Source organism: Caballeronia sp. AZ10_KS36 (genome assembly GCF_023631105.1).
Taxonomy (GTDB): Bacteria; Pseudomonadota; Gammaproteobacteria; order Burkholderiales; family Burkholderiaceae; genus Caballeronia.
This window is the reverse complement of the sequence record NZ_JALQDQ010000049.1, coordinates 1-115,343: the sequence shown is the minus strand read 5'-3', so window position 1 is coordinate 115,343 and position 115,343 is coordinate 1. Positions and strand designations below refer to the sequence as shown.

Below are 115,343 nucleotides of genomic sequence, written 5' to 3'. Positions count from 1 at the left end.
CACCGCCGATGTCACCGCGATGCCGACGCCCAGCACCACGGTCAGGATCATCGAGTACACGATGAGTTCGAGCGTCGCGGGCACGCGTTGCAGCAGGTCGACGGTCACGGGGTTCGACGTGAACATCGAGGTGCCGAGATCGCCGTGCATCAGCGCCGACACATAGCCGCCGAACTGCGACCAGACGCTGCCGTTCAGGTGCAGCCGCTCGCGCAGCGAAGCGATGGCTTCGGGCGTCGCCATGTTGCCGAGCATCAGCAGGGCGGGGTCGCCGGGCAGCAGTCGAATCAGCAGAAACGTCGCGAACATCACGCCGAACATCTGCGGAACGAGAATGCCGATCCGCGCAATGACGATGCGCAGCGGGCGCGGAACGGATCGCCATGCAGTGAAGAGAGACATCGCGCTGGTCCTCGGTAAAGGGATGAACCGCGCGCACGCCCGAGGAGGCCGGTGTGCGCGCGCCGGTGCTGCTTAGTTCTTGGAGAAGTCGTACCAGGTGTTGCCGTTGGTCGTGTTCCAGCTATAGCCCTTGACGTTCGCGCGCGTGGCGAGCTGGTAACCCGGGTTGATCAGAAAGACCCACGGCGCTTCCTTCATCACGAGTTCCTGGACGCGCTGCATCTCGGTCGTGCGCTTCGCTTCGTCAGTGATGGAAAGGCTTTCGTTGATGAGCGAATCGACTTCGGCGTTCTTGTAATGCGAGTAGTTGATAAGCGACGCGCTGTTGAGCCACAGGTTCGTCACGTAGGCGGCGTCCGGGACGATTGCCATGTCGCGGAAGAAGTACATCGGGATCGTGCCCTTCGAATAGCGCTCCACGAGCGTCGATGCCGGCAGCTTCTGCAACTCGACATCCACGCCGATCTTCGAGAACGCGGTCTTCAGGATGATCGCGAGCTCTTCCTCGGTCTGGTCGCCGGTCGGGTAGCCGAGTTGCGTCTTGAAGCCCTTTTCGTAGCCGGCTTCCTTTAGCAGCGAACGCGCCTTATCCAGGTCTTCGGTGTAGTGATAATACTGAGCGGTATAGGCCGGATAGATCTCCGACACGGGGCTTTTCGTCGGCCGCGCCGTGCCGTAAAACACCGACTTCAGGATCTGCTCGCGCGGCACCGCGTAATTCAGCGCTTGGCGCACCTTCTCGTTGTTGAAAGGCGCGATGTTGTTGTTCATCTCCACGCGCTGGATGTAGTTGCCGTAAACCTTCCAGACCTTCACGCCCGGCATCTTGTCGAGCGTGGCCTGCTCGCGCGGCGCAAGCCATTCCGCCACGTCGACCGCGCCCGCCTGCAGCGCTGCAAGGCGGTTCGCGGACGTCGGCATTTCGCGGAACATGATGCGCGTGAGCTTCGGCGCGCCGCGATAGTAGTTCTTGTTCGCGTCGTAGACGACTTCCTGGCCCGGCGCGTACTTGGTGACCTGATACGGCGCGAAAGATGCCGAATGGCTCGCGAGCCAGCGTGAACCCCACGGATCGTCGGAGGTGACGTGTTTCTTGATTTCGACCGAATCGATGATTCCGAGATCGTTGTTCACCCAGATGCGCTCGATCAGCGGCGAAGGCTTCGGCAGCGTGACCTTGACCGTCTGATCGTCGATCTTCTGGAACGCGGCCTTGAAGTCGCTGATCTTCAGCACCTGCGTCATGTACCAGCGGAACGTCGCCTTGAGGTTCCAGCCACGCTCGAAGGTCCACATGACGTCGTCGGCAGTGAGCGTGTTGCCCACATAGCTTTTCACGCCGCGGCGCAGACGGAATGTGATCGAAGTCTTGTCCGGCGACGTCTCCCAACTCTCCGCGAGGGCGCCGCGGAACTTGCTGAAATCTTCCACCGTGACGCCGTTTTCGCCAGGCTTCGTCTCGTACGAAAGCAGCCGTTCATAGATGTTGCGGCGCGCTTCGTGGCCTGCTTCGGTTGGCGGGTACTCCTGATCGAGCGATTCCGGCGTGCGCGGACCGGCTACGACGAGGACCGCGTTGTTGCCTTGCGCATGCACGGGCATCACGCCCGCAGCGATGCCGATTGCGGCGGCGGCCGCGATGAGCCGTCCAAACCCGAGGGAACCCGCTCGCGCCGATGCTGACGCGCGGGCTGCTTCGTACGATTGCGACATGACACGCTCCTTGCGTGAAGAGTGAGGCGAATGGCGTTGGAGACTTGAGAATCAGCGCGCCGCGCGTTCGGCGGGCCTGCCTGGAACAATGGTCGGCAGCCCGCGTGCGAGAAAGCGTCCGCGTCCGGGCGTTCCGAAGAAACGCTCGCCGTCCCACACGATTTGGCCGCCGGCCACCGTGTAGGCCGGCCACGCTGAGAGCGCGCGGCCTTCGTACGGCGTGTAATCCACCGCGTGATGCAGCATCGCGTTGGTGAGCGCAACCGGGTCGCCGGGTCGCTCGTTCCAGATCACGAAGTCGGCGTCCGAACCGATCGCGATCGTCCCTTTGCGCGGATGCAGGCCGTAGGTCTTTGCCGGATTCGTCGCGGTCAGCTCGACGAAGCGGTTGACGGAAATGCGCCCCGTCATCACGCCCTCTGAATACAGCAGCGGCAAACGCGTCTCGATACCCGGAATCCCGTTGGGAATGTGCGGGAACGCAACTTCCTCGCCATCGGGCTTTTTGCCGTGCGGGTCGTCGAAGGAAAACGGCGCGTGGTCCGACGAGAAAATCGTGAAGGTGCCGTCCGCGAGCGCGGCCCAGATGGCCTGCTGACTCGCGGTGTCACGCGGCGGCGGACTGCATACGCATCGCGCGCCTTCGTAGCTGTCGTCGATGCCGAGATCCTCGGCGGTCAGAAAGAGATATTGCGGACAGGTCTCGGACAACACCTTGAGGCCACGGTTGCGCGCCCACTGAATCTGCTCGACGGCTTCGCGCGCGGATACGTGCACGAGCAGCATCGGAACGTTGACGAGTTCGGCCAGACTGATCGCGCGATGCGTCGCTTCCCGCTCGACGAGCATCGGCCGCGATGCCGCGTGATAGCGCGGCGCGGCGAGGCCCGCGTCGAGCAGGTTCTGCGTGAGCCAGGCGATGCAGTCGCTGTTCTCGGCGTGAATCATCGCCATTGCGCCGTGTGCGCGGGCGAGGGCAAGCAGACGCAGGATCTGGCCGTCGTCGAGCTTCAGATCCTCGTACGTCATGTAGATCTTGAACGACGTATAGCCCTCGGCGATGAGTCGCGGCAGCTCATTCGCGATGATGTCCGGCGTCGGGTCCGACACGATCAGATGAAAACCATAGTCGATGCACGCACGCCCGTTCGCCCGCCGGTGATAGTCGTCCACGGCCGCGCGCAGCGTCCCGCCTTTGTGCTGGGCGGCGAACGGGATGATGGTGGTGGTCCCGCCGCATGCCGCGGAGCGCGTGCCCGATTCGAAGTCGTCGGTCATGCGCGCGGGCGGCGCGATGGGCTGATCGAGATGGCAATGGGCGTCGATGCCGCCGGGCGTGGTGTCGCGGCCGCCCGCGTCGATTTCACGTTTGCCGGGGCCGAGCGAAAGCCCCATCTGAGCAATACGGCCCTCGCATACACCGATGTCGGTCAGGAATGTATCGCTTGCCGTCGCGACTTTTGCGTTGTGCACGACGAGGTCGAAAGCTGCGTTCATAGTGCAGTTGTCATCTACGTTGTTGACATGTGAGACGAGATTAGAGCGCCAAAATAAATGTCAAAAATAAATTGGGTGTTGACATTGATGTTGACTAGCGAGGCCGAGCCCTGTGTGAATGACAGCCTTTCCCGACGCCTCGTGCCAGCGAGCACCCGCGACCCGGAATCGTGCAGCGGCTAATCAGGGTAATCCCTCAGTAGCGGTTTTTTTTTGGCGTTTGCATCGTAAACGTATGTTGTTGACGAAGTACATTAATAGGGAGCTTCGATTGCCAACTCACCCTGCTTATGCCGCATCCGCCGTCGCGCTTGCCGCCGCCTATGCGAATGGCAGCGCGGACGTCGAGGAGGTCGTGCGGGCTTCCCTTGCTGCGGCGCGTCAGGCGAACACCGCGTTCATTTCCATCGACGAAGCACGAGCCGTCGATGAAGCCCGCGCCGCAGCCGCGCGCTGGCGCGACGGACGCCCGGCGAGCGCGCTCGACGGCGTGCCGGTCGCCTGGAAAGATTTGTTCGACATCGCCGGCAGTGTCACGACGGTCGGTTCGGCGCTGTTTCGCAACCGCGCCCCGGCAAGCGCCGACGCGCCGCTCGTCGCGGCGGCCGTTCGCGCAGGTCTCGTCGGCATCGGCAAGACGAACCTCAGCGAGTTCGCCTACTCTGGTCTCGGGTTGAATCCGCACTTCGGCACGCCTTTCGACCCAGCGTTCGATGCAACCGTCGCAGGTGGCGGACATCGCGTGCCGGGCGGCTCGTCGTCGGGGGCGGCGATCGCGGTCGCGATGGGCGTCGTGCCGATTGCCGTCGGCACCGATACCGCCGGCTCCATTCGCGTGCCCGCCGCGCTGAACGGGGTCGTCGGCTATCGCGCCAGCCGGGCGCGTTATCCGCAAGAAGGCATGGCCGGCCTCTCGAAGTCCGCCGACACCGTCGGGCCGCTCGCCCGGACCGTGGCCGACTGCGCCGCTTTCGACGCCGTGGTGCGCGGCCGGGAAGCAACCGGCGCGCTGTCCGATCTGCGCGGCTCCCGCTTCGTCGTGCCGTCCGGCTGGCACGCGCGCTTTGCCGTGACCCGCGCCGTCGCCGACAACTTCGTGCACTTCCTGGCGCGGCTAGCGAAAGCGGGCGCGCGCATCGACGAAGTGCCTGTGGGTGCGTTCGACGCCGCCTGCGACCTCATTCGCGAACGTGGCTGGTTCGGCTCGCTGGAGGCCTTCGAGGCCTACCGCAGCGTGCTCGATTCGGCCGATGCCGAGCGCATCGACCAGCGCGTGCGCACGCGGCTCGAACTGAGCCGGAACGTGCCGGCGCCGCGTCTTGCCGAACTGCTCGCGCAGCGCTTGCGGCTCATCGCGCAATTCGCCGACGAACTTCGCGGCGACACGCTGGTTCTGCCCACTGTGCCGCACGTGGCGCCCGAATGCGCGCCGCTCGAAGCCGACGCCGAACTGTTCGCACGCGTGAATCTCGCCACGCTCTCGATGACGATGCCCGGCAGCTTTCTCGATACACCCGCTATCGCGATGCCCACGGGGGCAGACGCTCAGGGCCTTCCCACCAGCGTGCAACTGATGCGCGCCCAAAACGACGACGACGCGCTCATCGCCGTTGCGCAGGCCGTCGAGCAGACGGTCGCAGTGAACTGACTTCAACCGCTTCAAGGAGAACATCGCATGGCTAAGGAAATTCTGGTCGCATTCGGCATCGACGTGGATGCGGTCGCCGGCTGGCTCGGCTCTTACGGCGGCGAAGACTCGCCGGACGACATCTCACGCGGCCTGTTCGCGGGCGAAGTCGGTTCGATGCGCCTGCTGAGGCTCTTCGAGCGCGAGAAAATCAGGACGACGTGGTTCATCCCCGGTCATTCCATCGAGACCTTTCCCGAGCAGATGAAAGCCGTCGCCGATGCGGGACATGAGATCGGCATTCACGGCTACAGCCACGAAAACCCGATCGCAATGACGCCCGAGCAGGAAGAAGCCGTGCTCGACCGCAGCATCGAACTCGTGACGAAACTGTCGGGCCGCAGGCCGACCGGCTATGTGGCGCCGTGGTGGGAATTCAGCAACGTGACCAACGAACTGCTGGTGAAGAAGGGCATCAAGTATGACCACAGCCTGATGCACAACGACTACCACCCGTACTACGTGCGCGTCGGCGACTCGTGGACGAAGATCGACTACAGCAAACATCCCGACACGTGGATGAAGCCGCTCGTGCGTGGCCAGGAGACCGATCTCGTCGAGATCCCGGCGAACTGGTACCTCGACGATCTACCGCCGATGATGTTCATCAAGAAGGCGCCCAACAGTCACGGCTTCGTCAACCCGCGCGATATCGAAGAAATGTGGCGCGACCAGTTCGACTGGGTGTACCGCGAGCACGACTACGCGGTCTTTCCCATCACGATCCATCCGGACGTTTCCGGCCGCGCGCAGGTGCTGATGATGCTCGAGCGCCTGATCGCGCATTTCCGCAAGCACGAAGGCGTGCGCTTTTGCACCTGTGATCAAATCGCCGACGACTTCCTGCGCCGCCAGCCGCGCCAATCCTGACACGACCTCAGCGACGAGAGCCCCGATCATGTCCACACCCGAGCTCCAAAGGAGCGCCACGATGAAAGAAAATCCGTTGTCCGCCTCCGGCTTCCGGCTGGAGCAGATTCTGCCGTCCGACGTGAAGCGGGCGACCATCGTCGCGTTCTTCGCGTGGGTGTTCGCCGTTTACGACTTCATTCTGTTCGGCACGCTGCTGCCGGAGATCGGCAAACACTACAACTGGGATGCGGCGGCGCAGGCGGAGATCGCCACGCTCGTCGCCATTGGCACGGCGGTGATTGCTTTTGCCATCGGGCCGTTACTCGACAGGCTCGGACGAAAAGCCGGCCTGCTGTGGACGGTCGCGGGCGCCGCCTTGTGTTCGGGGCTCACGGTCGTCGGCGGCGCAATGGGGCAGGTGCCGCTCGTGTTGATCCGCTCGCTGTCGGGGCTCGGCTATGCCGAGGAAACCGTCAATGCGACATATCTCAACGAACTGTATTCGGCCGCCAACGATCCGAAGCTCAATCGCAACAAAGGCTTCATCTATAGCCTGGTGCAGGGCGGCTGGCCGATCGGCGCGCTCATCGCGTCGGGCCTGACCGCGCTGTTGCTGCCGCGCATCGGTTGGCAGGGCTGCTTCATCTTCGCGACGTTTCCCGCCATCGTCATCTTCTTCATGACGCGGCGCCTGAAGGAAAGCCCGCAGTTCATCCTGCACAAGCGCATCAAGCACCTGCGCGAAGCAGGGCAGGACGGCGAAGCGCGCACGCTGGCGAGCGCGCATTCCGTCGATTACGAAGAGCACAGCCGCGCGGGTCTCGCGGAGGCGTTTCGCGGCAGCGCGTTGCGCGCGACGCTCGTGCTGGGCGGTGGCATTCTGCTCAACTGGTCGGCGATTCAGGTCTTCAGCGTGCTCGGCACGACGGTGCTCACGCGCGTGCACAACGTTTCGTTCGAGAACTCGCTGCTGATTCTGGTGCTGTCGAACGTGATCGGCTATTGCGGCTATCTGAGCCACGGCTTCATCGGCGACAAGATCGGCCGGCGCAACACGCTTGCGATCGGCTGGATGCTCGGCGGGCTGTCGTTCGCGGGCATGCTGTTCGGCCCGAGCAGCGCGGGCGTGGTCGTCGCGCTGTATAGCCTCGGACTGTTCTTCCTGATCGGACCGTATTCGGCGGCGCTGTTTTTCATCGGCGAAAGCTATCCGACCGCGATCCGCGGCACCGGCAGCTCGATCGTCCACGCCATGGGTCCGATCGGTGCGATTCTCGCCGGCGTCGGCGTGACGTCGATGCTCAATCACGGCGGCGACTGGCTGCACGCAGCGCTGTGGTTCGGCGCGGTGCCGTGCTTCCTCTCGGGCGTGCTGATTTTCTTTGCGCGGCATGTGAATCCCGCCGAGACCAAATAATCCGACTGGAGAGTTCTCGTGAAAGCAGCTTTGGTAACGGGCGCGGCGAGCGGCATCGGGCAGGCGCTTGCCGTGGCTTACGCGCAGATCGGCGTCGCGGTGGTCGGCGGCTATTTCCCCGGCGATCCGCATGATCCGCAATCCACCGCGCGCGCCGTCGAAGAGGCGGGCGGGCAATGCGTGATGCACGCCGTGGACGTGACATCCGCTGAACAGGTGGAAGCCTTCGCGACCGTTGCGATGGAACGCTTCGGGCGCATCGACTATGCCGTCGCCAACGCCGGCCTTTTGCGCGCGTCGCCGCTGACGGACATGACCGACGAGCAGTGGCACCAGATGCTCGATGTCGACTTGTCGGGCGTGATGCGAACCTTCCGCGCGGCGGCGCGACATATAAGCGACGGCGGCGCGATGGTCGCCGTGTCGTCGATCGCGGGCGGCGTGTACGGGTGGGAAAACCACACGCATTACTCGGCGGCGAAGTCGGGCGTGCCCGGCCTGTGCCGCGCCGTCGCGATGGAACTCGCGCCGCGCGGCATCCGCTGCAACGCGGTCATTCCCGGCCTGATCGAGACGCCGCAGTCGCTCGACGCCGTCAACTCGCTCGGACCCGAAGGCTTGCGTGAAGCGGCGAAGGGCATTCCACTCGGACGCGTCGGCAGACCGCACGAAATCGCTGCGCTGATCCGCTATCTGACGAGCGACGACGCTTCGTACATCACCGGTCAGTCGATCATCGCGGACGGTGGACTGACCGTGCGCTGGCCGGGCTAGTTCACTGCATACAGGACGCTCACACATGGCTTCGACATTCTCACTCGACGGCCGCCGCGCCGTCGTCACCGGTTCGGCAAGCGGCATCGGGGCAGCCATCGCGCTCGCCTATGCCGAAGCGGGCGCGCGCCTCGTGCTCGCCGATCTCAACGAAGCGCGTCTTGAAGCGCAAGCCGACGCGTGCCGGGCGCTCGGCGTGCAAGTCGAGACGGTCACCGCCGATGTCGGCGACGAGGCGGGCGCGCACGGCATCGTCGATCGATGTGTCGAGGTGTACGGCGGCATCGACATTCTGGTGAACAATGCGGGCATGCTCACGCAGGCGCGCTGCACCGACCTCAGCACACAGATGTGGGACGAGATGATGCGCGTCGATCTGCGCAGCGTCTTCCTGTGCTCCCGGCGCGCGCTACCGTCCATGACGGCGCAGCGCTGGGGGCGCATCATCAACGTGGCGTCGCAACTCGGCATCAAGGGCGGCGCTGAACTGACGCACTATTCGGCGGCCAAGGCAGGCGTGATCGGATTCACGAAGTCGCTTGCGATCGAGGCCGCGCCGGACAACGTGCTCGTCAACGCCATTGCGCCCGGGCCGATCGAAACGCCGCTTGTCGATGGCATCAGCGCGGCCTGGAAGGAGTCCAAGTCGAAGGAACTGCCGCTCAGGCGCTTCGGACGCCCGGAAGAAGTCGCGCCGGCGGCCGTACTGCTCGCATCAGATCCCGGCGGCAACCTGTTCGTCGGCCAGACGCTCGGCCCGAACTCGGGCGACGTGATGCCTTGAAGCAGGAGGACGACGCAATGTGCGGCATGTGCGGATTATTGGGGGGCGGGCGTCACTGGTCGAACACAGTCGCGGCGGGTGAGGGCGCGAATGCGCGGCGGCAGCGCTACGTGCAGATCACGCATGCGAATCGTCTGCTGCGGAAATATCGGCTCAGGCTCGCCGATTTCCACGGGCAGTCATTCGTGCTCGCGTCGCCGACGGGGGCGCAGGTCATCGTCGACGACTTCATGCAGATCTGGAAAGCCGCCGAAACCATGCTCGGCCGCCCGCTCGATCCGCTGACGCTGTTCTCCGAGGATGAAGTTTCGCCATGAGCCTTGCCTACGACGTTATTCCCGTGACGATCGTCACCGGCTTTCTCGGCAGCGGCAAGTCGACGCTGCTGGCCGATGTCCTCAAGGGCGACGCCGCCCGCGACACGGCCGTGCTCGTCAATGAGTTCGGCGAAGTCGGACTCGACCATTTGCTGATGGGCGAAGTCGAGCAGGCGCAGACGGTCCTGCTCGATAACGGCTGCGTGTGCTGTGCGATTCGCGGCGAACTGAAAGACGCGCTCGCGCATCTCTTCTCGCAGAGGGCGCGCGGCGAAGTGCCGCCGTTCACGCGCGTGGTGCTCGAAACGACCGGACTTGCCACGCCCGCGCCCATCGTCGCGACCTTGCTCGGCGACCGTATCGTGTCGAGTCATTACTCGATCTCGGCGATCGTCACCGTCGTCGATGCGCTCAACGCCCCGCACCAGCGCGAACATCATCCCGAGTGGACGGCTCAGGTGGCCGCTGCCGACCGCATCGTCATCAGCAAGGCCGATCTCGCCGACGCTGAAACGCTCGATGCGCTCGAACTCATGTTGACGGCTCTGAATCCCGCCGCGCGCGTGGCGCGGCGCACGCGCGCGGACGATGCATCGATCGTGCTCGATGCCGCAGCGAATGCCCACGACTTCACGGCCTTCGTGCAGCGTGCGCGCCCGCCGTCATCCGCCGAGCGCAATGCCGCGAATCCGCTCGCGCGGCTCAATGCGGTGCCTGCGCATCGCGAGGCCCTGGGCTCGCTTTCCGCGTTCGCGATCGAATTCGACGAACCCATCGACTGGCCTCTTTTCACGCTCTGGCTCACGATGCTGCTGAACCGGCACGGTGATACCATCCTGCGGGTCAAGGGACTGCTCGCGCTCGCCGGCGTCGCGCAGCCGGTCGTCCTGCACGCCGTGCATCATCTCGTGCATCCGGTCCTGCATCTCGATGCGTGGCCGGACGCCACTCCGCGCTCGCGGCTCGTCTTCATCGCACAAGGGCTTGGGCGCGACGCCGTCGAGCAGTCGTATCGCCGGTTCTGCCGGCATCTTCAGACAGTCGAAACCGTAGATTGAAATCCGTCCGCCCGAAGTCGCCCGCGTCCGCGCCAGCCATTCACCCGTCGAAGGTCGAACTGCGGGTGCTCGGTACGTCCGTCACGCTTCAGGAGCACATTCGCGAGCGCGCCGAACACGACCTTGGGATTCGCCTGCGTTTCATTGTCGACGACGGCTCCAGCGTGCAGCGCGAAGGTGCAATGCATCCGGAGCGCTACGAGCTTTACGATCAGTGGTTTCACAGCCTCGATTGTCTATGGCCGACGCATGCACTGCAGCCGATCGACTGCTCGCGCGTCCGGCGCTGGGAAGAGATCAATGCGTTGCCACGGACCGGGCGTATCGGCCGCTCTGCTGTGCGCCGGGCGGCGGGCAGCGTGCCGGCGGATCGCCTTTTCGTGCAGAGCGACGGGTCGCTGGGGCGCACGCCGAGCGAGCGCATCAGCATGCTGCCGCTCACCCACAACGCGGACAGCTTCGTCTATCTCGACGACGCGCTGCCGGCCACGCTTACGGCCGGAGAGGAAAGCTGGGCCTGGCTGCTAGCCCCCGAACTCGCGGGCCGCGTGGCGCTGCAGGCGGACGCGGCCATTGGTGCGATAGACGCGGCGCTCGCCGTCGAAGCGAGCGGGCTCATGCGCTTCAAGGACATCGGCAACCTCGAGATAGAGGAGATCGACCAGTTGATCGCGACGCTTATCGAGTTCAAGCGCCGCGGCCACTTTGCGGGCTTCTGGTCGAGCTTCGCCGAAGCGGCGCAACTCATGATCGCGAACAAGGTGGTGATTCAAAGCATATGGTCTCCTGCGACCATCGAACTAGAGCGCGCCGGCTTGCGCTTTCGCCTCGCGCGGCCGCGAGAAGGGTATCGGGCGTGGTTCGGCGGGCTCGGTATATCGAGGCTCGCGCATGGCCGGGTGCTCGATGCCGCCTACGAGTACCTCAACTGGTGGCTCGAAGGCTGGGCCGGGGCGACGATGGCGCGGCAGGGCTTCTATATCTCCAATCCGGAGCGATCGCGCGGTCACATGAGCACCGCGGAATGGGCGTACTGGTACGATGGTGCGCCGGCGTCGACAGACTTGCCGGGTCCGACCAGCCAGCATCTGGTTCAGGCGGGCCAGATGCGCGACGGCGGCGATTACGTCGCACGCATGAGCCGGATCGCGGTCTGGGATTCGGTCATGGATGAGCATAACTACCTCGTGCGCCGCTGGACCGAGTTCATGCGGTCTTGATGGCGCCGTTCGTTCCACGATGACAAGACGGACAACCGCTGCACGAACTTCACGCGCCAGGGCAGAATCGATCGGGCCGAATGTACCGACGGATACGACGGTGGGCGACAACCTCGTTGAAACCGATAGCCGGCTCCGGTATCGCGTGATCTACGATCGTCTGAGAGCCGCCATCGAACTTGGCCGCGTGAAACCGGGCCTCGTGCTACTGGAAGGACCCGTCGCCCGCATCTTCGGCACGAGCCGTGTGCCGGTGCGAAAGGCCTTCGAGATGCTTCACGCAGGCGGCCTCCTGCATACGTTCGAGGGTCGCGGCTATCTCGTCGCAGGCGCGAACGGCGGGGTGCCAGAGCCGGTGCGCGCGCCGCTTTCGGAAGAGGCGCTCGGTTTCGACAGCCGGCCCGAGCCGCTCGACATCCCATCGAACAGCGAGCGCATCTACGATTCGATGGAAGCGGCGATTTCTCTCGGCATCGTCTTCGGACACTTTCGCATCGATGAGAGCGATGCCGCCGCGACCTTCGGCGTCAGCCGCGGCACGGTGCGTGAAGCGTTGAACCGGCTGCGCGACCGAGGGCTCGTCGAAAAGTCGGCCTACTCGCACTGGCTGTGCGGGCCGCTGACCGCGCGGGCGGTGCGCGAGGACTATGAGTTGCGCGTGCTGCTCGAGCCGGCCGCGCTGCGCATGAGCGCGCCGCTGCTGCCGACGGAGGAAGTGAAAGCGGCGCTTGCCGATATCGAACGCGCGATCGGGAATCCCGACTCGATCGATGCGGCGGTTCTCTACGAACTCGAAAAGACCCTGCACGACAAGTTCCTCTCTTACGCGCCGAACCGCAAGCTGCTGGCGGCCGTGAGCCACGCGCATATGCCGCTCATCGTGAATCACGCCTTCTACGATGCCTTCCGGCTGCACCCCGAGATGGGCACGTTGCTGGAACATCGCGCCGTCCTCGAGCATCTCGTGGCCGGAGACGTGCGCGCGGCTTCGCGGGCTCTGGAAGAGCATCTGCGTCGGGGCGAGAAACGCACGCGTCAGCGGTTGAAGGTGCTGGCCGTACTGCCGGAACCTGACCTGCCCGGTTACTTGCAGCGTATAGCATAACCAGTCGTCAATTAGCGGGTGTCAGCAGTTAGGGCGCAAAAGTCCCTATCTTGTTCCAGGAATTCTATCGATCACCCTGGAAATGAAAATAGCCAAAGGGACAAAGGCTCCATCATCGATCCCTTCAGCGGACTAAGCGCCGGGGTTCTTTGCTTAGTGCTCGCATGCCACGTCAACGCACGGTGCTAGGCGGGCACGTCTCTCCAATTTGGCTCTCCAGGCGGCTTTCCTGTCAGGTCGTGGTACGGACGATAGTAGGAAAAGCACGGACCGCGGTATAACGATTGTTCGCGCTACTCCAGATAAGGCCGGCGCACGCACGGGAGTTGCAGGTTCGAGCGAAATCAAGCGTATGTCGCTCCGTCGTGCGGTATGTTCAAGGACAATGGCGGTGATGTCCGTCCCTCGGACCAAGTACGTACAGCAGAGAGAACGGTGAAAAGCGAGTTTGAGGTGGTGAACACTTGAGATAACGCGGCCGTTTACCCATGTCACGCCGCCGGGCCCACTGGCCCACATAGGATGAATCGCCGCATCGGGCGAGAGAACCTTGTGGGGCAGGCAGTCAAGCGCCTTCATTCCGAGGGGAGCCATCGACCGCAATCTCGCGGGCGTTACAGAAAGACGGCAGCGACGCGGGCCCGCAGAACCCTGACATCATCTGTGCTGAGCGCTAGTGCATAAGATGTCTAGACCGTTCTGAACACCGCGACGGCTACTTTCAGTTGCTGCGCTTGATCCCGCATTGAACCGGCCGCAGCAGCTGCTTCCTCCACCAAAGATGCGTTCTGCTGCGTGACTTTGACCATCTGCGAGATCGCTACGTTTATTTGCTGTACACCGCGGCTTTGTTCGTTAGACGCGGACGCAATCTCGTGGACAATATTTGTAACCCGTTGGACAGCTGCGCCGACGAGCTTAATCGACTCTCCAGCCCTTGGCGAAAACGCATCCTGCGACGCCGCCCGCGCGTAAGCCGCTAAGCGGAGGCGAAGGTGGATAAACCGCGAGCAGCATCCTTCAGCACATTTTGAGCGTGGCTGATTCGCTAATCACGCACTCCGAGCCCGACGCGCACTTCCGAGAATCCGTCGAGCGAGACCGAACGCCGCACTGAGGCAGGCATTTCTTCTGACTATGCGATTGGCGAACGCGACTGTGGCTACCGTCGCGCGGTTGGGAAGGCACGGTAGTCCTATCGTTCCATCCCGGCTATCAAAGGAGTCCCCACTTAGATCTCGCGTCCGCCCGACCTTTTTGCCGAATCATTCAAGAAATGTGGGCGGCTCCAATTGCGGCAAATGTTTCTTCACTTGAAGAACGGGAGAGCCGCGATTTGGCGAATCTATCTTGACTTGAGGGAGCCGTATTCTAGCCTAGGTCTATGTGACACAAGTTCTGTTCCCCACTGCAAACCAAGGTCGAATGACTGCGAATTAGATTCCCGTCGGATATCGCGAAGGACTTATGTGAGAAGCCACGTTGGGCAATCCTTTGGATTACTAAATACATTTTACAATCCCGACCCGTACGAGCAATTGGCCTATTACACGGATGGAGGAGGAGGGCGAAAATTAGCCAACAAGCTAATTAGTTCGAGTAAGGAAGAAACGCTTCCTTAGTTGTTTAGGGCAGCACCCGGTTCATGGAGGCAAGAATGAAGACTCTAGCTCTAGCTGCATTAGTTGCCGCGTTTGCTGTTCCACCAGCTCTAGCTGAAACTGCTTCAGCCAATGGGCCTAGCGGAGCACATTACGCAAACGGGTCCGCCGAACCAGTCTGCACCGTTGACCCGGTGACGCGGGACGTTAGCTGTACGGGCACAACGATCGGTGGTGTCGGCAACACTAACGCGACGGCCATTCTGTCGGCCACCTACTCAGGAACCGTTCAATGTCGAAACCATGGTGGCCAAATCGTGGATGTCAAAACGCAGACGGTCGAGTCTGACTCGTCGGGTACATTGAGACCTTCGCGAAACGGGCAACTCGTAGTGCCAGCTCTCAGCACGTCTGCGCCTACCACTCAAGAATTACTAGCCTCGGCGACTTGCCCCAATGGGAACTGGACTAAGGTACCGCTGGGTTCGCCAACTCTTACGAGTTTCGTGTACACCCTGACTTTCGCGGGCTTCACTCAGCCGTATATCAGCATCGTGGGTCCATGATCAACGCGACGCCTCTTTCGCTCTATCAGCTAGAAACCGGATAGGGGAGCGACGTGTCAGTAGCCGCTGGCACGTCTGCGCCTGCCGGTTGTTATGATGCTATGAGCGCAGGCCCAGCGTCGGTGACTGATCGGACGCTCAATCATGCAATCATATCTTCACGTCAACCGCCGCATGCGGCGCGTCGCATGCGCCCAGCGTGACCGCTTCGCCGCTGCGTGGTTGGTGCTCTTGGCCGCCATGCTTAGTGGATGCGGCGGAGGTGAGTCCGCTCCCGCGCCAGTCGCGGTGTCACAGCAGGAGACGACAGCGCCTAGCCGATTGCAACCGCAAAAAGCGTCTCCGATATGGCAGGGATCGATGTCGCCCAAAGCGGCTGACGAAGCTGCGGTGCCACCAGCCTGGTCACCCGCTATGATGCAACTCAACGCGCTACCCCAGCTGTCATCACTGTCTGAGCGTGAGAAGGCTGGATTGCTCATGCTGCTGTCCTCCAAGTCGTCTCCCGAAAGGCTCGCATTAATCAACATGTATCCCGGTCTTGCACATCTCACTGAGCAGCAAAAGGATCTATTGCTGGCAAAGCTTGAGAACATCGTTCCGGTGAAAGGCAGTCATTAGCGGAGCACGGCGAAGGCCTCCCGACAACACTATCGTCTCGAGGTCGGCGGGCGCCGTGCGGCCTTGGGTCGGCCGGCGTCGGCGTAAAGTCAGCTAGTCGCGCTAGCCGCTCGGTAGGCGTGAGACGGCCCGTGAGATTGTTCAGCGGTTCAGCGCCTCATCAACAGCGCGCCCGCCTCGCCGCTCGAAAAGAGACCGTGGGCCCGGCGGTTGCACGGCCTTGCTCGCGACCTTGAAACAGTAATGACTTCGTGCGTCTCCGATTACTACTGAAGACGCTCGCCCCCATTGTCGTCTGTCTGCGCTCGATGACCGTGAACCGGCGACCGGCTGAGCACGCGTGCCAATGCACCACAGAGAACCGGGCCGATGTCCGAAAGAGGTTCGTGTGTCGATATTGATGTTTCAGCCGCCAAAGGCTGTTCAGAGTCCTCAAGAGCCATCGGTGTCCGGCGGACGGCTGCCGTTCAAGGATTGCGACGACCTGCCCAAGCATGGCTACGGTTACAGATGCGCTTGCAGACCGCGCCATTGCGATAACTCTTCTTATCGCAATGACCGCTTTTCCGGCCGCAACTGGGTCGGTGCGAATCGCACCTTGCTCTCCGTCGCAGGGCCGCACAATTGCCTGACTCTCTGCCGCGTCCATTCCATCGACAGATCAATACGATAGAGACGAATTGAGGTTTCGCGATGCGAAGTGTCAGATTCAATACGGCCTCAGGCGAATTGACACTTTCATTGCGCTCGAAGCGGAAGCAACAGTGTCACCCGCACACCGCTTTCCCGCATCCTGCCGCTCTGCGAGTGGTGACAGTCTCATTGCGTACTACGGCCGGCGGGCGCCTAAGTCAGCGATCGCAGGGCGCTTCCTGCGGCGCTGATCAGGGGCCCGGCTCGCTGACTCCGAAAGCGGAGATGGGAGAGAGGTCGGCGGCTGCTGCGGGCAGCGCCGGTACAGCCGAGATGAAGGCCAAAAGCAGACCATAAAGTGCGACATGTTTTCTCATTGCACTCGGGTCTCTCAAGTCGGTGATGATGAGTGCAAGCGTAAGAACAAGCCTCAGCGGACAATTCGTACGTTTCGATCAAGGGATCGAGAGATTACAGCGTCCTGTCAAGAAAGTTTCACATTTCTTTCCTAAAGTAGCGCGTCAACCGGCACATCGGGCTGCAACGGCCCGAAGCACGGACATTAATCGCCGGTACAAACCCACGATCAAGGACTCGAACCACACATGGCGCTGCCGCTCGACCTCTCCCGCCGCAAAGCTCTCAAGATTCTCGCCGGCGCACCGATGCTGCCGCTCGGCGGCGCGACCGCCGCTTCGCTGCTCGCCACCGCATGCGGCGGCAGCGACAGCAACGCGGCGACGAACGCGTCCGCGCCCGCGTCGACGGCTGCGTTCACCACGGCCACGTTCAGCAGCATGGCCGCGCCGACGCTCGCCGATCCCGCGGCGATGGCAAAGACCACCGTCGGCTCGACCATGACCGTGAACTTCAGCGACGGCAGCAATCGCGCGTACAAGCTCGCGTATCAGCCGTTCTTCGTGACGGGCGATGTCGTGCCGAACACGGCCGGCGGCACCATCGTCGCTGGCGGCTATTTCGATATCGACAATCAGCCGATCATCGACAAGTCGGTGGCGGGCAAGGAGCGCCAGTTCTTCTCGGACTGCCCGGACGGCACGTCGCTCATCAAACTCGACAAGACGACCGTCAAGGGCGTGAAGGGCAACGCCGTGTTCGCCGTCGTGCAGTTCGAATACACGACGCGCGACCAGAATGCCGCGAGCATGTACGGCCGCCTGCCGTCGCCGATCGCGGTGCTGACGCTCGATCAGGATCCGGCCACCGGCAAGCTGACGCTCGTGAGCTATGCGAACGTCGATACCTCGAAGGCGAACGGTCTGTGGATCACGTGCGGCGCGAGCCTCTCGCCGTGGAACACGCATTTGTCGAGCGAAGAGTACGAGCCGGATGCGGCGCTCGGCTCGAAGGACGCGCAGTTCCTCGCGTATAGCCAGAACCTTTACGGCGATCAAACGAAGGCGCGTCCGTATCACTACGGTCATGTGCCCGAAGTCACCGTCAACCCGGACGGCACCGGCACGATCAAGAAGCACTATTGCCTCGGCCGCATCTCGCACGAGCTGATTCAAGTGATGCCCGACAAGCGCACCGTCATGATGGGCGACGACGCGACCAACGGCGGCGTCTTCATGTTCGTCGCGGACAAGGAAGCGGATCTTTCCGCGGGCACGCTTTACGTCGCGAAGTGCGCGATGACGTCATCGGCGGGCGCGGGCTCGGCCAATTTGACATGGATGAACCTCGGCCACGCGACGAGCGATGAAATCGAGAACCTCGCCAACACGCTGACGCTCGCCGACATCATGGATGTCGTCAGCGATGCGACCATCGGCGCGACGCTCGATGCGAGCTATACGCGCATCAACTACAACGGCGCGTTCAACTGGATCCGCATCAAGCCGGGCATGGAGAAGGCGGCCGCGTTTCTGGAGACGCATCGCTACGCGGCATTGCGCGGCGCGAGCATGTGCTTTACGAAGCTCGAAGGCACGACGGTCAACGCGAAGGACAAGATCGTGTACTCGGCGATGTCGCAGATCGTTAAGTCGATGGTCAAGGGCGACGCGCACGCGGCCGAATTCGCCGTCGACAAGACCATCAACTCGGGCGCGGTGTACGCGTTCAATCTGAAGGGCGGACAGAAGGATCTGACCGGCGCGGCGATCAACAGCGAATGGGTTCCGGTCGACATGGCCGCGCCCGCCGCGCTCGTCGGCGAAGACATTTCCGCCGATGCGCTCGGCAACATCGGCAACCCGGAGCGCATCGCGAATCCGGATAACCTCAAGTTCTCCGAGAAGCTGCGCACGCTGTTCATCGGGGAAGACAGCGGCCGGCACGTCAACAACTTCCTGTGGGCATACAACGTCGATACGAAGTCGCTGTCGCGCATTCTGTCGGCGCCGTCGGGCGCGGAATCGACGGGCCTGCACGCGGTCGACGAGATAAACGGCTGGACCTACATCATGAGCAACTTCCAGCATGCGGGCGACTGGGAAACGCCGCTGCATTCGAAGGTGCAGGCGACGCTCGATCCGCTGATCCGCGCGAACTACAAGGATCGCTACGGCGCGGCGGTGGGCTATCTGACCGCCGATGCAACCTCGGTCAAGCTGAGTTGACGAGCCAGGGGAAGCGCAACGCTTCCCTCGATGCGTAGCTTCGAGGTGCGTCGCGGACGCGGCGCGCCTCGCAGAATTCAGCAGCTTTGCTCGTAATCGATGTATTCGAAGGCGGCCGCAATCGCATAACGGATCGCTTCTTCCACGTTCGGTAACTCGCCGGCCAGGCGCACCGAACGCTCCATTCCGTTCAAATCTTGCATTCGCGCCGTCGCGGCAACCGCCTCGCCGTGCCGGACCGCCGCCGGCGTCACCATCATGTCCCTGTAGCTGAAGACCATTTCTTCAATGGACCTCGCGGCGATCGCGCGGCTCCATCGGTCTCGGTATGGGTGTAGCGGGGCGGCCTGCTGGCCTGGCGATTGTCGCGGTTAAGGAAGCACGCCTCGCGCGGAAAGCGTAACTTGAACCGATTATGACGCGTCATTGAGCGAGCTAAAACGGGACCTTGGCTGATCGAACTGACTATCTGCCACGACCGGCGGCTCATGGCCGATCATGGACTGAGACAGCGCGCGCCCTTTACGTTTCCAACCCCGGCTTTACATAATGCTAATTATCAACGTTCATGCTGTAGGTCCCAAGTTCAAATGTCGTGTTTCTGCTAAGTAGAGATGTCGCATTTTGCCGTAGGTTCGTGGCCAGACAAGCGTTTCTGGAGCGCGGACCATGAACTCGACTGGGACGATCACGATGTCGATGCGCGAACTGGACCGACTCAAGGTGATTCAGGCCGTCGCCGAGCAACGGCTCAAGCCAGGGCGTGCCGCTGCGCGGCTGGACTTGAGCGTGCGGCAAGTCGAGCGCCTCGCGTAAGCAGCGAGCCTCGCGCAGGCATGGGCTCATGTCGCTGCAAGACCAAGTCCAGGCGCAGCGCGCGCAGACTGCGCGTTCGGACGGGCTACTCTATACTCGACAGCCTTTCGCTCTGATCAGTCGCGTAGTCCGCTCTGCGTTATGCCCCGAATTCCGCCTGCGCGATTCGTCATCGGTTGCGCCTTCATCGCGTCAGCGCTCACCGTGGTCGTCGTATCGTTCGCGTGGGTCGCCGGGTGGATTGCCTGGCCCGGTACGGCACCGGCGCTTTCGCCCACACGCCTGATCGACGCATTCGAGCACTCGAGCGGCAGGCACCTCGGGTTCCGTCGCAATCATGCCAAGGGAATCTGTGTAAGCGGCTACTTCGACAGCAACGGCAACGGCGCGGCGCTCTCGCGTGCCGAGGTCTTTCAAGCGGGCCGCACGCCGGTCACGGGGCGCTTCTCCGCGCCGGGCGGCAATCCCTCGGAAAACGACGCGGCCACCACCGTGCGCAGCTTCGCGCTGCGCTTCATGATGCGCAATGGAGAAGAATGGCGTACCGGCATGAACTCCGCGCCGGTCTTCGCCGTTCGCACGCCGCAAGCCGTGTTCGAGCAACAGGAAGCCATGCGGCCCGACCCGCGCACAGGCCGCGCGGATCCCGCCAGGCTGAACGCCTTCTTCGCACGGCACCCGGAAACCAACGCGTTGCGCGACTGGCTTGCCGCGCATGCGCCGTCCTCGGCTTTCTACAACGCGAACTATTACAGCATCAACGCGTTCCGGTTCACCGGTTCGGACGATGCCACTCGGTTCGTGCGCTGGAGCGTGACGCCGGAAACGCCCTACGCACCCTTCGACGCCAGCCGCAATTCAACGCGCGATCCGGACTTTCTCGCGCACGACCTGCGCACGCGGCTGCGCGAGCATCCCGTCAAGTGGCGCTTGATGCTGACGCCGGCCGGCCCGGGCGATCCTGTCGACGATGCCACGCGCGCTTGGCCTGCCGAACGCGAAGCGCATCGAATCGACGCGGGGACGCTCGTCATCACGTCCGCCGAGTCCCAGATCGACGGCGCATGCCGCGACGTCAATTTCGATCCGACCGTGCTGCCCCGAGGCATCGCTCCCTCCAGCGACCCGTTGCTCGCCGCACGCGCCGCGGCCTACGCCGAGTCGTTCAGGCGCCGCACGGCCGAGGAGGCCCGTGCGAACGTGCGTTGAAGAAATGAGAGAACGCGTGGAATAAAGCCTTCGCGCCGCGTGTTTCATACCAAGTTAAACTTTGCGGTTCGTACCTCGCGCCGGTGCCGGCAAGGAGACGATCGACCACGATCGCGACAGCACGCGCGGCATGGATCCGCCCGGGGATCATGGAGAGATACGTTCAATGAGCGGTGCAGACCTGCCCGGCATGCTTCCTGACATGCTGCCGCGCCTATGGGCATTCGCGCTTCGTCTTTCGGGCGACCAGCACGATGCCGAAGATCTCGTGCAGCGCGCGTGCGTGCGCGGGCTCGAACGCGCACATCAGCTTCAACCCGACACCGCGCCCCTGAGCTGGATGTATGCCATCATCCATTCGACGTGGATCAACGAACTGCGCGCGCGCAGCGTCCGCAAGCGGGCGGGCTTCGAGTGGGACGACGATTTCCTCGAAAATCTGCCCGACCCGGTCGACAGAAGCCCGGAAACGCAGTTGATGCACGGGCAGATCGTCGACGCGATCGAGCGCCTGCCTGAAGCGCAACGTGTGGTCATGCTGCTCGTCGCGGTCGAAGGTTTCTCTTATCAGCAGGCCGCGGACACGCTGGAGATTCCGATCGGCACGGTGATGAGCCGCCTCTCGCGCGCCCGGCAATCGATCGGCGCCATGTTCGGCGAGCAGACGCCCAAGGCTCGCCCCGCTCCGACTCACAAGGATTCGTTCGCATGATGGCCGACGACGCTCAACTTCTCGCTTATGTCGACGGCGGGCTCTCTCCGGAGGAGCGCGAATCCGTCGAAGCCCAAATACGCGAATCCGCGGAAGCGCGCAAGAAAGTCGCGCTCCTGCGTGCCTCGAAAGTCGAGTTCGCGGACGCGTTCGCGAAGCAGCCTCTGCCTCCCGTGCCGGAGAGCCTGCGGCTCAACATCGACCAGATGGTGAAGGCACATCGGGCCGCCGAGGGCGCGCCCGCCGCCGCCAATGAACCTGCCAATCCTGACGACGCGCGCGTTCCTGCCGCGCCGGTGCGGTCGCGGCTGCGCCGCATGCCCGTGTGGCTCGCCGCGGCGTGCGTCGCGGGCGCGTTCGTGGCCGGCCAGTTTGTCCATTTGAGCTCGCTACTCGGTTCACCGCAGCCCGGCGGCGCGCAAATGGCGAGCGCGGATGTCTCTCCGTGGATCGCCGCCGCCGTCGGCTATCAGAAGCTCTACACGCGCGACACGGTCGGCTATCGCGAAGACGATCCGGCCACCGCCGCCCGCGTCCTGGCCGATATCCGCAACGAAGACCGCATCGCGCTACGCGTGCCGGACCTCAGCAGCGCGGGCCTCACGTTCAAGTCGGTGCAGCGCCTGCGCTTCAACAACAAGCCGCTGGTGCAGATCGTCTATCTGCCGCGCAACGGGCCGCCCATTGCGCTGTGCGTGATGAAAGATGCCCGGCCGGACGAGACGGTCGCGTCCCGCACGGTCGACGCCATGGACGTGACGACCTGGCGGCAGGGCGAGATGAGCTATGCGCTCATCGGCCAGGCGGGCGACGTCGATCTGGGCGCGCTCGGCAAACGCATCTCCGAACTCGATATGGCGCCGCTCTTCAGCGAGGCCTCGCACGGGCCGGCGAATCTGGCCGGGTGATGCGCCGCGCTTTTCTTTTTTAGCGCGTGGAATAAACACCGCTTCCGGGTGTTGTGTGATTAGCCCCCCCGTATCCCGGGGGCGTGGGATGCGCGTCCGGTACGCCGGACAGCGCGTGAGACGGCGCTGCACAATACGCCGCGAACAGCGCTTGAAAGCCTTATGACACCGGACGACATCGAACTGCTGGCCTACGTGGACGGCAAGCTGCCCGCGCCTGAACGCGCGGCGCTCGAGCGCCTGCTTGCCGCATCGCCCGATGCGGCGTTGCGTGTCAAACGCCTCGAAGCGTCGAACCTGCCGTACGCGGACGCCTTCGCGCATCAGCGACTGCCGCCGGTTCCGCCATCGCTCGCACGGATGATCGACGGCATCGCGCAGGCCGCGCGCCTCGACACGCCGGGGCCGGCTCACAGCGGGCACGGCGCCGGCGCCAATGACGACAGCAACATCGGCGCGCCCGGATGGCACGCGACGGCGCGGGTCCGGGCCGCCGCGGCCGGCTGGCTCGCCGCGGCATTCTTCGCCGGCGCGCTCGCATGCGGCTTCACGTTGCGCTTCGGCTACGACGATGCCCGACTCGTGCCGCATCAGGAAGGCGCTCAGGCATCGGCTCAGACATCCGCTCATGCATCCGCTCAGGCATCCACGGACCCGGCGGCCGCACCCTGGGTCGAGGCCGCCGCACATTATCAACAGCTTTACAGCCGGGAAACGCTGGCGAATGTCGACGCCGATGCGGCCCTCTCGCAGACGACGCTGGACAAGATTCGCCAGGAAGACCGGCTCGACATCCACATCCCCGACCTGCGCGCGTATGACCTCACCTTCAAGCGCGTTCAGCGCCTGCAATTTAATGGCCGGCCGCTGGTGCAGATCGTCTACCTTCCCGCGCAGGGCAATCCCGTCGCACTGTGCCTGATGCACGAGGCGCAGGCTGACGCGATGCCCGCCGATCGCACCGTTGCCTCCATGGCGGTCGTCACTTGGCGCCGTGCGCACATCGGTTATGCGCTCATCGGCGCATCGGGCGACGCGGCGCTCAACCGGCTCGCACGCAGCCTCGCGCAGGGCGACGCCGCCTCGCTGTTCGGCGCCGTCACGCCGCCGCTCGCTCCCGCGGACGCTCTGCGCACGCTCGTCGCATCGTCCGGCTGAGGCAAGACAGTACGGAATAACCGCGCTTCCCAACTGTTGTGTTGATGAGACCGGCGTCCGCCGGACCACAACGCATCGACTGGCGGCGAGGATGCTTCATCGATTGCCCTTCAGCACAGCAGGACTTGTCATTGCCGCAGCGGCAGCGTCGCCCGCTTACGCGGGATGGACGCTCGCGAGCGCCGATGCGCCCGTCAGCGTGATTCGCGGAACACGCCTGAGCGACCTCAACGCGGGCGCGAGCCTGCGCGAAGCCGATATCCTCGAATCACGTGAAGGCGTCGTGCACCTCCAGGACGAACACGGCACGCTGCTCGCGCTCGGCGCGCGCACCCGCGTCATGCTCGCCGCGGATGCGCACGTCGCGCTGCTCGACGGCTGGCTCAAGGTGGCCGCCGCACCGTGCGCCGTTCACGCATGCGCCACGCCGCATGTGGATACCGAGCGCGGCCCGCTCGACATCGGCGCAGGCGCTGCGGCGATCGTGCTCGCGCGCGACGATGCGAACGCCGTCGACATCTTCAGCGAAACCGGCACGCAGACCCTCCCGGCGAAACCGCCCGTGACGCTCGAGAGCGGGCGTTTCGTCACGCTCGATGCGCATGCCGGCGCGCAACAGGCGGCGCGGCCATCGAGCGCGTTTCTCGCTGATATGCCCGTCGCCTTTCGCGACGCCTTGCAGCCGCTTGCGCCCGCGAAGCCGTCGCAGAGCGCGCCGGTTTCGCGCGCCGTGGCTTACGGCGACATCTCGCCGTGGCTCGTCAGCAGCCTGCCAGAACGCAGGACATTCCCTGCGCGCTTCCGCTCGCGTCTTGCCGACACCGCTTTTCGCCGCGACGTGGATGCCCATCTGAAGGCACTGCCCGACTGGCGCGCCCTGCTCTATCCGCCCCGACGCCTGGACGCTGCGGGAACGCGTCATCCATAAGCTCTGCATACCATCACCATGTCATCGTCATGAAGCTCAGACTGTCTCTCAGCGTCAAGTTCAACCTCGTGTTCCTGGTCATTTTCGCGGTCGCGCTGGTGGCGGTCGGCGCGGTGTCGGACCGCCTGCTTCAGAAGCAGGCGCTCGAAGAAACCGTGCACGATGCCAACGTGCTCGCGAGCGCGGCATCGTCGATGCAGAACTACACGGCCGCGCACATCACGCCGCTGCTCGCCACTCAGGTGAAGTACCGCTTCGTTCCCGAATCGATTCCTGCGTTCTCCGCCATCGAAATGCTGAATCTGCTGGAGAAGGACTTCCCGAACTTCTCTTACAAGTCGACGATGCTCAACCCGACCAATCCGCGCGACCGGCCGACAGACTGGGAAACGGATGTGATCCGCCATCTGCACGATCACCCCGAACTGAAAACGCTTTCCGGCGAACGCGATGCGCCCGGCGGCCGGGCGTTGTTTCTCGCGCGCCCGAGCCGCATCACCGATGCCGCGTGCATGCAGTGCCACAGCACGCCGTCGGCCGCGCCCGCGACGGTCACCGAGAAATACGGCACTGCGAACGGCTTTGGCTGGACCATGAACGAAGTCATCGGCGCGGAGTTCGTCTCGGTGCCGATGGCGCAACCCGTGGCGCGCGGCCGCGCCGTGTGGCGCACCTTCATGCTGTCGCTGACCGGCGTGTTCGCGGTCTTGCTGATCGCGATGAACGTCATGATGCATGTGCTGATCACACGGCCGATCCGCTCGCTGTCCCATGCCGCCGATGAAATGAGCCTCGGCAAGCTCGACACGGTCATTCTGCAAACCCGCGGGTCGGACGAGATCGCCTCGCTCGCGGTGTCGTTCGGCCGCATGCGGACGAGCCTCGTCGAAGCGTTCCGCATGCTCGACGAAGAGCAGGCCTAGTCATGCCATCGGCAGACGACGTGCCGGCAACGCTGGGACGCTATGTCATCGAGCGCGTGCTCGGGCGCGGCGCGATGGGCATCGTCTATCTCGCGTTCGATCCGCAGATCGAGCGGCAGGTCGCGCTGAAGACGCTGCACCGCCTTGCCACCGACGACGCCGCCGCCGCGCACGAACTGACGGCGCGCTTTCTGAACGAAGCCCGCGCGGCCGGACGTCTCGTGCATCCGAACATCGTCGCGATCTACGACTACGGCGAAGCCGACGACATCGCCTTCATCACGATGGAATACGTGCGCGGCGAAAGCCTCGCCGCGCGTCTCGCCCGGCACGCGCGCACGGCGACGTCGATGAATCCGGCGAGCGCCCTTCGCTGGTTCGCGCAACTGCTCGATGCACTCGACTACGCGCACGAGGCCGGCATCGTCCATCGCGACATCAAGCCGGCCAATCTGCTGATGGGGCCGCGCGGCGAATGCAAGGTCGCCGATTTCGGCATCGCCCGTCTCGACACGTCGGCGCTCACACAGACGGGCACCTTGCTCGGCACCCCGAGTTACATGTCTCCGGAACAGTTCACCGGCGATACCGTCGATGCGCGCGCCGACCTGTTCTCCGCCGCCGTCGTGCTCTATGAAATGCTCACCGGCGTGTGCCCGTTCACCGGCACGCCGGCGGAGGTCATGCGCGGCATTCTCCACGACATGCCGCCGCTTCCGTCGAGCGTCGCCCGCGGCGTTCCTGCTCATATCGACGGCCTCGTGATGAAGGGCATGGCGAAGCGCCCGGACGCCCGCTTCGCTTCGGCGCGCGAATGGCGCGACGCAGTGCTGGCCGCGTTCGCCGCCGATGCACAGGACGATGCCGAACGCACGGTGATCGGCGCGCGCGTTGCGCCCGCCGCGCCTGCCGCGCTCGATGCGCCGCCCGCCTTCGCGCCGGACATGATCGCGCAAATCGAGAAGCGCCTCGCGAGCCACGTGGGTCCGGTCGCATCGCTGCTGATGCGCCGCGCCTGCGCGGACGCGGCCGACATCGATACGCTACGTGGGCGGCTCGCCGCCCATTTGCCGACCGACGAAGCGCGCCGCGATTTCGATGCACTGCTGATGCGCCTTGCGGTCGGTACGCCGCCTTCGACAGGCGCACGGGCGCAGACCGTCAGCGCGGAAAGCGTGAACGAGGCCGCCGCGCGGCTCACGACTTTTCTCGGTCCGGTCGCGCGCATCGTCGCACGCCGCGCCGCCGCGCAATCCGCCGATCTGCCCGCTTTCCATGCGCGTCTGCTCGACGCCGTGCCCGATGAGCATCGCGAAACCTTGCGGCGCGAATGGGGCATCGCGGGCGGCTAGCGTCAGTCGCCGAGCAGACGCAAGAACAAGCCGGAGTCCAGCGCGCCTGTGTGCCGATGCGCTTTTTCGCCCGCTTGCGTCCACCACGCGCTGCCGCCATGGCACGTCGTTTCACGGAACGGCGGTGCAGGCAGTGCGGCAAGCCGCGCCTCGAATGCACGCATTGAAAACGACGGCGCGAGCGTGGACAGCGCGAGGGCAGCCGCCGATTCGTGCCACGGCGAATCGACGGCGCACGACGCGCCGTGGATTTCCCGCGCGACGATCAGCGGGAAATAGCGCCCCACTGCATCGATGCCGGGCATCAGCGCGCCGGCATACGCGCGTTCGTCGAATATGCCGGGACTGGCGCAGAAGCGCCACACGGGCATGGCGAGATAGCTTTCGAGCCATTCGTGCGGCGCGCGCTGGCGGGCCGTCAGAAGGCCGCGTTGCAACCAGGCGTCGCAGGTTTTCACGAATGAGTCCGGCAAACCGCGCCCGACGAAGTCTCCGTGCGTGCGGACCTTGCCGTAGAAGCCCGCGCTCATAACGAAGCCGGGCAACGGAAGGCATTCAGGACGCCCGCGCGGAACGCATTGTTCACGCTGCTGGCGACGAGCGACAGCACGACCTTCCCCCCATCGAACGACGCACTGAAGCGATCGGGTGGCCCGGCCTGCTGGACCCGCGCACCGTCGATCACATGAAACAGCGCCCACGGCCCGTCCGCGCGCAGTGGCGTGCCGTCGGCGGGATCGAGTTCGACATGGGCCTGCCCGGTGCCCTTGCCGCTCGGCCAGCGAAACTCGGCCGTGGCGTTGGGCGCGTCGCCCGAGGCGGTGAGCTGCGTGCCGTCGATATCGAGCACGAAGCGCTTCACCGACGGATCGAGCGACGTCACTTTCGCCGTGAAGCGAACGGAAACATCGCGGCCGCCGTCGCGGAACAGCGCATCGCGCAACATCGCGGCACGCTGGAACTGCACCGGCACGTCGTCGGACAAGCCGAGCGCCTTCGCTTCGGGACGCCACTTCCACACCGCCCCCGACGTGTCCACGCGGCTCTGCAGATTCTGCAGGAAGAACGTATCGACGACGCCGCCGGGCGCGAGCACGCGCGCGAAATCGTCGGGGGCTGCGTCGCGCGTCGCGGCGCGCACCAGCGGATAGCGAGCGTCGAGCGCCTGCCTGCACGCCGGCGCGACGCTCGCCGCCCACGCGGACTGCAACTGCGCCCGCTGGCTGCGGATCTGCACGGTATCGGCGTTGCCGGCGACGCCCTGCAGGATGGCCGCAAGCGGCGCAGGCGCGTTCTGCGACATCAGCTTGAGCCGGTCCAGCGGCGCGGTCGCGGGCAGCGGCAGGGACTGCCTGCGCGCGGTATCTTCCGCCTGCAAGGTCGCGGCGGCGTCCTTCAGCGCGTTGACATAGTCGTCGAGCGGTGCGCCGGCGAGATCGTGCAGCGCCTGGAAATGTGTGTCGACGAGCCGCGGTGCGGCGGGCGCGTCCGTCTCGACGCCGATGCGCTTGCGCAGCGTGTCGAGCTTGCCGGGCGGCGCGGCGGGCGGGGCGAAGCGCGTTTCGCGCGCAATACCCTCGATCAATGCGCGCAGCGGCGAATTCGGCGCGCCGAGCAGGTTTGCCATGCGGGCGCCCTGATCCGGCGCATCGAACGGCACGACGCCGATATCCGCCAGCAGCGCGTCCCATTGGCGAATGGTTTCGTCGCTATAGAGGCGTGTAAGCGCCGTGCGCAGCGCGTCCGTATCCTGCGCGCCGGCGCGGGTCTGGCCGTTGCCGAGCACCCAGTCGTCTTTGGGAAGATTCGCGAGCGCCGCTTCGCGCAGACGCTCGAACGCCGCGAAACCCTCGCGCGTATAGGCGCCGTCGATGCCTTGCGTGAGCGGCGCGCCGCTCTTTCTGACGAACACGATCTGTCCGCTCGGACCCGCCGCCTGCGCGACCGTGAATTCTGGCAGACGCTGCTGCGCGAGTTGCTGCCGGATGCGTCCGTCGAGCCGCTGCGCCAACGGCACGCGATTCAGCACGGCGCGCGCCTGCGCAATCAGGCTCTGGTCGAGCGGCAGGTTCGAATCGAACTGTCCGCGGCTGAACAGCGCCTGGAGGTGACGTTCGATGTCGGCGCGCTCTACGTCGCTCGCGTCCTTCATGGCGCCCTGCCGCCAGGTGCGCATTGCCCAGACCTGCAGTGCGTCGGGATCGAAGTGTGCCGGATCGCCCAGCATCAGATACGCGCGCAGGGCCTCGTAGAGCGTCGCCGTATCTTCCGACCCGGCGTCGCGCAACTGGTCCTCCATGCGCTGCACGACGATCGGCAGCAAGGTCTGCCGCAACAGCCGCTGATAGACGCGCTCGGCTTCGCGCCCGAGCTTCTCGCGCTGATCGAGCCCGAAGCCCGCCCACCACGACGGATCGCGCGAGGCGCGCTCGGCGTCGCCGCCGGGCAGATCGCGCGCCGCATCCAGCAGCGGCAGCACGGCGAGCGGACCATCGCCGGCGCTCGTCTGCTTCGCGCGTTCCGCCAGCGCCGCGACCTGCTGACGGCTTTCCTCGACGAAACGCCGGTTCTGCCGGTCGCTGGCAATCAGTCCGGCCAGCCCGGCCGCGAGCAACACGCCGATCAGGCCGACGGCGACCCGCTGAAAGCGCGTGCGCCGCCGTTCCGTGCGCGGATCCGTACCCGCGATGCCCTGCTCCGCGAAGATCACGTCACGCAGCAGCCGCTTGACGAAGTAGGCGCGTCCGCTCGACGCATCCGCCATCACGACTTCGCGGCGCAGTCCGAGCGAGCCGGCCATGGCGCTCATCATGCGGTCGAGCGGACGGCCGCTTTGCGTGCCGCTCGTGAAGTAGACGCCGCGCAGCAAAGCCGCGCGGGAGAAGCGCGAATCGCCGAAAGCATCGTCGAGAAAACGCTGCAACGCCTGCTCGATGCCCGCGAACTGCTGCGGGAACGAATGAATCAGCGCGCGACGGCGCACGTCCGTTTCCTGCTGCATGCGTTGCAGCACGCGATCCTGCACCTGCCGGTGAAGCAGACGGAACTCGTCGGGAAAGCGCGCGAGCGGTGTGCCGGCCTCGGCTTCGCCCTGATCCGATGCGAGCGGAAACGTCACGCCCCAGACCTGTTCGCGTTCGTCGCGGCCCAAGTCGTCGAAGTATTCGGAGAAGCCCGCAAGCATGTCGCTCTTGGTGACGACGACGTACACCGGCAGACGCACGCCGAGTTGCCGGTTCAGTTCGGACAGACGCTCGCGGATGGTCACCGCATGCGCGGCGCGCGCTTCGTCGGACTGCTGCAGCAGATCGGCGGCGGACACTACTGCCATCACGCCATCCAACGGACGGCGCGGACGATATTTGCGCAACAGGGCGAGGAAGCCGAGCCACGCGCCGCGGTCCGCTTCTTCATGGCTATCCTGCGTCGTGAAGCGGCCGGCGGTATCGAGCAGCACGGCGTCGTCGGTGAACCACCAGTCGCAGTTGCGCGTGCCGCCGACCCCGCCCACCGGCTGCGCGCCCAGCCGGTCCGCCAGTGGAAAGCGCAGGCCGGAGTGCGCAAGCGCGGTAGTCTTGCCCGCCCCCGGCGCGCCGACGAACATGTACCACGGCAGATCGTAAAGCGCTTCGCGGCGCGGCCTGAGCCAGCCGGCCACGCCCTGTTTCGCGCCGCTGCGCGTTTCGCGCAGCGTTCTGAGGGCGTCTTCGAAGCGCGTGCGCAGCGTGGCGAGTTCGGCATCGGCGGCCTGGCGGGCGGGGTCCGGCTCGCGCCGCGCGGGATCGAGCGCATCGGCGACGAGACCCTGCACGAACTTCGACCCGGCGATGCGCGCCTTGGCATACCGCACGCCCCAGTATCCGGCCCAGCACAGGACGATCAGCGCGATTGCGAGCCACCGGCGCGCCGCGCTGTCGAGCGGCGCGCGTCCGTCGAAGGCGACGAGCGGCCCGTAGAACCACACGAGCGCAGCCAGCGCGAGCACGCCGGCGAAAGAAACGACAGCAGGCTTCTTCAGGGTATCGATCCACTTCATGGTGCGGCTCCCGGCGAAAGAATGTCGATGCTCACGCGGCGATTGCGCGCGCGCCCGGCGGCCGTATCGTTCGATGCGGCCGGCTCCGTGTCGCCGCGTCCCTCGGCGCTGACCCGGGCGGGATCGGGCAGCTTGGCGGCGAGCATCGCGCGCACCGTGTCCGCGCGTGCCTGCGACAGCGCCACGTTCGACGGAAAGCGCGCCGACACGATGCGCTGGTTGTCCGTATGCCCGGTCACGACGACATTGCCCGGCTTGTCACGCAAGGCTTCGCCGATGCGCTGCACGAGCGGGGCGAAATGCGCATCGAGATCGGCGCTGCCCGACGCGAAAATCTGCACGCCTTGCGCCGTGTTGTTGAGCGTGACGGTCGTGCGGTCCGCCGACTCGCCGACCGTCACCCGACCCTGCGCGATCTCCGGCGCGAGGAAGCTGCTCAGCGCGGCGGCCAGCTTGGGTGCGGCCTTCGTCTTGTCGGCGAGCACCGGCGCGGGCGCGACCCGGATTGTGCGCATCGCGGCGAACACAGGGTCCGAGAATGCGTTGATGCGCAGGCCGAGCACGAGGCCCGCCGTCATCAGCACGGCGGCCGCGAGCGCGAGCGCGACCCACAGCGGCAGGAAGCCGAGCAGCCGTTTGCGTTCGCGGTCGGCGGGCCGCCAGTGCGGCGACAACGCCCGTTCCACCGCGCCGCGCTGCGCGCGGATCATCTGTTCGAGGCGGGCGCGAATTTCGTCGAGCTGACGCTTGCCGCCTTCGATCAGGCGATAGCGCCCGTCGAAGCCGAGCGCGAGCATCACGTAGATGAGTTCGAGCGTGTCGATCTCCACCGCCGGGGTTTGCGCCAGCCGTTGCAGGATGACGAAGAGCCGCTCGCCGCCCGATGCCTCGTTGTGAAACGTCACGAGCAGACTGCGGCGGCCCCAGACGCCCGCGCCCCACGGCGTGGCGGCAATGGCCTCGTCGATGAACGTGCACAGGCAATAGCGGGCCGGTCCGAGCTGCGCATCGGGCACGCCGAACGAGCGGCCATCGGCTTCGAACCTGCGCACCATCTGGATAAGCTGTGCGCGCAGGGCTTCAAGATCGGGATGGCTCGCGAGCCGGCGTAGCGGCAGCGCGAGTTCGAGCAGCGGACTGGCCGCGCGCAGGAGCGGATTGCGCCCCGCGATCGAGGCGTCGAGCGGCGCGAGCGGCGCTTCCGTCGTCGCGGGCGGCGCGCCGGCGTTCGTCGCGGGCTCGCGCTTACGGCCGGGCGTCGGCAGGCGGATGGTCTGGGCCGCGTCGAGAAACACCGCATCGTCGAGCGGCGGGTGGGTGTCGTTGGACATGGAATGGCTTCCTTCAAACGGCGTGGCTTCAGTGCCGGATTGCCCAGAGTTCCATCGCGAGGCCGGGAAATTCCCCCGCGACGTGCAGCGCCATGCCGGCGGAGGACGCCAGCGTCGCCCATGCTTCGTTCTTGTCGTCGAGTTCGAAGTAGCTGTAGCCGGCGTGGAACGGCAACTGGCGCGGCGCGACCGCCAGCGCCCGCAGCGCAATGCCGGGCAGTTGCAGATTCACGAGGTCGCGGATCTTTTCGATACTGCCGATCTTCACCTGGCTGCCGAACCCGGACAGCAGCGTGTCGGTCGGCACCTGAGCGCGCGCCGCCAGCACGAAAGTCGCCCCGGTGAAGAGCGCGCGATCGTTGACCAGCGCGACGCGCAGGCCGTAGCGGCGCTCTTCCAGCGCAATGGACACGACCTGCGGATCGGCCACGCGCGACAAGGCGAGGCGCAGCGCGGCGATCACCGGCTCGAAGCTCTCCTTCAGCCGTTCGTGCCGGTACGCGGGAAATTGCGGCGGCCTGCGGCCCGCCTGACTGAACGTGGCAAGCTCTCCCGCGAGGCCGATGCACACCCGATAAAGCGCCTCGGGATGCAGCCCGCTCAGCGCGTTGAAATGCGCGACCAGCGGCTGCGCCCGGTTGACGATCTGCAGCAGCAGGAAATCGGCGATCTCGGCCATGCCTGCGCCATCGGGCTGCGCGAGCCGCCCCGCAAGCGCTTCGCCGCGCTGTTGCAGCAGGCCGGCCAGCTCCGTCGCAAAGCGCGCGAGCTTGCCCGCCACGCGATAGTCGAGACACGGCGCGCAGTATCCGTCGTCGAGCACCACACGGCCGTCGCTCTTGCGTTCGATCACATGCGCGACCCCGGCGCACGCATGGGCATGCGCGACGTCGGGCGAGAGCGCGAGGCGCAGACGCAGCTTGCCAACCTGCAGCAACGTGGGGAGCGCATCGGCGTCGTTGCTGTCGTGAACTTCGACATCGCCTGCGCGATAACGCGCGAGGTTGTCCGCGTGCTCGTCGCCGCCCGATTCCGGCGAGCCGGGCCGTCGCACCGGCAACGCGAGCATGACTGTCACGTTCGCCGCGTTCTCGGGAATCTCGAGCGGCTCGGGCAGGTCGTCGTCGGCGGGCAGGCGAAAGGGCGTGCCGTCCGGCAGCACGCCGGCTGCGGATCGGAGCGCGAGCTTGCCGAGCTTGAGCAGCGCCTCGTCGATCTCGAGTTTCGTGAAGCCCCACGCATACGGACGCAGCGCGCCCGCGCGGCCTTCGAGCAGCGCCTCGACATGACGGTCGTGCTGCTGCAGATGCTGCGGCTGGAGGAACATGCCCTCCGACCATATGACCTTGTTGTTCCAGTACATGAGCTGACTCAGTCTTTCGAGAATTGCAGCGCATCGAGCTGCGCCTGATACGCACGGCCGAACGGCTCGCCGAAGCGCTGCTGAAAGTCGTCGCCGGTGTCGCGCGACACGCGTTCCCAGGTCTTGACGTAGCGCTGCCACAGCCGCGCCTTGCGATTGCCGACGATGGCGTGGAACCGGCCCGGCGCATCGAGCGAGCGTTCGATGGCGGCCGGTTCGATGCGCGCCATGGCGTCGTCGAGCGCGGCGCGCATGCCGGCGATGAGGGCCAGTTCGTGCGTCTGGATGTCGTGGAACGCGGCGCGCAAGGCTTCGTCGGGCGCAAGGTAGCCACGGCCCCGCGCGCCGAGCATCTGCGTCAACGCGCGATCGGCGTCCGGAAAGAACTTGAGCGGATTGTTGTCGCGCTCCTCGATCATCGTCATGGCCATGCGGGTTTCGCGCTTGGTCATCGCCCGCGAACGAAGGACGGACATCGCGCCCTGCGTGGCTGTGCGCAACATCGATCCGATCAGGCGCGCAAGGTCCGGCGCGGCGATGTGCGCGACGTCGGCACGTTCGACGCCGAGGCCGTCGAGCAAGGCATCGAGCAGCGCCGCTTCGTTCTGCGGCGTGTCCGCTGCGTCGTGGGCTTCGTCGTGGGCTTCGTCGTGCGCTTCGTCGTGGGCTTCGTCGCCGTTCCATGCAGATGGTGGCGCGTCGCGCAACTCGTGCGGCGGTTGCACAGCGGGCAACGCCGACATGACGCGCTCCGGCGAGACGTGCTCCAGACTGCGCACCGCCGCCTCAATCCGAGGTGCGCGCGGCGCGCCTGCCTCGCGTAGAGGATCCGCACCGCTCAGCGCATCCATCAGGGCCTGACTCGCATCGCCGCCGAAATCGCCGGGTTCGCGCAAGAGCGGCGTCGCGGCAAGCGGGTCGGGGCTAAAGGGGGCATCGTCGTCGCCCGGCCCGGCGTGAGGCGCGGTGCGGTCGTGCGGCGCGTTCCAGTCGTCGGGAATGAGCGGCGCGGGCGGCGGCGCCTCGAATTCCGGCGTGGCCGGCAAGCTCGCGGACGGAACCGGCGCGGACGGCGCGGGCTGCGTCATCAGCGTCTGGTCGACGGCGAACACCGTTTCGACCGACACGACCAGCGTATAAGCCCCGATCCCAATACGGTCATCGTTCGACAGGACCGCTTCGCGCCCGGCCCCGAGCGCTTCGTCGTTCAGGAGCGTCGGATTGCTGCCGGCATCGACCAGAACGTAGGTATCGCCGCGGCGTTCGATGCGCGCCTGAATGCGCGAGATGCCGCGCTGCGCATCTCCCAGCACCAGCGTGCACTCCGGCGCGCGCCCGATGGTGGCGGTCTCGTCGATTGCCATCGTATGCGGCGCGGCGCGCTCGTCGCCTTCGCCGCCTCGCACTGTCAGCGTCAGTGTCATCGTCATCTCCTATTTGCGGCCCTTGCTGGCGCCATCGTCGGCGTCGCGCGGCGGCACCGGCGGCGCGGGCGGAATGGCGAGCGGCACCGGCGGCACGCCCGGGCCGATCGGAATCGGAAAGCTCGACATCTCGATCGTCTCGGGACCGATGAGGATGTACGACGCGCCGGCGCGCAATGCGATGGTCGCGCTCGCCTCGATTTCGACCGCCGCACCCGCCTTGATGCGCACCGCCGCGCCCGCCTCCAGCGAATACGCCTCGCCGACGAACTGGTCGTGCGTCGTCATGCTCGCCGCCGACACGCCGCCGAGCACGCGCGACGTGCTCCGCCCCGTGACGGAATCGTTGCGCGCGCCCCGCGTCGCGCGAAATTCGTCGCCGCCGATGCTCACGTGGCGCTCGCCCGACACGTTCATCAGGGCGTCGTTCTTGATCCAGGTTTCGTGATCGCGCTCGGCATGAAAGAACATCTGCTCGCTGCCCTTGCGATCGTCGAAACGGACTTCGTTGTAGCCGTTGCCGCCTTTGGTCGACTGGCTCTTCACGGTGGAAACGGCGCTTTGCGCGGGCAGTTCATACGGCGGCATGTTGGTCGAGTTGTAAGCCGCACCCGTGATCACCGGCCTGTCCGGGTCGCCTTCGACGAAATCGACGAGCACTTCCTGCCCGATGCGCGGCAGGAACATCGCGCCCCAACGCCGGTTGGCCCAGCCTTGCGCGACGCGCACCCAGCAGCGGTCGAGCGGGTTTGCGCCGTCGGTCTGCGTCAGTTGTTCCCAGTGGAACCGCACCTTCACGCGGCCGTATTGATCCGTGAGAATCTCCTCTCCCGGCGGCCCCATCACCACGGCGGTCTGCGGTCCGGCGACGCGCGGCGCGGGCGTCACGCGCGGCGAGCGGAAGGTCGTGTCGCCGCGGATCGCCCGGAAGCGGCAATCGAAAAGCGGCCGGCTCGGATCGTCCGAAGATACATAGGCATCCGACACGATCTCCGCGTGGTTCTCGATCACCAGATACTGACGGTTCTGCGCGCCCGCCGGATGATCTCGAAGACGGAACAGGCCGCCGGCCGCGATTCCGCGCGCGGTGCTGCGGCCTTCGATCGAATCGTTCTGCGTCTGATGGATCTCGACGTTCACACGCGCAAGCCGCTCGCCGTCGCCCGCCGACAGATGCCCGGTCAGATGCTCCTGCATCAGATAGCGTGGCGGGTCATACGGCGCGCCGCGCGTGGCCCGGGCGACGAGCCCCTCGCTGTTGCTGACGGAGGCTTTCTCGAAGTCGTAATCGTTGACTTCGTAGCGCCCCGTTTCCAGCGTCGCGCCCGATACCCAGCGATATACGCACTCCTCGTCCTGCCGCGGCGTGTCCCATGCCTGAAACGGCACTGTGCCGTAATGCGCGATGGGCCGGTGTTCGGCGCCGGAGTCCGCGAGCACGAGCGTGTGCTTGCCGCCTTCGTGCTCGAAGAAGTAATGAATGCCTTCGCGCTCCATCAGGCGGCTGACGAAATCGAAATCCGTTTCGCGGTGCTGCACGCAATGATCGAGCGGCGGATAGCTCGCCGTGCACGCGTTGCGAAAATCGACGTCGTACGATTCGAGCACCTTCGACACGATCTGCGGCACCGTGCGCTGATGGTAGAAGCGCCGGTGCGCGGCGCGCGTGAGCAGCCACATGCGCGGATGCACGATCGCCTCGTAGCGCGCCATGCGGTTCCTGGTGCTGTCGCCGGGAATCAGCAGACGCAGCGTCGTCACGATGCCGTTGAACTCGCGCGCGCCGCCGGCCGGATAGTCGAGCGTCACCGTGAGGTCCTGCCCGAGCACCTTGCCCGGATCGATGTCGTTATGCATCGACAGGAAAACGATCTCGTACCGGCTCAGACGCCCGAGCGCCTCGCTGGCCGACATGCGCAGGAACACGGCATCGCCGCCGAGCGCCGCGCAATTCAGGCGCACATGGCGTTCAGTCGAAGGCATACGTGAACTCCTCGTCCTCGACGCCCACATGCACGCGCGAAAGAGCCGTGCCCGCCATCACGCGCGACAGATACTCCGTACTGATGCGCGGCAGCACGCTGTTGGTGAGGATCGCGTCGATCATGCGGCCGCCGCTTTCCAGCCGCGTACAGCGCAGCGCGATCTGCGCGACGACGTCATCGTCGTAAGTGAACGGCACGCGATGCCTGCTCGTCACGCGCTCCGCCACGCGCCCGAGTTGCAGCCGGATGATGGCGCGCAGCATGTCGCCGGAAAGCGGGTAATACGGAATCGTCACCATGCGCCCGAGCAGCGCGGGCGGAAACGTCCGCAGCAGTTGCGCATGCAGTTCCCGCTCGATCACCTCCATCGGCGCGGGCGTCCGCGGGTCGGCACACAGTTCCGCGATACAGTCGGTGCCCGCGTTGGTGGTCAGCAGGATGAGCGTGTTGCGGAAATCGATGGAACGCCCTTCGCTGTCGTCCATGTGGCCCTTGTCGAAGACCTGGAAGAACAGTTCGTGCACATCCGGATGGGCCTTCTCGACTTCGTCGAGCAGCACGACACTATGCGGACGGCGGCGCACCGCCTCGGTCAGCACGCCGCCCTCGCCGAAACCGACATAGCCCGGCGGCGCGCCCTTCAGGAGCGACACGGTATGCGCCTCCTGATACTCGCTCATGTTGATGGTGATGAGATTCTGCTCGCCGCCATAGAGCGCCTCCGCGAGCGCGAGCGCCGTCTCCGTCTTGCCGACGCCCGAGGTCCCGGCCAGCAGAAACACGCCGACGGGCTTGTTCGGATCGTCGAGGCCCGCGCGCGAGGTCTGCACGCGGCGCGCGATCATGCGCGTGGCGTGGTGCTGCCCGATGATGCGCCGGTCTAGCAGTTCGCCGAGACGCAGCACATTGCCGACCTCGTTCTTCAGCATGTCGAGCACGGGCACGCCCGTCCAGTCCTGAACGACCGCCGCGACCGCGTGACGATCCACGCCGGGCAGGATCAGCGGCGCTTCGCCCTGATGCAGGGCGAGTTGCGCCTGACGTTCGCGCAGCGCGTCAAGATCGGCGCCGCGCGCGTGTTCGCGCAACGCGCGGCGGCGCGCGAGGATGTCCTCGACCATGCCGCGTTCGGCATGCCAGCGCGCTTCGAGGGCCGCCAGATGGGCGTTGGCAACCTGCAAGTCCGCGGATGCCGCTTCGTGCCGTGCCGCGGTATCGATGCCGATGGCGGCCTCGCGCGCGATGACGTCGAGTTCGGTCATGAGCGTCCCGATGCGCCGCCTTGCATCGTCGACGGCGGGCGGTGTCGCATGCTGGCTCACGGCGACCCGCGCGCAGGCGGTGTCGAGCAGGCTCACCGACTTGTCGGGCAACTGACGCGCCGGCAGATAGCGATGCGAAAGCCTCACCGCCGCCTCGACGGCTTCGTCGAGGATCTGCACGCCGTGATGCGCCTCGAGCGCAGCCGCGATGCCGCGCATCATCGTCACCGCGCGGGTCTCGTCGGGCTCATGCACCTGCACGACCTGAAAACGCCGCGTGAGGGCGGGATCCTTCTCGATGTGCCGCCGGTATTCGGACCACGTCGTGGCCGCGATCGTGCGCACGACGCCGCGTGCGAGCGCCGGCTTGAGCAGATTCGCCGCGTCGCCGGTGCCCGCCGCCCCGCCCGCGCCGATCAGCGTGTGCGCCTCGTCGATGAAGAGGATCACCGGCTTCTGTGCGGACTGCACCGCATCCAGCACCTGACGCAGACGCGTCTCGAACTCGCCTTTCATGCCCGCGCCCGCCTGCAGCAGCGCCACGTCGAGCGTGCGCAGGCTCACGTGCCGCAAGGCGGGCGGCACATCGCCCGCCACGATGCGCAACGCAAGCCCTTCCACGACCGCCGTCTTGCCGACGCCGGCCTCGCCCGTGAGAATCGGGTTGTTCTGCCGGCGGCGCATGAGAATGTCGATGACCTGGCGGATTTCCTCGTCCCGGCCGACGATCGGATCCAGCTTGCCTGCGCGCGCGTCGTCGGTCAGATCGACGGTGAAGCGTTGCAGCGCGTCGTTCGCCCGCGGCGCGCCCGCGTCCGCCGAAGGCTGCGGCGCGGGCGCCGTCTGCGCCTGCGTTTCGGGCGAGCCGTCGAACAGATCGGCATGACGCTCGACGATATCGTCCGCCTTGACGCGGTCGAACTCGCGCGAGATGCCGCGCAACACGTTGCGCAGCGCGGGCGTCCGCAACATGCCAACCAGCACATGCGCGCTGCGTATCGTGTGCGCCCCGAACATCAGCGATGCATGCACCCAGCCGCGCTCCACCGCTTCTTCGAGTTGCGCGCCGATATCCGTCACCGACGACGCGCCACGCGGCAGACGGTCCAGCGCATCGGTCAGATCGCGCGCAAGCACCGCTGGATCGATGTCCGCATGGCGAATCACGCGATGCAGATCGGAATCCGGCAACTGCAATACCTGATGCAGCCAGTGCGCGATCTCCACGTACGGATTGCCGCGCAGACGGCAGAACGTCGTGGCGCTTTCCACCGCGCGGAAGCTGAGCGTGTCGAGTTTGCCGAACATGACGGCACGGCTGATGTCTGCCATTGAGCTAGTCCTTTGCATGAGATGAGGCGAGCGGCCGAAGCATGAGCTGCGTCGCGTCGCGGCTCGGCGGGCGCGCATGCAGCCAGGTCGTGTAGCCGAGTCGCCGATGCCGCCCGAGCGCGAGACGCGGGACGTCCGCGCGCTGCAATTGCAGATTCACGTCCCATTCGAGCGGGTCGCGCACATAGAAGCGCACCCAGTCGACCAGGCGCACGAGGCTCGCGCCATCCGGCAGGAAACGCGCGTAGTCGTGCAGCGAAAGCGGGCCGAGCACGATGCGGAACTTGTGCTGGCGATCGAACACGCGCGCGCCGAGCATCGTGCCGACGCCCATGCGCGCGCCGTCGTCGGACGCGCCGAGGCGCGAGCGTGCCTCGTCGGGCAGCTTCAGCCAGTGACCGACGTTCTGCGTCACCTCCACCGGCAGCCCGAAATAACGCGACAGCACCAGCCGCAAGCCGGCGGCATGGCGCGTCGGCCCCGCCAGCAGCCCGGCGAAATGCAGCCTGGCGAAGTCGTGCACCGAGTCGCGGTTGCGCAGCGATGGCTGATTGAGCCCGAACACCGTGCCGACATAGGACGAAAAGCGATCGTCGTCACGGCGATCCAGACTGACGACCGGCTGCGCGGCCGCCCATGCGCGATAGAACAGCGACGTCATGCGGTGATGAAACACATCGAGAAAGCGCGCGAAGGTCGGATCGCCCGCATTGCGCGCGCGATCGCGCACGTATTCCGTCAGATGCGTGGGCATCGGGCCGTTCGGTCCGAGCAGGCCGAAGAAGTTGACGACGAGCCTGGGCGGCTGCGCCTGCATGCCGACGAAGTGCTTCAGCGTGGTCGGAAAGAAGATCAACTCCGGTTCCTGGCCGAAACGCACCGCATCGTCGCGCGGACGCAGGGACGCGCCGGTGCGCGGGCAGGCCGGATGAGCCGCGTCGATGAGCCTGACCGCCTGGAAGAAGTCGAAGCGGTTCGCATCGGCGGCGAAGCGTTCGAACAAGGTCACAGCGTCCGGCATCGTCCGCTCTCCGGCGCCCAGCGCATGATTTCACCGCGCGTCACCGACGACACGATGGTTTCCGTGAAGGCGTTCAACGAGACGTATTGCTCGAAGAAGCGCGCGAGCACCGCGCCGAACAGAAACGCGCTCGCACCTTCGAATCCGCTCTCGTCGAGCAGCACGTCGAGCGAGAGGCCGCGCCCGAATACGATCGGGCCGCGCGAGGGCAACCGGCGCGTGACTGCGTTCGAGCGAATCGAGCGCAGCGCATCGATCTGACGCGCGGCCGCGCTGTCGCCTTCGGGCGCGTAGAGCGCGAGCAGATCGCGCATGGCGCGCGCGCCGCTGCCGTCGGCATCGTCCACGAGGGAGCCGTGGTTCAGCGACAGATGGCTCAGCAGCCGCCATGCGACCGCGCCCTGCGCGTACGAAGGCAACGGACGGCTCGGCGCGGCCACGCAGCGCACGGCCGCGACGGGCGCTTCCAGTTCCAGCGTGAAATCGGTCTCGCCGCGTCCGAGGGGCATGGTCAGCGTGAGATCGCGGTTGGTGCACAGCACGCTGATGCCGAGCTGATGAAGATCGGCGGGATAAGGCGACTCGCGCTTGTCCACGAGCGCAATCCACGTTTCGCTGCCCGCATAGGAGGAACGCGCGGCAGGCCGGATGCCGCGCTCGTTCTCGCGCGCCGACGGCAGACGCTTCTCGCGACGCACCTGATAGAACGCGGCATCGGGATCGTCGATGCCGAGATCGCGCATGCGGTAGAACGGCTGGAATGCGATCTCGCCGCCGCCCGCACGGTATCCCGTCACGCCCTGAATGCGGACCACCTCAAAATCGCGAGGCCGCGTGCGATCGACGACCACGTGATATTCGAACTGCTCGCCCGTCACGGCGATGCGATCGGCGCGGCGCGGGAACAGATTGATCGCCGGCGTGCAATGCAGCGCGAAATTCGCCTGATCGACGACCTGTTCCAGCGCGGTGTCCGCGCGCGACAGCAGCACGATCAGTTCGATCTCGCTCTCGTCGCAACGCGCCAGTCGAGCACGCAGTCCGTCGATACCGACGAACATGAAACGCTGCGGGCAGGCGAAATACTCCTGCAGCAGCCGATAGCCCGGAAACGATTGCTCGCTCACCGGCAGCAACGCTTCCTCGTCACTGAAACCGAGCGGGCGCAGCGCGGAGGCCGGCAGCACGGCATCGCCCGCCACGACGCCGAGCGTCGAGCCAATCAGCAACTCGTAGAGCTTCGCGGCGACGCCATCGTTGCCGCGCAAATAAATGGGCAGACGCTCGATCGCCAGGTCGCGCAGCTTGCGCCCGCCGGCCGCGCGCAAGGTCAGACGCAGGCCCGCCTTCACGCCGCGAGGCAGGCGCGCTTCAATGCCCGGCATCGCGCCGGTATGCGTGAAGAGCCGCGCCGCCGAGACTTCGACGGGCCACAGCGTCAACCCATGCGCGGTGCGGAATTCGCAGCGCGTCGCGCGTTCACCGTCGAGCCGGCCGTGCAAGGCGGTGCCGCGCGGCACGGGCACGCCCTCGGCGAGCGCGGGATGCGTCATGTCAGGCTGCACGTTCACGACGGTCATCGCCGGCGTCGGCGCCAGATAGTGCGGATAGACCAGTTCCGCGAGATGCTGCGTGAAGCGTGGAAACTCCGCGTCGATCTTCATCTGGACGCGGGCGGCGAGAAAGCTGAAACCTTCCAGCAGACGCTCGACGTAAGGGTCGGCGCATTCGAAGCCTTCGAGGCCCAGCCGTCCCGCGATCTTCGGAAACGCCTGCGCGAATTCCCCGCCCATTTCGCGGATATGCTGCAGTTCGCGGCTGTAGTACTGGATGAGGTCGGGGTTCATCGCTCGATGGCTCCTTCGAATACCTTGGCCTTGCCTGCTTCCAGATCCAGCTCGGTGCGCAAATAGAGGCGCTCCGGCACGGGATGCGCATGCAGATCCGCTTCCACGATGAAGGCCAGCGCGTTGTGCTGGATGGCCGCGTCGTCCGACTGCATGGCGCGCACCCGCAGCGTGCCGGGCACGATGCGCGGCTCGAACGCGCCGATGGCGTCGCTCATCAGCCGTTCGATGCGTCCGACATCGACGTTCGACGCGCTCTTGCCGGCGAGGTCCGCGAAGCCGAAGTTGAGCACCGATGCGGCGACTTCCGGAAAACGCGCGATATCCTGCGCCGACGCGATACCCTGCGCGTTGAGCAGCCAGCCGATATCGCGCATCACGCTCAGGCGTTGCGCGCGCGCCGAACTGGCCCGGTGCTCGCGCCCTTCGCGTGATGCGCCGGGCGCATGATCGGTCAGACGGTCGAGCAGCGACGACCGCACTCTGTCCGCGTTTCTCATGCGGATGCCTCGCTTACGCGGTCGCGTTGGCGGGGATGTTCCACTTGCTCTCCACCACGCCGCCCTGCGCCGACCCGGTGCTCGGGTCCTGCTGCTGATAGGTCACGTGAAACTTCTCGAAGTTGAGCGTCACCGTCTCCGTGAAGCGATCTTCGGCGTCCGAGCCCCCGGTCGCGTAGTTCGTCACGATGATCTTTTCGAGCTCGATGGTGTAGTACTCGAGTGGCTTGGTGCCGCCCGCCTTGCGCACCGTGAGCTTGCCGGTCGGGAAGTGCTTGCCGGTGGCGCAGGCGGAGATGAGCGACGGCGTGCCGCGGTCGGTGTATTTCGTGATGGTCAGGTCCTGCACCGCGACCTTGCCGCCGCCGCCGCCCGTGCCGAGGTGCATGGTCCCCGATTGCGACAGGCCCCAGCTCCACGAGAGCACGTCGATCTCGTCTTTGTGTTTCGAATCCAGCGATTCGCCCTTGACCGTGTCCAGCTTCAGAAAAATATCGACTGCCATGAGGTTTCCTTATCGAGAATTGATTGACTGCGCTAAAGAGTGCGTGCCGTTCAGGCGGCTTTTGCGGAAGGCAGCTTCGAGACGAGCCGCAACGACACCGTCAGGCCTTCGAGCTGGTAGTGCGGCCGCAGGAAGAACTTGGACGTGTAGTAGCCCGGATTGCCCTCCACTTCCTCGACGACGACTTCCGCCGCGGCCAGCGGCCGGCGCGCTTTGGTCTCTTCCGACGAGTTCGCGGGATCGCCGTCCACGTACTGAAGAATCCAGTCCTGCAGCCAGCGCTGCATCTCGTCCTTCTCCTTGAAGCTGCCCACCTTGTCGCGCGCGATGCACTTCAGGTAGTGCGCAAAGCGGCCGCACGCGAACAGATACGGCAGACGCGCCGCCAGATTCGCGTTCGCGGTGGCGTCGGGGTCTTCGTACTCGATCGGCTTGTTGAGCGACTGGGCACCGATGAATGCCGCGAAGTCGGAATTCTTCCGGTGCACGAGCGGCATGAAACCGTTCTTCGCGAGTTCGGCCTCGCGGCGGTCGCTGATGGCGATCTCCGTCGGGCACTTCATGTCCACGCCGCCGTCGTCGGTCGGGAATGCATGGACCGGCAGGTTCTCGACCGCGCCACCGGACTCGATGCCGCGAATGCGCGAGCACCATCCCCACGTCTTGAACGAGCGGTTGATGTTGGCGGCCATGGCATAGGCGGCATTCGCCCACGCGTATTTCGATGCATCCGTGCCCGCCGTGTCTTCCTCGAAATCGAACGCGTCGACCGGACTCGTCTTCGCGCCATAGGGCGTGCGCGCGAGGAAGCGCGGCATGGCGAGGCCGATGTAGCGCGAGTCCTCGGAATCGCGCAGCGACCGCCATGCGGCGTGCTCGGGCGTCTGAAAGATCTTGGTGAGATCGCGCGGGTTCGCAAGCTCCTGCCACGAATCCATCAGCATGACGGCAGGATCCGCACCGGCGATGAACGGTGCGTGCGCCGCTGCCGATACCCTGCCGATCTGCGTGAGGAAATCGACGTCGGGGCCGCTGTTGTCGAAGTAATAGTCGGCCACGAGCGCACCGTACGGCTCGCCGCCGAACTGGCCGTATTCCTCTTCGTAGAGCCGCTTGAAGAGCGGACTCTGATCCCATGCCACGCCCTTGTACTTGCGCAACGAACGGTGCAGGTCTTCCTTCGAGACGTTCATCACGCGCAGCTTGAGACTCTCGTCGCTTTCGGTGTTGGTGACGAGATAGTGAAGGCCACGCCATGCGCTTTCGAGCTTCTGGAAAGGCTCCGCATGCAGGATCACGTTGATCTGCGCGCTCAGCTTTTCGTCGATACGCGCAATCAGCGCTTCGATGGTCGCGAGCGCATCGTCGGACACGCGCTGCGTGTCGAGCAGCGCCTGCTCGGCAAGCGTGCGCACCGAGCTTTCGACCGCTTCGCGGGCCTTGTCCGAGCGAGGACGGAACGCCTTCTGCAGGAGTTGCTGGAACTCGCCGGACGGGCTTGCGTCGCCGGCTTCGTAGGCTGGTTGCCCATCGCGCTCGACGGATTGATCGAAGTTGGTTTCTGCCATCGTCGTTCCCTTATTCGGTATCCTGGGTTTCGGCATGCTCGCCGGGCTTGGGTAAGGCGGCCAGCGAACTCATGAGCGCCGGGTCGTCGAGCAGCCGCGCGACGAGGTTCTCGGCGTCGGTCTTGCCGTCCATGTAGGTCAGCAGGTTGCGCAACTGACTGCGTGCTTCGAGCAGCCTCGCGAGCGGTTCCACCTTGCGGGCAATCGCGGCGGGCTCGAAGTCGTTCATGCTCTCGAAGGTCATGTCGACGCCGATCTTTCCTTCGCCCGTCAGCGTGTTGTCGACCTGCATGGCGACGCGGGGCTTCATCGAACGCAGGCGTTCATCGAAGTTGTCGATATCGATCTCGAAGAACTTGCGCTCCGCGACAGGCGGCAGATCCTCCTGCGGCTGCCCCGACAAGTCGGACAGCACGCCCATCACGAAAGGAAGATTGACTTTCTTCTGCGAGCCGTACACTTCGACGTCGTACTCGATCTGCACACGCGGCGCGCGATTGCGCGCGATGAATTTCTGACTGCTCTCTTTGGCCATCTGTCGGTGCTCCTGGTTGAAAAGCGCGGCGTGAGGCTCAGTCGTCCAACGACTCGACCGCCGATACGCCGACCACTTGGATGAGTTGCGCCAGCCCTTCCGGCGCGAGGTCCTTCATCAGATCGACAAACGATTTGTCGATCAGCGTGATGGCGCGCCCGAGCAGCAGCGGCACGGGGCTCGCGGGCTCCTGACGCGCGTAGTACTCGCACAGGCGCGTGAGCGTCGCCGCCACGTCGGCGCGGCTGTTGATGACATCGCCCGCGCCGGCCGCGATTGATACGCCCTCGCCCGGCACGGGTGCATCCGCGCGATTCCCGAGACACCCGGCGAAAAGCGCTCTCGCCCGCTCCAATAGCGTCTTCAACGGAGCGAGATCGAGCGTCCGTGCCGCGTCGACACGCGCCGACAGAAGCGCTTCGATGGCCTCGACGTGAGCGGCCGCGGCATCGAATGCAGCCTTCGCGCGCAGCGATGTTTCAGGTGTAGCCGCGATCGCCGCCTCCATCTCCGACGCGCTGCGCACCGCGCGACCATCCGGTGCGTGGCCATCGCCGCTGGCGTATGCCCATTCGCGCAGCGTGACCGGCTGCTCCTGGCCCGACAGCGGCGTGTCCGTCAGTTCGGCCAGCAAGCCAGCGGGATCGACCCATGCGGCAAGCGCATTGACGCGCGCCGTGGGATCGTCGGCGTCGCCTGCATCCAGTTGAGGATGCACGTGCTGCCATTGCTGTTCGAGCAGCGCGACCGTGAGCGCGAGCCCATCGCTCAGTTCTTCGACGCCCTGGCGAGCCAGACGGGCACGCACCAGCGGCACGATCACACGCAGGTCCCGTGTGCGCTCCATCAGCGCCGTGCCGAGCGAGTCCACGACGGTCCAGTCGGGCGGCACTGCGGCGACGAGCGTCGCGCCGTACTCTGCTTCCGGACGGCCCTCGATCGCCTCTTCGAACTCGCGAAACTGAGGGTCGTACTCGAGGTCGGGCCCGCAGGGGGCATCGTCCGTGAGCGGTGCGAGCCAGCGATTCCAGCTCTGATGGGTAATGAGCTCGGTGTTCATGTCAGCTTTGGGATGCGATCGTTCAGTACGTTGTCCTAATCGTCTAATAACGATTTATTCCGGTTCAGGTTCGACGGGATGCTCTATCGATAGAAGATGTAGGTGGCCGTATAAGGCGAACCGGCCAACTCGTGCTCCTGCGTGCACGATGTTTGCGGCTTCGCGCCCCCGATCGTATCGACGCGCTGCACGCGACGTACCGAAGCCAGCAATCCTGGCGTGCCCGTCGAGCGCGTTTCGAGCAGCAGTTCGGGGACGCTGTTCGGCGTCTTGCTCGGACGCTGTGCCAGCACGCGGCCTTCGATCCGGCTGCCATCCCCGGCTTGCCAGGACGGTCCCGCCCCATGCTCGATGACGGGTGCGCCGCTCTCGTCGGAAAGCGTGGCACGCGGCACCTTGAAAAGCCAGCCGAGCACGCGGTCCGCGCCATATTCACATGAATAGATCTGCTCGCCCGACGCCGTGGTTCGCAGCAGCGGCTGGGCATCGGGCAAATCGATCGACGCCGCCTGTGCGCCCGGGCCGCACGCGACGATCATGAAAGTGACGCCGCTCAAGGCGTGCATGGTGCGTGACAGACCGTTCATCTCGTGCTCTCCTGAATCCCTGTTTGGAAGCCGCCACGCGTGTGGGACTTGCGCTGGCCCTTTCATAACACCCGAGCCCCGAAGGCTATTCCATCTAATCCTGGCTGTAATTCGAGGCCGAGTCCGAATCCGAGCCGGGACTGCGCCCACCGTGGTACGCGTCCAGAATGTCCATGTAGGTCGGCGATGCGGGAGGCGACGAAGGCGACGGCGGTGCCGCGCCGCTGGTCTCATCCAGATGCTTTTCGAACTCGTCGGTGATGAGGAACCGCGCCAGCTTGAGTTCCGGCCTGAACAGGCCGTTCAGGGTTTTGTCGGTGTCATCGTCGGATAGCGCGGAAAGGAGCTTGCGCTGCGAATCCACGCTCAAGTCGCGCGTGAGTTCCACGATCGATAACGCCACGCCCACCATCATCGAGCCGCCCGAGAAGACATAGGTCGGCTTGTTGTAAACGTCGACTGCGTTATTGACCGTCCGGTAATCGCTCTCAGGGAGTCCGGGAACGCGGCGCCGGAGACCGTTGTCGGGTGGTGCGACCATGTCGTTGAGGCTCAGCCACGCATGTTCGAAGCGCGAGCCGACCCGCGAGGATGCAAGATCGAAACGGTACAGCACGTCTCCGAACCGGCTGCTCGCCTTCTTCGGCGTGCGGCCACATTCGAGCGAGAAGAACACGTAGTCGTCGTTGGCCGCCTGGGCGAGATCGGCTGCCTGCGAATGTAACAGGTCGAACGTGATGCGCTGTTCGAGCAGCTTCTTGCGCGAATACAACGTGGTTTCCCCGCCGCTGTCACGCTCCGCGGGTGTGAAGTGGGTCGCGTAGAACGGCCGCTTGTCGAACTTAGTAACGAAGTCGTGCTCGAGCGGGCTAAGCCGCTTCAAGTTGGCGCGCAGGCGAGCGAGATTCGCGCGCGAAAGCTTGTCGATGGACTCGATCTGTCCATTGTCCCTTTGATGTTCGCGCCAGAGTTCACCGTTGCCGAACATGCCCCGCTGCGGTTTCTCGGCGACTCGTGCACGCAATGCGGAAGCGGTCTTTCTGGCGAATCGGTCAAGGGAATCGGGGCTTATGTCAGCGGGCGTGGCGTTACGCTTCTCATCGGTCAATTCGCGTTCCTCCGTTCAGATGGCACATTCAGAACATCCGACGGAGCAACCTTATTCCGTGTATTCTCGGCTCATTTCTCGGCTTTCGAGTCCGGGGAATACGCCGACCGCGTTACTTTCGAACGTCAAGAGCCCGTAGTTGGAACTCATCGCCACGGCTATCGCACTCGACGAGCCAGCCCAAGATGCGCACGAACACCGGCCTGCGAATACATGCCCGACTTGAGCACCAAAAGCTGCGCGGCCGGCGTCTCGGTCACCGCCGCGCGGCCCATGTACACTACATAGACGTGGTGATTGTGGGTTCGTTCGTTATGCTAATTACCTCGTCGGATTAGATCGACGGACGGGCGCGAACCTACCGGTGCGCTGACAGAGAGCCTTCTGTCTCTCGTGCTGACGAGGTCCACGCGTTGGCACGCGTCTGTGTGTACATCGCTTCGAACCCCAGCCGCCTGCGTCGGCTGTACGGTGTCAGAGTTGCCTGCTCCCGGCGAATGACCGTTTTCCGGTAAGCGGATTTCGGATGGCGCCACCCAATCCCGACTAGACGTGGCCGTTCGTAGTTCCGGCCCGATTGTCGAAACCGTGATTCAAACGCGCCACCCATGACGCCCCCCATCAAGGCATCGGTTCTCGCGCGAGGGACACGGCCTCATCGTATGTTTCATCACGCTCATGCCGCAAAGTCGGCGCCGATGCCGTCAGCAATCGTGTATAGGCGTGCCGTGGATGCGCGAACACCGCCTCCACGTCGCCCTCCTCCACGACGCGCCCGGACTTGAGAACGAGCACTCGATCGCACAGATGGCCCACGACATCGAGGTCATGCGAGATAAAGAGCAGCGCGGTCGCATGACGGGCCTGCAAGGACACCAGCAGATCGAGCACCTGCGCCTGCACATAAACATCGAGCGCAGAAACCGGCTCGTCGCAGACGATCAGCGCCGGCTCCGGCGCAAGCGCCCGCGCGATCGCCACGCGCTGCCGCTGCCCGCCAGAAAGCGACGCCGGCCGCCGGTCCAGATACGCCGCACTCAGCCCGACCTGCTCCAGTAATTCGACGCTGCGATCGAGGACCCCCGCCTTCGAAAGACCTCGCGAATGCAGCCCCTCGGACAGCAATTCGCGCACGGCATGCCGCGGGTCGAACGAACTCAACGGATCCTGCGGGATATATTGCATGCGCGAGCGCAGCGCGCTACGCGCCGGCTCGCCGATACCGGCGCCGTTCCATTCACGCCCCAGAAAACGCACGGCCCCGCGATCCGGCGTAAGCAGCCCCAGCACGATATTCCCGCACGTGCTCTTGCCCGATCCCGATTCGCCGATGATGCCAAGCACCTCGCCCTCGCGCACGCGAAACGACACATCGTCGAGCGCGGTGAAGCGTTGGCCGCGACCCCCGCCGCGCCGTGCATAGGACTTGCCGATGCCTGCCACATCGAGCACCGCGCGATCTGACGGGGCCGCCCGAGGCGGCAGTTGATCGCGCACGATCGCCGGCATCGCTCCGCGCGTCGTGACCGCCATGCGCGCCGAACTCAGCCGATGCCCGCGCGACTCAAGCGATGGCTGCGCGGCCAGCAACTGCCGCGTGTAGTCGTGCGACGGATGCTGCAGCACGTCCCGCGTCGCGCCGCTGTCGACGACCTTGCCGCCGTGCATCACGAGCACGCGATCCGCGATGCCCGCGACCACCGCAAGATTGTGGCTGATGAGCAAGACGCCGATGCCCTGCGCGAGACGCTCGCCGAGCACCGCGAGCACTTGCGCCTGCACGGTCACATCGAGCGCGGTGGTCGGTTCGTCCGCGATAACGAGCGCCGGGCCGGCCGCGATCGCCGACGCGATCAGCGCGCGCTGCCGCAGGCCGCCCGAGAGTTCGTGCGCGTATTGCCGGGCACGCATCGCCGGTTCGGGAATGCCCACATCCGTCATCACGTCGTGCACCCGCGCACGTCTATCGGCGCGCGAGCGCAGCACGCGATGATGCGCGAGCACCTCCTCGATCTCCGCGCCGATCGTGCGCAGCGGATCGAGCGAGACGAGCGCGTCCTGCATCACGAGTCCGGCGAACGGACCCCGCAAGCCACGCCAGTCGCGCTCGGTGAACGCGAGCGCATCGCGTCCGGCGATCTCGAAGCGTTCCGCGGTGATCCGCGCCCCGCGCCCCGCCAGACCGATCAGACTGCGCGCCGTGAGGCTCTTGCCCGAGCCGGACTCGCCGACGAGCGCGACGCATTCGCCGGGCCGGATCGTCAGATCGACGCCCTGCACGAGCGGCGTGCCGCCGTGCGCATTCGCGAAACCGATGGACAGCCCGCGAATCTCCACGAGCGGCCGGTCCGTCATCGATGCCTGCGGCTTCATGCGCGCACCTCGAACTTGCGTTGCAGGAAGCGGCCGATGACCGCGAACGACAAGACGGTCAACGTGATCGCCATGCCCGGAAACACGCTCGGCCACCACGCGACGCGCAACACGTCGCGTCCTTCGGCGAGCATCACGCCCCACTCGGGCGTCGGCGGTTGCGGACCCAGCCCGAGAAAGCTCAGCCCTGACACGGCGATGATCGCGCTGCCGATATCGATCGTCGCGATGACCGGCACCGCGACGAGCACGTTCGGCAGCACATGGCGAAAGAAAATCTGCGTGCGCGAGAGGCCGAAGCTCACCGCGTGCGTGACGTAGTCCGCGTGGCGCACGACGAGCGCCTGCGAACGCAGCACGCGCCCGAACTTCGGAATGCCCGCGATGCCCACGGCAATGGCGATATTGACGATGCCCTGTCCGAGGAAGGTCACCACGAAGAGCGACAACAGGATCGGCGGAAACGCGGAAAGCACGTCGAAGACGCGCGACGCGGCTTCATCGGCGAGACGGTTCGACAAGCCCGCAAAGAGGCCGACGACGAGCCCGATCGCAAGGCTCACGATCATGCTCGCGAGTCCGATCAGCAACGAATAGCGCGCGCCGTGTATCACGCGGGAAAGCACGTCGCGGCCGATGCGATCGGTGCCGAACCAGTGCTGCGCGTCCGGCGGCTGCAGCGTCGCGGCGACGTCGCTCGCGAGCGGATCGAACGGCGTCACGATGCGCGGAAAGGCCATCGCCATGCCGAGCGCGACAAGAAACGCCACGGCGATCATCACGCTCGCCGGTAGCGGTGCGCGCCCCCGCGCGAATGCGGTACATATCACGGTGCTCATTGTCTGCGCAACCTCGGATCGATGAAGAGATAGGCGATGTCGAGCAACGTCGAAATGACGACATGCACGAACGCCGCGAGCAGCACGACGGCCAGCACCACCGGCACGTCTTGCGATGTCACCGCGTTGAGCGTCACGCTGCCGATGCCAGGCCTGCCGAACATTTTCTCGGTGATGACCGCGCCGCCGAGCAGGCTGCCGATCAGCCAGCCGCCGAGCGTCACGACCGGCAGCAACGCATGGCGCAGCACATGGCGCGCGCGCAGGACGAGTTCGGACACGCCGCGCGCGCGTATCGTCGTGACGAATGGTTTCGCCAGTGCCGCTTCAATCGATTCACGCATCACCTGCGAAAGAATCCCGGCGGTCGGCAACGCCAGGGTCACGGCGGGCAGGACGAGCGCGCGCCAGCCGTTCGCGCCCGATACGGGAAAGAGCCGCAACTGGAAGGAGAACGCGATCAGCAGCAACATGCCGAGCCAGAACACCGGCGTGGACGTGAACGTGAGCTCGATCAGCGACGCGCATCGCGCACCGAGCGCGCCCCACGCCCCGCGCGTGCCCTCGCCGCCCGCCGTCACCGTCGCCACCACAATGGCAAGCACGAGCGCGAGCGCGCCGGCAGACAACGCGAGTTGCATCGTCGGCCAAAGCTGGCTGCGCAGAAGGTCGAGCACCGGCTGCTGCATCACGAACGACGTGCCGAGATCGCCATGCGCGAGCCGCAGCAAGAATTGCCCGTATTGCCACGGCAGGCTGTGATCCAGGCCCCACTGCGCGGCGATCGCCTCGCGCAAGCCGGGATACGCGAGATCGCCCGCGAGCACGTCCTCGATGCGTCCCGGCAGCGCATGTATCGCGACGAAAGCCACCGACGCCGCGAGCCACAGCACGAGCAATCCTGTCATCAGGCGCGTCGCAATCTGTCTGCGCATCTCACGCTCCCTGTTTGTCGATCCAGATGTCGTAAGCGCTCGCCGGGCCGTCCAGTTGCGGCTCGAAACCGATGCCATGCACGTTCGACTTCGACGCGAGGTGATACACCGGCGCGAACAGCGGCACGATGAACGCCTGATCGACGGCGCGTGCCTGAATCTCGCCGAGCAGCTTGCGCCGTTCATCGCCGATCGGCATCAGGCGCGCGCGGTCGATGTCGCCGGTGATCTTCTTGTCGGAGGCAGGAATGGCGCTATAGAGGAAGCCCTTGTCGCCGAGCATGTCCCACAGTTCCATCGCGACATCGGACGGGTTGTCCGTGTTCGGATAGATGAACCACACGCCGGTCGCCTTCTGATTGGCGAAGTCGCCTGCGGTCGTGATGCGCAGGTCCAGATTGAGACCGATGTTCTGCCGCAGCGCCGACTGCACTGCACGGATAAGCACGTCACGGCTGTCGCGGACGTAGGGTTGGGGATAGCCGACTTCGATCGTTAGCCGCTTTCCGTCCTTGGTGCGAAAGCCGTCCTTGTCGCGCGCGGTCCATCCGGCTTCGTCAAGCAGACGGTTCGCGTCGGCGATCTTGTTGCCCCATGAACCCTCGAGTTGTTTCGCGTAGTCCGGATTGTCCGGACCGATGTTCGACCACGCGCGCCGCACCGTGCCGAGATACACGCTCTTCACGATGGCGTCGAGGTCGAAGCCGTCGCGCAGCGCGCGCCGCACGCGGACGTCGTTGGCAGGCGGCACCGTGTAGTTGATGTTCAGCGTGAACGACGTCGTCGCGGACGGACCGTGCACGTACTGGAAGCCATCGACCTTGTCGAATACGGCGATGTCGGTCGGCTGCACGCCTTCGATCAGATCGACCTGCCCCGAACTCAGCGCGCCGGTTCGCACGGCCGCCTCAGGCAAGAACCGATAAGTGACGCGATCGAGATACGCGGGCCCGCGATGCCCCGCGTTGTCGGGCGCCCATCGATAATCGGGATTGCGTTCGAAGGTCGCCTGCTGTCCGCGCTGATACGACTTGAACACGAAAGGCCCTGTCCCGACGATGCCCGGTCCCCCGCCGCACAAGTTCTTGTTCTCGGCGAGCGCCTTCGGTGAGATGAAGCCGAGCTTCACGCTCGAGAGCGATTCGAGCGTCGTGGAATCCGCCTGCTTCATGACGAGCCTGGCGACGTAAGGCGACACTACTTCGACGTGATCGAACGCGACGAGCAGCGACGCCGACGCCGATGTCGTGCTGACGTTCTTCAGGATGTAGTCGAAGTTCGCCTTCACCGCTTCCGCATTGAACGGCTCGCCGTCAGTGAACTTCACGTCGTCGCGCAGCTGGAATGTGTAGCTCTTGCCGTCGTCGGCAATGCTCCACGACTTCGCGAGCCACGGCGCGTAGGTGCCGTCGGTACGCTTCGAGACGAGGGAATCGATGTAATTGCGGATGACCCAGAACGAGTTTTGCTGCGACGAACGATGCGGATCGAAGCAAGCGGGTTCGGTCGTCACACCCCAGATGAGATCGCCGCCCGTCGCCGGTTGTCTTGCGGCCGCGTGCGCGGTTGTTGCGGACTCCGATTTGCTGCAGGCGGTGATCGCCGCGCTTGAAGCGATCGTCATGACTATGGCCAAAGCGCGTGTGAGCGCCGGTCGTTTTACGTTCATCGAATGGAATTCCCCGAGCAGACAAAAAGACGCGATGCCCGCAGCCCTTAGCGTGGTCCGGCGCAGCGTGCAGACAGGCGGGCGGCATCGCGATAGATCGAGAAGCTTACGGTCGACATGACATTCGAGGCAACGAAGCAAAGTTCATAAACATAGTCGACGCCTAGCCTCGCAACTGGTCGGCAAGATTCGGCGGCCCATTCTAGTGCAGCGTATTCCAAGCGATAACCAATGAGGTTTCATATCGATATAACGCGCGCCTTGCCGGCATGATGGCCTCCGCTTGCGCTTCGGTTCGCTTCGGTTCGGTTCGACAAATGCTTCGCATTGCAAATCGCCTCGCCGCGGCATTACAAATCAGAATTCGTTCGTTCGGCATCGGTAAGCGTGACCGTAAGATCGCCTTCCGCCAGAAACTCCTGGTTAACACGTACAAAAAGGAAGCGAATGAAACGAGTCGCACTCGCCAGCGCCGCTGGCTTGATGGTCGCCCTTCCCGGTATCGCGCAGGCGCAAAGCTCGGTAACGCTTTACGGGCTCATCGATGCCGGCATCGCCTACACGAACAACCAGCGCGGAGCATCGAACGTGCAGGCGACCAGCGGCAAGCTCAACGGCAGCCGCTGGGGCATCAAGGGCGTCGAAGATCTGGGCGGCGGCTATACCGCGCTGTTCACGCTGGAAAACGGCTATCGCGTCAACGACGGCACGCTCGCGCAAGGCGGACGCGAGTTCGGGCGGCAAGCATATGCGGGCGTGGGAAAGAAAGGCATCGGCACGCTGACGCTCGGGCGTCAATACGATCCGAACACCGATCTCGTCGCCCTCTTCGCAGGGCCGGGGTTCTGGTCGCCCGCCACGCATGTCGGCGATAACGACAATCTGAACCAGACGTTCCGCATCAACAACGCAGTCAAGTTCAAGAGCGATACCATCGCGGGCGTAACTGTCGATGCGCTGTATGCCTTCAGCAATCAGGCCAGTAACGGCGCGGGCGCGGGCTTCGGCAACAACCGTGCGTGGGGCGTATCGGCAAGCTACGGGCGCGGGCCGTTGTCGCTCGGCGCGGGCTATGTGCGGCTCGATCATCCGAACGCGACGACGAACACGAGCGGCGCAATCGGCGGTGCATCGACGACATCCGGCGATGACTACAGCGGCGCGCTCTTCTATGGCCTCAACGGTGGCGTCGCGCGTCAGCAGATCACCGTGGCGGGCGGCAATTATGCGATCGGCGCGCTGGCGACGATCGGCTTCGCGTGGAGTCACACGCAACTCGACTACAACGACGGCTCCTCCCGCAAGTTCAATAACTACGACGTCAACGGACGTTACAGCCTCACGCCGGCGACGACGCTCGTAGGCGTCTACACGTTCACCGACGGCCGCGCCTACAGCCTGCCCGGCACGAATGGCGCGACGCTCAAGCCGCGCTGGCATCAGTTCACGCTGGGCGTCGATTACGCATTGTCGAAGCGTACCGACGTGTATCTGTCGGGCGTCTATCAGCTTGCCGCTGGCGACGCATCGACACGCGTCGGCACCGGCTATCGAGCGATCGCTGCTATCGCCGACGCCGGAGCCGCATCGTCGACGAACCGGCAAGTGGCGGCGTTCGGCGGCGTGCGCGTGAGGTTCTGAGCGAATCGTTATGGGAAGCCACGCGTCGACCTCTTTTGCAGCGACGGAATATGTGCGTAATTGCTTCTGTTGGTAAAGTACGCGATCGACCCCGCTCTCACGCGGGATGACAACCCTTCTCGTGCCAAAGCGACAATGACAACAATCGCCGCAACACGCAGTGCATGGGCCGCGCCGATGCGTTCCGTCGCCCTCTCCGCGCTTACCGCCCTTGCTGCATTCACGTCCGCGCCGCAATCCGCCCAAGCAGCGAGCAAGACGCTCGTGTTCTGCTCCGAAGGCAGTCCCGCCGGATTCGATTCCGCGCAATACACGACGAGCACGGACTTCGATGCCGGCGCGCACGCCGTCTTCGACACTCTGGTCGAATTCAAGCGCGGCACGCTGGATCTCACGCCGGGTCTCGCCGAGACCTGGGACGCGTCACCGGATGCGAAGACGTTCACGTTCCATCTGCGTCATGGCGTGAAGTTTCAATCGACGTCCTACTTCAAGCCGACGCGCGACTTCAATGCGGACGATGTCGTGTTCACGTTCAGGCGCATGATCGACCCGAACGAGCCTTTTCAGAAAGCGCATCCGGTCAGCTTTCCGTATCTGACCGACCTCGGCTACGACAAGAACATCGCGTCTGTCGACAAGCTGGACGATTACACAGTGCGCTTTACGCTCAGGACGCCGGACGTCGTGTTCGTGCGCAATGTGGCGATGGAGTTCGCATCCATCGTGTCGGCGGAATATGCCGCACAGCTGCTCAAGTCGGGCAAGGTCGAGGACTTCAACCAGAAGCCCGTTGGCACCGGCGCGTTTGTTTTCCGCGATTATCAGAAAGACTCGACGATTCGCTACGACGCCAATCCGACCTTCTGGAACCGGAAGGACGTGCACATCGACAAGCTGGTCTTCTCCATCACACCGGACGCCGCCGTGCGCGAACAGAAACTCGAGAGCGGCGAATGCCAGGTCACGTCTTTCGCACGGCCGGCCGATATTGCGAGCGCGAAGAAGAAGCCGAATCTCGCCGTGCTGTCGGGCGTGGGCTTCAACGTCGCTTACGTCGGATACAACACAACGCACAAGCCGCTCGACAACGTGCAGGTGCGCCGCGCGCTCGACATGGCTATCGACAAACAGGCGATCATCAAGTCCGTGTACGAAGGCGCCGCGACGGTCGCCACCAACCCGATGCCGCCATCGCAATGGTCGTATAACAAGGCGTTGAAGGACGCGCCGTACGATCCGGCACGCGCGCGAGCGTTACTGAAAGAGGCAGGCTTTCCCGATGGCTTCGCCATCACGCTCTGGGCCATGCCTGTGCAACGCGGCTACAACCCGAACGCGCGGCTGATGGCGCAGCTCATCCAGTCCGACTGGGCGAAGATCGGCGTGAAGGCGAACATCGTGACTTACGAATGGGCCGAGTACAACAAGCGCGCGAAGACCAATGGCGAGCATGACGCCATCCTCTACGGCTGGCTCGGTGACAACGGCGATCCCGACAACTGGCTCGGCACCACGCTCGGCTGCGACGCCGTGCACGGCAGCAACATGGCCAAATGGTGCAACAAGCAGTTCGACGATCTGCTCTCGAAAGCCCGGCTCATCACCGATCAGAGCGCGCGCACGAAGCTCTACGAAGAAGCGCAGGTCGTGTTCAAGGACCAGGTTCCTTACACGCCGATCGCCCACGCTAACACGTTCCAGCCCATCTCCAAGCGAGTGCACGGGTACTTGATCAGTCCGCTCGGCGGCCATCGGTTCGATGGCATAACGCTTGAATGAATCGACCTGCCCCCGGTTTCACTACGAGTTGCAGTTGGAGTCCGAGGTTAATAACTGCTGCTCGCGTCGCCTTGCATTGTTATGCTACTGAGCATCGATGAGAGCGGGGGCTAACTTGGTCAACCGGGATTCACTCGACAGCGAGCCGAAAAAGCCGTGCGCCGTGCCTGCGCAGGGAAGCCCGTGCGACGAGCTTTTCATTCGCTCGCAGCCAACGAGAGTGGACCGTCCCTGCCATCGCACGCGTCTCGCGCTCGCCGCGACGATTCTCGGGTCGAGCATGGCGTTCATCGACGGGTCCGTCGTCAACGTCGCGCTGCCCGCCATTCAGACTTGCTTCCGCGCGAGCGTCCAGGCGGTGCAGTGGGTGGTGAATGCGTACCTGCTTTTTCTCGGGGCGCTCGTGCTGGTGGGCGGATCAATGGGCGATCACTTCGGCCGCCGCACGATCTTCATTGCGGGCATCTCGCTGTTCACGCTCGCGTCGGCCGCTTGCGGGTTGGCGCCGACCGTCCATGCGCTGATCGCCGCGCGCGCGTTTCAAGGCATCGGCGCCGCATTGCTCGTGCCGAGCAGTCTCGCGATCATAGGCGCCGTATTCGAAGGCGAAGCCCGCGGGCGTGCAATCGGCACTTGGGCCGGCGTGGGCGCGATTACATCGGCGGTGGGGCCGGTAGCAGGCGGCTGGCTCGTCGATGCGTTGTCGTGGCGAGCAATCTTCTTCCTCAACGTGCCGCTCGCAGCGGTGACGATTGCGCTCGCCATCTTGTCAGTGCCCGATAGCCACAAGCTCGATGGGCCTCGACAAGTCGACTGGCCCGGCGCGCTGTGCGCGGCAGCAGGACTTGCCGCGCTCACATACGGCCTGACCGACGCGGCCGCGCATGGGTTCGCCGATCCGTTCGTACTGTCCGCAATCGGCGCCGGTCTCGTCGTGCTGGCCGTATTCGTGCGGATCGAAGCGAAAAGCCGTCACCCGATGGTGCCGCTCGACGTCTTTCGCTCGCGAGATTTCGCAGGCGCCAATCTCGTGACACTGCTGCTTTACTTCGGCTTGGGTGGCGTATTTTTCTTCCTGCCGTTCACGCTGATCCGCGCACATGACTACACGGCGACGCAAGCGGGTGCGGCGCTGCTTCCGGCGCCCGTCATCATCGGTCTGCTCTCGCGATTTACCGGCGGCCTGACGAGCCGCTTTGGCTCGCGCTTGCTGCTGACGGCCGGGCCGAGCGTCGCCGGAATCGGTTTCGCACTGCTGGCGCTGCCGTCTGCGGGCATCAGCTATTGGGCCGGATTCTTCCCTGCTCTGACCGTGCTTGGGCTCGGGATGACGATCACGGTCGCGCCGTTGACCACGACCGTCATGAATTCGGTGCCGGCCGACCGTGCGGGCATTGCGTCGGGCATCAACAACGCTGTTGCGCGCGTGGCTAGCCTGCTGGCGATTGCCGTGCTCGGCATTGTGTTTGTCTGGTCGCACCACGCGGCGTTGTCGGCACGGCTCGACGCGTTGCACGTGCCGCAGAATGCACGTGTGACCGCGACGTCGTTGCAGTCGGGAATCGAGTCTGCGACGGCAACGGGCGGTGAACATGCGCTACCGGTCGCACGCGCAGACGCCGACGCCATCGCTGACGCATTGCGCGCCGTCGCGCTGGTCGCGGCTGCGTGCGCGTTCGCCGGAGCGGGAATTGCGATGGCAACTATTCAGCGCCGCGAGTGATGGAATGGCCGTCGCGTGACGTCGAACATGCGAGTGCGCACTGCGATTCGTGACCGCCCCGTTGGGAAACGCAATAAGCGGCATCTCTGACTAAGCCCGATGCCGCCCATCTGCCGCGTTCCCTTAGACTTGTGCCATACCGCCATCGACGGTGAGTTCGATGCCCGAGATATAGCTGCTATCGTCGGATGCCAGGAACAACGCCGGCTTGGCGATTTCTTCCGAGAGACCAATGCGGCCCAGTGGCACCTGCGCAGCAATGCCCGACTTGAAGCCTTCGATTTGTTCGTCGGTCAGGCCGGCCTTGCCGAAGATCGGTGTATCTATAGGACCTGGGCTGATCGCATTCACACGAATCTTGCGTGCCTTGAGATCCGCCGTCAGCGTGCGCGCCAACGAACGCACCGCAGCTTTAGTGGCCGAATAAACGCTGAACGCTTCCATACCGGTGGACGATGCAATCGATGCGTTCAGAATGATCGATCCACCGTCCGGCACGAGCGGAAGGAGCTTTTGCACCGTGAAGTAAGTACCCTTCACGTTGACGTTGAATGTCTCATCGAAATGCGCTTCCGTGACCTGATCGATCGGTGCGAACGAACCCAAACCCGCGTTCGCGAAGATGATGTCCACGCGGCCGTATTTCGCTTTCACGTGGTCGTGAAGCTTGTCCAGATCCGACAGCCTGGAGACATCGCCCAGCACGCCTTCCGCCTCGGCACCGATGCTTTTCACCGCTTCGTCTAGCTCCTTCTGGCGGCGCCCCGTGATGATGACCTTCGCTCCTTCCTTAGCGAAGAGTCGGGCCGTCGCCAAGCCCATGCCGCTGTTTCCGCCCGTGATTACGGCGATCTTTCCCGGTAGTTTCGTCATATCAGTCCTTGATTGGATGTTCGACCGTCAACATCGGTTGCGTGACGTTGAAGCGACTATAGGGGCGGTGCATCGCGAGAGATAGTAGGTGGCGACGAACACACTCCTCGGCTCAAACGAACAATCCAGATGATGCTATCGATATGACGCCAGGGAATGAACGGCGCCTCCGGTAAGGACGGCTGGTTCTAAATCTTCTTACTGGACTCTTCGTTCCTGCTCGAAGCGTCATAGGTACACTGTGCTCGCTTTAGTGCAGAGCCATTGGCCAGCGACCAGTTGTAAAGTGCAGCAAAGGGTTCGCGTAGCGAGCAGCCAAGAGCGGAAATCGTGTACTCGACACCGATCGGCTGCGTCGGCAGGACTTTGCGATAGATAAGGCCGTTGCGTTCCAAACGCCTCAATGCCTCGGACAAAGCCTTCGGCGTGATGCCGTCCAGGCGGCGCTTGAGGTCGTTGAACCGTGCCGGCTGCGTGCATAGGACGCTCAGGATCAGCACCGTCCACTTGTTGGCGATATGTTCCAGGATGGGCCGCGTCGCGGTGACATCGAGCGGCAGGTCGAGAACGTCTTTGGACATGGTGTGCGTGTCAATATCCGAAGACCATATAGTGCCTTTTTGCGAGTCGAGACGCGCGCTCTGCCGTCCGGCTCGATCGGCGACGAAGCTGCTCGCTGTTGAGTGGCAGCGCCATGTCCTTCGGAAAGCGGCGCAGCTTAGACCTGCGCCATGCCGCCATCGACCGGTAGCTCGGCTCCAGTGATGAAGCTGCCTTGGTCGCTGGCGAGGAACAACGCCGCCGATGCCACTTCCTCGGCACGACCCAAACGCGCAAGCGGGATCCGTTCCATCAGCGTCTTGCGCACGTCGTCGGACACCGCAGCCATCATCGCGGTGTCGATTGGTCCTGGTGCTACGACGTTGACGCGGATCTTGCGGTGCGCCAGCTCATTGGCCATCGTCCGCGCGAACGAGCGGACAGCAGCCTTCGTTGCCCCGTAGACGCCGTAGCCTTTGGTGCCGAGCTCATCCGCGATGGAGCCTACGAGCACGATCGAGCCACCGTCCGGCATGATCGCCGTCGCCGCCTTGACGGCGAACAGCAGCGCGCGGACGTTGACGTCGAACGTCCGGTTGAAATGTTCTTCGCTGATGTCTTCGAGAGTCGCGAACTCGGAGATGCCGGCGTTGACGGCGAGCACGTCCACTCGTCCGGCCTCGCTCCTCACCGCATCAAATAAGGCAGCGAGCGACGGCAGATCGGATGCATCGGCGCGGCGCGTACGCAGCCTTCCGGCCCCGAGCGCGACGTCTCTCTCTTCGACGCGACGGCTGCTGGCGTACACCGTGGCGCCCTCCGCCGCGAACCGCTCTGCGATTGCTCCACCGATGCCGCCACTGCCGCCGACCACAACGGCGATCTTTCCATGAAGGTTGCTCATATGTCCTCACATTTGCTGCAAATGACGAACGGGTGCCATGACGATGCGGTTAGCCAGCTTCATCGCGCCGGTATGAAACAGGACATCGGTAGCGGTCATCACGCCTCCTTCGAATAGGCCTTGGAGATATACAAGCTACACTAGGTCACCCCGGTATACGCAACTAAACCGCGTGTGGGCACGTCACTGTATGGCTTCGCCGGTATGCAAATTCCTTCGCCGGAAGCCACGCGCGTCCACACATCCGCTCGAAGTGCTTGATGATCGCGTCGGTTTGCGCTCGCGGCCGCTGTGGTCACGCGAGCGGCGGCTCGAGGAAAGTCTTAGCCGCCCGATGCGCCATACACCTGCGCTGTCACGTAACTCGCCTGCGCCGATGCCACGCGAGTCAGGTCGATGACCTCGCGCGCATCGCTTGCATCAGCGCGCGTCAGCAACACCTATCGCGTCCAGTTCCCTCAACACTTCGTCACTCAACGCGATATCGGCGGCCTTCAGGTTCTCGCGCAAATGCGTCACCGACGACGTGCCTGGAATGAGCAGCATGTTCGGGGATCGATGCAGCAGCCACGCAAGCGCAATCTGCATCGCTGTTGCGTTCAGACGCGCTGCGATATTTGACAGCGCATCCGATTGAATCGGCGAGAAGCCGCCGAGCGGAAAGAACGGCACATACGCGATGTGTTCGCGCGCCAGTTCATCGACGAGCGCGTCGTCATCGCGATTCACGAGGTTATAGTGATTCTGAACGCATACGATCGGCGCAATGTTTCGCGCGTCGCGCACCTGCGTCGACGTGGCATTCGACAAGCCGATGTGGCGGATCATGCCCTCCTGCTGCATCGCGGCGAGTGCATGCATCTGCGGTTCGATCGAGCCTTCCGTCGGCCGGTGGATGTCGCCCATGATGCGAAGATTGACCACGTCGATGCCATCGACGCCGAGGTTGCGGAGATTGTCTTCGACGCCGCGGCGCAGATCGTCGGGCTCGAACGCGGGCAGCCAGCCGCCCTTGTCGTCACGCACTGCGCCGACCTTAGTCACGATCGTCAGATTCGACGGATACGGATGCAGCGCCTCGCGGATGATCTGGTTGGTAACGTGCGGGCCGTAGAAATCGCTCGTATCGATATGATTCACGCCCGCAGCAACGGCTTCCCTCAACACGGCGATGGCGGCCGCGCGATCCTTCGGCGGGCCGAACACGCCCGGTCCTGCAAGCTGCATCGCGCCGTAACCCATTCGGTTCACTTCGCGTCCCGCGAACTCATAGGTCTTTTTCATTGCATCGCTCCGGTGGCTGGTTTGGTGGCGCTCATTATCTCCAGCTTGTGGCGTTGAATGAATGGGGCTAACGTGCACGGGTTGTTCAATAAACGAAACGGTCCTGATGTGGATTTGAACGATCTCGCTGCTTTTGTCTCGGTCGCCCGTGCAGGCGGCTTTCGCGACGCGGCACGCACGAATGGGGTATCGGCGTCGTCTCTTTCGATTGCGGTGCGCAGGCTCGAAACGAAGCTCGGATTGCGCTTGCTGAACCGCACGACGCGCAGCGTGTCGCCGACGGAGGCGGGTCAGCGGTTGATCGACACGCTGGCGCCGTTGTTCGGCGAGATGGAAAGAGCGCTCGATGTGCTGAACGGCTATCGCGATTCGCCGAGCGGCACGCTGAAGCTCAACGTCCCCGCGAGCGCAGCGCGCACGCTGTTGCCGCCACTGCTTGCCGGGTTCATGCAGGCGTATCCCGACATTCGCGTGGAAGTGATGGTGGAAGACGGCTTCGTCGATGTCCTGTCGATCGGCTGCGATGCTGGCATCCGCTACGACGACAAGCTCGAACAAGACATGATCGCGATGCCGATCGGCCCGCGCGTCCAGCACTTCACGACCGCCGCTTCGCCCGGCTATCTGAAGGCGCACGGCACGCCCGGACATCCGCGCGATCTGCTCGCGCATACCAGTGTGCGCGGCCAGTTCTCGAGTGGCGCGCGGCCCGCGTGGCAGTTCGAACGCAATGGCGAAGTGGTGCGCATCGATCCGCCGTCGCGTCTCGTGGTGCGTCCCGGCGCGGCACTGGGCCTGATGATCGACGCAGCGATCGAGGGGCTCGGCATCATCCATCTGTTCGCGGAGATGTTGCAGCCGCACGTTGAAAGCGGCGCGCTCGTGCCGATACTCGACGACTGGAGACAGCCGTTTCCCGGGCCGTTTCTGTACTATCCGGGACGCCGGCACGTGCCCGCGCCGCTGCGCGCGTTCATCGACTGGCTGAAGGAAAACGATCGCATGTAGCGCGTCCTCGGAGAAATACGCCCGGACTTCGACCCTCTGCGGGGAAGCTGCGCGTATGCGCTGGCTAAACAGCAGAAGTAGCGCGGGACGCGCGCGAGAACAGAAAAGGTCCGACGAGCCCGGCTCCAAAGGCGACGTACACCGCCGCGATATGCGCAACCGGCAAGTGATATTCGAACCCGGGCGTGAAACGCTTGGGCACGACCACGTAGTCGCTGGCCGCCGCCGCGAGCGTTGTAGCGGCCGCCAAGGCAATCCGTCGGCCGTGCGCTTGCCTATGGCCCAGCGAACGGCGCACCGCCGCAAAGGCGAGCGCGTTCCCGGCTGCCCATCCTATGGACATGATCTGATGGATAGCCAGACCGGTCAGGAAATGCCTCGGCTCGGGGCGCGCCGTTTGGTTCACTTCTTGCGGCCAGACCCAGTGACTGACGGCGCTCACCGGGGCCGCGGCGCGCGTGCCGTGCAGGCGCCCGCACGCGGCGAGCGCCGCCGTCGACAGCAGCCCGGCCATAATGCCGGGCCACAAGATGTCTCTCTTCGGATCGATGCCCAGCGTCATGGTTATATTCCTTACCGGTTCTACCGGCCTTCTCGGTTCGCGCATCGCAACGGCCTTGCGCGCGGGCGGGCATTCGGTCATCTGCTGCGCGAGGCGCCCGCCAGCGGACGCACGTGCGAACGAGGGATTCCGGTTCGTCAAGCTCGACTTCGCCCACGTCGACGATCAAGCAACTTTGATACCGCTCCTCGAAGGCGTCGATGTGGTGATCAATGCAGTCGGCATATTCAGCGATCGCACGGGCCACGATTTCCAACGTCTGCATGCGGACGCCCCTACGCTGCTCTTCGACGCCTCGGTGCGCGCCGGAGTGCGGCGGATCGTGCAGATATCGGCACTCGGCGCGGACGAGCATGCAGTAAGCAGCTACCACCTCACCAAGCGCGCAGCCGACGACGCATTGCGCGCGTCGCCGGTCTCATCGCTGATCGTGCAGCCGTCGCTCGTTTTTGCGCCCGAGGGAGCCAGCACTACGTTCCTCAGCGCATGGTCGACGCTGCCGGTCGTCCCGCTGCCGGGGCGTGGGTTGCAGCGCATTCAACCCGTACACGTCGATGACGTCGTCGAACTGGTGATGAGAGGCGCCCTTGCAACCGATGCCGGCAGCGAAACGGTCGCCGCCGTAGGCCCTGAACCGATGACCATGCGAAGCTACCTCGCGGTGCTCGCGAGACTCGCGGGCGCAAGTGCGCCGCGCTTCGTCTCCTTGCCGATGTCTCTCGTGCGAATAAGCGCGCGAATCGGCGAACGGCTACCGGGCGGATTTGTCAGTAGCGATTCGATCGGCATGCTCGAACGTGGCAATACTGCATCCGCCGACGGCATTACGCGATGGCTCGGCAGGCCCCCTCGACCCCTCTCGCAACTGCGGGCAATGCCGGAAAGCCTTGGAGTCCGGGCGAAACTGACATGGCTCATTCCGTTGCTGATCGCGTCGGTTGCGGCGGTCTGGATCTGGACTGCGATCGTGTCGGCATGGCTTTACCCGCGAGCGGAGAGTCTCTATCTACTTCAGAGGGTCGGGGCGCCCGCCGGCACGCGAGTGTTCCTGCTCTACTCCGCTGCGTTGTTTGATTTGCTGCTCGGCTGCCTTTCGCTGTGGTGGCCCCGGCGTCTGGGTCCGCGCACGCGCCTGTGGCACTGCCAGATTGCATTGATCATCCTATACACCGCCCTCATTAGCTGGCGCCTGCCTGAGTTCTGGCTGCATCCGTATGGCCCGCTCTCGAAGAACCTGCCGATGCTGGCGGCCCTTGTCCTTCTGGTACAACTGGATCGCAGGAATCGAAAGTGACATACCTCACGATCAAGTGGCTGCACGTTCTGTCGTCCACTGTCCTGTTCGGCACTGGAATAGGCTCGGCGTTTTTCCTTCTAAGCACGAGCCTCGCGCGGGATGCGCGCACGGTGGCGCGTGTCAGCCGTCTCGTTGTTCTGGCGGACTGGCTCTTCACGACGCCGACGGCTGTCATCCAGCCGCTTACCGGCTACTTGATGATGCGGCTCGTCGGCTTCCCGATGCGAACGCCGTGGCTCGCCTGGTCTATCGGGCTCTATGTGTTCGCGATTGCGTGCTGGCTGCCGGTCGTATGGCTTCAGGTCCTGATCGCAGCGGAAGCTCGGAACTGCGCGGCATCGAAAGCGAAGCTGTCGCGGCGCTTCTGGCGGCTCATGGCAATCTGGACGATGCTTGGCGTGCTCGCCTTCGTCGCGTTTCTCGCGATCTTCTGGCTGATGGTGACGAAGACGGTTTGAGCCGAAGAAGCGCGATGTTCGCACTATCCGACGTGGCAGAGCACCTGTCGGCGAAAACCGCCAACTTCCACGGAAAGCGGCAAGCAGCCTTTCGGCCGCGATGAGGGCTTGCGTTAGCCGGCCTCGTCGCTCACCAGTCGCGCCATCTCGTCCGAAGCCGTCGTCGCCGTTGGAACGAGCTTCATCAACCGCGCCATCACCGGCCATCGTGTGAGCGCGGCGCGATATTCCTCGTCCGCTTGCGAGTCGAAATAGCGCGCGGGGTCCAGCCCGAGCAGCTTCTGCGCGAGCGCGTCGACATCGTGGACGGCGCGGACGGCTATCGCGGAAACGGCAGTCACCTTGTCGTTCATTTCTGCTCGACCCACACGCCATCCGGCGTCTTCACGACATAACCCGTGGGCGTCTTCATGGTCACGGTCTCCTCGTTTTCGCCGATCATCGGCGTCTCCGGCAGTTTCGACGCGTATTGCGACAGCGTCACGCCCGGCTTGAACGGACTGTCCGACACGAGGTTGGCCAGGAGTTGCGCCACCGCGAGATGCCCCGTCGGCTGATCGATGACCGTCGTCGGCCCATGATTGCCCGAGAAGCCGACGAGCCGTACGCCGACCGGCCCGTGGATCACGCTCGGCGTCGGGATCTCGCGAAGGCCCGCGACCTGATTGTTGTCGCCGCGAAGCGCCGCGCCGTGCTCCGGCACGAACACGATCACCGCGCGGCGCCCCGACTGCGCAATGAGGTCCGCGAACTTGTCGAAGTCGCTCATCAGCTTGTTCACGCGCAACGGATAGGACTCGATGCTCGACAGCTTGCTGTTGGGCAGGCGGTTGCCGTCGTGCAGGCTGATGGTGTTGTAGTACAGCGCGACCGGCCCCGGCGTCTGCGCGCGCTGCGCATACCAGTTTGCGAGCGTGCCGTAGTCGTCGATGATCGGCGAGCCGTCGAACGCGTGCATCGCGACGGGCGCGGCGGCGTTGGAAACGAACGGCACATTAGGCACGCCCAGGTTGTCCTTCACGAGCTGGGTGAAATTGTCGAAGTGGCCATCGTGATTGAACGTGACCTGCGGCGTGTAACCCGCCTGCGCAAGATCGGCCATCAGATGACATTGCGCCGGCGCGTCCTTGTACAGGTCCGCGTGCGCTTCCTGACCGCACGAAGCGCGCAGCACGCGAATCGCCGCGGGGCCGCTGTAGCTCGCCGCCGTGCTGAAGTTCGTGAACAGGTAATCGAAGTGCGACAGGAACGGATGGTTGCGCGCCTTCGCCACATCGAGGTCGTCCCACGACAGCGAGCAGATATGCAGCACGATGACGTCGAACTGCTCGCTCGCGTTCGAGGACAGGTGCCCGAAGCTCACCTGTCGTTGCGATTCCTTCGCCCGGAACGCCGCGAGCGTCGCGTTGTAGTCCAGGGGTTGAGCGGAAGGACCGTTAGTTGCGGCCACACTGGGTTGCGTCGGCGCGGCGTGAATACGGGCGAGAACCTCGCTCGCGCCCTGCCACGCCGGCAACACGAAGAGCGCGAGCATCACGAAGGTCGCGACGCGCAGCCATCGATTGACGATCAGATAGACGACGAGCCCGCACAGCGCGATGCCGACCAGCATCGGCGGCAGAAAGCGCGGCAACAATTCGAGCCAGTAGCCGAAGCTGAACGTGCTGAGATTGCCGAACTCTTCGACGATGCGCCCGAACGGCGGCACGTTCGCCTCCCGAACCATCAGCGGCAAGCCGACCGCCAGCCCCGCGATGAGCCGCACCGCGCGCCACGACCGCGCACGCAGCGGCGCGCTCATCGCGAGCGCCAGCGCGAACGCCATGTTCGCGAGCCACAGCGGCTTCAGATGGCCGGTCGAGAACAGCGCCAGCTTGCTGATGAAATAGAGATTCCAGAACGTCATCGTGTTTGAGAGTATGCGATCGCTGCCTCATCTACGGCTTCCGAGCGACAAACCTTTAGCGCCGCTCGGGCGTCAGTCCGGAAATCAGCGCCCGGCGCGCGCCGTCGAAAAGACGCGCATAGCCTTCCACGCCCATCAGCAGCACTTCCTTCAGCCCGCGGAGCGGTGCGTCCGGCTCGGCGCGCTCGCCCCATTCGACCCACGCATCGGCGCGGCCGAACGTGCATTGCATGAGCCGACGCTCCTCTTCGAGCGTGAGGTTTTCGAAGCTCAGGCCCAGATGCGCGCCGGCCAGCCGCGTGACGCGTACCGGAAAATGGAACTGCCGCTCGCCCCGGCTCACGATGACGCCCAGCGCATCGCCCGTCTTCAGCGTCAGACTGTCCGGCGGCACGACGAGCCCGAGCCCGCCCGTCGAATAGTCGCTCGTCGCGCACGCGATCATGCTGCCGTCGTTGAGCATGAGCGTCGCGGGCATCGTCATCGCAATGCGATGCGTCACGCGCACCTGCTTCGCCTCGCGCGCCACGCTGACCGCCGCGCCGAGCATCACGAGGTTGTAGAGCGTCCAGAAGACGTTCATCAGGATGGTCGCGGCTTCGTCGCCCGCGCCGAACACGAGCCGCACGACGCCCACCGACATCGCCACGGCATTGAGGCCCAGCAGGAACAGATACGGCTTGCTCATCGCCCAGTCGATGTACGTCTCGTCGATGCGCCCGCCCTTGTCCGTCACGTTGAACTTTCCATGCTTCGGGCTGATGAACGCGACGGTCGTCGGCAGCGCGATGTACCACGCGAGCACCGACTCATACACTTCCGCCCAGAACGAATGGCGGAACTTGCCCTGCATCCGCGAATTCGCGATGTTCGCGATCACGATGTACGGCAGCACGAAGCTGGCGATGGTCGTGGCCGCCGCATTGATGAAGTACATCTGGAAGAACAGGTACCACATCGGCATCGTCAGAAAGACGAGACGCGGAATGCCGTAGAAGAAATGCAGCATCGCGTTGCCGTAGCAGAGGCGCTGAAAGAAGTTGAGCCCGCGCCCGAGAAACGGATTGTCGATGCGAAAGATTTGCGCCATGCCGCGCGCCCAGCGCGTACGCTGCTTGATGTGGCTCGCGAGACTTTCGGTGGCGAGACCGGCCGCCTGCACGGTGGGCAGATACGCCGTCGTGTAGCCGCGCCGGTGCAGCTTGAGCGCCGTATGCGCATCCTCGGTCACGGTTTCCACAGCAATCCCGCCAATTTCTTCAAGCGGCGCGCGCTTGATGACCGCGCACGATCCGCAGAAGAACGTGGCGTTCCACAGGTCGTTGCCAGCCTGCACGAGGCCATAGAACAGGTTGCCTTCGTTCGGCACGCGGCGGAACGTGCCGAGGTTGCGCTCGAACGGATCGGGCGAGAAGAAGTGATGCGGCGTCTGCACCATCGCGCATTTCGGATCGGCGAAGAAGGTGCCCATCGTCGCCTGCAGAAACGAGCGCGTCGGGACGTGATCGCAATCGAAAATGGCGATGTACTCGCCCGTCGTCTTCGCGAGCGCCCGGTTGATGTTGCCCGCCTTCGCGTGCTTGTTGTCGTCGCGCGTGATGTAGCCGATGCCCGCCGCGCGCGCCAGCGCCTCGAATTCCGGCCGATGCCCGTCGTCGAGCAGATACACGCGCAGCTTGTCCGCGGGCCAGTCGATCCCCTGCGCCGCGAAAAGCGTCGGCTTCACGACAGCGAGCGGCTCGTTGTACGTCGGAATATAGACATCGACGCTCGGCCAGTCGGCAGGATCGTCCGGCAGCCTCGTGGCCGGCCGTTCGAGCGGCCACGCGGTCTGCACGAAACCGAACAGCAGCACGATCCACGTATAGGCTTCGGCCCCGTACAGCGCATAGCCGACGATGCCCTCCATCGGCGTGCGGAAGTCGAGCGTCTGCGTGGTGCGCCACCAGATGTAGCGCGCCGTCACGAGCATGGCGAGGACCGCGAGGATCAGCACGGGCATGCGTCCCGGCAGCCGGCGAACGATCAGCGCGAAGCCCGCGAGCACCGCGAAGAACGCGAACTGGCCGCCCGCCCCGAGCGGCGACGTGCCGACGGTCAGCCAGATCAGCCCGCCGAGCGCGGTGATGGCGGGAAGCGCCCAGCGCACGCGCCCGATGCGCGTCGCGCCGCCTTCGAGACGCGCGCCGACGCGCGCCCACGGCAGGCGGTCGATGCGCGTGTCGATGGCGCGTCTGACCGTAACGATCGCGACGACGAACGGCGTCAGCATTCGTTCCACCGCATCGAGAACGCGCGCCGCGCGCGCGGTCATCGGCCGGCCGCGTTCGCGGGGCGCGCGAACGAACGCGCGCATGCACCACGCCCACGGATCGCGCACGTCGATGACGCCCCACTCACGCGCCCACGCGAGCACGAACGCGCGCATCCACTCGCGGGCCACGTCGCGGCGGGAATCGCGCGGCGGCTTGAAGAAAAGGCGCACGCACCAGTCGAGCGGCGAGCGTTGCGCGGGCAAGCCGAGCCCCTGCGCGATCCAGTCGACGGCGCGCTCGCGGCGCGTCTTTACATCGGTCGCACTCATGCCGCGATACTCGGTTCGAGCGCGGGGAGCCACGCATCCACGTGATGCGCGAGGCCGTGCAGATCGTGCGACGCCTGCGTATGCGGCGCTTCGTCCATCAGCCACGCTCCGCGCGCGAACGCCTCGGGCAGCGCCGCTTCCATGTGGATGCGCTGCGCCACCGGCAAGCCGCCCGCCGCCGCGCGCAGCATCGCGAGGACATCGCGCTGCATTTCGCGCGCCGGATTCAGGCGATTCACGACGATGCGCACATCGCGGCACGCATCGAGCAACGCGGGCAGATGGGCGACGAACGTCGCGCAGGCGGCGGGATCGGGCGGACACACGCACAGCACGAGATCGGCGGCGCACGCGGCCTGTTGCGCCTGACGCGACGGATAACGTGGCGTGTCGATCACCGCGACGCCGCTCGCCGGCAGCGCGATCTGCGCGATGGCGTGACGGAGCCATTGCGGATGCGCGGCGAGACGCGCATCGCAGGCGGCGGCCTCGTCGAGCGTGAGCTGGCCGTGCGGCACGAAGAGCACGCCGTCGTCGTTGCGCCAGGTGTGTTCGTGCCAGGCGCTCGATGCGTCAGATGTGCAGCAGAGCGCCTCCCCGATGCCGCGCGGCGCTAACGCATCGAGTCCGAGCCACGCGCCGAGCATGTTCTGCCAATCGAAGTCGATCGCGACGACATCGCGGCCACGCCGCGCGAGCAGCACCGCGAGCGTGGCGGCGACCGTCGTGCGGCCCGCGCCGCCCGTGGTGGAGACAACGGCAATGGTCTTCATGCTTTCGCCCCGGGACGGGCGCCATCGGCATCGGGCAGCAGCCGCCCATTGAGCGCGACGGCTTCCATGCGGCACGGCGCCGCGTCGCGCGGATCGAAATGACGTGCGGCGATCAGGCCGCCGCGCGCGCTGCGCCGTTGCCAGACAAACCAGAGCGGCGCGCCCGCGAGCGCACCAATGGCGGCGAAAAGCAGCAAGGTTCCCATATCACTTTCCCGGTTCGACGAGGGGCATGCGGGCCGGCACGGCCCGACGCGCGTGCGTCGCGGTTTTGCTATCGACGGCCAGGTCCGCGCGCTGCCTGCGCGCTTCGTGCTCCAGCACTTCATGCAGCGCGTCGAGTTCGGCGCGGGCGCGGCGCACGGCCTCGGGTTCCGCGGCCGCGGCGGGCTGGCCGGCGGGCGCCGCGCTCGCGAACAGATCGCTGTAGTCCGCGAGGGGCGCGCGCCGGTTGGCCGCGTCGAGCGCATCCAGCTCGGCGGCAATGCCGTCGTTCGAGAAATACGTCACTTTCTGCGCGATGCCTGCCACCGGCGCGGTGAAGATGCGCGCGAGCGCGTTGTCGGCGTCGGACAGCCGGCAGCCGAAGAGGAAGACGTAGACATGCGTGGCGTCGGCGGTGAAAACGTCGCCAGCGCGGCGCGGACGGCAATGGCCGAGCGCATCGACGTGGGCGAGCGACGGCGGCAGCGCGAGCTTCGCCAGCACGTGAGGAAGACGCAGGATCGCGCCGCGTGTCAGGGCCGCCTGCGCCTGGGCGCAGAACGCGGCGGCGTTCAGATAACCGAGCGCGGCATCGGCGAGCGATGCGGCGAGCGCCGCGCGGTAGTCCGGCATCAGCGCACGCGTATAAAGCTGGCCCTGCACCGACTGCAATATCGATTCGAGCCGCGAAAACGGCGTGTCGCGGCCGACGACCGCGTTCGCGCCGAGGCTCAGCATCAGCAGTTCGTACTGGTGACGCAACACCTCGCCGCGCTCCACCACGACGATCTTGAGCGCGCGGCCGCTGCGGCGCCTGAGCGCATGCACGGCTTCGCACAGTTGCTCCAGTTGCGCGCCGTTGCGATGCGCAAGCACGACCGTCGCGGCGCGCGCGTCACGGCAGGCGGCAACGACGGCATCGCGGTCGTCGAGCACTTCCCAGTTGCGCGGCACCCACGGCTCGTCGCCGGTCACGGCCCGGCACACGACGACGCGGTCTTCGTCGTGCGCAATCCGCATCGCCTTGCCTTGCGTGTCCGCCGGCGCGACGCTCAGCCGGCCATCGCCGGTGAAGCGCAGCGCGCGAACGTCGCCCGTCACGAGCGACTTGCCGGCGCGCCAGAAGTCGACCTGCCAGAGCAGTTCGCCGTTCGCTCGCTGCACGCGCGCCACGCCCGCGCACGCGCCGTTCAGCTCGCGTCCGCTCCGTTTGTCGGCGGCCTCGTCGAAATCGGGCGACGTATCCGATCCGGGCGCGGCGGCATCGTCGCCGAGCAGGAGGAGCATCGTGACGCCGCGCGTCGCGCACCAGTCCGCGAGCAGACGCCCCTCGCGCGCGAGCGCCGCCGTATCGCTCCAGGTGAACCAGCGTTGCGCGCCCTCGACGATGTAAAGCGCATTGCGCCGCGTGCCGAAGCGCCTGAGCGCAAGCAAGCCGCCGATGAGACGCGCGAGCGCCTGCGTCTGAGTCTGCGCGTTGCTATCCGCAGGCTCGTCGGGCTCGTCGGGCATGGCGAGCACATCGAGCCGGCGCGGCCAGCGTGCGGTCGCCGAGCCCGCAAAGCCCAGTTCGCGAAGGCGCGCCGCAGCGTCGCCACGTTCGCGCGCGAGCACCACGGTCGTCGGTCGTGCGCCTGCCGAGCGCACCGTTTCCCAGATGAGCGCATCGCATTCCGGTGAACGCGGCGCGGCCTGCACCGCGTACAGCGCGCCGCGCTCGAGCGTCGCGAGATCGTCGGGCAGCGCGTCTATGCCGACGCGGCAGGTCGTGTCGTCATCGCGAAACAAGCGCGAGCGCGCGAACTGCGCGAGCGCCGACAGCACGCCAGGCGCACGCGCCGATGCAGCACCCGCTTTCCCGGTTGCGCCCGTGGATCGATTCAGATCGGTGTTCATCCGTTCCTCCAGCGCCGGTCAATAGCTCGAATACAGCCGCACCGGCTGCGGGCTGATGCGGTAATCGTCCTTGCGCGCCGAGAACGCGAAGCGCGCGTAGACCATGCCGGAACTCGGCGCGTAGTCATGCGAATGATCGATGCTCACGCGAGCGCCGATGGCCAGTTGCGGATTCACGCGATATTCGACGGTCGCCGCGACGCCATAGGAGAAGCTCACGCCCTGCGTCGAGCCGCCGCTGAACTTGAGCTGGCTGACATCCACCGGCGACAGACCCGCCACGGACGGAAGCCCGTTCGGGAAGTACGGCGAATCTTTTTCGTACGAATTCGACACGCCGCCCGTCACCGTGACGTCCCACATGAAGCCGTTGCGCTTGCCCATGAATTCGAGCGGCACGCCGAGCGACAGATACCGCTGCGGGCTGTAATAGCCGCCCTGCCCGAACGTGTAGTAGCGCAGGTTGTCCGTGTAATGCCACGCATTGGCGACGAGACCGGTCAGCACGCGCATCGTCGCGCGCTGATACACCGGCACGCTGAAGCCCGTGCGCAGCGTGAATTCCTGATTGCTCGCGACATTGCGCCCGGTCAGCGCGCCGACGCCGAGATCCGCGAAGGTTTCGATCCGGCCGATATCCGCGCCCACATGGAGATCGACGCCATCGCGCCGCACGCCGCCCCAGACCGCGTGCGTGAGCGGATCGGTGAGTCCCGCGTAGGCCAGTTCGCTGCTCGTCACCGGACGGCGCGACGCCGACACGGAGAAGCTCGCGGGGCCGGCATCGAACCGGTAACGCGCGCCGCCGACGAGGTAATGCACGGGAAAGCCGAGCGGCGTCGAGCCGAGGTCGAAGCGCCACTTGTCGGAGAGATAGCCGACGCCGCCGCCGAGACCGTTCGCGTGCTGGTGCAGGTCGCCGGAAGTGACGGCGCCCGCCGCATAACTGCGCAGCGCCGCCGCGTCGGTGAAAAAGCCCGCCGTCGTGCCGAACGTGTTGACGACGTACGGTATCGTTGAGCCGCCGAGGCCGCTGACATCGAGCGTCCCCGCATCCAGATGCACCGCATCGGCATGAACGAAAAAATGCCCGTCATAGCCATACGGAATCTGCGCATAGACCGGCACCTGTTGCGCGTGATACTCCGACACGCCAGCATCGCCGGACTTGTACGCGGGAATCCAGCCGGTCTCCACTTCCGGATTGCGGCGCTGGCCGAGATCGTCGAACGCCTCCTGCGCGGGCGTCAGGCGGATTGCGCCGGCGGGCGTGCCGAAGGAAGTCGTGCTCCCCGACGCGCTGCCCGACGCGCGCTCCTGATCCATCGACAGCCGGTACAGCGACGCTGCATCCGCGTAATCGCCGAGGTCTTCGGCGACGCGTCCCGCCTGCAACGTGACGTCCGGCCGCGCCGGATAAGCGACGCGCAGCGGCTGCACGATGCCCTGCGCGTCCTGCGGGCGGCGCAGCGCCGACAGCCGGCGTGCGGCGGACAGGCGCGTGTCGATATCGTCGGGCGGCGCGGCATCGACCACGCGTCGCACGAGAGCGAGCGCATCGCGGCGCTCGCCGCTGCGGCCGCTGTCGCCGAGCACGCGAGCGAGCGCGAGCTGCGTCTCGGCATCGTCCGGCGCTGCCGCCAGCACCGGCGCGAGCGCCGCGCGCGCCGCCGCGTAGTCGCCTTGCGCGCGTGCAAGATCGGCAAGCTCGAAGGCATAGCGCCGGTCGCGGCGGCCCGCGTCGCTCACGGCCGCGAGCAGCGCGCGAGCGCGCGCATAGTCGGCTTTCGCGATGGCGTCGTCGGTCTGACGCAGCGCCATGCGCAGCGACTGGTCTTCGAGCCGTTCCGACTGGCGCGGCGTCAGCGTGCCGGCGCGGCGAACGTGCGCGAGCACGTCGGCGAGTTCGGATTCACGCCGCGCCGCGCCGAGCAGATCGCCGTAGCGCAGACGCACGTCGATGTCGGTTTCCTGCGGATGCGCGGCCATCCAGTCACGCAGCAGCGCGAGACCGCGCGCCGTCTCGCCGCGATCGATATACACGGAGCCGATCGACGCGAGCATGTTCGGATCGTCGCTTGCTTCGGTTTGCGCGCGCGCGAGCGCTGCCCGAGCCGCGCGCGCATCGTTGCGCGCGTACGCGGCGCGGGCGTCGATCAACGCCTGTTGCGCGTCGAGATTGCGGGCGAGCGCGCGCATCGCGTCGTTGCGCTCGGCATCCGGCACGAGCGCGAGCACGGCTTGCGCGCCGGCGAGATCGTCCGTCGAATTGCGATACAGCGCGCTCGCGTAACGCATCGGCGTCGCGGCATCGAGCGCGAGGCCGTCGTCCATCACGGCGCGGCCCAGTTGCGGCAAGCCGAGATCCCGATAGATGCGGGCGAGCGCGAAGCGCGTCCACGGCTGATTCGGTTCGAGCCGCAGCGAGGCTTCGTACTCCTGCGCCGCTGGACCGTTGAGGCCGCGGTCCGCGAACCGTTGGGCGCTTGCCGCAACGAGATCGGCGCGCATCGCGACAAGGCTCTGGCGATCGTCGGCAGCGGCGAAGCGGCTCTGTAGCGCCTCGATGAGCGGGCCGACCTGATCGCCGCGACCGGTGGCTTCCAAAAGTGTGCGCATGCTCCGCAGCGCCGACAGGCTCGGCGCGGGACCATCGACTTGCGCGCGCAGCATCGGTTCGGCGGCGCGCCAGTCGCCCTGCGCGAGAAGCGCATCGGCGAGCAGAAGCTCTGCGTCGGCGTTGCCCGGCTGCATCGCGAGCGCCTCGCGCGCGTAGCGTGCCGCATCGGCCGGCTTGCCTGCGCCGGCGGCGTCGCGCGCGTGCGCGAGCGTGCCCCAGAACTGCGCCGTGCGGGCGAGCGCCTGCCATTTCCCGCGATTGTCGGGCGCGAGCGTGGCGGCGCGTTCGAAGAGCGCGCGCGCCTCGTCGCGCTGGCCCGCGCGCATTCTCACGAGACCGAGACCGCCGACGGCTTGCGCATCGCCCGGACGGGCCGCCGCCGCGCGCGCGAGCAACGGCTCGGCCGCAGCGAGATCGCCGCGTTCGAGCGCAGCGAGGCCGCGTTGCTGCGCGATGTAATCGGGATCGCGCTCCAGCTTTCGCTGCGCCTCGATGCGTGCGTCGAGCAGATCGGCGCGGTCCCTGAACTCTGTGTCGTCGGGAACGAGGACGAGATACGCGCGCAGCGCCGGCAGATACGCGGTGTCCGCGCCCGCCGACTGTAAGACGTGACGCCAGACGTCGAGCGCGGCGTTGCGGTCGGTGTCGGTGCGCGTCGCCAGTTTCCACGCGATGCGGTTCGCCTCGGCGCGCGTCGCGTCGCTGGCGTTCAAAAGCCGCGCGAGCGTCAGCGCGGCGTCGACGTCATCGGGATCGGCCGCGACCCGGCGGTGCAGCGCATCGAGCGCCTCGCTGCGGCGCGCGGGCGTCGCGGCGATCATCTGGTAATACTCGGCGCCGAGCGCACCGGAGGGCGCGCCGTTCGGAAAGAGCGCGACGAGGCGGCGCGCGGCTTCTTCCGACTGGCCGCTTCGCGACAACAGCCGGATGGTCGCCAACTCCGCGCGTCCGCTGACCGCGACGCGATATTCGTCGTCGACCTGCCGCGTGAGGCGCGCGTCGGGCGCAGCGTTTTTCATGCGCGCGAGCGTCGCCTGCGCTTTCTGCGCCTGGCCGAGCCGCAACTGGACGCGCACGCGCTCGGCCAAGAGGCGCGGGTCGTCCGGCGCAATCAGCAATGCCTTGTCGATGGCCTGCAACGCGAGATCGTCGCGATGGCGGTTCGCCCACGCGCGCGCGGTGCCGTAGAGGCGCCCGGCCAGCGGCGGCAGCGCAAGCGCATCGGCTCGCGTGGTGTCATCGTGACCGGCAGCGGGGATGGCGGCGGGGATGGCAGCGGGGATGGCGGCATGGGCGCTCGTCGCGGGCAACTGCACCGCGCACACGACGCTCGCCGACATCAGCGCGGCGTGCAGCAGGCCCGGTCGGGTGCGAAGCGGGGTGCGAGAGGTGGTGGGAAGCGCGCGCATCAGCGAGTGCCTCCGCACTGCGAAGCCGCCGTTTGCAACGCGCCTTGCGGCGTGAAGCGATAACGTCCCTCGCGCCAGCCGAGGCCGAAGAGCGTCAACACGCTCGTGTAGTAGCCGGGCGCGGCTTCCTTTTCCGCCCGGGCGGCTTGCGCCTCTGCGAGGCCCGTCTCGCCGAGCGCCGTGAGCAGCGGCACGGCGGCGGCGGAAAAACCCGCGTTGCCGTCGTTCGGACCGGCGCGGCCGGTGCGCGTATCGACACGTTCGGGCGGCGCGCCATGCTCGCCGATGTACGCGGCGAACGGCGTGAACCGTTGCAGCAGCGCGGCGCGCGCATCGTCCGACGATGCCAGCATGCCCGCCCACAAATAGACGCGAATGGCGTTGTAGGCGCTCTCGGCGTGCGTGTCGTCGTCGGGCTGGAAACCGTCATGCGCCCGATACAGCGCCCAGTCGGGCGAGAATCCGCGCGGCGCGGTATCAGCCAGCATCCGCGCCGACGAGGCGGCAACACGCGGCCAGCGGGCGTCGTCGGCAAGACGCGCGCCGATGCCGCGAATGACTTGCAGCGGAACGTAGCTCGGATTCACGCGCCACGAATCCGCCGACGGATGAAAACCGGCCGGGCCGGGCAACACCGTGAGGCCGAGCCCGGGCAGCATGGCGCTTTCCTCGTCCAGCACGCGCCGCGCGAGCGATGCGCCGCGCGCCGTGTAGCTGCGCTCGCCCCACGCGCGGCCCGCCTCGAGGAGCGCGTAGGCGATCCACAGATCGGCGTCCGATGCGGCGTTCGCGTCGAGCACGCCGAACGCGCCCGATGCGTCGCGGCCCCACAGCCACGCGGGCAGGCGGGCGGTGAGGTCGCCTGCGGCGAGGTTGTCTTCCGTCCAGTGCAGAATCCTGTCGAAGCTCGCGCGATCATTAGCGACGAGCGCGAAAAAGAGCCCGTACGACTGCCCTTCCGACACCGTCCGCTCATCGGCCGAGCCGACGTCGATCACGCGGCCGTCTTTCGAGACGAAGCCGCTCTTGAACGCTTCCCAGCGCGGCCACGACGGCTGGCAGGCAAGCGGCGCGGCGCTGTCGGTCGGGCTGGAGTTTGCGCTGGCGGTCGCGCTGTCGGTCGCGCCGGCGTTGGCGCCGGCGCTGGCGCAAAGCGCCGCCACCGCGACCGCGCGTCCCAGACGTCGAAAAACGCGCGTCATCGCTCAAAGTCCCTTGCGGCGGGAGGCCAGTTCTTGCAGCGCGGCGAACGCGGCGACGGCGAGCAGCAGGCCCGAGACCGCACCGAGAAGGCCGAGCAGCACCGGGTGCCCGACTGCGTGGCTCCATAGCTTCGCGTACCAGGGCACATAGCCGACGACATAGGTGTCGCCCACGCGCATGCTATCGACGCCGCCGCGCCGCACGAGCGACACGTCGCCCTGCACCTGCGTGATGCGCTCGGAACGTTCGAATACGTCCAGCAGATCGTCGAGACGGCCCTGTTCGGTCGCGGCCAGCGCGATCACGCTGCGCCCTTGTTCGCCCGGCAACTGGAAGCCCATGAGCGCGGCGAGCGGTCCGCTCTGATCGAGCGACGCGCCGCCGTTCGTGACACGCTTGCCGTCACGCCACTGCTCCCGGACCGAGAACGACGCCCGCGTGACGCCGTCGTTCTTCGACGCGGAATCGGCGATGGAGAGCGGCAGCGCATCGCGCCAGCGCGCGAGCACCGGCGACGACGGCGCGCCGCCGATCACGAGCAGATCCTTTTGCGCGACGCCGCGCAGGTCGCCGGGACGCGCGATCGTCACCCGCAGGCTCGGCAAGCCGGTCCACTGGCCCATGTGGCCGAGCATCGTGAGCATGGTTTCGAGTTCGGCGGGCGATGGACGGTCGGGAATCACGATGGCCGTCTGCGAGAGATCGGCGTATCGCGTGAACGGGAAGCCGCTGTTGGCGAAGTACGCGAGATTCGGCATCCGCGCGTAATGCACGAAGCCGGAGAAGTCGATGGTCGAATCCGGATCGACTGCCGCGCGCGCCGGATTGGTCGCCACGCTCGCGCACAGGCCGGTCTTCTGCGAATCGAGCGCGAATCGCAGTTGCAGCTGGTTCGAGCTGCCGACGCGGAACGCGGGAATGTCGAGCGCGTTCGCCGCGCCGCTGTTCGCGCCGGACATCAGCGGCAACTGGATGCGGCCCTCGCTGTCGTCGGCTTTGGCGACGGGCAGGCGGAACGACTTGACGAGCTGATCGTTGATATCCACGGCCAGCGACGAGTTGTTCTGGACCGTCGGCGCGGTATAGCGATACTTCAGATTCAGCGGCACGCCCGCGGCGTTCCACGAGAACAGGTCGGCGGGCACGCGCAGGTTCAGGCGGATTGCGTCGGGCGTGCTTCCCGACACTTGCAGTTGCGACGCATCGCCGACGAGTTCCTTGAAGCTGACCGGGCGATTCGTCGGCATCCAGCGCGGCGCGTCGTAGGGCTCGCGCGGCTTGCCGATGTCCACGCGCGCCACCTTCGCGGACGCGCCGGACATGGCCGCGCGGCCGAGCACGAGCGCGTAGACGGCGTCATCGACTTCGGCTGCATTGCGGCCCGTCACGACGAGCAGCTTGCGATCGGCGGAGGCCGGGTTATCGGCGACGAGAATGGTCGGCCCGTCGATGCGCGGCAACTCGACGCCCGCCGGCAAGCGATCGCGCGTGCCGATGACGACCGCATGTTCGTTGGCGGGCAATGCGTTCAGCGCCGGGAAGCGCGCCTGCCGGTAATCGGCGAGCGCGCCGAACCACGACGCGAGCACGCCCGCGCTTCTGAGCGTCGCGCTGTCGGCGGACGCGGGCAGCACGAACGGCAGCGTGAGGCGACTGACATCGCGGGCATCGAAAAACGGCGCGGGCAGCAATGCGAGGTCGTTCGGCAGCTTGATCGGCGCGGTATCGAGCACGAATTCGCTCGTCGGGCTCACGTCGACCCAGAGCGCCGTGTTGGCCGGATCTTCGCAGTGGTCGATCGTGTAATGGCCGATGAAGCGCAGCCCGAACTGGTTGTAATCCGTGAAGAGGCGCGGATCGAGCGGGATGTCCTGTGTGACCATCGACCCGGCGTGCTCCTTGTCGAACGGCACCGTGGCGATGACTTCGTTGTTGATCGACACCTTCACGTGCGACAGCGGGAACACCAGCGCCGGCGAATACGTGTAGCGCAGCCGCAGATGCGCGCCCGTCACGACGCGATCGAGCCGCACGCCGAGCGATACCGAGCGCGCGTCTTCGATGCCGCGCAACTGCAGCGCCTGCCACGCGCCGAGAGCGGAGAACGGGATGTGGGCGGTCGTGGCGCCGACGTTTTCACTGGCGCTCGCGCCGGGCGCGGGAGCAATGGCAGCGGCATCGAGCGCGCAGGCGGCCAGCGCCAGCGACAGGCATAAGCGGACAGCGGATTTCATCGGCAAGTCGGGAAGATGTCTCGGGCGCGCGCCGCGCGGCCGTTGTTCGGCGTCGTGGCGACGGTTTTGGGCGCGATGGCGGCCGCGCGAGGCGTCGTGAATGGATTTCCTCGCCGGTGCTGCGAAAGAGCGGGCGAAACAAACGCATAATGTCGGACAGTTCGGTTCAACTCGGGCATCCTTGAAACATCCTTCGAACAAACAACCGCCACGTCGCGTCATGGTCCGGCCAACTTCTTCCACCCACTCATCGTCATCCGCCAGCGAAGGCGCAATCGTCAAACGCCGCGGCCTGCTGCGCGGGATCTTCGCGCTGCGTCATTCGTGGAACGGCATTGCCGTCACCTGGCGCGAGGAAAGCGCCTTCCGTCAGGAAGTGTGCGTGGCCATCGTGCTGCTGCCCATTGCCTTTCTCGTTCCTGTCGCCACCACGGAGCGCGTGCTGCTTGCGTCGTCCGTGCTGCTTGTACTGCTCGTCGAGCTGATCAATTCGAGCATCGAGGCGGCGATCGACCGCATCTCGCTCGAACGGCACGAGCTGTCGGGGCGGGCGAAAGACTGCGGCAGCGCGGCGGTCACGTTGTCAATCGCAATCAGCGCGATGACCTGGGCTCTGATCTGCGGTCCGGCTGTGTGGCGATGGGTAAGGACCCATCTGTGATTCCCACGTGGCCGGATAGATGTCTGTATTTCGGCGGGAGGTCGCAAAACTTGAGATCGGTCGCAAAACTTCGTGGAGCGATAGCGCTGATTTTGTAATCTGGCGTCAGGGAACGGACGTCGGAGGGGCGAGGCATTGGGAGCCTTGGGCTGCTCCTCTCGCTGTATCGATGCATTGCCGGCAGGTGGCGCGCTTTACGCAGATCCTGAGTCGACGCTGCGCCGCATTCGCGATCTTCCGCTGGTGTGCGGCGATCGCTGCGGCGGCCCGCGACTGGAGAATGCGCAATCAACGACACTTTTCCGCGCCTGTTCGGCGCATCGCCGGGGCGACGAGTGCCTTAAGCTCTCCCGACGAACTTGTCATGCCAGATGGCCGCCTCGGAGACGAGGGAACCGCTGTCGTTGTGACAGCCACCCAAGAACCGGTTCCGACGCCATGATCGCCCACATCCCCACCGAAGCCAGATCATCAGCCTGTCCGCCGCCTGGCCGCCGCAAGAAGTGATGCGTGCTCTCAACCTATGGCGCTCCGGGAAAACGATTGCGCACAGCCTTCCGGGCAAGATCGCGCTTGGCATCCTGTCGGTCGTCGTCACGATGATGCTCGTCTGCTGGTTGTTGAGACCGGCGGTTCCGCGCAGCATCACCATCAGTACCGGTCAGCCCGACAGTTCGCTGTTCTGGATGGGCAGGCAATACGCCAAAGTTCTCGCGCGCTACGGCATCACGCTCAATGTCGTGCCTTCCGACGGTTCACGGGAGAACCTCGAACGTCTGCTCGATCCGGCCCAGCAAGTCGACGTGGCGCTGGTTCAGAGTGGCGTCGCCCGGGATCAGCAGGCGGCCGAACTCATGTCGCTCGGCAGCGTGACCTATGTGCCGTTGCTGGTGTTCTATCGCGGCAATGTCATGACGTCGTTGTCGCAACTGAGCGGAAAGCGCATCGCCATCGGCCGTGAAGGCAGCGGCACGCGCGAGCTGTCGCTCAGACTGCTGGCGGCGAACGGCGTAACGCCCGGCGCGGACACGACCCTGCTCTCGACCGACGGGCTTCAGGCGGCCACGCAGCTCGTCGATGGCGAAGCCGATGCCGTCATCCTGAGCGGAGATTCGGCCACGCGCGCGCTCATGCTGCGTCTGTACAGGGTTCCGGGCATCTCCCTGATGGATTTCGCCGAAGCACCCGCATACACGCGGCGCTTTTCTTATCTCGACGAGGTGGACCTGCCGCCCGGCATACTCGATCTCGGCCGGCGCGTTCCGCCGCAGACGGTGCACCTGATCGCGCCGACCGTCGAACTCGTGGCGCGCAAGGGGCTGCATCCGGCGCTGTCCGATCTGCTCATCGAGGCGGCACAGGAAGTCCATGGAAAATCGACGATCATGCAGCGTGCAGGGCAGTTCCCGAATCCGATCGCGCGTGATTTTCCTATCAGCGAAGAGGCGACTCGTTACTACCGTTCCGGAAAGAGCTACCTGTATCGCACGCTGCCCTTCTGGCTCGCAAGTGCCACGGATCGCGCGCTGCTGCTGCTTCTGCCGCTCATGGTGCTCATCGTTCCGGCGCTTCGGCTTGTTCCCGCGCTATACCGCTGGCGAATCCGATCACGTATCTACCGGTTCTACGGGTGTCTGCTGGCGGTCGAGCGCAAGGCGCTCGCGCTGCCCGCTGAGCACAGCCGCGAGGCGCTGCTTGCGGAACTGGTCTCCATCGAACGGTCGCTGGACGCAATACGGCTTCCGCTTGCCTACGCCGATGCGCTCTATATCTTGCGGGAACACGTCGTCCTGGTGCGGACACGGCTTGGCGCCAGGATAGAACGTCCTGTCCATGCCTGACGGCCGGTGCGCCGCGAAGCGACCTGGCGGTGCCCGGCACCTCGCGCACCAGCTCAAGCCACTGTGCGCGCGGCCGTTATACCGGGAAGGCTTTGGACAATCTCCCGAACCATAGAAGCGGCGCACGTTCCTCCGACGATATGCGCGGCACTGCAACCGATGTCACGGACGGCATAAGCCGCCCGGTCCCTGCTCGGGGCGCAGCCACCATTTCGGACATGAACAGACATGCGACGTTTCCTCGGCACTCTCGTTATTCTCGCGCTTCCCTTTCTCGTGTCGTGCGGAGCAAGCTCTGCTACGCCGTCGAACGAGAACGCTGCGGCGGCCAACGCGACCTCCTCGACGGGGGCGACATCTGCTGCGGGCACATCGGACCCGGCGACAGCCGGCACCGGTCGACCTGGCCCGACCATCGTCGCGACGAATTCGTCCAACGCTGCGACCGCTCTTGCCGACAACGTCATACCGTTGAGCGTGCAGACGCCGAACTACGACATCAACCGGGCCTTGATCAGCGTGACAGTCTGCGTGCCCGGCACGTCCGTGTGCGAGACGGTCGATAACGTGATGGTGGACACGGGCTCCGTCGGCTTGCGATTGCAGCGCTCGGCGCTCAAGCATCCCGAACTCTTCCCCGCGATGGCAGGACCCGACGCTCATGCGCTGGCGGAATGCTATCGCTTCGTGTCCTCGGCTGCGTGGGGAGTCGTCACGCGGGTGGACCTCAGGTTGGCTGCGATGCAGGCATCCAGTGTTCCGATCCAGATCGTCGATGAAGCAAGCGCATCCTATGCGGATCATCCACGCCCCGACTCCTGTTTGAATGGCGCCAAGCCGACGTCGAACGGAACACTCGGCATCGCTGCGGTATCCCTGAACGACTGCAAGGATCCATGCTTCATTTCGCTCAGGACACCGCGATATTACGAGTGCACCGTGGATGGATGCACGCCCATTGCGAAGCCGGTGCCGGCGAGTTTCCGTGTTGTTCATCCGATCGCGGCACTTCCCTCGGACAACAATGGCTACGTGCTCGAGGTCCAGCCGGTTCCGGCGTCGGGCGCCATCGCCACGCCGGGAACGCTCACGCTCGGCATTGGAACGCGCTCGAACAATGCGCTCGACGTGACCAACGTGGTCGATCTCGCGCCGGATGGAACCTTCACCACGGTCTGGAACGGGCAGTCTTATGCCGCAAGCTACTTCGACACCGGCACCGAAGAATATTACTTCGCCACTTCGCCGGCTGAAGCGCGCGAGTGCGGCTCCCACTGGTGCGCAACGCCCGAAGCGGAGTTCTCCGCGACGCTGAAGGGCCAAACGACGGAGGCGACCGCGAAGTTCCGCGTCGGCGATTCGGCCAGTCTGGTGCGCAGCGGCAACGGCGCGTTCAGAAACGTCGCGATGGTCGCTAACCAGGACTCGCGCGCATTTGTCTGGGGCATGCCCTTTTTCGTCGGACGCAAGGTGTTCATTAGGATGACTGATGGTTCCAGCGGATCGGGCAATGCCTATTACGCGTTCTCCGATGCAGTCTTTCCGTGACGCGTTCGCCGGAAAGAATTACACCTTCGTCAGCGACATCTTGCCGGACCGGTTCGCACGAGCCTCAAGTCGATAATCCGCACGCCGTTAAGGTCGTCATGGTTCGGAAACTGAAAAGCGCATCGGAGAGGCGATCGCTTCATCAGGGAAACGAAATTGGCGAGCGCACCGTGAGCGCATCGCCATTCAATCAACCCACTTATGATCGCTCTGAAATCGTGAAGCCAACCCTTATCAGTACCGCAGCGCTTGCCGTCTTCTCATGCTCCGCCCTTGTCGCGTGCGGCGGCGGGTCCGGGCCATCCAGCGCCGGCAGTGTCTACATGGGTCCGCTCAGTCACGCGACGGTCGAAGTCCATGAGCTCGCGGCGGACGGCACCGTGTCCGACAAGCCGGTCACGACGACGACCACCGCAGCCGACGGCTCCTTCGTGCTCAAATCGGCACTGCACTATCCGGTGTTCGTCCGGGTCACAGGCGGTTCTTACGAGGAAGAAGCAACGGGCGTCACGACTACACTCAACGGCGAACTCGACGCGGTGTATCTGACCGCGCCCTCGCAGATGGTGGTTTCCATGTACTCGAACGCCGTCGTCGCCGACGCGCGCGCCGCAGGCGGCCTCACGGCCGACAACATTGCGTCGGCAATGTCGCGTGTGAACGCGTTCGCGGGCGATATCGACGTGAGCGAGACCGCGCCGACGTTCGTCTCGACCGGCGCCACGACGGATGTTTCGGCCGGCGCGAAGATGGCCCTCGCGCTCGGCGCCGAATCACAGAGCCGCACGTCGCTCGGCCTTTCGGTCGTCGACAGCACGCAGAATATCGTCGCGCAAGCGGGCAACGGCGACACCCTCGCGCAATGCAACGCGGGCGCGGGCAACGTCAATGCGGACGGCTCGCTCGACGCACCGGTCAGCGGCAACTGCGCGATTACCACGGCCGCGGCCGCTTATGTCGGCGGCGCTCGCAACAAGTCCGGCATCAAGACGTTGTCGGCGCTCAAGAACGTGATCCCGGGCCATGCGGCCTCGGTGTCCGTCAGCAGCGCGGCGTGCACGGATCGCGACAAGCTGCTGAGCGAGCTCGGCACGCTCTTCGCCAATCGGAAGAACGAGGTTCAGGCGCAGCTCGGAAACGGCGTCACCGTGGCGAACTGGAAAAGCTTCGCCAACGGCGGCACGTGGGGTCCGTTCGCCGCCAGCTACGGCCCGGTCACGGCGGCAGCCTGCGGCAGCGATGTCGGCGCGTTCCAGCGCGAGCTCGTCATGGCCGTGGAGAACTACTGGGTCGATCAGGGCATCAACTATTGCCACCATCACATTCCCGGCTGGCTGCCGCCGACGTCGCCCGCGAAGTTCCGCAACTTCTCTTCCGGCGGTACTTCCGGTGGGAGCGCGTCCAAGATGACCTGCACGGCGAACCGTCGCGCCGATGGATCGCAGAGCCTCGCGCGTTTGACGAAGAGCGACGAGATTCAGTGGGAAGGCGTCGATTGTTCCGACTTCACGTCATGGGTGTACAACTTCGCCGGCCTGACGCAGGCAACGAACAACCTCGAAACGGGTATCGGTTCGCAGGCATGCTCCACCGGCGACGATCCGCTCGTGAGTTCGGGGCAGCAGGAGCCGGGCGTGTTGCTGGACATCAACCAGGGCAACATCGCCAGCATGGTCGGTTATCTCAAGCCGGGCGATCTGCTCTACATCACGCAGAAGGCGACGGTTTCGGCCGACGTCGGCACGGTCACGACGGCGGACGGCTACGACGTCTCGCACGTGATCACGTGGACCGGCAAGCATTACAGCGAACTCAGGGCGAGCGATCCGGCGCACTTCGGCCTCGATACGCTCGGCAAAGTCGGATCGCGTCTCGGCGTTGACCTCGCGTCGTACCTGACGACCCACGATGGCAAGGCCGTGCCGGTGTCCGAGCTAGGCGGATCGGCGGACACGGACCCTTGGATGATCATCGACAGTCACTATGCGGGACCGGCGTATCGCCCTTTCATCATCAAGAATGCGACGATGAAAGCGGACTGGTATGCGGCAAGCCTCTCGCACGTGCGCCGTATCATCGATGCCGACAAGGTGCAGGCCGATCCGGTGCTCGCGCCGCTCGTCATCGCGCGGACGGCGAGTTCGAGCAATAGCGCGGGTCCCGTGCTGACCTTCGCATCGAAGGCGTCATGGGCCAGTGGGACAAACGGCTACAAGCTCGTGTACCAGCGTCCGGATGCGAAGTCCATTCCTTCATGCTATCGCGTGGGTACGCCGCCGGTTCCCGCGAACACCGTAGCAGCGCAGTAAGAGTCGTCGGCGACTGGCCAAGCCCGAGCGACCGGTGCATCGTCGTCGCTCGGCAGCCGTCATACAAAAGCAGATGGGCATCCGCAAGTCTCAGCGCCGATCAGCGACCTGATGGTGCCGCTGCTCGCGGCGGGGAGCGACGGCCCCGGTGCACTCACGACCCGAAGAACCAGCGCAGATACGGCCCCGTGTACGAACTCGGCAAGGACCAGACGCCATTGGCACTGAAGTTCCAGGTCGGGCCGTAGCTGGACGCTTGTCCGATCTGCTCGTTTGTCAGCCCGCTCGACGCCGGCACCGCATTGCCCGATCCCACGCCCGCTGCCGCGATGAACGCGTCCTTGTTCCAGAACACGTTCCCGGCGATTCGCCCGCTGTTCGTCCCGGCAATCCCGCCGGCAATCCCGCCCGCCTTCGTGCCCGCTGGCGGCGTGAAGGTCGATTCCGAATAGGACTGGCAGATGCCACCGCGATTCGCTCCGACCAGCCCTCCGATAACCGCGCCGCCGGACAGCGTCGCATCCGCGTAAGACTGCGTGATGTGGCCATTGTTCTGGCCGACGAGTCCGCCGAGCGTCGCCTGATTGCCCGCCGTCATCCTTCCTTGTGCGAAAGACTGGCGCACGGTGCCGTCGTTCTGCCCGGCCAGCCCGCCGACCGTGCCCGCGCCGTCGATCGTCACGCCCGTCCAGGCCTGCTCGATGGTGCCGCGATTGATGCCGACCAGACCGCCCGCGCGGCCGCCGCTACCTGTGGAGGTGACATCGCCCGTTGCGCCGACGTTCACGATGCGCCCATCGTTCTCGCCTGCGATCAGCCCGACCGCGCCGCCCGCCGAACTCGCGCTGCCTTCGGCAAGCGTGAAGTTGCGCACGATGCCGCCCCGCCCGATCACGCCGAACAGGCCGGTCGTCGTCCCGCCCGACATGTTCGCGATCGTCGGTACGTGTCCCATGCCGTCGAACTGTCCGGTGAAAGGCGCGGCCGCCGTGCCGATATTGGCGGCGTCGCCTGCATTGGGAACATAGAGGCTGTTGCCGAGCGCATACGTGCCTGCGAGGTCGTTCTTTATCGCGCTGAGATCGGCGGCGCTATTGACGAGCTTGTACGCGGTGTATTGCGTGAGCAGGCCGCTGAACGGTGCGGGCCGCCACGCCGCATTCGTGCGGACCGTGCCTGCGGTATAGCTGCCGTTGATGTCGTATAACGCCGATACGATCCCTGTGCTGCGCGACCAGTCGATGGTCCCGCGATTGGTCACGCTGCCGCCTTTGTCGAAGCCATGCGCATCCGCATTCAGCGTGAGCGATGCGCTGCCCTCGTTGGCGATCGTCGCCCCGGGCGCGATGCTCAGCGAGTGCGCAGCCAACAACTGGAGCGGCGCGGCGCCGGTCCAGCGAAGGCTCGAGCCCACGTCGATGTTGCCCTCGCCGTTCGCGCCGAACTTGCCGTCCGCGCCGTCCGCGTTCACGGTCACGGATGCGCCACCGCTCAGGCTTGCGCCGAGCGTCTGCGCAGTGGGTGCGTCGATCGCGAAGTCGGCAGTGGTGAGCTCGATCGTCGATGTGTCGATCTGCGCGCCGCCGATCCGCACGTTCCTGCCTCTCACGTTGACCGCGCCGCCCGTGCCGTCCGCGTCATGCGCGCTGATGGCCGCGCCGCGCGCATCCACGGTGCCGGTTTCCGCGACCAGCCAGACCTGACCGCCGCGCGTGGCCGTGGCCGTGGCGCGCAATGCGCCGGATCGCCCGGCGAGCGCGAAGATATTGCCGTCTGCCGCCTGCAGATTGATGAGCGCCGCCCGCACCGGACCGGAGTCGGTCACGGTCGCGCCGCTTCCCACCGCGACGCCGATCTGCGGGCCATAGGTGCTGTCCACCAGACTGACCGTGCGGCCCGCCGCCATTTCCGCCGTGCCGGCGGGCGCCTCGATCGTGCCTGCGTTAAGGATCTTGTGCGCCGAGATCAGAAAGACGTCGCCGCCGGAAGAACTGATCTTGCCGAGGTTGACCACGTCCGCGTTGGACGTGCCTTTGAACAAGGTCTGGTAAGAGACGTCGAAGTCGTCGTTGCTGACATCGAGCGTCGAGGCGACGAAGCGCCCGCCCGTCGACACCACGCCGCTCGGCCCGATGAGCACGCCGTGCGGATTGATGAGCCACACGCTGCCGGTCGCCTTGAGCGTGCCGTAGATGGCGGAGACGTCGTTGCCGATGACCCGGTTGAGCGTCGCGCCAGAGCCGTTTGCGATGGACACCGTATGACCCGGCGCAATCGAGAATCCCTTCCACTCGATGATGCCCCGATACCCCGACTGCGTGACGGTCAGCACGTTCCCGCTCTGCGCGATATTGCCCGTCCCGACGACGAACGCCCCGCCGACCGGCAACGGCTGCGCCGCATGGGCGCCGGCGCTCGCGATGCCGGCGATGAAGGCGATCCGCACCGCCGTACTCATCCGCGATGAGGTGAAAGGCGGCAAACGGCGGCGCTGCCGTTCGACGTACGCGTTTCTCATCAGGCGACTGAAGCGCATAAATCCTCCGCAGCCCCCGGCGGGGCGGAACGTCGAAGCTCATTGGCGAAAAGCGCGGCCTTACGCGACGCCGCCCTCTAATAGCCTACTAACAAACGACGCCTACATCCAGTACCGGGCCGCGGATGGGTCGAGTAGCGTAGCGTTAGCGAACGACCGTCCCAGACCAGCGCGCGCCGTTGCCAGGTGCGCTCTTGTACTGAAACGGCGAAGGCGTTCCGCGAGGGTCAGTCTTGGCATATGCGCTGTAAATCGCGGCCGCCTCGCCTGGCGCTGGTTACTATACAAAAACCCAAAGGTATAACAACGCGGTTCTTGCCGTAATTCGGATACGCGGGCTTATAGTCGATGCAAACCGCGTCCCAGCGACTTATTCCCGTATTTCGTGTGTGGACACGCGATGACGTAGGCGAGGACGCTCTTCACCGTTTCGTCGGGATGCGACAGGCGCGGCTATCAGAACGCGCCTGCAAAATCAGACGCCGAAAATGAAAGCAATGCGCCAAAGGCACGACGATTGACCGCAACCGCCGTTGGTCGATCTCGGATCGCGCAACCGGAGCCTTCTCCGGCGGCGGCGGAAGTAAGGGTTAACAGCCGTCGGTAGTTCTAAAGAAACAGCATGGGGCGGCCGACATCGCAATTAGGCGGTCACCAATGCCCGCTTCTTCCCGAAACGAACGTTCGAGGTGCGCGATGTCACGAATTCTCAGCATCCTTCGCAAGGTCAGCGGCCACCTTATGCCGCAGGCCAGACTGGTCCCCGTCTCATGCGACGACGCGCGCAGACGCGCCGCTATCCGCGGCGTGCGTATTTAACGAGAACAGCCATCCTCCAAACGAACGACGGTCGGCGAGTCTCCGCCGTCCGCCGTGCCATAGCTTCGTGTCGTACGAATGCCGGCTTACGCTGACGACGTAGTCACATAAAGACAGCACCGAAGACCGCTGAGCCGCGATCTTCGGCGGCATCGGTTTTCGGAAGCGGCGCAATTTGCGCCAGCTTGTCGGCCAGTGCAGCCTCGGAGAACGGCTTCACGACATAGCCGCTAGCACCGGCTTGAATCGCCGCCAGCACGTTCTCTCGTTTCTTTTCGGCAGTCACCATCAGCACCGGTACGTCACCGTGATGCTCGGACTTGCGAATTTCCTGCAGCAGGGTCAACCCGTCCATATTGGGCATGTTCCAGTCAGTAATGACCAGGTCGAACCGCTGCTCTTTCAGCCTGTCGAGTGCCTGAATGCCGTCGACTGCTTCTTCGATGGTGGTGTAACCGATCGTCTTCAGCATCTTCCGAATCAAGCTGCGCATCGTGGTCAGATCATCGACTACCAGCAACCGCATTTCCTTACTCCTTATCTGTTGATGCTTCTTTCTCTTTGTGCGCCCGTTCCAACTGCGCGAGCGCGGCCTGACGCGGCGTCAACTGCATAGTTGCGCGCGGACGTATGGCGAGGCCTGTCTCGACGCCGCCGCCGGGCGCAGTGCCGGATGACCGCAGAAATTCGTCTAGTTGGAAGCAGGCCCTGATGACCGCCTCGACCGCGTCTCGCGCAAGCTCGCCGTCGATCTCCTCGAGCCGACGACGAAGTTCATGCAGTTGCTTGACCATGTCACCCATCTCATGACGAATCGCGACATCCCTCTGCGGTCCTTCGTCGGAAGGCGGGAACAGGGAAGAATGCGCCTCTGGCCTCGGGCCGTGGGTCTTCAGCGACATGAGGCGCCTCCGCGATCAGAACGTCGACCAATCGCCGCTGTCGGCGGATGCGAATTCCGCTGCGACGGCCGACTTGGGGCGTTGCGAAGGCGACGGCGAGCGTCGAGCCAACTTTGCGCTAGCGCTCGCCGCCGGCAGCACCGGTTCAGAGCGTGCGGCCGCCGGCTTTTGTTCGAAGCTGCTGCCGGCGTCGTTGACCTTGAAGATCGAGACGACATCGCGCAGGGCACCGGACTGCTGCGCCATCGACTGCGCGGCGGCACTGGCTTGTTCGACAAGCGCGGCGTTCTGCTGCGTGACCTCGTCCATCTGCGAGACGGCTACGTTGACTTGTTCGATGCCCGCGTGCTGCTCCGTCGAAGCCGCGGAGATCGCGCCCATCAAGTCCGCGACGCGCTTAACCGACGTCACGACTTCGGTCATCGTCTCGCCCGCCTCTTCGACAAGCTGCGAGCCGACGCTGACCTTATCGACCGATGCACCGATCAGGTCTTTGATCTCCTTGGCGGCCGTTGCGCTTCGCTGTGCCAGCGTGCGCACCTCACCGGCTACGACGGCGAAGCCTCGCCCCTCCTCGCCTGCCCGAGCCGCCTCGACAGCCGCGTTCAACGCAAGAATGTTCGTCTGAAAGGCGATGCCCTCGATCACTGCGATGATCTCAGCCACTTTGGACGAACTCGCGCTGATTTCCTTCATCGTTTCAACGACACGGCCAACGACCACGCCGCCGCGTTCCGCTACTTCAGACGCGTTCGACGCGAGCTTGTTGCCTTGCATGGCGTTCTCGCTGTTTTGCTTCACCGCCGAGGTCAGTTCTTCCATGCTTGCTGCCGTCTCTTCCAACGACGCGGCCTGCTCTTCGGTTCGCTGGCTGAGGTCAGTGTTGCCCGCTGCGATCTGTGCAGACGCGGTGGCAATGCTCTGGCTTCCCGTGCGGACCTGACCGACGAGGTCAGACAGACGCTCGTTCATGTTGCGCAGGGCGCGTAGCAATTGGCCCGTTTCGTCTTTCGCGTCGTCGACGATCACGGACGTCAGATCGCCTTCGGCGACAGTCTCTGCCACCTGTACCGAGCGACGAATCGGCGTCACGATGGAGCGCGTAATCACCACAGCGGCGCCGACGCTGCCGAGCAAGGCGAGCGCGATCAAGGTGGCCGTCATAACCAAGGTGTTGTGATAGTTGGCAGCGGCCGCGTCGGCTGCATCGTTGGCTCCCTTTCTATTGAGCGCAACGTCCTTCTCGATCAACTCCATTACCGGCGCGAGCAGAAGCGAAGATTCTTTCCCGGCAAGTTGGCGAACTTCGTCAAAGTGGCCATCGCCCTCTTGCACCGTGGAAACGATTTTTGCGTCGGCCGTCAGGTAGACCGACAACGCTGCCTTCAGGTCGTCGAAGACCTGCTTCTCTTCCGACGAGGAGATCAAACCCTGGTACTTTGCAATGGCGCTGTTGAGCGCTTGCAGAGCATCGCTGTGCTTTCGCACTTGGCTTTCTTTCTCCTGAGCATCGGTCGTCAGCACGATCACCAACGTGGCCCGCCTGACTGCGTTCGCCGCTGCGCGAATATCGCTTAGCGTCTGGACACTGGGTAACCAGTTCTGCGCGAGGTCTTGGGTACCTCCATAAACCCGCGAGACTTGAAACAAGGCCAAGCCGCCGATCAAGCACAGCGACAACAGGGCGATGCCGAAGCCGATACCGAGCTTGGCTGCGATGCGAACATTTTTGAACTGCATGTGAGCTCCTTTAGTGGCGATTGCATTTCAATGGTTATCGGCAACGCGCGCACACAGTCGAGGACAAACGGTTCACTGCCGCTCGATATATTGGTGTCCTGCGGTAACTATTGCCAGGAACAACGTCGCAGTCGGTGCTGCAAGGCTTTCCGCCACAGATCTAGTGGTACTTGCCGCTGAAAAGGCTGATCGGGAGTCGCAAAGTTTGCGACCCAGCCGGAGAACTTAGAAACGTGCGGCGCGCTGTTCAGTTTCTTTCCACGATGCCGTTGTCTGAAACTACGGCGCGCGTCCGCCCTGGGGTGTGAGTGCGCGAGTACCCCTCGAACCAGCACTTGCGGATATGAACAGCGACCACAGACACGGTGCGCCCGAAGCGGGCGGCCAGGAATTCCTCATCTTCAACCTGGGCCAGGAGCAGTACGGCATCGACATTCTCAAGGTCCAGGAAATTCGCGGATACGACGCGGTGACGCGCGTTTCCAATGCACCCGTGTTCATCAAGGGTGTGATCAACCTGCGCGGGGTGATCGTGCCGATCGCCGATATGCGCCTGAAATTCGAGTTGGAGCGCGCCGCGTATGACGAACAGACGGTTGTCGTCGTGCTCAACGTGGCGGGCCGCGTCGTCGGCATCGTCGTTGACGGCGTATCCGACGTGCAGACGCTTACGCCCGAGCAGATTCGTCCTGCGCCGGGCTTCAACTCGACGCTCGACACCGACTACATCACCGGCATCGGGACGATCGACAACCGAATGTTGATCCTGATGGACATCGAGAAGCTCGTGACCAGCGAAGAAATGTCGCTGATCGAGAGTGTTACCGCCTGACACGCCAACGAACCCACCCGCTAACGACATGACCTTCTCCAAAAAACTCTGGCTTCCTCTGCTGCTTTGCCTCGTATGCCTCGCGGGAGTCTCGATTGCCGATGCATTGCGCATGCGCTCGATCCGCACTGAACAGACGCAGCTAGACATCAAGCACGCCACCGAAGTCACGAACAGCATCATTCGTGAATTCGCCCAGCAGGCCAGTAGCGGCGCGATCACGCAGGATCAAGCGAAGCAAGGCGCGCTCAACGCGATCCGTGATATTCGCTTCGGTGACAACGGCTACTTCACCGTGTTCGATTCACAGGCCAAAGTGCTCGTGCATCCTTTCAAGCCGGACTTCGTCGGCAAGACGATGATGGATTTCAAGGACCCGAACGGCCTCTACGTGTACCGCGAGCTTATCGATGTGGGCAAGCGCCAGGGCGCAGGCTACATGTACTATTCGTTCGCGAAACCCGGCACCAATGCGATCCTGCCCAAGATGTCCTACGTGTCGGTGTATCAGCCGTGGGACTGGTTCGTTCTCACCGGTGTCTACATCGATGACATCGATGCGTCGTTCTACGCGTCGCTCGAATGGAGCATCGGCGCGCTTGCGGTGATTGCTGTTGTGCTGAGCGTTGTCGTGTTGCGCCTGAATCGCGGCATTCTGCGCTCGATGGGCGGTGAACCGGCATACGCCGCTGAAGTCGCGAACCAGATCGCGGACAACAATCTCGCGATTGAGGTCGCTACGGCGCCCGACGACCGCTCGAGCCTCATGTATTCGATGGCTCGCATGCGTGCCCAACTGCTCGGCGCCGTCGACAGCGTGAAGACCTCCGCGAACGCCATTGCGATCGCAAGCCGTGAAATAGCTGTCGGCAACACGGACTTGTCATCGCGCACCGAGCAGCAGGCGGCATCGCTCGAAGAGACAGCGGCGAGCATGGAGGAACTGACCGCGGCGGTGAAGCACAACTCTGAAAACGCGCGTCAGGCCAGCGGTCTGGCCGGAAATGCCCGCGACGTTGCACAAGAAGGCGCGACGATCGTCGGCGACGTCGTGGGGACGATGGCCGAGATCGAGCAAAGCTCGCACAAGATCGGCGAGATCATCGGCATGATCGAAGGGATTTCCTTCCAGACGAACATCCTCGCGCTGAACGCTGCGGTGGAAGCGGCGCGCGCCGGCGAGCAGGGCCGCGGCTTCGCTGTGGTCGCGGGCGAAGTGCGCAGCCTCGCGCAACGCTCCTCTACGGCGGCGAAGGAGATTCGCGAGTTGATCGAAGTCTCCAGTTCGCGCGTGCGTAACGGTACGGAACTCGTTGGCCGCGCGGGCGAGACGATGCAAAAGATCGGCTCGGCGATCCAGAAGGTGACCGACATCATGGACGAGATCGCATCTGCATCGAACGAGCAGAGCCGCGGCATCGAACAGGTGAACCAGGCCATCAGCCAGATGGACGAGGTCACGCAGCAGAACGCCGCGTTGGTCGAACAAGCGGCGGCCGCTGCCGGCTCCCTTCAGGATCAGGCTGAAACACTGCGCGCGACGATGTCCGTCTTCAAGACGGCCGCCTAAGCGGACAGCAGGGCGCGCCTCTAGTACCGCGTGCGGGGATGGATTGGCGTTCTCGCACGCAAGCGAGCTTGGCTCGCGAGGCGCACGCCGCCCTTCGTGTCGCGGCGCGGAGCATCAGCAGGCCCGGTCGCCGAGGAGACTGCATCGCGCAAGAATGCAACATTTCTGCTCGATGCACGTATCGCACGCCTCGGGGCCGCGAGGCTTACAGGTAGCTATTCGCGCCCGCACATCGCCACCGTCCTTGCAACGTTCTTAAACGCCTCATTAAATTCCTCCCTACCCGCCTCTTCACGCCATTTTCCGCAGTAACAAGGTTCCGCAAACGTTTGGACTCGACCATATCGTGCAAAGCGCCGAGCGATGCCCGTATCGCGTGCCTTTTCGACGAATCACGAATGAATCAAAACCGCGCACAGCGACCGGAGCGCGCCGGTGTCTGTCGGCCTAATCTCCTGCTGGTATGAGCTTTGGCACGGCTCTCGCTTATGTATGAGCAGGCACATAAAGAATGGCGCGTTCCGTTCGAAAGCGGACAGCGCGACGGTGCTACGGGGTCGGCCGCAAGACTTCGGCGGATCGAATCGCTCGATCCGGATACGAAACGCGGCCGAAAGAAAGTACAGCGCGACAAGACGAGAGACCAAATGTTGACATTCAAGTCGGACCTTCACGGCAATCATTTGCTGGGCCCCCTTCCTTCGCTGGAATGGGAACTCGTAGCAGCAGACCTCGAACTCGTTCAGCTGCGCGCGGGGCAGCTTATTTGCGACTCGGGCAAACGCATCCACCACGTCTACTTCCCGACGACGGCGGTCATCACGCTGTTGCACACGATGGAAGACGGCGGCAGCGTCGAAGTGGCGGCAATCGGACGCGAAGGCATGACTGGCGTGCCGGTTCTGACCGGCGGGGACACCATGCCCACGCGCGTGCAGGTGCAGGTAGCAGGGTCGGCGTACCGCATGACCGCCAGCGCACTGAGGGAGCACTTCGGCCGCTCGGACCTGCTCCGGCGCATCACGCTCCTCTATATGCAAGCGCTGCTCACACAAGTGGCCCAGACCGCCGCGTGCAATCGTCATCATGCGCTGAGCAAGCAAGTGTGCCGGTGGCTCCTGATTCAAGCGGACCGTGTACGGTCGGACGAGATGCGAGTCACGCAGCAATCGATCGCCGACATGCTCGGTGTGCGTCGCGAAGGGGTGACCGAAGCGATCGGGAAGCTGCACGACGCGGGGCTTGTCCATAACACGCGCGGATGCGTCAAGCTGCTCGACCGGGCGGCTCTCGAAGCGCGCTCGTGCGAATGCTATGGCATCGTCAAGCGCGAGTTCGATCGGATGCTGCCGGGGACGCGTCAGGCGGATGCACTTGCGTAGCATAACTGACTACGAGACGGCGCGTCGGGGTTCGCGCCTTGTCTCGTGCTAATGACGCAGCTGTCGCTCGCGTTGCCTGGTGCGGTGGGTTTTCCCGTCGGTGGCGGCCTTACCGGCCGGGTCGAGACTATGCGGTCATCCGGAGATGGCCGCGGTATTCGACTAGACGGCGCTTCCGGTCTGCGCGCTGCATCAGACGTTGTTCACGATCCGACCGAAGCGCCGTCCAGCCGTCCGCAAGCAATGCCAAAGCGCCTTAGAAAACGACGCGCTTGACGGCGTTCGCGGAATCAGTGACGTCCCGCCCGAAACCAGCGACCGTGTTACAAGCCGACAACCCGACCAGCGCCGAGACGATGATCAGCAGAGTGAGAAAGCGTCGGGGCATTTCGTTGTTCCTTATGCAGTGGTTGTCGATTTTGCGCGGGCCCGGCGAGAAGTAAGCCGGACAGCCCAGAGAGTCCGCGCGGGCGGCTGCTCCGGGCGCCCAGCGTCTCGCGCCTTGTTCCTAATTGAAAATGCCGGTCTTGTGCGAGACGACTGATTCGCTCATCGAATAGCGCTTCACGATGTTATCGGTGGAGAACAGAACGACCAACTCTTTCTTCTTGCCGCTCGCGCTGGAGCCCAAAAGGTTGACGACCGGAATGAAGTTGACTGCATCCGAATGCAGCTTGGTCAGCTCATAGTGCCAGATTTCCAATCCCCCGTCGGTGAACTCAGTTTTCAGGGGCGAGCCGAACATGCTCCGGACCTCGTCCTTCGTTGTCTTGCCGTCGACGATTTTCGTCGACACGGTCGCCTCTGTTTCCGAGCGCAGCGAATCGTTACCGGTGCCGGCGCAGCCAGCCAGTGCGAAAGTGGCTGCGGCAATAGCAGCGGCGAATGCAAACTTCTTCATAACCCCTCGTCGGTGTTGTTATTTGTTATCGGGCGCGACGAATCGCGGATCGCGCTCTTCGTCGGCACGTGAATATCGGCAATACGACGGAAACCTTGAGGAGAAGAGCTGCGCCAAGCGCGTCATGCAGCCAACGTTGCGGATAGCGGGCGAGCGAACCGGACCGGCGTTTGGCCAAGACGCGCGTCGTCCAGGAATCGTCTATCCTCAGACTGATCAGGTTGTTTGCGACGAAAGGAGAAGGAGTCACGATGCATGTCAAAGCGACGATCCACGCTCACGAAGCCGCAGATTCGGACTCAGGCGAGCTTCACCGATTCATATTCTCGATTAGCGACGAGATGAATCCGCAGCCCGTACGCAACGTCGTCTCGCTGCGTACCGCACGCGTATTGGCGAATGAGTTGCTGCCGGATACCGCGTTCGCACAGATGATCGTATCGATTGTCCGAACCGAACCCGCCGACTATGACAGCTTGGTCGGCAAAGTATTTCGACATGCGTAGCTGACTTCGCCTCGCCGTCGCGCGCCGTTTCGAGCGCGCCAAGCTTGCACTGCCGTTAGCCCAAGTCGGTGTCGGCCAGCTAGAGAAGAGCCTTAACAAGGTAACACTTTCCTGATTCTCTCTCGTGTCGCGAGAAAACAGTGGAAAACCTGCCTATTCGCCCTTCTGTTTGCGCGGTCCGACAGTAAAATCGGTATGGTCGCGCGCAATCAGTGGCGGGTCCTTTCCGACAAAAATGACTGACATTCGAGAAACCATCGCCGTAGAGCACCGGCGCTCCATGATGATCTACGCGGTCATCGTCGCCGTGCTCATAGCCTGCGCGATCGCATCGGTGTTTCAGGCGCGCGCGGTCATCGACGATGTTCGCCTGGAGAACCGCGCTTCGGCCCTCATCAAGCAAAGCAACGCTCTGCTCAGCGGCGTCGAGCGGGCAGAAACCAGTCAACGTGGTTATCTCTTGACCGGCAGCCAACTCTATCTCGACCCTTTCGAGAGTGGCAAAGCTCAAGCATTGACATCGCTGCAGGAATTGACTCAGTCACTGCGGCGCGCGCAGCAGCAAGCGGCGCTGAAAGACATCGGCGCGGATCTGAAGAAGAAGTTGGACGAGCTCACGCTGACGATCGAGCTTGAAAGAGACGGGCGGTACAACGATGCGATGCGCGTCGTGAGGACCAATGCAGGCAAGGAATCCATGGACCGGATACGCGAGCAGATCGCCCAACTTGCCGCCGAGTGTGAGGACAGGAGAGTTGCGGGGCTTGCTGACGAGACTGTCCGTGTCGAGTTGACCGGTTTTGCTTTTGCCGGGCTACTGGTTGCCGTCGCAGCACTGCTCGCCTTCGCTTTCAGGATGCAACGGAGGGCATTCCGGGGCGTAGTGCGTGGCACCGAGCGGATGAGTCGCGCAGCGTACCGCGACGCATTGACCGGATTGCCGAATCGGCGGGAGCTCGACCGGACGCTGGATCAATTGAAGGACGGCCCGAGCGACGCTGGCGGTCCCGTCACCGCACTATTTATCGACCTCGATGGCTTCAAGTCCGTCAATGACGAGTTGGGCCATGCGACCGGAGACGCCCTCCTGCGCCGCGTCGCCGACCTACTAAGGGATGTCACGCGCTCAGGGGATACCCTTGCCCGAGTCGGCGGAGACGAGTTCGTCCTTATCGCCCCCGGACTCGAGAATCGTCAGCAGATCGGCCATCTATGCAACCGGCTTCTTTCCGCAGTCCGGCCGCTGGCCGATGACTTCTTACCGGTCGGCTTGAGCATCGGAATCGCCACGCGCGAGGCGGCGGGCGAGTCACTTGGGGGCCTTCTGAAGAGGGCCGACGCGGCGATGTATGAAGCGAAGCGGGCCGGCGGAGGTTATCGGTTCAGCGACACGGGTTCATCAATGGCGCTTGCATAAGCGCCTACGTGCGTCGGCATCCGAGCGCTGGCGGGGACGTTCTAACGGACAAACTCACAGCGGCTAGAGCAATTCGCCGCGCGTCTCACTCGGGCGCGTTCGAGCAGCTTGCTGTAAATCGCGCCAGTCTCAGGCTCAACATAGTGAATTTGGAAAACGCGCTTGGCTAGGTCGATGACAATGGTCATCGGTTCCATCTGGGCGTTCGCGTGCACTGAGCATTGATCCTGTCCAATCTGGACAGACACACAAAGGCAAGAGTTAAGTCTCGACTCCTCTCTCGCCCGAAGCATCCCACTCGACGCCTCCAGCGTCCATTCAACGAATCGCTCCCATCATCCCCAGCGCCCGAAGTAGACAATCGCAAGCATTGTCACTTCCTTGTAATCCTGCGTCCTTAGCCTCGCTTCTCTAAACGATGTACAAGACTAACGGAGCGAATCGAATGGCGAGCCTGCGTTTCTGGTCGATGGCCCTGGTGGGCAGCGTGTCTTTACTCGGTTGCGGCGGACATGATGCGTCGCATCCGAACCCTCAGCAGGCCACGCGCACCGTCATCATGGTGTGGGACGGGCTGCGCCCCGACTCGGTCACCCAAGCGGATACGCCGAATCTCTATGCGCTTCGGCAGGCGGGCGTCAACTTCACCGACAATCACTCGACGTATCCGACCTTCACGATGATGAACGGCTCGTCGTTAGCGACGGGCTCGTTCCCGAAGACGAGCGGCTTCTACGGCAATACGTTCTGGACGCCGCCGCAAGGCGCGTCGAACACGATCCCGGTCGGCAAGTCGGCTTCGGGCGGGAGTCAGGATTACGTCGATCCTGTGTTCACCGAGGACTATCAAGTCCTGACCACGCTCAATAACTACTACGGCGGCCAGTTGCTGCTCGTCAAAAGCCTGTTTGCCACCGCGCAGGCCGCCGGCATCGTGACGGCCGCCATCGGCAAATCCGGCGCGGCGTACATTCAGAACCTGAATCAGGGCGGCTACTTCCTCGACGAAAATACCGTGCAGCCGCGCAGCCTCGTCTCCGAACTTCAGGCCGCGAACATCGCCGTGCCGAAGAATACGGTGTTCGGCTATTCCGGCAACGACGCGGTCACGCTCGCTTCGAGCAACGGCGATCCGACCGCGCGCGCCGGCTACGTCACGTTCAACACCACGGCCTACGACCCGGCGGGCAAGCTCACGGTCGCCGCGCGCGACAGCGCCGACACGACGCAAGGCGCGCCGGAAGACGCGGCCAACAAGTACATGATGTCCGTCTTCACGCAGTACATCCTGCCGAAGAAGCAGCCCATGCTGTCGCTCATCTGGTTCCGCACGCCGGATAACGTGGAGCACGGCTATGGTCCCGGCACGTCGAACATGAAGGCCGGCCTGCGTTCGCAAGACGCGCGGCTCGGCGAGCTGATCGCAGGCCTGAAAGCCAACAATCTGTACGAGACGACCAATATCGTCGTCGTATCGGACCACGGGCATTCGAGCGTGTCGGGTCCGCTCGCGCTGTATCCGCTGCGCGCCATCACGCCGTCCGCGACGCCGCCTTCGGGCAGCCCCGTCAACGGCTCGACGAGCGGCACCGACGCCGCCGCGCTCGGCGCCGTCAACGCGAACGGCTACTCGTTCTCCGGCGACGTGCGCTCCGCCGACCTCCTCACCTTCCGCGGCTTCAACGCCTACGACGGCTCCGGCTGCGTCACGTCGGCCATGTACGGTCTGACGGCGAACGGCACGCCCACGGTGCCTCTGAAGAACGATACGACCGGCACGTTGTGCGGCGCGGCCAACACGAAATATCAGGCGATCAGCGCCAACCTGCCCACGCCCGTCGCGAGCTTCAAGGTGCCGGCGGTCGGCAGCCTGCCGGCGAACGGCATCGTCATTGCGGCGAACGGCGGCTCCGACTACTTCTACGTGCCGGGCCACGATCCCGCCACCGTTCGCAAGCTCGTGCAAGTGCTGCAACAACGCGAAGAGTTCGGCGCGATCTTCATGGATAGCCGCTACGGCAACCTGCCCGGCACCCTGCCGATGTCGATGGTGAACCTCGAAAACGCCCAGCGTCAGAACAACGGCCAGCCGGACGTGGTCGCGAGCTTCACGTGGGACGACCAGACGAGCGTGCAAGGCATGCCCGGCATCGAGTTCGAGAGCGTGGGCGGACAGCGCGGCATGCACGGCAGCTTCGGCGTCAACGACGTGCACAACACGCTGATCGCGAACGGTCCGTCGTTCAAGCCGTCGACGGTCGTCAGCACGCCGACCGGCAACGTCGATGTCGCGCCGACGGTCGCCTACCTGCTCGGTCTGTCGATGCCGCAGGCCGACGGGCGCATCATCAACGAATCGCTCAAAAATGCCGCGAGCAGCGCGACGCCGAGCGTGGCGGCGTCGGTGGTCACGCCGCCTTCGGTCGCCACGGGCTTGCGCTTCGAGTTGCCCACGGACCCGACGGGCGCCACCGCCGACACGTCTCTCGCGCAGGGCACCTATACGATCAACCTCGCGGTCAAGGATCTGACCGTGGACAACAAGACTTATCGCTACTTCGACTATGCCAAGGCCATTCGCCATTAAGCGCGGCCGCGCGGCGATGCTCGCATCGCTGTGCGGCGCGTTTCTGATCTGTTCTTCCGCGCACGCCTCGCCGAAAAAGGCGCATGCGCCGACGTTCGAGTCCGCGTTCTCCGCGCAAGGCGAGCCGCCGACGCTCCACTTCACGGTGAAGTATTCGGCGCGCGACGGCCTGCACACGATGCAGGTCTGGCGTGATGGCGAGTCGCGCCTGCGCCGCCGCACCGACGACGCGCTCGACACGTACGTGATTCGCGATGCTTCGGACCCGACCGATTATCAGATGATCGTCGTCGACTACGACAAGCGCATCACGACTCGCATCGACCGGAACAACCTCGTGCGTCTGGGGCGCTTCTCGGACTGGTTTGATCTGTCGCACGGATTGCGGCATCCGGTCGGTGCGTACCGCATCGTGCCGGCCGAGGCTCCGCCGAAGATCGACGCGCCCCTGGCGACATGCAGGTGGTATGGGATCGAGCAGGTGGGAGAGACGCATCGCGTCTGCTGGAGCGAGAAGGACCGCTTGCCGCTCGTGATCTGGTCCGGCGCGCAGGGCGTCGTGTGGCGCGTGACTGCGGTCGACCGTGAACGTCTACCGCGCGATACCTTCCAACTACACGATACCGGCTTCGTGCGCAATGATGCGAACGCCGAGCTTGACAACGATTGATCCCGCCTAAGGCCCGCCGCTCAACAGAACGAATACAAGAGCAGAGCGGGCCTGCGCATCTTTCATCTGCAAGTCCAAGTGGCGGATTAGCGAAGCGCACACGTACGAAGCGTTGCGCGAGCGCCGCGGCGCACTAATTCGACCGACCGGTCGGATTGCGCGCCCGACCGGGCCCTTCCCTTCAAATCCCCTTCACCCGCCGCCCCGCACAACCGAACATTGTGCGGCGTGCCACATTCCGGCGCCAACTGCGGCTTACCGCGCGCGCGATGACGGGTATCGTATGTCCGGTCGGTCCGATACCGCACTCATGATCTCGCCTTGTGCATCTGCCAGTGCACACGGCCCCTAACGCGTGCCCGCGCACAATACATCGATTTAGCCGCAGGAGAATCAAGATGGCAAAGAACCCCTATAGTCGCCGGACCTTCCTGAAAAGCTCTGCGTCCGCTGCGGCGTTAATGTCGCTTCCCATTCCCAGCATGGCTACCACGGGCCATGTCCGCCTCGAATGGCAAACGTTTAAAACGACGCCCCAATATGCGTCGTTTCTCAATGCCATCAAGTTGATGAAGGCCGTCACCGACGCAAGCAAGCCCACTTCGTGGGCGTACTGGGTGAACGTGCATGTGAACTACTGCCCGCACATGAAGCCGTACTTCTTCGCGTGGCACCGGGGCTATCTGTATTATTTCGAACAGCAACTGCGAACCGTCAGTGGAGACAGTTCGCTCACGTTGCCCTATTGGGATTATTACGCGCATCCGACCATTCCGAGCGAGTTTCTCGATAGCGCGACGGGTAATCCGTTATACGTGTCCGGCCGCGTGAACTCGAACGTCTATAACGCGCTGACCATGGCGCCGTTTTCGACGCAGGTCAATAACTTCCAGCGCGGCACCAGCAATTCGTACGAAGCGTCGTTCGAGAATGCGCCGCACAATCCGGTACACGACATTATCGGTGGATGGATGGCCGACATGCAGTCGCCGACCGATCCGATCTTCTACCTGCACCATGCGAACGTCGACCGACTGTTCGACGGTTGGGCGGGCCTCGCGCGAACCAATTACCCGGCGCCGACGGATTCCTACTGGAGCGGCTCGTTCACATACGCGTCCGGACTCACGATAGCCAAGTCCAAGACGTACCAGCCCTCGGCGCTGGGTTATTCGTACGCGAGCAACGCGTTGCCGACGTCGATGCCTCCGAGCGCGCAAGTGGGGAGAATCATCCGCGTGCAGGCGCAGATTCCGCCGATCCGCACCCGCCCGACCATCGGCAATTTCAGCGCGACCGGGCCGCGCTCCATCGCGAACGGTCGCCGCTCGCTCGGCGGCGTGGCGAATCTCAAGCTCACTGAACGCTCGGTGAGCGCGGCGGTGACGCTGGCATCGTCGGATGTGACGGCTCTGCAAACCGCGGTGACGTCGACCGCGGCCACTTCCGCGGCCACTTCCGCGGCCACTTCGGCAGCCACTTCGGCGACCACGAGCGCCAGCCCGAACGCCCAGGCAGCGTCCGGTCAGGCCAAGTATGTGAACATCGTCTTCGACTCGATGATGGTCACATCGCTCGGCAAACAAGGCGGCTACTTCTATAACGTGTACGTCAACTTGCCGTCTGCCGGAGACGCCGATCCGAGCGCGCAAGCCCGCTTCGTGGGAACGATCGGACCGTTCGAAGTGTCGGCGGCCATGCATCACGCCGGCGGCACGCTCACGCTGCCTGCGAACGATGCGCTGCAAGGCCTGTCGCCCGCAGAATTGAAGCAGGTCGTCGTCTCGCTGGTGCGCGTCAACGGCACGAATTCGCCGACGGGCGTGGTGATGTCCGCGAACGAACTTCGCATCGAACTCTCGACGACTCCGAACTAAAGCTGCTCCCGGCGTCGAAGCGAACAGCCCGTAGCCCGTAGCCCGTAGCCCGTTGCGTCGCGACGGGCTTTTTTATGCTCGCGCGTTCTTCGTCACGCGAACGCGCGAGCCTATTCGCTGCCCATCGGCCCTTGAATGGTGAGGCTGTTCCGGACGGACGCGACGCCCGGCGTGCTCGACGCCGCGCGCGTCGCCAAGTCGATCTCCGACTGGTTCGGAACGGACCCCTGCAGCATCACGACGCCGTTCTTCACCCGCACCGTGATGCGCGCAGTGTTGAGCCCCTTCGTGCGAGTGAGCGAGCGGATGACGTCCTTGCGCAGTGCGCGATCAGCGGCCTTGTCTTGCTGACGAGGGGCGGAGGCGGCCTCCGCGCTCGCGGGAACGTCGCTCGCGGCGTGGGCATGCGACAGGGCGAGGGTCGCGCACAACGCTGGGAGAAGGAAGTACATCTTCAATTGCTTCAACATGTTTCCCCTGAAATGACCGCGCTAGTCGACGCAAGCGCGGCAGATGTGCTTCAACGCTGGACCGGCAACGCGCGCGCTGTCGAACGCGAATTCATTCGTACAGCGAAACGCCGTCGCCCACGATCCTCTTTGCAGCGCAAGCATAGACGCATTGACCGATGCCCCGCCCCCTCGTGAATAGGGGGCGCGACTGATCAGCGCGGAACGGAAGGCCGCGCCTTACCGCGATTCCGTCGTAAGCAGCGCATGAATCATTCGCGCGAGCAGATACGGCGTATCCGGCGCGGTGACGATGATGGCGGCCGCGCTCATGCGCTGCGGCCCGCGACAGGTCCGCTCCGACTATAGGCAGCCGCGCGAGCGCGTTCACCCCTCGTTTGGAGGGGCGGCAGCATCGGTTCTCTTTGCCACCATGCCGGTCAGTACCGGCACGGCCGCTAAGTCGTCCGCGTCGTCCGCGTCATCGGTCCCGACCGCGCAAGCGTGCAAAGGCCGGCGTCGTCATGCACTCAGACCACTCAGGAAGAACCATGAGCTACACCCCGCCCATCCGCGACATGATGTTCGTGATGACCGAGCTGGCCGGACTCGATACGGTCGCCGCGCTGCCGGATTGCGCCGATGCCACGCGCGACACCGCGCAGGCCATCCTCGAAGAAGGCGCGAGGCTATGCGGCGAAGTGCTCGCGCCGTTGAACGCGGCGGGCGACCGTCATCCGCCGGTCTGGTGCGACGGCGAAGTGAGCGCGTCGCCGGGGTTCGCGGCGGCGTTCGCGCAGTTCGTGGAAGGTGGCTGGCAGGGCCTGATGCATCCGGTGGAATTCGGCGGTCAGGGGCTGCCCAAGTTGATCGCTGCGCCGTGCCTCGAAATGCTGATGGCGGCCAACCTGTCGTTCGGCACCTGCCCGTCGCTCACCGACGGCGCCATCGAGGCCTTGCTGCTCGCGGGTTCCGCCGAGCAGAAGGCGCGCTATCTGCCGAAGCTCGTCAGCGGCGAGTGGACCGGCACCATGAACCTGACCGAGCCGCAAGCCGGCTCCGATCTCGCCCTGCTGCGCGCACGTGCCGAACCGGCGGAAGACGGCGCGTATCGAATCTTCGGCACCAAGATCTTCATCACGTGGGGCGAGCACGACATGGCGTCGAATATCGTCCATCTCGTGCTGGCGCGCACGCCGGACGCGCCCGAGGGCATCAAGGGCATCTCGCTCTTTCTCGTGCCGAAGTTCCTCCCGAACGCGGACGGCTCGCCCGGCCAGCGCAACGACGTGCACTGCGTCTCGCTCGAACACAAGCTCGGCATCCGCGCGAGTCCGACGGCGGTGCTGCAATTCGGCGACGGCGGCGGCGCGACGGGCTTTCTCATCGGCGAGAAAAATCGCGGCCTCGAATACATGTTCGTGATGATGAACGCGGCGCGCTTCGCTGTCGGCCTTCAGGGAATCGGCGTGGCTGACCGCGCTTATCAGAAGGCCGCCGCGTATGCGAAGGAACGCGTGCAAAGCCGCCCGGTGGACGGCTCGTCGGATCGGGCGGTTCCGATCATCCGCCATCCGGATGTGAAGCGCATGCTCGCCACCATGCGCGCGCTCACGGAAGGCGCGCGCGCCCTCGCCTACGCAGCGGCGTCGCATCACGATATCGCGCAGCACAATGCCGACGACGCGGTGCGCGCCGAACACCGCGCAATCTACGAATACCTCGTGCCGATCGTCAAGGGCTACAGCACCGAGTTGTCGGTGGAAGTGACGAGCATCGGCGTTCAGGTGCACGGCGGCATGGGCTTTATCGAGGAGACCGGCGCGGCGCAGTACTATCGCGACGCGCGCATTCTGCCGATCTACGAAGGCACCACGGCCATTCAGGCGAACGATCTGCTCGGCCGCAAGACGCTGCGCGATGGCGGCGCGGTCGCGACGCAGATGCTGGCGCGCATCGACCGGACGCTCAGCGCACTGCGCGGCCATCCGGCGTTCGGCAGACGGCCGGCCTTCGCTGCGATGCACGCGCATCTCGATGCGGGCCGCGCCGCGCTCGCGCGTGCGATCGACTTCATGTTGACGCATGCCAAGTCGGACCCGAACGCGGTCTTCGCGGGCAGCGTGCCGTATCTGCTGCTTTCCGGCACCGTGCTGTGCGGCTGGCACATGGCGCGCGCGCTCATGGCCGCATCGGCGCAGGAAGCGGACGATCCGCTCTTTTACGGCGCGAAGACGGCGACCGCGCACTTCTACGCGACGCATATCTTGCCGCGCGCGCTGACGCTCGAAGTCGCGGTTCTGAGCGCACGGGGCGACGACGGCGTGCTCGCGCTGCGGGACGACCAGTTCTGAGCGAAGGCGCTTTCGCTCGCGGCCCAAGCCACGCGCAGACCGAGCGCCGCCCCCTATTTCAGAGGGGGGCGGCGCGTTCGTCAGGATTGCTATTCTCGTCACGTGCCGCATGGCTGGCGTCGGCTGCGACGCGAACATCGCGTGTCGGGCTCGCGGCATCCGCCGGGCCGCGCGTCGCGCGCCGCGCTCGCCGGCGTCGACTCGCCGCCCGTCCGGCGCGCAATCAAACATCGGAGACAGCATGAAACGTTTCATCCCGGCTCTGCTGCTGGCCGCATCGGCGGCCGTCATCGCGGCAAGCCAGACGCTCGCGGCGCCGTCCGGCAGTCCTTCCGTCAGTCCTTCGGGCAGTGCTTCCGTTACAGAGCCCACCCGGGTCGGAAACCTGCCCGGCTACGACCAGCCGAACCAGTATCTCGCGCGCCGCGCCACGAAGATCGCGGAGAACATGGAGCCCGTCGTCGAGCACGCCGATCAGGCCGACGAGGCGGCGCAGAAGCTCGCCGCGCTGCGCGGCAAGACCGGCAAGCGGCCGAACATCGTCGTCTTTCTGCTCGACGACGTGGGCTACAGCGACTTCGGCTTCAACGGCGGCGGCGACGCCGTGGGCAACGCCACGCCCGACGTCGACCGCATCGCGCGGCAAAGCCTCATCCTGAGTTCGGCGTATTCGCAGCCGAGCTGCTCGCCCACGCGCGCCACCATCATGACCGGCCAGAACATGGCGCATCACGGCATCCAGGTGCCGCCGATGTACGGCCAGCCCGGCGGACTGGCGGGACTCACCACCCTGCCAGAACTGCTGTCGCGCGCAGGCTATACGACGCAGGCGGTCGGCAAGTGGCATATCGGCGAAAACGAGGGCTCGCAGCCGCAGAACGTCGGTTTCGACGACTTTCGCGGGTTTCTCTCCGTGTCCGACATGTACACGGAATGGCGCGATCCGCAATACAACCCCGAGGTCGCGCTGAGTCCCGAGCGGTATCGCTACATCCTGAATCTGCCGTTCAACAAGAGCGACGTTCATGCCGTGAAGGGCGGCAAAATCGAAAGCCTTTACGAAATCAACACGGACACCATCAAGGATCTCGACCAGAAGTGGCTGGACTACACGGTCGCGTTCCTCGACCGGCAGAAGGACGCCGCGAAGCCCTTCTTTCTGTACTACGCGCCGCGCGCCTGCCATTTCGACAACTATCCGAACGACTACTACCGCGGCCGTTCGGCGGCGCGCACGAACTATAGCGATTGCATCGTCGAGGTCAACGACATCTTCAAGAAGATGATGGACACGCTGCAAGCCAACGGCGAGCTGGACAACACGATCATCTTCTTCGCCTCCGACAACGGGCCGGAACAGGAAGTGCAGCCCGCCGGACGCACCATGTTTCGCGGCGGCAAGGGCTCGACATGGGAAGGCGGCGTGCGCTCGCCGTTCTTCGTCTACTGGAAAGGCATGATCCAGCCGCGCAGCTCGGACGGCCTGTTCGATTTCGCGGATATCTTCAACACGTCGGTCGCGCTCGCCGGTCAGCCCGGCGCCGCCGTGTCGAAGCTCGTGCCGGCGAGCAGCTATATCGACGGCATCGACCAGACTTCGTTCCTGCTCGCCGACAAGGGCGTGTCCAACCGGCGCAGCATCTTCTACTTCTGGAACGACGAACTCTCGGCCGTGCGCGTCGACGAGTTCAAGCTGATGCAGAAGGCGCAAGCGGCCGATTCGCTGACGCGGCTGGGCTACAACGGCGGCTTTTCCGGCTCGATGCAGTCGACATGGACCGCACTCGTCTTCAATCTGTACAGCGACCCCAAAGAAGAGGAGTCCATCGCGATTCGGCACATTCCGGTCTCCGTGCCGCTCGTCGCGGAAATGCAGCGGTATCGCGAGGTGCTCAAGAAGTATCCGCCGCGCCACGTGATCTCCTTGAAGTAACCCGCGGCGCCCGCTTTTCCCGCGAAGGCGGGCGCCACGGCCTGAACGGGACTCGACATGAAGCTCACGATTCGACAACGGCGCTCTGCGGGCGTCGTCGCGCTCGCCGTCGCGCTGGCGGGCTCCGCTTTCGCTTACTACGGACACGAGCGGCGTGAGCCTGCTGCGCTGACGGTCGGCGACGGCCGCAGCGGCCCGAACGACATGGTGTGGATACCGGGTGGCACCTTCACGATGGGCAGCGCCCATCCGCACGCACTGCCGAACGAAGGCCCGGCGCACACGGTCGAGCTCGCCGGCTACTGGATCGACCGGCACGATGTGACGAATGCCGAATTCGCGCGCTTCGTCGCGGCGACGGGTTATGTGACCACCGCCGAGCGCAAGCCTCGCTGGGAAGATCTGCAAGTGCAGTTGCCGCCCGGCACGCCTCGTCCGCCCGAGAGCACGCTGGTGCCCGGCGCGCTAGTCTTCACCGGCACGGACGCACCCGTGCCGCTCAACGACTACACGCGCTGGTGGAAGTTCGTGCCCGGCGCGAACTGGCGGCATCCGACCGGGCCTGACAGCAGCATCGCCGGCAAGGAGAATCATCCGGTGGTGCAGGTGTCGTACGAAGACGCGCTCGCCTATGCGCGCTGGGCGCACAAGCGGCTGCCCACCGAAGCCGAATGGGAGTACGCCGCGCGTGGCGGCCTGCAACAGGCTGATTTTGCGTGGGGCGCGGAATTCGCGCCGGCCGGCCGGCGGATGGCCAACACGTGGAACGACAGCGCGCGCGTTTTCCCCGTCAATTTGCCCGACGCGCACGAGAAGGTTCAGGTCGGCACGTCGCCGGTCGGCAGCTTTCCGGCCAACGGCTACGGCCTCTTCGATATGGCCGGCAACGTGTGGCAGTGGGTCGCGGACTGGTATCGCGCCGACGCGTTCAGGATCGAAGCGGCTCGCGGCGATGTCGTGAGCAATCCGGCGGGACCGTCGCAGAGTTTCGATCCGGATAACGGCCCCACGGCCTACGCGCCCGAACGCGTGACGCGCGGGGGCTCGTTTCTGTGCAGCGAAACGTATTGCCAGAGCTACCGCGTGAGCGCGCGGCGCGGCACCGATCCGATGAACGGCATGTCGCACCTGGGTTTCCGTCTGGCGATGGATCAGAGCGAGTGGAAGGCCCAGCGGGCAAATAGCCGTTGATTGCCGCATTTGTCTGCGCTTGCGCGGGCCGGATTTGAAGTCGGCACGGCGCGAGACGGCGGCGAGTATCAGGCGGCGCATGTCCTTAGCTTTCCGAAGTTTCAATTCAAGCCGAGTCCGCGACCGCCCGCGAGCGCAAGAGTTCTGTCCTTCGAGTTCCTGTCGGCAGCAGCGCACTTTGTTCCTGTCCTTGGAAGCAAGCCCGCGCCGATCCGAACTGCGCGGAGCATCGCGTGGTGCCGGACTGCGAGATGGTGAGCGTCGGCGAGATCAACACGGCCTTCAGGCGCATGCTCGCGAACGACGTGAAATATCGCTTCGTGATCGACATGGCGTCGATGAAGGACGTGCTTCGATAAGCAGAACGCCGCGCGCTTTCGCAAGCGCGCGGCGTCCCGGGCGATGCTCCCGCAGCCTCAGTGTTGCACTTGCAGGACTTCGTCCTCGAAAATGACCGATTGCCCGAGTTCGGCCCACGCACGGGCCGCCGAAAGATAACGCTCCTCGATACTGCCGCGGCTGATCTTCATCGTCGGCGTGAGCAGGCCGCTGTCGATCCGCCATGAATCCTTGACGACCACGATGAAGTCCATCTTCTCGTGGTCTTCCAGCGTCGAATTCACGTTTTCCAGCAACGCGTGCAGTTCCGCCCGCAACGCTTCGCGCGTCGCGGGCGCGTCGAGCTCGCCCTGCGCCGCCGCCGACAGCATCATGAGCGCGAACGGTTGCGCGAACGCCGGTCCGGTGACGCACACGGCTTCCACCTTCGGGTGACTCAGCCGGTTTTCGATCGGCGCGGGCGCCACGTATTTGCCCTTGCTCGTCTTGAAGATCTCCTTCACGCGACCCGTTATCTTCAGGCGGCCGATCTCATCGACTTCGCCTCGATCGCCGGTCTTGAAGGATCCGTCTTCCGTGAAACTCTCGGCGGTCAATTCAGGCTGGCGATAGTACCCGAGCATCATCGTGGGCGATTTCAACAGAATCTCCCCGTTCTCGGCGATCCTGCATTCGACGTCGGGCATCGCCTGACCCGAATAACCGAGCCGCACCAGGCCCGGGCGGCTGTAATGCGAATACGAGAAGTTCTCCGTCATCCCGTAGACGTCGAGCAGTTCGAGCCCGAGCGCGCGATACCAGTTCGTGATCTCCTCCGGCAGCGGCGCGGAGCCGGTGAACGCAAGCCGCGTTGCGTCGAGGCCGAGCATGGTCAGAATCTGGCGCTTGAGCGCGGCGGCTTCGGGCGTGTCCGTATGCAGCAGCGCCTGTTGCTCTGCCGACAGTTTCGCGCAGATGCCCTGATAGGACTTCGTCCACAGCCGCGGCATGGAGATGAAAACCGTGGGCCGCGCTCGCAGTAGATCCTGTACGAACGTGGCAAGGCTGTCGTTGAAGAACACGCGAAAGCCGTAGCACAGCGAATTGGCCTCCACGAATGAACGCTCCGCCGTGTGCGCGAGCGGCAGATAGGAGAGCACGCGTTCGGCCGGCGTGTAGCCGCAGAAGTCACCCGCGCGCGTGGCGTAGGCGAAGATGGTGCCGAAGCTGTGCATCACGCCCTTCGGACGCCCGGTGCTGCCCGAGGTGTAGATGATCGTCGCGAGTTCGCCGGGCGACGGCAGATGCACGTCTTTGAGCGGCGCGGTGTCGGCGACGATATCGCTCCACCACGACGCTTCGGGCGTAGGCGGCGACATCGGCAGCCCGACGAGCCGCGCGTTCGCAGGAACGACCTTGGCGATGGCGTTCCATGCATCGGTTAAGCCGTCGAGCTTGCCGACGAATACCACGCGCACGTTGCAATGCTCGAAGACGTATCGGGCGGTATCGGGACTGATCGTGGGATAGAGCGGCACCGAAACATGCCCGGCGAGCCAGATAGCCAGATCCGCGATGATCCAGTGCGCGCTGTTCTTCCCCACGATGGAAATAGAGCTGCCTGGCGGCAACTGTAACGAGCGCAGCCAGCCGGCCATGCGCCGGGCCTCGTCGCCGACGTCCTTCCACGTATAGTCGACGACCTGTCCGCCCGGCGTCGGTTCGGTCAGATAGATCGCATCGGGTTGCGCCTGTTCCCAGTGCAGAAAGCGATGAACCAGAGTTCCCGAATTCGTACCGCTCATGATGTCTCCATTATCTTTTCGAGGAAGTGCCGCGTCCGGGCTTGGCTGGCGTCTGCCGCGCGTGTTGCCTTGGCCGAAGGCTGACGCTCGCTGGCCTGAGCGGGTGCCGCCGTTGTGCGCGAACCGATACAACGATACGCTGATACCGTTCTGCGTCGCCCACCCGTAAATAGGGGGGACGCGGCAGCGGAAATGGATGAGCGCGTGCTTAGGCAGGAGCGGCGCAGCCTGTCGTGAACTTGGACACGGATTTTATTCGGCGGGGGAAAGCCCCCGGCGGCCGAGGGGCGAAGGCAAGAAGATGTGCCTGAATGACGAACGCGGCAGCCGCAGGCCCCCTTACCGAGCCGCGCGCCGCCGCGTCCAGCGCGGGCCTGCGTGCGCAAGCCCGGCATGGGTCGATTACATCTGTCGCTTATGTCCGTCGCTTATGACTGGATAAACGCGAGAAGGTCGGCGTTGAGCGTTTCCGCGTTGACCGTCAACATGCCGTGCGAAAAGCCGGGATACGTCTTCAGCGTGCCGTTCTTGAGCAGCTTGATGGACTTGAGCGCGGCATCGGCGATAGGCACGATCTGATCGTCCTCGCCGTGCAGCACGAGCGTCGGCACGGAGATGGCGCGTAGGTCTTCCGTCTGGTCCGTCTCCGAGAACGCCTTGATGCCGTCGTAGTGCGCCTTGGCGCTACCCATCATGCCCTGGCGCCACCAGTTCTGGATCACGCCCTGATGCGCGGTCGCGCCCGGACGATTGAATCCGTAGAACGGGCCCGCGGGAACATCGACGAAGAACTGCGCGCGGTTCTCGGCGAGCGCGTGGCGAAAGCCGTCGAACACGTCGAGCGGCAGACCTTCGGGATTCGCTTCGGTCTTGAGCATCAGCGGCGGCACGGCGCTGACGAGCACGGCCTTGGCCACGCGACCCGCCGGTTCGCCGTGCTTTGCGACATAGCGCGCCACTTCGCCGCCGCCCGTCGAATGGCCGATATGCACGGCGTTGCGCAGGTCGAGCGCCTCGACGACGGCAAAGGCGTCCGCCGCGTAATGGTCCATGTCGTGCCCTTCCGACACCTGCGTCGAGCGGCCATGACCGCGCCGGTCATGAGCGATCACGCGATAACCCTTCTGCACGAAGAAGAGCATCTGCGCGTCCCAGTCGTCGGAAGACAACGGCCAGCCGTGATGGAAGACGATCGGCTGCGCATCTTTCGGACCCCAGTCCTTGTAGAAGATTTCGACGTTGTCTTTCGTAGTGACGTACGGCATGGTCGTTTCCTTTTTGACGTTATAGAGCATGAGCCGGCAATCATTCTCCGGCGCCAATATGACAGCCGCTACCGTGAGTGGCGGCTGGTACGACGAAGTAAGCAACGCGATGTGGGGAGATTACGGACGCCGGCATCGTGACGGAAGAGCGGCGGATGCAATGCATTGTTGCACTGGTGCCACGTACCTTGCAACGAAGGTGTCCGGATACCGGACTCGGGGAAGATGCGATGTCCAACGCATACGCACTAACCGGTGCGGCTTGTTGCGCACGAACACGTCGACGCGCTCGGAGCCGGTGCGCTTTCTCACCGGTCCGGCGATCTATGCATGATTGCCGGGCCTGCCATGCACCAGCGGCGAGCCGGTTGACTCACGATGCGCCGGCCAGAACACCGACCGGCTCGACCGCACTGCCCGTCTCGATGATGCCTTCTTCGACGACGCGCGCCGTGACGCCTCCGAGCCCCCGCACGGCGTTGTATCCGCCGACGCCGAACGTTTCTTCCATCCTCGAACAGGGATGACATTCGCCTGTCACGAGAAGAACCGCGCTGCCGATGCGGACCTGCCGGTTCTTCAGCGCGTTGAGGTTGATGCCCTCGGTGACGATGTTGCGACGAAGGTCGAGTGGCGAGACGTGCTCGCGCCCGAGATGGCTGGCGATGGCGCGCAGGCTTTCGGCTGCGATCAGCGTTACTTGCCGGTTGCCGCTCGTGCGGCTGTAGTGATCGCCTTCGAGCCCCTTGTCTGTCGATGCGTGGACCGAGCGCACTTCCATGAGCGGGGGGGGGGGGGGGGGGGGGGGGGCGGGGCCGCCCCCCCCCCCCGGGGGGGGCCGCCCAACCCCCCCCCCCCCCCCCCCCACAAAAACAACAAAACAAAAAAAAAAACAAAAAACAAAAAACAAA

At 64.9% G+C, this 115,343-nt stretch carries 87 protein-coding genes and 4 pseudogenes (1 of these 91 running past the window's edge); 42 read left to right on the top strand and 49 right to left on the bottom strand.

Translation table 11 applies throughout. The features are described from left to right. The 3 genes from NCR35_RS28425 to hydA form a co-directional block, all read right to left on the bottom strand. Positions 1-402, bottom strand: the 5' portion of a protein-coding gene (locus NCR35_RS28425; protein ID WP_250537241.1) for an ABC transporter permease. Its footprint begins 639 nt before the window's first position; only the first 402 of its 1,041 coding nucleotides appear in the window; it begins with the start codon at positions 400-402; its stop codon lies off the left edge, out of view. A gap of 72 nt (positions 403-474) precedes the next feature. Beyond that, on the bottom strand, positions 475-2,115 hold the full coding sequence (locus NCR35_RS28420; RefSeq protein WP_250537239.1) for an ABC transporter substrate-binding protein: 1,641 nt from the start codon (positions 2,113-2,115) through the stop codon (positions 475-477). A gap of 51 nt (positions 2,116-2,166) precedes the next feature. Next, positions 2,167-3,612, bottom strand: coding sequence for a dihydropyrimidinase (gene hydA, locus NCR35_RS28415; protein WP_250537238.1), 1,446 nt, complete (start codon positions 3,610-3,612; stop codon positions 2,167-2,169). 271 nt (positions 3,613-3,883) lie between these two features. Here hydA and NCR35_RS28410 point away from each other — a divergent pair, with 271 nt between their 5' ends. From NCR35_RS28410 to NCR35_RS28370, 9 genes are all read left to right on the top strand, one after another. Further along, positions 3,884-5,260 carry an amidase family protein gene (locus tag NCR35_RS28410; protein WP_250537237.1) on the top strand — a complete coding sequence of 459 codons (1,377 nt, stop codon included), beginning with the start codon at positions 3,884-3,886 and terminating at the stop codon, positions 5,258-5,260. Between the two features lie 27 nt (positions 5,261-5,287). Beyond that, on the top strand, positions 5,288-6,169 hold the full coding sequence (locus tag NCR35_RS28405) for a polysaccharide deacetylase family protein (protein WP_250537236.1): 882 nt from the start codon (positions 5,288-5,290) through the stop codon (positions 6,167-6,169). Between the two features lie 61 nt (positions 6,170-6,230). After that, positions 6,231-7,568: an MFS transporter gene (locus NCR35_RS28400; protein ID WP_250537235.1), complete on the top strand. Its 1,338-nt coding sequence runs from the start codon at positions 6,231-6,233 to the stop codon at positions 7,566-7,568. Between the two features lie 18 nt (positions 7,569-7,586). Then, positions 7,587-8,342 carry an SDR family NAD(P)-dependent oxidoreductase gene (locus tag NCR35_RS28395; RefSeq protein ID WP_250537234.1) on the top strand — a complete coding sequence of 252 codons (756 nt, stop codon included), beginning with the start codon at positions 7,587-7,589 and terminating at the stop codon, positions 8,340-8,342. A 25-nt stretch (positions 8,343-8,367) separates the two neighbouring features. Further along, positions 8,368-9,126 (top strand): SDR family NAD(P)-dependent oxidoreductase, encoded by a 759-nt coding sequence (locus tag NCR35_RS28390; RefSeq protein ID WP_250537233.1) that lies wholly within the window; start codon positions 8,368-8,370, stop codon positions 9,124-9,126. Next, a complete protein-coding gene (locus tag NCR35_RS28385; RefSeq protein WP_350029238.1) occupies positions 9,123-9,443 on the top strand; it encodes a hypothetical protein in 321 nt (106 codons plus the stop codon). The genes NCR35_RS28390 and NCR35_RS28385 overlap by 4 nt, the downstream gene beginning before the upstream one ends. Next, on the top strand, positions 9,440-10,501 hold the full coding sequence (locus tag NCR35_RS28380; RefSeq protein WP_250537232.1) for a CobW family GTP-binding protein: 1,062 nt from the start codon (positions 9,440-9,442) through the stop codon (positions 10,499-10,501). Before NCR35_RS28385 ends, NCR35_RS28380 begins: the two co-directional genes overlap by 4 nt. A 38-nt stretch (positions 10,502-10,539) precedes the next feature. Next, the gene (locus NCR35_RS28375; protein WP_502801734.1) at positions 10,540-11,721 is read left to right on the top strand and encodes an ABC transporter substrate-binding protein; all 1,182 of its coding nucleotides are present in this window, start codon (positions 10,540-10,542) and stop codon (positions 11,719-11,721) included. A gap of 100 nt (positions 11,722-11,821) precedes the next feature. Further along, on the top strand, positions 11,822-12,826 hold the full coding sequence (locus NCR35_RS28370) for a GntR family transcriptional regulator (RefSeq protein WP_250537231.1): 1,005 nt from the start codon (positions 11,822-11,824) through the stop codon (positions 12,824-12,826). 689 nt (positions 12,827-13,515) lie between these two features. Here NCR35_RS28370 and NCR35_RS30120 read toward each other — a convergent pair. After that, positions 13,516-13,764, bottom strand: a pseudogene (locus NCR35_RS30120) (methyl-accepting chemotaxis protein); the annotation flags it as partial. A 1,373-nt stretch (positions 13,765-15,137) separates the two neighbouring features. Here NCR35_RS30120 and NCR35_RS28360 point away from each other — a divergent pair. After that, on the top strand, positions 15,138-15,614 hold the full coding sequence (locus NCR35_RS28360; RefSeq protein WP_250537230.1) for a hypothetical protein: 477 nt from the start codon (positions 15,138-15,140) through the stop codon (positions 15,612-15,614). Positions 15,615-16,852: 1,238 nt separating this feature from the next. After that, entirely contained in the window at positions 16,853-18,832 is a 1,980-nt protein-coding gene (locus NCR35_RS28355; protein WP_250537229.1) for a PhoX family protein, read from the top strand. Positions 18,833-18,909: 77 nt separating this feature from the next. Here the strand turns inward: NCR35_RS28355 and NCR35_RS28350 are convergent, their stop codons facing one another. After that, complete coding sequence (locus NCR35_RS28350) at positions 18,910-19,113, bottom strand: hypothetical protein (RefSeq protein WP_250537228.1); 204 nt, start codon at positions 19,111-19,113, stop codon at positions 18,910-18,912. A gap of 388 nt (positions 19,114-19,501) precedes the next feature. Between NCR35_RS28350 and NCR35_RS28345 the strand changes: the two are divergent. The 8 genes and pseudogenes from NCR35_RS28345 to NCR35_RS28310 all read left to right on the top strand — a co-directional run. Further along, a pseudogene (locus NCR35_RS28345) lies at positions 19,502-19,642 on the top strand (helix-turn-helix domain-containing protein); the annotation flags it as partial. A gap of 147 nt (positions 19,643-19,789) precedes the next feature. Next, positions 19,790-20,857, top strand: a complete 1,068-nt coding sequence (locus NCR35_RS28340; protein ID WP_250537227.1) for a catalase family peroxidase — start codon at positions 19,790-19,792, stop codon at positions 20,855-20,857. Positions 20,858-21,023: 166 nt separating this feature from the next. Continuing rightward, positions 21,024-21,569: an RNA polymerase sigma factor gene (locus NCR35_RS28335; protein WP_250537226.1), complete on the top strand. Its 546-nt coding sequence runs from the start codon at positions 21,024-21,026 to the stop codon at positions 21,567-21,569. Further along, positions 21,566-22,477: an anti-sigma factor gene (locus tag NCR35_RS28330; RefSeq protein ID WP_250537225.1), complete on the top strand. Its 912-nt coding sequence runs from the start codon at positions 21,566-21,568 to the stop codon at positions 22,475-22,477. Before NCR35_RS28335 ends, NCR35_RS28330 begins: the two co-directional genes overlap by 4 nt. Positions 22,478-22,639: 162 nt before the next feature. Next, complete coding sequence (locus tag NCR35_RS28325) at positions 22,640-23,635, top strand: anti-sigma factor family protein (protein WP_250537224.1); 996 nt, start codon at positions 22,640-22,642, stop codon at positions 23,633-23,635. Between the two features lie 103 nt (positions 23,636-23,738). Then, entirely contained in the window at positions 23,739-24,563 is an 825-nt protein-coding gene (locus tag NCR35_RS28320) for a hypothetical protein (RefSeq protein ID WP_250537223.1), read from the top strand. Positions 24,564-24,592: 29 nt separating this feature from the next. Beyond that, positions 24,593-25,486 (top strand): Tll0287-like and HAMP domain-containing protein, encoded by an 894-nt coding sequence (locus tag NCR35_RS28315; protein WP_244851012.1) that lies wholly within the window; start codon positions 24,593-24,595, stop codon positions 25,484-25,486. Between the two features lie 2 nt (positions 25,487-25,488). Then, on the top strand, positions 25,489-26,838 hold the full coding sequence (locus NCR35_RS28310; RefSeq protein WP_250537222.1) for a serine/threonine-protein kinase: 1,350 nt from the start codon (positions 25,489-25,491) through the stop codon (positions 26,836-26,838). Positions 26,839-26,840: 2 nt separating this feature from the next. Here the strand turns inward: NCR35_RS28310 and tagF are convergent, their stop codons facing one another. The 20 genes from tagF to NCR35_RS28210 form a co-directional block, all read right to left on the bottom strand. Continuing rightward, on the bottom strand, positions 26,841-27,383 hold the full coding sequence (tagF, locus tag NCR35_RS28305) for a type VI secretion system-associated protein TagF (RefSeq protein WP_250537221.1): 543 nt from the start codon (positions 27,381-27,383) through the stop codon (positions 26,841-26,843). After that, a complete protein-coding gene (gene tssM / locus NCR35_RS28300) occupies positions 27,365-30,874 on the bottom strand; it encodes a type VI secretion system membrane subunit TssM (RefSeq protein WP_250537220.1) in 3,510 nt (1,169 codons plus the stop codon). The genes tagF and tssM overlap by 19 nt, the downstream gene beginning before the upstream one ends. Further along, positions 30,871-32,205 (bottom strand): type VI secretion system protein TssL, long form, encoded by a 1,335-nt coding sequence (gene tssL / locus NCR35_RS28295; RefSeq protein WP_250537219.1) that lies wholly within the window; start codon positions 32,203-32,205, stop codon positions 30,871-30,873. The genes tssM and tssL overlap by 4 nt, the downstream gene beginning before the upstream one ends. Before the next feature lie 28 nt (positions 32,206-32,233). Then, positions 32,234-33,568 (bottom strand): type VI secretion system baseplate subunit TssK, encoded by a 1,335-nt coding sequence (gene tssK / locus NCR35_RS28290; RefSeq protein ID WP_250537218.1) that lies wholly within the window; start codon positions 33,566-33,568, stop codon positions 32,234-32,236. A gap of 8 nt (positions 33,569-33,576) precedes the next feature. After that, positions 33,577-34,992, bottom strand: a complete 1,416-nt coding sequence (tagH, locus tag NCR35_RS28285) for a type VI secretion system-associated FHA domain protein TagH (RefSeq protein ID WP_250537217.1) — start codon at positions 34,990-34,992, stop codon at positions 33,577-33,579. A 9-nt stretch (positions 34,993-35,001) separates the two neighbouring features. Then, entirely contained in the window at positions 35,002-36,975 is a 1,974-nt protein-coding gene (locus tag NCR35_RS28280) for a type VI secretion system Vgr family protein (RefSeq protein WP_250537216.1), read from the bottom strand. After that, positions 36,962-39,571 (bottom strand): type VI secretion system ATPase TssH, encoded by a 2,610-nt coding sequence (gene tssH / locus NCR35_RS28275; RefSeq protein WP_250537215.1) that lies wholly within the window; start codon positions 39,569-39,571, stop codon positions 36,962-36,964. The genes NCR35_RS28280 and tssH overlap by 14 nt, the downstream gene beginning before the upstream one ends. Positions 39,572-39,575: 4 nt before the next feature. Next, complete coding sequence (gene tssG, locus NCR35_RS28270) at positions 39,576-40,592, bottom strand: type VI secretion system baseplate subunit TssG (protein ID WP_250537214.1); 1,017 nt, start codon at positions 40,590-40,592, stop codon at positions 39,576-39,578. Next, complete coding sequence (gene tssF / locus NCR35_RS28265) at positions 40,577-42,439, bottom strand: type VI secretion system baseplate subunit TssF (protein ID WP_250537213.1); 1,863 nt, start codon at positions 42,437-42,439, stop codon at positions 40,577-40,579. The genes tssG and tssF overlap by 16 nt, the downstream gene beginning before the upstream one ends. Further along, complete coding sequence (tssE, locus tag NCR35_RS28260; protein ID WP_250537212.1) at positions 42,436-42,939, bottom strand: type VI secretion system baseplate subunit TssE; 504 nt, start codon at positions 42,937-42,939, stop codon at positions 42,436-42,438. The genes tssF and tssE overlap by 4 nt, the downstream gene beginning before the upstream one ends. Positions 42,940-42,952: 13 nt before the next feature. Further along, complete coding sequence (locus NCR35_RS28255) at positions 42,953-43,444, bottom strand: Hcp family type VI secretion system effector (RefSeq protein WP_250537211.1); 492 nt, start codon at positions 43,442-43,444, stop codon at positions 42,953-42,955. Between the two features lie 50 nt (positions 43,445-43,494). Then, complete coding sequence (gene tssC / locus NCR35_RS28250) at positions 43,495-45,012, bottom strand: type VI secretion system contractile sheath large subunit (RefSeq protein ID WP_250537210.1); 1,518 nt, start codon at positions 45,010-45,012, stop codon at positions 43,495-43,497. Between the two features lie 10 nt (positions 45,013-45,022). Next, a complete protein-coding gene (gene tssB, locus NCR35_RS28245) occupies positions 45,023-45,547 on the bottom strand; it encodes a type VI secretion system contractile sheath small subunit (RefSeq protein WP_250537209.1) in 525 nt (174 codons plus the stop codon). A 37-nt stretch (positions 45,548-45,584) separates the two neighbouring features. Further along, positions 45,585-46,607, bottom strand: coding sequence for a type VI secretion system protein TssA (tssA, locus tag NCR35_RS28240; RefSeq protein WP_250537208.1), 1,023 nt, complete (start codon positions 46,605-46,607; stop codon positions 45,585-45,587). A gap of 83 nt (positions 46,608-46,690) precedes the next feature. Beyond that, positions 46,691-47,194, bottom strand: coding sequence for a DUF3455 domain-containing protein (locus NCR35_RS28235; protein WP_250537207.1), 504 nt, complete (start codon positions 47,192-47,194; stop codon positions 46,691-46,693). A gap of 94 nt (positions 47,195-47,288) precedes the next feature. After that, a complete protein-coding gene (locus tag NCR35_RS28230; RefSeq protein ID WP_250537206.1) occupies positions 47,289-48,302 on the bottom strand; it encodes a hypothetical protein in 1,014 nt (337 codons plus the stop codon). A 621-nt stretch (positions 48,303-48,923) separates the two neighbouring features. Then, entirely contained in the window at positions 48,924-50,675 is a 1,752-nt protein-coding gene (nikE, locus tag NCR35_RS28225) for a nickel ABC transporter ATP-binding protein NikE (protein WP_250537205.1), read from the bottom strand. Continuing rightward, positions 50,672-51,514 carry an ABC transporter permease gene (locus tag NCR35_RS28220; RefSeq protein ID WP_250537204.1) on the bottom strand — a complete coding sequence of 281 codons (843 nt, stop codon included), beginning with the start codon at positions 51,512-51,514 and terminating at the stop codon, positions 50,672-50,674. Before NCR35_RS28220 ends, nikE begins: the two co-directional genes overlap by 4 nt. Further along, positions 51,511-52,449: an ABC transporter permease gene (locus tag NCR35_RS28215; protein ID WP_250537203.1), complete on the bottom strand. Its 939-nt coding sequence runs from the start codon at positions 52,447-52,449 to the stop codon at positions 51,511-51,513. The genes NCR35_RS28220 and NCR35_RS28215 overlap by 4 nt, the downstream gene beginning before the upstream one ends. Position 52,450: 1 nt before the next feature. After that, a complete protein-coding gene (locus tag NCR35_RS28210; protein ID WP_250537202.1) occupies positions 52,451-54,073 on the bottom strand; it encodes an ABC transporter substrate-binding protein in 1,623 nt (540 codons plus the stop codon). 492 nt (positions 54,074-54,565) lie between these two features. Between NCR35_RS28210 and NCR35_RS28205 the strand changes: the two genes are divergently transcribed. From NCR35_RS28205 to NCR35_RS28195, 3 genes are all read left to right on the top strand, one after another. Continuing rightward, complete coding sequence (locus tag NCR35_RS28205) at positions 54,566-55,759, top strand: porin (protein ID WP_250537201.1); 1,194 nt, start codon at positions 54,566-54,568, stop codon at positions 55,757-55,759. Between the two features lie 177 nt (positions 55,760-55,936). Next, positions 55,937-57,541: an ABC transporter substrate-binding protein gene (locus tag NCR35_RS28200; protein WP_250537200.1), complete on the top strand. Its 1,605-nt coding sequence runs from the start codon at positions 55,937-55,939 to the stop codon at positions 57,539-57,541. Positions 57,542-57,638: 97 nt separating this feature from the next. Further along, a complete protein-coding gene (locus NCR35_RS28195) occupies positions 57,639-59,264 on the top strand; it encodes an MFS transporter (RefSeq protein WP_250537199.1) in 1,626 nt (541 codons plus the stop codon). Between the two features lie 123 nt (positions 59,265-59,387). Here NCR35_RS28195 and NCR35_RS28190 read toward each other — a convergent pair whose 3' ends face one another. The 4 genes from NCR35_RS28190 to NCR35_RS28175 all read right to left on the bottom strand — a co-directional run bounded on the left by NCR35_RS28190 (position 59,388) and on the right by NCR35_RS28175 (position 62,865). Then, positions 59,388-60,137, bottom strand: coding sequence for a glucose 1-dehydrogenase (locus NCR35_RS28190; RefSeq protein WP_250537198.1), 750 nt, complete (start codon positions 60,135-60,137; stop codon positions 59,388-59,390). 188 nt (positions 60,138-60,325) lie between these two features. Continuing rightward, complete coding sequence (locus tag NCR35_RS28185) at positions 60,326-60,718, bottom strand: winged helix-turn-helix transcriptional regulator (protein WP_250537197.1); 393 nt, start codon at positions 60,716-60,718, stop codon at positions 60,326-60,328. 137 nt (positions 60,719-60,855) lie between these two features. Beyond that, positions 60,856-61,581 carry an SDR family NAD(P)-dependent oxidoreductase gene (locus tag NCR35_RS28180; protein WP_250537196.1) on the bottom strand — a complete coding sequence of 242 codons (726 nt, stop codon included), beginning with the start codon at positions 61,579-61,581 and terminating at the stop codon, positions 60,856-60,858. Between the two features lie 420 nt (positions 61,582-62,001). Continuing rightward, positions 62,002-62,865: an aldo/keto reductase family oxidoreductase gene (locus NCR35_RS28175; protein WP_250537195.1), complete on the bottom strand. Its 864-nt coding sequence runs from the start codon at positions 62,863-62,865 to the stop codon at positions 62,002-62,004. 108 nt (positions 62,866-62,973) lie between these two features. Between NCR35_RS28175 and NCR35_RS28170 the strand changes: the two genes are divergently transcribed. Continuing rightward, entirely contained in the window at positions 62,974-63,873 is a 900-nt protein-coding gene (locus NCR35_RS28170) for a LysR family transcriptional regulator (RefSeq protein WP_250537194.1), read from the top strand. Positions 63,874-63,937: 64 nt separating this feature from the next. Here NCR35_RS28170 and NCR35_RS28165 read toward each other — a convergent pair whose 3' ends face one another. After that, complete coding sequence (locus tag NCR35_RS28165) at positions 63,938-64,435, bottom strand: hypothetical protein (RefSeq protein ID WP_250537193.1); 498 nt, start codon at positions 64,433-64,435, stop codon at positions 63,938-63,940. Between NCR35_RS28165 and NCR35_RS28160 the strand changes: the two genes are divergently transcribed. Beyond that, positions 64,389-65,729: an NAD(P)H-binding protein gene (locus tag NCR35_RS28160; RefSeq protein ID WP_250537192.1), complete on the top strand. Its 1,341-nt coding sequence runs from the start codon at positions 64,389-64,391 to the stop codon at positions 65,727-65,729. The genes NCR35_RS28165 and NCR35_RS28160 overlap by 47 nt on opposite strands. Then, positions 65,726-66,190, top strand: coding sequence for a DUF2269 family protein (locus NCR35_RS28155; protein ID WP_244850984.1), 465 nt, complete (start codon positions 65,726-65,728; stop codon positions 66,188-66,190). Before NCR35_RS28160 ends, NCR35_RS28155 begins: the two co-directional genes overlap by 4 nt. A 113-nt stretch (positions 66,191-66,303) precedes the next feature. Here NCR35_RS28155 and NCR35_RS28150 read toward each other — a convergent pair whose 3' ends face one another. From NCR35_RS28150 to bcsB, 9 genes are read right to left on the bottom strand one after another with little or no spacing between them, the layout of a single operon-like run. Further along, the gene (locus NCR35_RS28150) at positions 66,304-66,543 is read right to left on the bottom strand and encodes a hypothetical protein (protein WP_250537191.1); all 240 of its coding nucleotides are present in this window, start codon (positions 66,541-66,543) and stop codon (positions 66,304-66,306) included. Then, positions 66,540-68,096 carry a cellulose biosynthesis protein BcsG gene (gene bcsG, locus NCR35_RS28145; RefSeq protein ID WP_250537190.1) on the bottom strand — a complete coding sequence of 519 codons (1,557 nt, stop codon included), beginning with the start codon at positions 68,094-68,096 and terminating at the stop codon, positions 66,540-66,542. Before bcsG ends, NCR35_RS28150 begins: the two co-directional genes overlap by 4 nt. 55 nt (positions 68,097-68,151) lie before the next feature. Next, positions 68,152-70,680: a UDP-forming cellulose synthase catalytic subunit gene (gene bcsA / locus NCR35_RS28140; protein ID WP_250537189.1), complete on the bottom strand. Its 2,529-nt coding sequence runs from the start codon at positions 70,678-70,680 to the stop codon at positions 68,152-68,154. After that, a complete protein-coding gene (bcsQ, locus tag NCR35_RS28135) occupies positions 70,677-71,453 on the bottom strand; it encodes a cellulose biosynthesis protein BcsQ (protein ID WP_250537188.1) in 777 nt (258 codons plus the stop codon). The genes bcsA and bcsQ overlap by 4 nt, the downstream gene beginning before the upstream one ends. Beyond that, positions 71,450-71,659, bottom strand: a complete 210-nt coding sequence (locus tag NCR35_RS28130; protein WP_250537187.1) for a hypothetical protein — start codon at positions 71,657-71,659, stop codon at positions 71,450-71,452. The genes bcsQ and NCR35_RS28130 overlap by 4 nt, the downstream gene beginning before the upstream one ends. A 1-nt stretch (position 71,660) precedes the next feature. Continuing rightward, positions 71,661-73,553: a cellulose biosynthesis protein BcsE gene (bcsE, locus tag NCR35_RS28125; RefSeq protein ID WP_250537186.1), complete on the bottom strand. Its 1,893-nt coding sequence runs from the start codon at positions 73,551-73,553 to the stop codon at positions 71,661-71,663. Between the two features lie 18 nt (positions 73,554-73,571). After that, positions 73,572-77,582: a cellulose synthase subunit BcsC-related outer membrane protein gene (locus tag NCR35_RS28120; protein ID WP_250537185.1), complete on the bottom strand. Its 4,011-nt coding sequence runs from the start codon at positions 77,580-77,582 to the stop codon at positions 73,572-73,574. Further along, complete coding sequence (gene bcsZ, locus NCR35_RS28115) at positions 77,582-78,784, bottom strand: cellulose synthase complex periplasmic endoglucanase BcsZ (RefSeq protein ID WP_250537184.1); 1,203 nt, start codon at positions 78,782-78,784, stop codon at positions 77,582-77,584. The genes NCR35_RS28120 and bcsZ overlap by 1 nt, the downstream gene beginning before the upstream one ends. Before the next feature lie 3 nt (positions 78,785-78,787). Next, entirely contained in the window at positions 78,788-81,019 is a 2,232-nt protein-coding gene (gene bcsB, locus NCR35_RS28110) for a cellulose biosynthesis cyclic di-GMP-binding regulatory protein BcsB (RefSeq protein WP_250537183.1), read from the bottom strand. 220 nt (positions 81,020-81,239) lie between these two features. Between bcsB and NCR35_RS28105 the strand changes: the two genes are divergently transcribed. The 4 genes from NCR35_RS28105 to NCR35_RS28090 all read left to right on the top strand — a co-directional run bounded on the left by NCR35_RS28105 (position 81,240) and on the right by NCR35_RS28090 (position 87,378). Beyond that, complete coding sequence (locus NCR35_RS28105) at positions 81,240-81,680, top strand: diacylglycerol kinase (protein WP_250537275.1); 441 nt, start codon at positions 81,240-81,242, stop codon at positions 81,678-81,680. Positions 81,681-82,186: 506 nt separating this feature from the next. Continuing rightward, entirely contained in the window at positions 82,187-83,521 is a 1,335-nt protein-coding gene (locus NCR35_RS28100) for a TAXI family TRAP transporter solute-binding subunit (RefSeq protein WP_250537182.1), read from the top strand. A gap of 228 nt (positions 83,522-83,749) precedes the next feature. Then, the gene (locus NCR35_RS28095; RefSeq protein WP_250537181.1) at positions 83,750-85,069 is read left to right on the top strand and encodes a DUF3443 family protein; all 1,320 of its coding nucleotides are present in this window, start codon (positions 83,750-83,752) and stop codon (positions 85,067-85,069) included. Positions 85,070-85,392: 323 nt separating this feature from the next. Then, positions 85,393-87,378 (top strand): hypothetical protein, encoded by a 1,986-nt coding sequence (locus tag NCR35_RS28090; RefSeq protein ID WP_250537180.1) that lies wholly within the window; start codon positions 85,393-85,395, stop codon positions 87,376-87,378. A gap of 154 nt (positions 87,379-87,532) precedes the next feature. On the opposite strand, the gene NCR35_RS28085 is transcribed toward NCR35_RS28090, so the two are convergent. From NCR35_RS28085 to NCR35_RS28070, 4 genes are all read right to left on the bottom strand, one after another. Further along, the gene (locus NCR35_RS28085) at positions 87,533-89,824 is read right to left on the bottom strand and encodes a two-partner secretion domain-containing protein (RefSeq protein WP_250537179.1); all 2,292 of its coding nucleotides are present in this window, start codon (positions 89,822-89,824) and stop codon (positions 87,533-87,535) included. Positions 89,825-90,836: 1,012 nt separating this feature from the next. Further along, on the bottom strand, positions 90,837-91,259 hold the full coding sequence (locus tag NCR35_RS28080; RefSeq protein WP_244850971.1) for a response regulator: 423 nt from the start codon (positions 91,257-91,259) through the stop codon (positions 90,837-90,839). A 4-nt stretch (positions 91,260-91,263) separates the two neighbouring features. Beyond that, positions 91,264-91,635 carry a hypothetical protein gene (locus tag NCR35_RS28075; protein ID WP_250537178.1) on the bottom strand — a complete coding sequence of 124 codons (372 nt, stop codon included), beginning with the start codon at positions 91,633-91,635 and terminating at the stop codon, positions 91,264-91,266. 15 nt (positions 91,636-91,650) lie between these two features. Beyond that, a complete protein-coding gene (locus NCR35_RS28070; protein WP_250537177.1) occupies positions 91,651-93,375 on the bottom strand; it encodes a methyl-accepting chemotaxis protein in 1,725 nt (574 codons plus the stop codon). A gap of 343 nt (positions 93,376-93,718) precedes the next feature. Between NCR35_RS28070 and NCR35_RS28065 the strand changes: the two genes are divergently transcribed. The 3 genes from NCR35_RS28065 to NCR35_RS28055 all read left to right on the top strand — a co-directional run bounded on the left by NCR35_RS28065 (position 93,719) and on the right by NCR35_RS28055 (position 97,159). Next, a complete protein-coding gene (locus tag NCR35_RS28065; RefSeq protein ID WP_250537176.1) occupies positions 93,719-94,207 on the top strand; it encodes a chemotaxis protein CheW in 489 nt (162 codons plus the stop codon). A 28-nt stretch (positions 94,208-94,235) separates the two neighbouring features. Then, complete coding sequence (locus NCR35_RS28060) at positions 94,236-95,777, top strand: methyl-accepting chemotaxis protein (protein ID WP_250537175.1); 1,542 nt, start codon at positions 94,236-94,238, stop codon at positions 95,775-95,777. 647 nt (positions 95,778-96,424) lie between these two features. Next, a complete protein-coding gene (locus tag NCR35_RS28055; protein ID WP_250537174.1) occupies positions 96,425-97,159 on the top strand; it encodes a Crp/Fnr family transcriptional regulator in 735 nt (244 codons plus the stop codon). A 508-nt stretch (positions 97,160-97,667) separates the two neighbouring features. Here NCR35_RS28055 and NCR35_RS28050 read toward each other — a convergent pair. Beyond that, entirely contained in the window at positions 97,668-98,060 is a 393-nt protein-coding gene (locus NCR35_RS28050; protein ID WP_244850966.1) for an SEN1984 family lipoprotein, read from the bottom strand. 251 nt (positions 98,061-98,311) lie between these two features. Between NCR35_RS28050 and NCR35_RS28045 the strand changes: the two genes are divergently transcribed. Next, the gene (locus NCR35_RS28045; protein ID WP_250537173.1) at positions 98,312-98,566 is read left to right on the top strand and encodes a hypothetical protein; all 255 of its coding nucleotides are present in this window, start codon (positions 98,312-98,314) and stop codon (positions 98,564-98,566) included. A 235-nt stretch (positions 98,567-98,801) separates the two neighbouring features. Next, complete coding sequence (locus NCR35_RS28040) at positions 98,802-99,983, top strand: diguanylate cyclase domain-containing protein (RefSeq protein ID WP_250537172.1); 1,182 nt, start codon at positions 98,802-98,804, stop codon at positions 99,981-99,983. Between the two features lie 86 nt (positions 99,984-100,069). Here NCR35_RS28040 and NCR35_RS30115 read toward each other — a convergent pair. Then, a pseudogene (locus tag NCR35_RS30115) lies at positions 100,070-100,180 on the bottom strand (IS110 family transposase); the annotation flags it as partial. A 248-nt stretch (positions 100,181-100,428) separates the two neighbouring features. Between NCR35_RS30115 and NCR35_RS28035 the strand changes: the two are divergent. From NCR35_RS28035 to NCR35_RS28025, 4 genes and pseudogenes are all read left to right on the top strand, one after another. Beyond that, positions 100,429-102,570: an alkaline phosphatase family protein gene (locus NCR35_RS28035; RefSeq protein ID WP_250537171.1), complete on the top strand. Its 2,142-nt coding sequence runs from the start codon at positions 100,429-100,431 to the stop codon at positions 102,568-102,570. Continuing rightward, entirely contained in the window at positions 102,548-103,240 is a 693-nt protein-coding gene (locus tag NCR35_RS28030) for a hypothetical protein (RefSeq protein ID WP_250537170.1), read from the top strand. Before NCR35_RS28035 ends, NCR35_RS28030 begins: the two co-directional genes overlap by 23 nt. Positions 103,241-103,638: 398 nt before the next feature. Then, a pseudogene (locus NCR35_RS30110) lies at positions 103,639-103,710 on the top strand (twin-arginine translocation signal domain-containing protein); the annotation flags it as partial. 12 nt (positions 103,711-103,722) lie between these two features. Continuing rightward, positions 103,723-105,117: a tyrosinase family protein gene (locus tag NCR35_RS28025; protein WP_250537169.1), complete on the top strand. Its 1,395-nt coding sequence runs from the start codon at positions 103,723-103,725 to the stop codon at positions 105,115-105,117. A 110-nt stretch (positions 105,118-105,227) separates the two neighbouring features. Here NCR35_RS28025 and NCR35_RS28020 read toward each other — a convergent pair whose 3' ends face one another. Continuing rightward, positions 105,228-105,587: a BON domain-containing protein gene (locus NCR35_RS28020; protein ID WP_250537168.1), complete on the bottom strand. Its 360-nt coding sequence runs from the start codon at positions 105,585-105,587 to the stop codon at positions 105,228-105,230. 530 nt (positions 105,588-106,117) lie between these two features. On the opposite strand from NCR35_RS28020, the gene NCR35_RS28015 reads away from it, so the two are divergent. The 4 genes from NCR35_RS28015 (at position 106,118) to NCR35_RS28000 (ending at position 111,403) form a co-directional block, all read left to right on the top strand. After that, positions 106,118-107,920 (top strand): acyl-CoA dehydrogenase family protein, encoded by a 1,803-nt coding sequence (locus tag NCR35_RS28015; RefSeq protein WP_250537167.1) that lies wholly within the window; start codon positions 106,118-106,120, stop codon positions 107,918-107,920. Positions 107,921-108,161: 241 nt separating this feature from the next. Further along, positions 108,162-109,853, top strand: coding sequence for a sulfatase-like hydrolase/transferase (locus NCR35_RS28010; RefSeq protein WP_284503355.1), 1,692 nt, complete (start codon positions 108,162-108,164; stop codon positions 109,851-109,853). A gap of 57 nt (positions 109,854-109,910) precedes the next feature. Next, positions 109,911-111,044 carry a formylglycine-generating enzyme family protein gene (locus tag NCR35_RS28005; protein ID WP_250537166.1) on the top strand — a complete coding sequence of 378 codons (1,134 nt, stop codon included), beginning with the start codon at positions 109,911-109,913 and terminating at the stop codon, positions 111,042-111,044. A 233-nt stretch (positions 111,045-111,277) separates the two neighbouring features. Then, positions 111,278-111,403, top strand: a complete 126-nt coding sequence (locus tag NCR35_RS28000) for a hypothetical protein (RefSeq protein ID WP_350029237.1) — start codon at positions 111,278-111,280, stop codon at positions 111,401-111,403. Between the two features lie 57 nt (positions 111,404-111,460). On the opposite strand, the gene NCR35_RS27995 is transcribed toward NCR35_RS28000, so the two are convergent. The 3 genes from NCR35_RS27995 to NCR35_RS27985 form a co-directional block, all read right to left on the bottom strand. Further along, entirely contained in the window at positions 111,461-113,167 is a 1,707-nt protein-coding gene (locus NCR35_RS27995) for an AMP-binding protein (protein ID WP_250537165.1), read from the bottom strand. A gap of 428 nt (positions 113,168-113,595) precedes the next feature. Beyond that, positions 113,596-114,432, bottom strand: coding sequence for an alpha/beta fold hydrolase (locus tag NCR35_RS27990; protein WP_250537164.1), 837 nt, complete (start codon positions 114,430-114,432; stop codon positions 113,596-113,598). A 373-nt stretch (positions 114,433-114,805) separates the two neighbouring features. Next, positions 114,806-115,213: an MOSC domain-containing protein gene (locus tag NCR35_RS27985; protein ID WP_250537163.1), complete on the bottom strand. Its 408-nt coding sequence runs from the start codon at positions 115,211-115,213 to the stop codon at positions 114,806-114,808. Positions 115,214-115,343 lie beyond the last annotated feature (130 nt).

Excerpts from the sequence above, each read along its gene's own strand:
- NCR35_RS28045 (WP_250537173.1), top strand. The coding sequence starts at position 98,312 with ATGCATGTCAAAGCGACGATCCACGCTCACGAAGCCGCAGATTCGGAC.
- NCR35_RS28205 (WP_250537201.1), top strand. The coding sequence starts at position 54,566 with ATGAAACGAGTCGCACTCGCCAGCGCCGCTGGCTTGATGGTCGCCCTT.
- nikE (WP_250537205.1), bottom strand. The coding sequence starts at position 50,675 with ATGAAGCCGCAGGCATCGATGACGGACCGGCCGCTCGTGGAGATTCGC.
- NCR35_RS28050 (WP_244850966.1), bottom strand. The coding sequence starts at position 98,060 with ATGAAGAAGTTTGCATTCGCCGCTGCTATTGCCGCAGCCACTTTCGCA.
- NCR35_RS28080 (WP_244850971.1), bottom strand. The coding sequence starts at position 91,259 with ATGCGGTTGCTGGTAGTCGATGATCTGACCACGATGCGCAGCTTGATT.
- NCR35_RS28130 (WP_250537187.1), bottom strand. The coding sequence starts at position 71,659 with ATGGGAACCTTGCTGCTTTTCGCCGCCATTGGTGCGCTCGCGGGCGCG.
- tssE (WP_250537212.1), bottom strand. The coding sequence starts at position 42,939 with ATGAGAAACGCGGACAGAGTGCGGTCGTCGCTGCTCGACCGTCTGACC.
- bcsB (WP_250537183.1), bottom strand. The coding sequence starts at position 81,019 with ATGAAATCCGCTGTCCGCTTATGCCTGTCGCTGGCGCTGGCCGCCTGC.
- bcsA (WP_250537189.1), bottom strand. The coding sequence starts at position 70,680 with ATGAGTGCGACCGATGTAAAGACGCGCCGCGAGCGCGCCGTCGACTGG.
- NCR35_RS28030 (WP_250537170.1), top strand. The coding sequence starts at position 102,548 with ATGCCAAGGCCATTCGCCATTAAGCGCGGCCGCGCGGCGATGCTCGCA.
- NCR35_RS28405 (WP_250537236.1), top strand. The coding sequence starts at position 5,288 with ATGGCTAAGGAAATTCTGGTCGCATTCGGCATCGACGTGGATGCGGTC.
- NCR35_RS28150 (WP_250537191.1), bottom strand. The coding sequence starts at position 66,543 with ATGAACGACAAGGTGACTGCCGTTTCCGCGATAGCCGTCCGCGCCGTC.
- NCR35_RS28120 (WP_250537185.1), bottom strand. The coding sequence starts at position 77,582 with ATGCGCGCGCTTCCCACCACCTCTCGCACCCCGCTTCGCACCCGACCG.
- NCR35_RS28235 (WP_250537207.1), bottom strand. The coding sequence starts at position 47,194 with ATGAACGGTCTGTCACGCACCATGCACGCCTTGAGCGGCGTCACTTTC.
- NCR35_RS28390 (WP_250537233.1), top strand. The coding sequence starts at position 8,368 with ATGGCTTCGACATTCTCACTCGACGGCCGCCGCGCCGTCGTCACCGGT.
- bcsE (WP_250537186.1), bottom strand. The coding sequence starts at position 73,553 with ATGAACACCGATCTGAATCGATCCACGGGCGCAACCGGGAAAGCGGGT.
- tssA (WP_250537208.1), bottom strand. The coding sequence starts at position 46,607 with ATGAACACCGAGCTCATTACCCATCAGAGCTGGAATCGCTGGCTCGCA.
- NCR35_RS28025 (WP_250537169.1), top strand. The coding sequence starts at position 103,723 with ATGGCTACCACGGGCCATGTCCGCCTCGAATGGCAAACGTTTAAAACG.
- NCR35_RS28350 (WP_250537228.1), bottom strand. The coding sequence starts at position 19,113 with ATGGTCTTCAGCTACAGGGACATGATGGTGACGCCGGCGGCGGTCCGG.
- NCR35_RS28075 (WP_250537178.1), bottom strand. The coding sequence starts at position 91,635 with ATGTCGCTGAAGACCCACGGCCCGAGGCCAGAGGCGCATTCTTCCCTG.
- NCR35_RS28400 (WP_250537235.1), top strand. The coding sequence starts at position 6,231 with ATGAAAGAAAATCCGTTGTCCGCCTCCGGCTTCCGGCTGGAGCAGATT.
- NCR35_RS27995 (WP_250537165.1), bottom strand. The coding sequence starts at position 113,167 with ATGAGCGGTACGAATTCGGGAACTCTGGTTCATCGCTTTCTGCACTGG.
- NCR35_RS28380 (WP_250537232.1), top strand. The coding sequence starts at position 9,440 with ATGAGCCTTGCCTACGACGTTATTCCCGTGACGATCGTCACCGGCTTT.
- tssL (WP_250537219.1), bottom strand. The coding sequence starts at position 32,205 with ATGTCCAACGACACCCACCCGCCGCTCGACGATGCGGTGTTTCTCGAC.
- NCR35_RS28040 (WP_250537172.1), top strand. The coding sequence starts at position 98,802 with ATGACTGACATTCGAGAAACCATCGCCGTAGAGCACCGGCGCTCCATG.
- NCR35_RS28060 (WP_250537175.1), top strand. The coding sequence starts at position 94,236 with ATGACCTTCTCCAAAAAACTCTGGCTTCCTCTGCTGCTTTGCCTCGTA.
- bcsQ (WP_250537188.1), bottom strand. The coding sequence starts at position 71,453 with ATGAAGACCATTGCCGTTGTCTCCACCACGGGCGGCGCGGGCCGCACG.
- NCR35_RS27985 (WP_250537163.1), bottom strand. The coding sequence starts at position 115,213 with ATGGAAGTGCGCTCGGTCCACGCATCGACAGACAAGGGGCTCGAAGGC.
- tssH (WP_250537215.1), bottom strand. The coding sequence starts at position 39,571 with ATGGCAGACATCAGCCGTGCCGTCATGTTCGGCAAACTCGACACGCTC.
- NCR35_RS28220 (WP_250537204.1), bottom strand. The coding sequence starts at position 51,514 with ATGAGCACCGTGATATGTACCGCATTCGCGCGGGGGCGCGCACCGCTA.
- NCR35_RS28180 (WP_250537196.1), bottom strand. The coding sequence starts at position 61,581 with ATGAGCAACCTTCATGGAAAGATCGCCGTTGTGGTCGGCGGCAGTGGC.
- NCR35_RS28325 (WP_250537224.1), top strand. The coding sequence starts at position 22,640 with ATGACACCGGACGACATCGAACTGCTGGCCTACGTGGACGGCAAGCTG.
- tssF (WP_250537213.1), bottom strand. The coding sequence starts at position 42,439 with ATGAACCCCGACCTCATCCAGTACTACAGCCGCGAACTGCAGCATATC.
- bcsG (WP_250537190.1), bottom strand. The coding sequence starts at position 68,096 with ATGACGTTCTGGAATCTCTATTTCATCAGCAAGCTGGCGCTGTTCTCG.
- NCR35_RS28090 (WP_250537180.1), top strand. The coding sequence starts at position 85,393 with ATGGGTCCGCTCAGTCACGCGACGGTCGAAGTCCATGAGCTCGCGGCG.
- NCR35_RS28005 (WP_250537166.1), top strand. The coding sequence starts at position 109,911 with ATGAAGCTCACGATTCGACAACGGCGCTCTGCGGGCGTCGTCGCGCTC.
- NCR35_RS28190 (WP_250537198.1), bottom strand. The coding sequence starts at position 60,137 with ATGACGAAACTACCGGGAAAGATCGCCGTAATCACGGGCGGAAACAGC.
- NCR35_RS28010 (WP_284503355.1), top strand. The coding sequence starts at position 108,162 with ATGAAACGTTTCATCCCGGCTCTGCTGCTGGCCGCATCGGCGGCCGTC.
- NCR35_RS28330 (WP_250537225.1), top strand. The coding sequence starts at position 21,566 with ATGATGGCCGACGACGCTCAACTTCTCGCTTATGTCGACGGCGGGCTC.
- NCR35_RS28360 (WP_250537230.1), top strand. The coding sequence starts at position 15,138 with ATGCAATCATATCTTCACGTCAACCGCCGCATGCGGCGCGTCGCATGC.
- NCR35_RS28335 (WP_250537226.1), top strand. The coding sequence starts at position 21,024 with ATGAGCGGTGCAGACCTGCCCGGCATGCTTCCTGACATGCTGCCGCGC.
- NCR35_RS28420 (WP_250537239.1), bottom strand. The coding sequence starts at position 2,115 with ATGTCGCAATCGTACGAAGCAGCCCGCGCGTCAGCATCGGCGCGAGCG.
- NCR35_RS28210 (WP_250537202.1), bottom strand. The coding sequence starts at position 54,073 with ATGACGATCGCTTCAAGCGCGGCGATCACCGCCTGCAGCAAATCGGAG.
- NCR35_RS28340 (WP_250537227.1), top strand. The coding sequence starts at position 19,790 with ATGCCCCGAATTCCGCCTGCGCGATTCGTCATCGGTTGCGCCTTCATC.
- bcsZ (WP_250537184.1), bottom strand. The coding sequence starts at position 78,784 with ATGACGCGCGTTTTTCGACGTCTGGGACGCGCGGTCGCGGTGGCGGCG.
- NCR35_RS28185 (WP_250537197.1), bottom strand. The coding sequence starts at position 60,718 with ATGTCCAAAGACGTTCTCGACCTGCCGCTCGATGTCACCGCGACGCGG.
- NCR35_RS28055 (WP_250537174.1), top strand. The coding sequence starts at position 96,425 with ATGTTGACATTCAAGTCGGACCTTCACGGCAATCATTTGCTGGGCCCC.
- NCR35_RS28215 (WP_250537203.1), bottom strand. The coding sequence starts at position 52,449 with ATGCGCAGACAGATTGCGACGCGCCTGATGACAGGATTGCTCGTGCTG.
- NCR35_RS28195 (WP_250537199.1), top strand. The coding sequence starts at position 57,639 with ATGAGAGCGGGGGCTAACTTGGTCAACCGGGATTCACTCGACAGCGAG.
- NCR35_RS28160 (WP_250537192.1), top strand. The coding sequence starts at position 64,389 with ATGCCGGGCCACAAGATGTCTCTCTTCGGATCGATGCCCAGCGTCATG.
- NCR35_RS28015 (WP_250537167.1), top strand. The coding sequence starts at position 106,118 with ATGAGCTACACCCCGCCCATCCGCGACATGATGTTCGTGATGACCGAG.
- NCR35_RS28070 (WP_250537177.1), bottom strand. The coding sequence starts at position 93,375 with ATGCAGTTCAAAAATGTTCGCATCGCAGCCAAGCTCGGTATCGGCTTC.
- tssM (WP_250537220.1), bottom strand. The coding sequence starts at position 30,874 with ATGAAGTGGATCGATACCCTGAAGAAGCCTGCTGTCGTTTCTTTCGCC.
- NCR35_RS28035 (WP_250537171.1), top strand. The coding sequence starts at position 100,429 with ATGGCGAGCCTGCGTTTCTGGTCGATGGCCCTGGTGGGCAGCGTGTCT.
- NCR35_RS28200 (WP_250537200.1), top strand. The coding sequence starts at position 55,937 with ATGCGTTCCGTCGCCCTCTCCGCGCTTACCGCCCTTGCTGCATTCACG.
- tssC (WP_250537210.1), bottom strand. The coding sequence starts at position 45,012 with ATGGCAGAAACCAACTTCGATCAATCCGTCGAGCGCGATGGGCAACCA.
- NCR35_RS28020 (WP_250537168.1), bottom strand. The coding sequence starts at position 105,587 with ATGTTGAAGCAATTGAAGATGTACTTCCTTCTCCCAGCGTTGTGCGCG.
- NCR35_RS28255 (WP_250537211.1), bottom strand. The coding sequence starts at position 43,444 with ATGGCAGTCGATATTTTTCTGAAGCTGGACACGGTCAAGGGCGAATCG.
- NCR35_RS28065 (WP_250537176.1), top strand. The coding sequence starts at position 93,719 with ATGAACAGCGACCACAGACACGGTGCGCCCGAAGCGGGCGGCCAGGAA.
- tssK (WP_250537218.1), bottom strand. The coding sequence starts at position 33,568 with ATGTACTGGAACAACAAGGTCATATGGTCGGAGGGCATGTTCCTCCAG.
- NCR35_RS28280 (WP_250537216.1), bottom strand. The coding sequence starts at position 36,975 with ATGCCTTCGACTGAACGCCATGTGCGCCTGAATTGCGCGGCGCTCGGC.
- tagH (WP_250537217.1), bottom strand. The coding sequence starts at position 34,992 with ATGACACTGACGCTGACAGTGCGAGGCGGCGAAGGCGACGAGCGCGCC.
- NCR35_RS28105 (WP_250537275.1), top strand. The coding sequence starts at position 81,240 with ATGGTCCGGCCAACTTCTTCCACCCACTCATCGTCATCCGCCAGCGAA.
- NCR35_RS28095 (WP_250537181.1), top strand. The coding sequence starts at position 83,750 with ATGCGACGTTTCCTCGGCACTCTCGTTATTCTCGCGCTTCCCTTTCTC.
- tssG (WP_250537214.1), bottom strand. The coding sequence starts at position 40,592 with ATGCCGGACGCTGTGACCTTGTTCGAACGCTTCGCCGCCGATGCGAAC.
- NCR35_RS28355 (WP_250537229.1), top strand. The coding sequence starts at position 16,853 with ATGGCGCTGCCGCTCGACCTCTCCCGCCGCAAAGCTCTCAAGATTCTC.
- NCR35_RS28165 (WP_250537193.1), bottom strand. The coding sequence starts at position 64,435 with ATGACGCTGGGCATCGATCCGAAGAGAGACATCTTGTGGCCCGGCATT.
- NCR35_RS28100 (WP_250537182.1), top strand. The coding sequence starts at position 82,187 with ATGCGTGCTCTCAACCTATGGCGCTCCGGGAAAACGATTGCGCACAGC.
- hydA (WP_250537238.1), bottom strand. The coding sequence starts at position 3,612 with ATGAACGCAGCTTTCGACCTCGTCGTGCACAACGCAAAAGTCGCGACG.
- NCR35_RS28175 (WP_250537195.1), bottom strand. The coding sequence starts at position 62,865 with ATGAAAAAGACCTATGAGTTCGCGGGACGCGAAGTGAACCGAATGGGT.
- NCR35_RS27990 (WP_250537164.1), bottom strand. The coding sequence starts at position 114,432 with ATGCCGTACGTCACTACGAAAGACAACGTCGAAATCTTCTACAAGGAC.
- tssB (WP_250537209.1), bottom strand. The coding sequence starts at position 45,547 with ATGGCCAAAGAGAGCAGTCAGAAATTCATCGCGCGCAATCGCGCGCCG.
- NCR35_RS28310 (WP_250537222.1), top strand. The coding sequence starts at position 25,489 with ATGCCATCGGCAGACGACGTGCCGGCAACGCTGGGACGCTATGTCATC.
- NCR35_RS28315 (WP_244851012.1), top strand. The coding sequence starts at position 24,593 with ATGAAGCTCAGACTGTCTCTCAGCGTCAAGTTCAACCTCGTGTTCCTG.